Here is a 96,268-nt window from a genome sequence, read left to right on the forward strand (position 1 = left end):
AATAGTGGAGACTGAGCGTTTATTGCTTAGACCTGTAACCTTGGATGATGCAGAAGCAATGTTTGCCTACGCCTCGGACAGAGAAAATACGCGCTACACTTTTCCAACAAATCAAAGCTTGGAAGAAACCAAGAATAACATTGCTCAGTTCTACTTGGCCAATCCCTTGGGACGGTGGGGAATAGAACTAAAAAGCAATGGCAAATTTATCGGAACCATTGACTTGCACAAGATTGATCCTGTTCTTAAGAAGGCAGCTATTGGCTATATTATCAATAAAAAGTATTGGAATCAAGGATTGACGACAGAAGCCAATCGTGCTGTAATTGAGCTAGCTTTTGAGAAGATAGGGATGAATAAGTTGATTGCCCTTCATGATAAGGACAATCCTGCATCTGGAAAGGTCATGGAGAAATCAGGCATGCGTTTTTCCCATGCAGAACCATATGCTTGTATGGACCAGCATGAAGAAGGCCGAATCGTTACAAGAGTTCATTATGTCTTGACTAAGGAAGACTATTTTGCAAATAAATAAGCAGTTGAGAAGAAATTTTCAACTGTTTTTTCTTCCTCTTACGAATAATCTAAGAGAGGAGAAAATATGGAAGCAATTATCGAGAAAATCAAAGAGTATAAAATCATTGTCATCTGTACTGGTCTGGGCTTGCTTGTTGGCGGATTTTTCCTGCTAAAACCAGCTCCACAAACACCTGTAAAAGAAACGAATTTACAGGCAGAAGTTGCAGCTGTTTCCAAGGATTCATTGACCGAAAAGGAAGTGAAGAAGGAAGAGAAGGAAGAACCCCTTGAACAAGATCTAATCACAGTAGATGTGAAGGGTGCTGTTAAATCGCCAGGGATTTATGACTTGCCAGTAGGTAGTCGAGTTAATGATGCGGTTCAAAAGGCTGGTGGCTTGACAGAGCAAGCAGACAGCAAATCGCTCAATCTAGCTCAGAAAGTTAGTGATGAGGATCTGGTTTACGTTCCATCCAAGGGAGAAGAAGTAGCTGGTCAACAGGCAGGTTCTGGAGCGCCTTCTTCAACAAGCAAGGAAAAGAAGGTCAATCTCAACAAGGCCAGTCTGGAGGAACTCAAGCAGGTCAAGGGACTGGGTGGTAAACGAGCTCAGGATATTATCGACCATCGTGAGGCAAATGGTAAATTCAAGTCGATTGATGAACTTAAGAAGGTCTCTGGCATTGGTGCTAAGACCATAGAAAAGCTAAAAGACTATGTTACAGTGGATTAAGAATTTCCCCCTTCCCCTAATCTATCTGAGTTTTCTATTGCTCTGGATTTACTACGCCATTTTCTCATCATCTTATCTCGCATTGCTAGGTTTTGTTTTTCTGCTAGTCTGTGTCTTTATCCAATTTCCTTGGAAATCAGCAAGCAGAGTTCTAGTGATTTGTGGAATCTTTGGTTTCTGGTTTCTGTTTCAAAATTGGCAACAGAGTCAAGCGAGTCAAAATTTGGCGGATTCTATTGAAAGGGTACGGATTTTGCCTGACACTATTAAGGTCAATGGTGATAGTCTGTCCTTTCGTGGCAAGTCTGATGGACGCATTTTTCAAGTTTATTATAAACTTCAATACGAGAATGAAAAAGAGCAATTTCAAGCCTTAACCGACCTTCATGAGATAGGATTAGAAGGAAAACTTTCGGAGCCAGAAGGGCAGAGAAATTTTGGTGGCTTTAATTACCAATCCTATCTGAAGACTCAGGGAATTTACCAGACTCTCAATATCAAAAAAATACAGTCACTTCAAAAGGTTGGCAGTTGGGATATAGGTGAAAACCTGTCCAGTTTACGCCGTAAGGCTGTGGTTTGGATTAAGACACATTTTCCAGACCCTATGCGCAATTACATGACGGGGCTCTTGTTAGGGCATCTGGATACAGACTTTGAGGAGATGAATGAGCTTTATTCCAGTCTAGGAATTATCCACCTTTTTGCCTTATCAGGCATGCAGGTAGGATTTTTCATGGATGGCTTTAAGAAACTTCTCTTGCGATTGTGCTTGACCCAAGAAAAGTTGAAATGGCTGACTTATCCCTTTTCCCTTATCTATGCAGGTCTGACAGGATTTTCAGCTTCGGTCATTCGCAGTCTTTTGCAAAAGTTACTGGCTCAACATGGTGTTAAGGGCTTGGATAATTTTGCCTTGACTGTGCTTGTCCTCTTTATCGTTATGCCTAACTTTTTCCTGACGGCAGGAGGAGTTTTGTCCTGCGCCTATGCTTTTATCCTGACCATGACCAGCAAAGAAGAGGAGGGGCTCAAGGCTGTTGCCAGAGAAAGTTTAGTCATTTCTTTGGGTATATTACCCATTTTATCCTTCTATTTTGCAGAATTTCAGCCTTGGTCTATCCTTTTGACCTTTGTCTTTTCCTTTCTATTTGACTTGGTCTTCTTACCGCTCTTGTCTATTTTATTTGCCCTTTCCTTTCTCTATCCAGTCATTCAGCTTAATTTTCTTTTTGAGTGGTTGGAGGGGATTATTCGCCTGGTATCGCAGGTGGCAAGCAGGCCGCTTGTACTTGGACAACCCAATGCATGGCTTTTAATCTTATTGTTAATTTCCTTGTCTTTGGTCTATGATTTGAGGAAAAATTTCAAAAGAGTATCTGGCTTCAGCTTACTTATTGTGGGTCTTTTTTTCTTGACCAAGCATCCACCGGAAAATGAAATTACCATACTGGATGTGGGGCAAGGCGAAAGTATTTTCCTACGGGATATAACTGGGAAAACCATTCTCATAGATGTGGGAGGTAAGGCAGAATCTAGTAAGAAAATAGAAAAATGGCAAGAAAAGGCGAAAACTAGCAATGCCCAGCGAACCTTGATTCCCTATCTCAAAAGTCGAGGAGTAGCCAAGATTGACCAGCTGATTTTGACCAATACGGACAAGGAGCATGTTGGAGATTTGTTGGAGGTGACCAAGGCTTTTCATGTAGGCGAAATTTTAGTGTCAAAAGGTAGTTTGAAACAGAAGGAATTTGTAGCGGAACTAGAGACTACTAAAACCAAGGTGCGTAGTGTGATAGTGGGAGAGAATTTGCCAATTTTTGGAAGTCAGTTAGAGGTCTTATCTCCAAGGAAAATTGGAGATGGAGGTCATGAAGATTCCATAGTTCTGTATGGGAAACTCTTGGATAAGCACTTTCTTTTCACAGGAAATTTGGAGGAGAAAGGAGAGAAGGACTTGCTGAAGCACTATCCTGACCTAGAGGTGGATGTTTTGAAAGCTAGCCAACATGGCTCTAAAAAATCATCAAGTTCAGCCTTTCTAGAGCAGCTCAAACCAGAGCTTACTCTTATCTCAGTTGGAAAGAACAATCGAACGAAACTACCTCATCAGGAAACTTTGACACGACTGGAAGGTATCAATAGCAAAGTTTACCGAACTGACCAGCAAGGAGCTATACGCTTTAAAGGTTGGAAAAATTGGAAAATCGAAAGTGTTCGATAGGAAGGACAAATATTATATATTAGTAAAATGAACTAAAAATCTGTTGCATAATAATGATAAAAACGATATAATGAAAACGTATTCAATGTTAATGATATAAAACCATTAAAAATTAGTAAAAATCGTTTAATTAGTTAGTTTATGATCTATTGGTCTTTTTCAGTCCAGTGTATCTGCTGTGAGCGTTCTTAAAACTTATCGGGTTCTTAAAACTTATCGGTATGATTGGAATATCTACTATAAGTCTAGTATGAATTACCACAGATATAGCTATATTGACGTTCTGTTATGATCTCGTTATTATAGCTATTCTGAGTATAAAGTTGATGGTGGCTGTAATTACAATCGTTATGAGGTACTAAACTACTACAGCGGAGGCTATTAATTCTTAAAGAGTGAGAAAAAGGAGGGCTAGATATGTTGCAGCTTACTCATGTGACCTTAAAAACGCGACAAGTCATCTTACAAGATGTTGATTTTACATTTGAAAAGGGTAGGATTTATGGTATTCTTGCTATCAATGGTTCTGGAAAGACAACACTGTTCCGCGCCATTAGCAATTTAATTCCTATAAGTAGCGGAAATATCTCAGTCTCTCCTTCTTTGTTTTATTATGAGAGTATTGAATGGCTGGATGGAAACTTAAGTGGGATGGACTATCTTCGCCTTATCAAAAACATCTGGAAGTCAGGGCTGAACTTGGGGGATGAAATTGCCTATTGGGAAATGTCTGACTATATCAACCTTCCCATTCGCAAGTATTCCTTAGGTATGAAGCAACGCTTGGTGATTGCCATGTATTTCCTTAGTCAGGCGAAATGCTGGCTCATGGATGAGATTACAAATGGCTTAGATGAGTATTATCGTCAGAAGTTTTTTGATAGGCTAGCACAAATCGATAGACAAGAACAGCTGGTTCTTTTAAGTTCCCACTATAAGGAAGAGTTGCTTGATGTCTGCGATAGAGTAGTAACCATTCATCAGGGGCAAATAGAAGAGGTTTAGTTTATGAAAGATGTTAGTCTATTTTTATTAAAAAAAGTTTTCAAAAGTCGCTTAAACTGGATTATCTTAGCTTTATTTGTATCTGGACTCGGTGTTACCTTTTATTTTAATAGTCAGACTGCAAACTCCGTCAGCTTGGAGAGCGAGTTGGAAACCCGTCTTGTAAAAGATGAGAGAGTCATCAATGAATATGAAGAGGAACTCTCCCAAATTTCTGATACCAACTCGGAGGAATACCAGATTGCTAAAATTAATTTAGAATCGCAAAAAAATCTTTTGACTCAAAAGAAAGAAATTCTGGATTTGTTAAAAGAAGGACGCTGGAAAGAAGCCTACTATTTGCAGTGGCAAGATGAAGAGAAGAATTATGAAGTTATGTCAAATCAACCGACTGCTAGCTCTGACTTTAAAATGGCGGTTGACCGCCAACGAAAGATTTACCAAGCCCTGTATCCCTTGAATATAAAAGCACATACTTTGGAGTTTCCGACCCACGGGATTGATCAGATTGTTTGGATTTTAGAGGCTATCATCCCAAGCTTGTTTGTGGTTGCTATTATTTTTATGCTAACGCAACTATTTGCAGAAAGATATCAAAATCATCTGGATACAGCTCAATTATATCCTTTTTCAAAAGTGGCATTTGCCATGTCCTCCCTTGGAGTTGGAGTGGGCTATGTAACTGTGCTGTTTATCGGAATCAGCGGATTTTCTTTTCTAGTGGGAAGTCTGATAAGTGGTTTTGGACAGTTAGATTATCCCTACCCGATTTATAGCTTAGTGAATCAAGAGGTAACTATTGGAAAGATACAAGATGTGTTATTTCCTGGCTTGTTCTTAGCTTTCTTATCCTTTATCGTCATTGTGGAAGTAGTGTACTTGATTGCTTACTTTTTCAAGCAAAAAATGCCTGTCCTTTTTCTTTCACTCATTGGGATTGTTGGCTTATTGTTTGGCATCCAAACAATTCAGCCTCTTCAAAGGATTGCACATCTGATTCCCTTTACTTACTTGCGTTCAGTGGAGATTTTGTCTAGAAGATTACCTAAGCAAATTGATAATGTCAATCTGAATTGGGGTATGGGGCTGGTCTTACTTCCTTGTCTGATTATCCTTTTGTTAGTGGGGATTCTATTTATCGAAAGATGGGGAAGTTCAGGGAAAAAGGAAGTTTTTAATAGATTCTAGCTTTCCTATACGGAAAATAAGTAAAAACTAACATAGAGAGGGAATCAACTTGATTCTCTCTTTTTGATTCGAAAACCAAGCCAAAATATAAACACAAACTTTTCAAAAAAAATAACTTTTTATCTTGACAAGGGCTAGAAAACTTGGTATCATATAAAAGTTGAGAAAAGCAGAAGTGAGAGCTTCTCGCCTTGTGACATTAAGTTGCCTGGTCCTACGGATGAAAAGTTTCTAAGAAACGCTATCATAACGTGCGGGCTTGTATATTTACGAGTCCGCTATTGTTTTTCTCTAATAAAACAAAAGAGGTGAAAACCATAGCAAAGCAAGACTTATTCATCAATGATGAGATTCGTGTACGTGAAGTTCGCTTGATTGGTCTTGAAGGAGAACAGCTAGGCATCAAGCCACTCAGTGAAGCGCAAGCTTTGGCTGATAACGCTAATGTTGACCTAGTATTGATTCAACCCCAAGCCAAACCGCCTGTTGCAAAAATTATGGACTACGGTAAGTTCAAATTTGAGTACCAGAAGAAGCAAAAAGAACAACGTAAAAAACAAAGTGTTGTTACTGTGAAAGAAGTTCGTCTAAGTCCAACTATTGACAAGGGTGACTTTGATACAAAACTTCGCAATGCACGCAAATTCCTTGAAAAAGGAAATAAAGTTAAGGTATCTATTCGCTTTAAGGGTCGTATGATTACCCATAAAGAGATTGGTGCAAAAGTTTTAGCCGAGTTTGCTGAAGCAACTCAAGATATTGCCATCATCGAACAACGTGCTAAAATGGATGGACGTCAAATGTTCATGCAATTGGCGCCAGCGACTGACAAAAAATAATTGTCAGAAAGTTAAATAAAGGAGAAAAAATCATGCCAAAACAAAAAACACACCGCGCATCAGCTAAACGTTTCAAACGTACAGGTTCTGGTGGACTTAAACGTTTCCGTGCTTACACTTCTCACCGTTTCCACGGAAAAACTAAGAAACAACGTCGTCATCTTCGTAAAGCATCTATGGTGCATTCAGGAGATTACAAACGTATCAAAGCAATGCTTACTCGCTTGAAATAATAGCCTAACAGTAAGTAAACAATTCTAGGAAATATTTGGAGGAAATAAAACATGGCACGTGTTAAAGGTGGCGTTGTATCACGCAAACGTCGTAAACGTATTCTTAAATTAGCAAAAGGTTACTATGGAGCTAAACACATCTTGTTCCGTACTGCAAAAGAACAAGTAATGAACTCTTACTACTATGCATACCGTGACCGTCGTCAGAAAAAACGTGACTTCCGCAAATTGTGGATCACTCGTATCAACGCGGCAGCTCGTATGAACGGACTTTCATACTCACAATTGATGCATGGTTTGAAATTGGCTGAGATCGAAGTTAACCGTAAAATGCTTGCTGACTTGGCTGTTAACGATGCAGCAGCTTTCACAGCTCTTGCAGATGCAGCTAAAGCAAAACTTGGTAAATAATAACTGATAAGACTGGAACAGGATTGTCCCAGTCTTTTTAAAAATAAAGGAGAAAAATATGGCTTCAAAAATGCTACACACTTGCTTGCGAGTAGAAAATCTTGAAAAATCAATTGCATTTTATCAAGATGCTTTTGGATTTAAAGAATTGCGTCGCAGAGATTTTCCAGATCATGCCTTCACGATTGTCTATCTAGGACTTGAGGGTGACGACTATGAGTTGGAGTTGACTTATAACTACGATCACGGTCCTTATGTGGTTGGAGATGGATTTGCCCATATCGCCCTCAGTACACCTGATCTTGAGGCGCTTCATCAAGAGCATAGTGCCAAAGGCTATGAAGTGACTGAGCCAAATGGTCTACCAGGAACTGCACCTAACTATTACTTTATCAAAGACCCTGATGGCTACAAGGTCGAAGTCATTCGTGAAAAATAATCTCGTGAGGTCAAGTAGAATGTTCGTTTTCTACTTGACTTTTTTTAGCTGAAAGAGTATACTAATAAAAATTTAACCTTTAAGGGGAGTCCAGAGAGACTCACAAGGTGTCAGATAAAAGAATAGTACAATTTTCTAGAGGAGACTTTTTGAGTGTGCTCTCTTCTGTTGTATGATTTTAACTGAGACCTTGCACTAGCAAGGTCTTTTCTTTGTCTGGTCCCCTTAAAATTTAAGGAGGAAAAGTCATGAATCCCACATGTAAGAAACGTTTGGGTGCAATTCGATTGGAAACCATGAAGGTGGTTGCACAGGAGGAAATTGCGCCAGCAATCTTTGAATTAGTCCTAGAAGGGGAAATGGTTGAAGCCATGCGAGCAGGCCAATTTCTTCATCTGCGTGTGCCTGATGACGCCCATCTCTTGCGTCGTCCTATTTCGATTTCGTCTATTGATAAGGTTAAGAAGCAGTGTCACCTCATTTATCGAATTGAAGGTGCTGGGACAGCTATTTTCTCAACCTTAAGTCAGGGAGATACTCTTGATGTGATGGGGCCTCAGGGAAATGGTTTTGACTTGTCTGACCTTGATGAGCAGAGTCAGGTACTCCTTGTTGGTGGGGGGATTGGTGTCCCACCCTTGCTTGAGGTGGCTAAGGAATTGCATGCGCGTGGTGTGAAAGTAGTGACAGTTCTCGGTTTTGCTAATAAGGATGCTGTTATTTTAGAGACGGAATTAGCTCAATATGGGCAGGTCTTTGTAACGACAGATGATGGTTCTTATGGTATCAAGGGAAATGTTTCCGTTGTTATCAAGGATTTAGACAATCAATTTGATGCTGTTTACTCATGTGGGGCGCCTGGAATGATGAAGTATATCAATCAAACCTTTTATGATCATCCAAGAGCCTATCTATCTCTGGAATCTCGTATGGCTTGTGGGATGGGAGCTTGTTATGCCTGCGTCCTAAAAGTACCAGAAAGCGAGACGGTCAGCCAACGCGTCTGTGAAGATGGTCCTGTTTTCCGCACAGGAACAGTTGTATTATAAGGAGAAAATTATGACTAGAAATCGTTTACAAGTTTCTCTACCAGGCTTGGATTTGAAAAATCCGATTATTCCAGCATCAGGCTGTTTTGGTTTTGGTCAAGAGTATGCCAAGTACTATGATTTAGACCTTTTGGGTTCTATTATGATCAAGGCGACAACTCTTGAACCCCGTTTTGGCAATCCAACTCCAAGGGTGGCAGAAACACCTGCTGGCATGCTCAATGCAATTGGCTTGCAAAATCCTGGTTTGGAAGTTGTTTTGGCTGAAAAGTTACCTTGGCTGGAAAGAGAATATCCAAATCTTCCTATTATCGCCAATGTAGCTGGTTTTTCAAAACAAGAGTATGCGGCTGTTTCTCATGGTATTTCCAAGGCAGCTAATGTAAAGGCTATCGAGCTCAATATTTCTTGCCCCAATGTTGACCACTGTAATCACGGACTTTTGATTGGTCAAGATCCAGATTTGGCTTATGATGTGGTGAAAGCAGCTGTGGAAGCCTCCGAAGTGCCAGTTTATGTCAAATTAACCCCGAGTGTGACCGATATCGTTACTGTCGCAAAAGCTGCAGAAGATGCGGGAGCAAGTGGCTTGACCATGATCAATACTCTAGTTGGAATGCGCTTTAATCTCAAAAACAGAAAACCAATCTTGGCCAATGGAACAGGAGGAATGTCTGGTCCAGCAGTATTTCCAGTAGCCCTCAAACTTATCCGCCAAGTGGCCCAAACAACAGACCTGCCTATCATTGGAATGGGGGGAGTGGATTCGGCAGAAGCTGCCCTAGAAATGTATCTGGCTGGAGCATCTGCTATTGGAGTTGGAACAGCCAACTTTACCAATCCTTACGCCTGTCCTGACATCATCGAAAATTTACCAAAAGTTATGGACAAATACGGTATTAGTAGTCTGGAAAATCTACGCAATGAAGTAAAAGAGTCTCTGAGGTAAACTGCAATCAATCTGTTCTTGATTTTTTATTAGTTTGTAATATGAATTTAGGAGAATTTTGGTACAATAAAATAAATAAGAACAGAGGAAGAAGGTTAATGAAGAAAGTAAGATTTATTTTTTTAGCCCTGCTATTTTTCTTAGCTAGTCCAGAGGGTGTAATGGCCAGTGATGGTACTTGGCAAGGAAAACAATACCTGAAAGCAGACGGTAGTCAAGCAGCCAATGAATGGATTTTTGATGCTCATTATCAATCTTGGTTTTATATAAAAGCAGATGCTAACTATGCTGAAAATGAATGGCTGAAACAAGGTGACGACTATTTTTATCTTAAATCTGGTGGCTATATGGCCAAGTCAGAATGGATAGAAGATAAGGGAGCCTTTTATTATCTTGACCAAGATGGAAAGATGAAAAGAAATGCTTGGCTAGGAGCTTCCTATGTCGGTGCAACAGGTGCCAAAGTAATAGAAGACTGGGTCTATGATTCTCAATACGACGCTTGGTTTTATATAAAAGCAGATGGACAACACGCAGAGAAAGAATGGCTCCAAATCAAGGGTAAGGACTATTATTTTAAATCTGGTGGTTATTTACTAACAAGTCAGTGGATGGATCAGGCTTATGTGAATGCTAGTGGTGCCAAAGTACAGCAAGGTTGGCTTTATGACAAACAATACCAATCTTGGTTTTATATCAAAGAAAATGGAAATCATGCTGACAAAGAATGGATTTTCGAAAATGGTCACTATTATTATCTAAAATCCGGTGGCTATATGGCAGCCAATGAATGGATTTTGGATAAGGAGTCATGGTTTTATCTAAAATCTGATGGCAAAATGGCTGAGAAAGAATGGCTATACGATGCCAAAAGTCAAGCTTGGTACTACTTCAAATCTGGTGGTTACATGGCGAAAAATGAGACTGTAGATGGTTATCAGCTTGTAAGCGACGGTAAATGGCTTGGAGAAAAAGCTACAAACGAAAATGCTGCTTACTATCAAGTAGTGCCTGTCACAGCAAATGTTTATAATGCAGATGGTGAAAAGCTCTCCTATATATCACAAGGTAGTGTTGTTTGGCTAGATAAGGATAGAAAAAGTGAAGACAAGCGCCTGGCTATTACTATTTCTGGTTTGTCAGGCTATATGAAAACAGAAGATTTACAAGCGCTAGATGCTAGTAAGGACTTTATCCCTTATTATGAGAGTGATGGGCACCGTTTTTATCACTATGTGGCTCAGAATGCTAGTATCCCAGTAGCTTCTCATCTTTCTGATATGGAAGTGGGCAAGAAATATTATTCGGCAGATGGGCTGCATTTTGATGGTTTTAAGCTTGAAAATCCCTTCCTTTTTAAAGATTTGACAGAGGCTACAAACTATAGTGCTGAAGATTTGGATAAGATATTTAGTCTGTTAAATATTGACAATAGTCTCTTGGAAAATAAGGGAGCTACCTTTAAGGAAGCCGAAGAACATTACCATATCAATGCCCTCTATCTCCTTGCTCATAGTGCCTTAGAAAGCAACTGGGGAAGAAGTAAGATTGCTAGAGATAAGAATAATTTCTTTGGAATTACAGCCTATGATACGACTCCTTACCTTTCTGCCAAGACATTTGATGATGTGGATAAAGGTATTTTAGGAGCAACCAAGTGGATTAAGGAAAATTATATCGATAGGGGCAGAACTTTCCTTGGGAACAAGGCGTCTGGTATGAATGTTGAATATGCCTCAGACCCTTATTGGGGTGAAAAAATTGCTAGTGTGATGATGAAAATCAATGAGAAACTAGGTGGCAAAGATTAGTCCTATAATTGATACTCTTCGAAAATCTCTTCAAACCACGTCAGCGTCGCTTAGATTATGTATGTAACTGACTTTGTCAGTCTTATCTACAACCTAAAAGCAGTGCTTTGAGCAACCTGCGACTAGTTTCCTAATTTGCTCTTTGATTTTCATTGAGTGTAAGTTAAAAATCCTGATTTCAAGTAAAATCAGGATTTTTTCATGGATGCGATTTTTTCTGGGTCTGGTGTGACGCGGAGGGTCTTTTGTCCTGTGTAAGTGACAAAGCCGGGTTTTCCACCAGTTGGTTTGTTGAGTTTTTTGACTTCAATCATATCCACCTGCACCAGATTTGACAGGCGACCTTGAGAGAAGTAGGCAGCTAACTCTGCTGCGTCTGTCTTGACTTCATCAGATGGGGCAAGATTTCCTGAGATGACAACATGGCTTCCAGGAATGTCCTTGGCATGGAACCAAAGTTCCTCCTTGCGGGCCATTTTAAAGGTTAGCTCCTCATTTTGCAGATTATTGCGGCCGACATAGATGATGGTTTTGCCATCGCTTGCTAGATATTGTTCTGGTTTTTTGCGTTTCTGGATTTTCTCCCGTTGTCTTCTGCGGATAAAACCTGTTTGAATCAATTCTTCACGGATTTCAGCGATTTCTTCCAGTCCAGCTTGGTTGAGGACGGTTTCTACACTTTCCAAATAGAGAATAGTTGCCTTGGTTTCCTCAATCAGATCAGTCAAGTATTTGACAGCTTCTTTTAATTTCTGATACCGTTTAAAGTAGCGTTGGGCATTCTGGTTGGGAGTCAGAGCCTTATCAAGAGCAATCGTGATAGGTTGGTTGGTGTAGTAGTTGTCTAGGATAACTTGGTCTTGGTCATTAGGCACTTGGTGGAGGAAGGTTGTCAGCAATTCTCCTTTTTGGCGAAATTCTTCAGCGTTGTCTGTCGCCAGTAACTCTTTTTCTTGTTTTTTAAGCTTATGACGATTTTTTTGAAGTTCATTTTCAACACGACGAATGAGTTCACTGGCTTGCTGTTTGACACGGTCTCGCTCAGCCTTATCCTTGTAGTAGGTGTCCAACAAATCAGAAAGACTGGCAAAAGGCTCTCCCACCTGATTGGCAAAAGGAACTGGACTGAAGGAAGTCTCAGTCAAGCATGGCTGGGTTTCTTGACTGAAAAAGTCACGGAAAGTAGATAGTTTATCGGTAATAAGAATGTTTTCCAATTCATTTGCTGTATCACGTCCCAGACCTTGAAAGAGGTTTTGAAGGTTTTTAGCTGTCGTTTCCTGAGTTTGCAGGATTTCAAAGAGTTTCTCGTTCTTGATCGTAAAAGGATTGGGAGATTCCGTACTTGGCGGAGCGATATAGGTCGATCCAGGAAGCAAGGTACGGTAGCTATTTTGTGAAAAGCCGATGTGTTTAATAACTTCGAGGATTTTATGACTACTTTTATCAACCAGTAGAATGTTACTGTGTTTACCCATGATTTCGATAATCAAGGTAGCCTGAATATGGTCTCCAATCTCGTTTTTATTGGAAACTGTAATTTCCACAATGCGGTCATTTTCAATCTGCTCGATCGACTCAATCAGAGCCCCCTGCAAATACTTTCTCAAAACCATGATAAAGGTGGAAGGTTGGGCTGGATTTTCAAAAGTCGTTTGGGTCAGCTGAATGCGTCCAAAAACTGGATGGGCAGAAAGGAGCAGACGATGGCTTTGGCGATTGCTGCGGATTTGCAAGACCAATTCTTGTTCAAAAGGCTGATTGATTTTCTGGATGCGACCGTTCACTAACTCTCTTTGCAATTCCTCAACCATGTGGTGTAAAAAAAATCCGTCAAATGACATCGTTCTCTCCTTGTGATTGTATTCCATAGTATTATATCAAAAAGGTAGAATAAAATCATGGAAATGTGGTATAATAAAGCCAAGTAAAGAGAAACGAGAAGCACATGTATATTGAAATGGTAGATGAAACTGGTCAAGTTTCAAAAGAAATGTTGCAACAAACCCAAGAAATTTTGGAATTTGCAGCCCAAAAATTAGGCAAAGAAGACAAGGAGATGGCAGTTACTTTTGTGACCAACGAGCGTAGCCATGAACTCAATTTGGAGTACCGTGACACAGACCGTCCGACAGACGTCATCAGCCTTGAGTATAAGCCAGAGTTGGAAATTGCCTTTGACGAAGAGGATTTGCTTGAAAATCCAGAATTGGCAGAGATGATGTCTGAGTTTGATGCCTATATTGGAGAACTGTTCATCTCTATTGATAAGGCTCATGAGCAGGCTGAGGAATATGGTCACAGCTTTGAGCGTGAGATGGGCTTCTTGGCAGTACACGGCTTTTTACATATCAATGGCTATGATCACTATACTCCGGAAGAAGAAGCGGAGATGTTCGGTTTACAAGAAGAAATTTTGACAGCCTATGGACTCACAAGACAATAAACGAAAATGGAAAAATCGTGACCTGATATCCAGTTTAGAATTTGCCATCACAGGAATTTTTACTGCTATCAAGGAAGAACGCAATATGCGAAAACATGCAGTAACGGCTCTTGTAGTCATTCTTGCAGGTTTTGTTTTTCAGGTGTCACGAATCGAATGGCTCTTTCTCCTATTGAGCATTTTCTTGGTAGTAGCCTTTGAAATTATCAACTCTGCTATCGAAAATGTAGTAGATTTGGCCAGCCACTATCACTTTTCCATGCTAGCTAAAAATGCCAAGGATATGGCAGCTGGCGCGGTATTAGTGGTCTCTCTTTTCGCAGCCTTAACAGGCGCATTGATTTTTCTCCCACGAATCTGGGATTTATTATTTTAAACAGTAAGAGGAAATTATGACTTTTAAATCAGGCTTTGTAGCCATTTTAGGACGTCCCAACGTTGGGAAGTCAACCTTTTTAAATCACGTTATGGGGCAAAAGATTGCCATCATGAGTGACAAGGCGCAGACAACGCGCAACAAAATCATGGGAATTTACACGACTGATAAGGAACAAATCGTCTTTATCGACACACCAGGGATTCACAAACCTAAAACGGCTCTTGGAGATTTCATGGTCGAATCTGCCTATAGCACCCTTCGTGAAGTGGATACCGTTCTCTTCATGGTGCCTGCTGATGAAGCGCGTGGTAAGGGGGACGATATGATTATCGAGCGTCTCAAGGCTGCCAAGGTTCCTGTGATTTTGGTGGTGAATAAGATCGATAAGGTTCACCCAGACCAGCTTTTATCTCAGATCGATGATTTCCGTAACCAAATGGACTTTAAGGAAATTGTGCCCATTTCAGCCCTTCAGGGAAATAACGTCTCTCGTCTAGTGGATATTTTGAGTGAAAATTTGGACGAAGGTTTCCAGTATTTCCCGTCTGATCAAATCACAGACCATCCAGAGCGCTTCTTGGTTTCAGAAATGGTTCGCGAGAAAGTCTTGCACCTAACTCGTGAAGAGATTCCGCACTCTGTCGCAGTAGTTGTTGATTCTATGAAACGAGATGAAGAGACAGACAAGGTTCACATCCGTGCAACCATCATGGTCGAGCGTGATAGTCAGAAAGGGATCATCATCGGTAAAGGTGGCGCTATGCTTAAGAAAATCGGTAGCATGGCCCGTCGTGATATTGAACTCATGCTAGGAGACAAGGTCTTCCTAGAAACCTGGGTCAAGGTCAAGAAAAACTGGCGCGATAAAAAGCTAGATTTGGCTGACTTTGGCTATAATGAAAAAGAATACTAAGTAGAGGTGGGCTCATGCCTGCTTCTTGTTTTTACAGAAGGAGGACTTATGCCTGAATTACCTGAGGTTGAAACCGTTCGTCGTGGCTTAGAAAAATTGATTTTGGGAAAGAAGATTTCGAGTGTAGAAATTCGCTATCCCAAGATGATTAAGACGGATTTGGACGAGTTTCGAAAGGAAGTGCCTGGTCAAGTTGTTGAGTCAATGGGACGTCGTGGCAAATATTTGATTTTCTACCTGACAGACAAGGTCTTGATTTCCCATTTGCGGATGGAGGGCAAGTATTTTTACTATCCAGACCAAGTACCTGAACGCAAACATGCCCATATTTTCTTCCAGTTTGAGGACGGTGGCACGCTTGTTTATGAGGATGTACGCAAGTTTGGGACTATGGAACTGCTTGCACCAGACCTTTTGGAAGCTTATTTTATTTCTAAAAAATTAGGGCCTGAACCAAGCGAACAAGAATTTGATTTGCAGGTCTTTCAAGCTGCTCTATCCAAATCTAAAAAGCCTATCAAATCCCACCTTTTAGACCAGACCTTGGTAGCTGGCCTTGGAAATATCTATGTGGATGAGGTTCTCTGGCGAGCTCAGGTTCATCCAGCAAGACCTTCCCAGACTTTGACAGCAGAAGAAGCGACTGCCATTCATGACCAGACCATTGCTGTTTTGGGACAGGCTGTTGAAAAAGGTGGTTCCACCATTCGGACCTATACCAATGCCTTTGGGGAAGATGGAACCATGCAGGATTTTCATCAGGTCTATGATAAGGCTGGTCAAGAATGTTCACGTTGTGCCACCATCATTGAGAAAATCCAACTAGGCGGACGAGGTACCCACTTTTGTCCAAACTGTCAAAGGAGGGACTGATGGGAAAAATCATCGGAATCACTGGGGGAATTGCCTCTGGTAAGTCAACTGTGACAAATTTTATAAGAAAGCAAGGATTTCAAGTAGTGGATGCCGACGCGGTTGTCCACCAACTACAGAGACTTGGTGGTCGTCTGTTTGAGGCTCTAGTCCAGCACTTTGGTCAAGAAATAATTCTAACAAACGGAGAACTCAATCGCCCTCTCCTAGCTAGTCTTATCTTTTCAAATCCTGAGGAACGGGAATGGTCTAGGGTAACTCAAGGAGAGATTATCCGTGAGGAACTAGCTACATTAAGAGACCAATTGGCTCAGACAGAAGAGATTTTCTTCATGGATATTCCCCTACTTTTTGAGCAGGACTACGTCTCTTGGTTTGATGAGACTTGGTTGGTCTATGTAGACCGAGATGTCCAAGTAGAACGTCTAATGAAAAGGGACCACTTGTCCAAAGATGAAGCTGAGTCGCGTCTGGCAGCTCAGTGGCCTTTAGAGAAAAAGAAAGATTTGGCCAGCCATGTTTTAAACAACAATGGAAATCAGGACCAGCTTCTTACTCAGGTGTTCTCCCTGCTTGAGGGAGGTAAGCAAGATGACAGAGATTAACTGGAAGGATAATCTGCGCATTGCCTGGTTTGGTAATTTTCTGACTGGAGCCAGTATTTCTTTGGTTGTGCCTTTTATGCCCATCTTTGTGGAAAATCTAGGTGTAGGAAGTGAGCAAGTCGCTTTTTATGCAGGTTTAGCTATTTCTGTCTCTGCTATTTCCGCAGCACTCTTTTCTCCTATCTGGGGTATTCTTGCTGATAAATACGGTCGAAAACCCATGATGATTCGTGCTGGTCTGGCCATGACCATTACTATGGGAGGCTTAGCCTTTGTGCCAAATATTTATTGGTTAATCTTTCTTCGTTTACTGAATGGTGTATTTGCGGGTTTTGTTCCCAATGCAACGGCCTTGATAGCCAGTCAGGTTCCCAAGGAGAAATCAGGCTCTGCCTTAGGTACTTTGTCTACAGGCGTAGTTGCAGGTACTCTAACTGGTCCCTTTATCGGGGGATTTATTGCAGAATTATTTGGCATTCGTACTGTTTTCTTACTGGTTGGTAGTTTTCTACTTTTAGCTGCTGTTTTGACTATTTTCTTTATCAAGGAAGATTTTAAACCAGTAGCCAAGGAAAAGGCTATTCCAACAAAGGAATTGTTTACCTCAGTTAAATATCCCTATCTTTTGGTCAACCTCTTTCTGACCAGTTTTGTCATCCAATTTTCAGCCCAATCAATCGGCCCTATCTTAGCTCTGTATGTACGCGACTTAGGCCAGACAGAGAATCTTCTTTTTGTCTCTGGTTTGATTGTGTCCAGTATGGGCTTTTCCAGTATGATGAGTGCAGGAGTCATGGGAAAGCTAGGTGACAAGGTGGGCAACCATCGTCTCTTGGTTGTAGCTCAGTTTTATTCAGTTATCATCTATCTCCTCTGTGCCAATGCCTCTAGTCCGCTTCAACTAGGACTCTATCGATTCCTCTTTGGCTTGGGAACCGGTGCGCTGATACCTGGGGTCAATGCCCTTCTCAGCAAGATGACGCCCAAAGCTGGTATTTCGAGGGTCTTTGCCTTTAATCAGGTATTCTTTTATCTGGGAGGTGTCGTTGGGCCTATGGCAGGTTCTGCAGTAGCAGGTCAATTTGGCTACCATGCAGTCTTTTATGCGACAAGCCTTTGTGTTGCCTTTAGTTGTCTCTTTAACCTGCTTCAATTTCGAACATTATTAAAAGTAAAGGAAATCTAGTGCGAGTAAAAATTAATCTCAAATGCTCCTCTTGTGGCAGTATCAATTACCTAACCAGTAAAAATTCAAAAACCCATCCAGACAAGATCGAGGTTTTAAAGTATTGTCCCAAAGAAAGAAAAGTAACCCTACATCTTGAATCTAAGTAGATTTTATGGTAAAATAATAAGGATTTTAAGGAGTTTGATATGTATAACCTATTATTAACCATTTTATTAGTATTATCTGTTGTGATTGTGATTGCGATTTTCATGCAACCAACCAAAAACCAATCCAGCAATGTATTTGATGCCAGCTCAGGTGATTTGTTTGAACGCAGTAAAGCTCGCGGTTTTGAAGCTGTAATGCAGCGTTTGACAGGGATTTTAGTCTTTTTCTGGCTAGCCATTGCCTTAGCATTGACGGTATTATCAAGTAGATAAGAAAATAATGGGCAGGACTAGGTCTTTGCCTCTTTTTATTTTTAAAGGATGTTTGAGAAGGTTTTACAGTAAAAGAAAATTAAAAAATCTAGAAAGAAAATATGAAAGATAGAATAAAAGAATATTTACAAGACAAGGGAAAGGTGACTGTTAATGATTTGGCTCAGGCTTTGGGAAAAGACAGTTCCAAGGATTTTCGTGAGTTGATTAAAACCTTGTCCTTAATGGAAAGAAAGCACCAAATTCGTTTTGAAGAAGATGGTAGTCTGACATTAGAAATTAAGAAAAAACATGAGATTACCCTCAAGGGGATTTTTCATGCCCATAAAAACGGCTTTGGCTTTGTTAGTCTGGAAGGCGAGGAGGACGACCTTTTTGTAGGGAAAAATGATGTCAACTATGCTATTGATGGTGATACCGTCGAGGTAGTGATTAAGAAAGTCGCTGACCGCAATAAGGGAACAGCAGCAGAAGCCAAAATTATTGATATCCTAGAACACAGTTTGACAACAGTTGTCGGGCAAATCGTTCTGGATCAGGAAAAGCCTAAGTATGCTGGCTATATTCGTTCAAAAAATCAGAAAATCAGTCAACCGATTTATGTTAAGAAACCAGCCCTAAAGTTAGAAGGAACAGAAGTTCTCAAGGTCTTTATCGATAAATACCCAAGCAAGAAACATGATTTCTTTGTCGCGAGTGTTCTCGATGTGGTGGGACACTCAACGGATGTCGGAATTGATGTTCTTGAGGTCTTGGAATCAATGGACATTGTATCCGAGTTTCCAGAAGCTGTTGTTAAGGAAGCAGAAAGTGTGCCTGATGCTCCGTCTCAAAAGGATATGGAAGGCCGTCTGGATCTAAGAGATGAAATTACCTTTACCATTGACGGTGCGGATGCCAAGGACTTGGACGATGCAGTGCATATCAAGGCTCTGAAAAATGGCAATCTGGAGCTTGGGGTTCACATCGCAGATGTTTCCTACTATGTGACGGAAGGCTCTGCCCTTGATAAAGAAGCCCTTAACCGTGCGACTTCTGTCTATGTGACGGACCGTGTGGTCCCAATGCTTCCAGAACGCCTATCAAATGGAATTTGCTCACTTAATCCGCAAGTGGACCGCTTGACCCAATCTGCTATTATGGAGATTGATAAACATGGTCGTGTAGTCAACTACACTATCACACAAACGGTTATCAAGACAAGTTTCCGTATGACCTATAGCGATGTCAATGATATCCTAGCTGGCGACAAGGAAAAGAGACAAGAATATCAGAAAATTGTTCCAAGCATTGAACTCATGGCCAAGCTTCATGAAACTTTAGAAAACATGCGAGTGAAACGTGGAGCCCTCAATTTTGATACCAATGAAGCGAAGATTTTAGTGGATAAACAAGGTAAGCCTGTTGATATCGTTCTTCGTCAGCGTGGCATTGCCGAGCGCATGATTGAATCCTTCATGTTGATGGCCAACGAAACAGTTGCCGAGCATTTCAGCAAGCTGGATTTGCCTTTCATCTATCGAATTCACGAGGAGCCAAAGGCTGAAAAGGTTCAGAAGTTTATTGATTATGCTTCGAGTTTTGGTTTGCGCATTTATGGGCCTGCCAGTGAGATTAGTCAGGAGGCACTTCAAGACATCATGCGTACTGTTGAGGGAGAACCTTATGCGGATGTATTGTCCATGATGCTTCTTCGCTCTATGCAGCAGGCTCGCTATTCGGAGCACAATCACGGCCACTATGGATTAGCGGCTGACTATTACACTCACTTTACCAGTCCGATTCGTCGTTATCCAGACCTTCTTGTTCACCGTATGATTCGGGATTACGGCCGTTCTAAGGAAATAGCAGAGCATTTTGAGCAAGTGATCCCAGAGATTGCGACCCAGTCTTCCAACCGTGAGCGTCGTGCTATCGAGGCTGAGCGTGAAGTCGAAGCCATGAAAAAGGCTGAGTATATGGAAGAATACGTGGGCGAAGAGTACGATGCGGTTGTGTCTAGCATCGTTAAATTCGGTCTCTTTGTCGAATTGCCAAATACGGTTGAAGGCTTGATTCACATCACTAATCTACCTGAATTTTATCATTTCAATGAGCGGGATTTGACTCTTCGTGGGGAGAAATCAGGAACAACCTTCCGTGTAGGTCAGCAAATCCGTATCCGAGTTGAAAGAGCCGACAAGATGACGGGTGAAATTGACTTCTCATATATCCCAAGTGAATTTGATGTGATTGAAAAAGGCTTGAAACAGTCTAATCGTAGTGACAGAGGGCGTGGTTCAAGTCGTCGTTCAGATAAGAAGGAAGACAAGAAAAAATCAGGACGCTCAAATGATAAGCGCAAGCATTCACAAAAAGACAAGAAGAAAAAAGGCAAGAAACCTTTTTACAAGGAAGTAGCTAAGAAAGGAGCCAAGCATGGCAAAGGGCGAGGGAAAGGTCGTCGCACAAAATAAAAAAGCACGTCATGACTATACAATCGTAGATACGCTAGAGGCAGGAATGGTCCTGACTGGAACTGAAATCAAGAGTGTACGAGCAGCTCGAATTAATCTCAAGGATGGCTTTGCCCAAGTAAAAAATGGAGAAGTTTGGTTGAGCAATGTTCATATCGCTCCTTACGAAGAGGGCAATATCTGGAACCAAGAACCAGAACGTCGTCGAAAACTCCTGCTCCATAAAAAGCAAATCCAAAAGTTGGAACAAGAGACTAAAGGAACAGGAATGACCCTGGTTCCCCTTAAAGTCTATATCAAAGATGGTTACGCTAAACTACTTTTAGGTTTAGCTAAAGGGAAGCATGACTATGATAAACGGGAGTCTATCAAACGACGTGAGCAAAACCGCGACATCGCGCGTGTTATGAAAGCTGTTAATCAGCGATAAAAAGAGGAAATGAAAATGGAAAAACTAGTTGCCTATAAACGTATGCCTTTGTGGACTAAAGAAACCATGCCAGAGGCTGTTCAGCAGAAACACAATACCAAGGTTGGGACTTGGGGCAAGATTACTGTTTTAAAAGGAACTCTCAAGTTTATTGAATTGACAGAGGATGGTGAGGTTCTAGCTGAACATCTCTTTGAAGCGGGAGCAGACAATCCAATGGCGCAACCTCAAGCCTGGCACCGAGTGGAAGCTGCCACAGATGATGTAGAATGGTACTTGGAATTTTATTGTAAACCTGAGGATTATTTCCCTAAGAAATACAATACCAATCCTGTTCATTCAGAGGTCCTAGAGGCTATGCAGACAGTAAAACCAGGGAAAGCCTTGGATTTGGGCTGTGGTCAAGGCCGTAACTCTCTCTTTCTAGCCCAGCAAGGTTTTGATGTGACAGCTGTCGATCAAAATGAACTGTCCCTTGAAATCTTGCAAAGCATTGTTGAGCAGGAAGATTTGGATATGCCTGTTGGTCTTTACGATATCAATTCAGCCAGCATTGGGAAAGAGTATGATTTCATCGTATCGACAGTTGTTTTGATGTTTTTGCAAGCAGACCGCATTCCTGCAATTATCAAAAATATGCAGGAGAAAACTAGTATTGGTGGCTATAATCTTATCGTTTGTGCCATGGATACGGAGGATTATCCTTGCTCAGTGAACTTCCCATTTACCTTTAAAGAAGGAGAATTGGCAGACTATTACAAGGACTGGGAATTGGTCAAGTACAATGAAAATCCAGGCCATTTGCACCGTCGTGATGAGAATGGCAATCGTATACAACTACGCTTTGCGACCATGCTAGCTAAAAAAATCAAATAAACATGAATGAAGGTTGGGGAATTTTCCTGATCTTTTTTCTTTTTTACGAATAATATAGAAAAGGAGGGAAATCATGTTTGTTGCGAGAGATGCTAGGGGAGAGTTGGTAAATGTGTTAGAGGATAAGCTTGAGAAGAAAGCATACACCTGCCCAGCTTGTGGAGGTCAGCTCCGTTTGCGTCAAGGATCAAGTGTACGGACCCATTTTGCCCATAAATCCTTAAAAGACTGTGATTATTCCTCTGAAAATGAAAGTCCAGAACATCTGGCAAATAAGGAAGTCCTTTATCACTGGTTGAAAAAAGAGGCCGAGGTGCAATTAGAATACCTGCTTCCAGAGCTTAAACAGATTGCGGATGTGTTTGTAAATGGCAACCTAGCTTTAGAGGTTCAGTGTAGTCCCTTGCCTCAAAAAGTTCTTAAAGAGCGCAGTGAGGGCTATCGTAGTCAGGGTTACCAAGTACTGTGGTTGCTGGGAGAAAAACTGTGGCTCAAGGAGCGTTTGACCCGTCTGCAACAAGGTTTTCTTTATTTCAGTCACAACATGGGCTTTTATGTTTGGGAAGTAGACAGTGAAAAACAAGTTTTAAGACTCAAATACCTGATCCACCAAGATCTCCGAGGTAAACTCCATTATCAGATTAAGGAATTTCCCTATGGCCAAGATAGTCTACTGGAGATATTACGTCTTCCCTATAAGAAACAAAAAATATCTCATTTTACAGTTTCTCAGGATAAGGACATCTGTCGTTATATCCGGCAACAACTGTACTATCAAAATCCCATTTGGATGAAAGAACAAGCAGAAGCCTATCAAAAGGGAGAAAATGTCCTGACTTATGGGCTGAAAGAATGGTATCCACAAATTCGACCACTAGTAGGTGATTTTTGCCAAATTGAGCAAGATTTGACTAGCTATTATCAGTATTTTCAAACCTATTATCAAGAAAATCCTCAAAATGATTGGCAAAAGCTCTATCCACCAGCCTTTTATCAGCAATATTTCTTGAAAAATATGGTAGAATAGAAAGGATGGAGGAATCTAATGGTATTACAAAGACATGAAATAAATGAAAAAGATACATGGGATCTATCAACGATCTACCCAACTGACCAGGCTTGGGAAGAAGCCTTAAAAGATTTAACAGAAAAATTGGAGACAGTAGCCCAGTATGAAGGTCATCTCTTGGATAGTGCGAATAGTCTACTAGAAATTACTGAATTTTCTCTTAAGATGGAACGCCAAATGGAGAAGCTTTACGTTTATGCTCATATGAAGAATGACCAAGACACACGTGAAGCCAAGTACCAAGAGTACTATGCCAAGGCCATGACTCTCTATAGTCAGCTAGACCAAGCCTTTTCATTCTATGAGCCTGAATTTATGGAGATTAGCGAAAAGCAGTATGCTGACTTTTTAGAAGCTCAACCAAAATTGCAGCTTTATCAACACTATTTTGACAAGCTTTTGCAAGGTAAGGATCACGTTCTTTCACAACGCGAAGAAGAATTATTGGCTGGCGCTGGAGAAATCTTTGGTTCGGCAAGTGAAACCTTCGCTATCTTGGACAATGCGGATATTGTGTTTCCTTATGTCCTCGACGATGATGGTAAGGAAGTGCAGCTCTCTCATGGGACTTACACACGTTTGATGGAGTCTAAAAACCGTGAGGTTCGTCGTGGTGCCTATCAAGCCCTCTATGCGACTTATGAGCAATTCCAACACACCTATGCCAAAACCTTGCAAACCAATGTTAAGGTTCAAAACTATCGTGCCAAAGTTCGCAACTACAAGAGTGCTCGTCATGCAGCTCTCGCAGTAAATTTTGTTCCAGAGAGTGTTTATGACAATTTGGTAGCAGCAGTTCGCAAGCATTTGCCACTCTTGCATCGATACCTTGAGCTTCGTTCAAAGATTTTGGGGATTTCAGACCTCAAGATGTACGATGTCTACACACCGCTTTCATCTGTTGAATATAGTTTTACCTACCAAGAAGCCTTGAAAAAGGCAGAAGATGCCTTGGCAGTCTTGGGTGAGGATTACTTGAGCCGTGTTAAACGTGCCTTCAGTGAGCGTTGGATTGATGTTTACGAAAATCAAGGCAAGCGTTCAGGGGCCTACTCTGGCGGTTCTTACGATACCAATGCCTTTATGCTTCTCAACTGGCAGGACAATCTGGACAATCTCTTTACTCTTGTTCATGAAACAGGTCACAGTATGCATTCCAGCTATACTCGCGAAACTCAGCCTTATGTTTACGGTGATTATTCTATCTTCTTGGCTGAGATTGCCTCAACGACCAATGAAAATATTTTGACGGAGAAATTATTGGAAGAAGTGGAAGATGATGCAACGCGCTTTGCTATTCTCAATAACTTCCTAGACGGTTTCCGTGGAACAGTTTTCCGCCAAACTCAATTTGCTGAGTTTGAACACGCCATTCACCAAGCGGACCAAAATGGTGAAGTCTTGACAAGCGATTTTCTAAATAAACTCTACGCAGACTTGAACCAAGAGTATTATGGTTTGAGTAAGGAAGACAATCCTGAAATCCAATACGAGTGGGCTCGCATTCCACACTTCTACTATAACTACTATGTATATCAATATTCAACAGGCTTTGCAGCAGCCTCAGCCTTGGCTGAAAAGATTGTCCATGGTAGTCAAGAAGACCGTGACCGTTATATTGACTACCTCAAGGCAGGTAAATCTGACTATCCACTTAATGTCATGAGAAAAGCTGGTGTTGATATGGAGAAGGAAGACTATCTCAACGATGCCTTTGCAGTCTTCGAACGTCGTTTGAATGAGTTTGAAGCCCTTGTTGAAAAATTGGGATTGACATAAGATGGTTGAATCATATAGTAAAAATGCCAACCATAACATGCGTCGCCCTGTCGTCAAGGAAGAAATTGTAGACTTGATGCGTCAGCGCCAAAAGCAAGTCACAGGATCTTTGAAAGAATTGGAAGACTTTGCCCGCAAGGAAAATATTCCCATTATTCCCCATGAAACGGTAGCTTATTTCCGTTTTCTCATGGAAACCATGCAACCTAAAAACATTCTGGAAATTGGGACGGCCATCGGTTTTTCAGCCCTCTTGATGGCGGAACATGCGCCAAATGCCAAGATTACAACTATTGATCGCAATCCAGAAATGATTGGTTTTGCCAAGGAAAATTTTGCCCAGTTTGATAGTCGTAAGCAAATCACTCTCCTAGAAGGAGATGCGGTAGATGTCTTATCAACCTTGACAGAGTCTTATGATTTTGTCTTTATGGATTCTGCCAAGTCTAAATACATCGTCTTTCTACCAGAAATCCTCAAACATTTGGAAGTTGGAGGTGTGGTTGTCTTGGATGATATTTTCCAAGGCGGTGATGTTGCCAAGGACATTATGGAAGTCCGTCGAGGTCAGCGAACCATCTATCGAGGCCTTCAAAGACTATTTGATGCAACCTTAGACAATCCAGGACTCACTGCAACATTAGTCCCTCTGGGGGACGGCATTCTCATGCTTCGTAAAAATGTAGCAGATGTTCAATTGCCTGACAGCGAATGATTTTCAGAAAAATTTAAGAAAATATAGTACAATAGATAGAGTAACACTTATCTCAAAGGAGTAGACATGAATAAAAAACTATTGGCAGGTGCCATTACACTATTATCAGTAGCAACTTTAGCAGCTTGTTCGAAAGGTTCAGAAGGGGCAGACCTTATCAGCATGAAAGGGGATGTCATCACAGAACATCAATTTTATGAGCAAGTGAAAAGCAACCCTTCAGCCCAACAAGTCTTGTTAAATATGACCATCCAAAAAGTTTTTGAAAAACAATATGGCTCAGAGCTTGATGATAAAGAGGTTGATGATACTATTGCCGAAGAAGAAAAACAATATGGCGAAAACTACCAACGTGTCTTGTCACAAGCAGGTATGACTCTTGAAACACGTAAAGCTCAAATTCGTACAAGTAAATTAGTTGAGTTGGCAGTTAAGAAGGCAGCAGAAGCTGAATTGACAGATGATGCTTATAAGAAGGCCTTTGACGAATACACTCCAGATGTAACGGTTCAAATCATCCGTCTTGATAATGAAGATAAGGCTAAAGAAGTTCTCGAAAAAGCCAAGGCAGAAGGTGCTGATTTTGCTCAATTAGCCAAAGATAACTCAACTGATGAGAAAACTAAAGCAAATGGTGGAGAAATTACCTTTGATTCTGCTTCAACGGAAGTACCTGAGCAAGTCAAGAAAGCCGCTTTCGCTTTAGATGTAAATGGCATTTCTGATGTGATTACAGCAACTGGCACACAAGCGTACAGTAGCCAATATTACATTGTAAAACTCATTAAGAAAACAGAAAAATCATCTAATATTGATGACTACAAAGAAAAATTAAAAACTGTTATCTTGACTCAAAAACAAAATGATTCAACATTTGTTCAAAGCATTATCGGAAAAGAATTGCAAGCAGCCAATATCAAGGTTAAGGACCAAGCCTTCCAAAATATCTTTACCCAATATATCGGTGGCGGAGATTCAAGCTCAAGCAGTAGTGCATCAAAAGAATAGTCCAAATCAATAAGTCAGGAAAAAACTCGACTTCAGGAAAAAATGAAGTAAATCTTCCCACAATAAAACGCATAGTACAAGGTTTTCAATACCTGATATTATGCGTTTTTTGATTTTAAAGACTTTTTGACCAGCCTCATTTTTTTAACTTAATACTCAGTGAAAAGCAAAGCTTAAACTAGGAAGCTAGCTGTAGGCTGCTCAAAGAACAGCTTTGAGGTTGCAGATAAAACTTATGAGGTCACTAACATATATAATGTGAAGCTGACATGGTTTGAATAGATTTTAGAAGAGTATGAGTCTGGAAGTTTTAATGGATAATGTAAGATTCCATAGAATGGGTAAGCTAGAGTTCTTATGTGAAGAGTTTGGGCATAAACTTTTACCTCTTCCTCCCTACTCATCTTATACTCAATGAAAATCAAAGAGCAAACTAGGAAACTAGCCGCAAGTTGCTCAAAGCACTGCTTTGAGGTTGTAGATAGAACTGACGAAGTCAGCTCAAAACACTGTTTTGAGGTTGCAGATAGAACTGACGAAGTCAGTAACATATATACGGCAAGGCGACGTTGACGCGGTTTGAAGAGATTTTCGAAGAGTATTAGTATAGAAAAGTGAATCTGAAATAGTACATCACTGCTTCTAAAACATTCTTATAAATTGATTTAAATTCTCAAATCACATTATTCAGTTCTTATTTCATTTTGCTTTACAATCCTGTTGAGAAGACACGTGTTCATATCAAAAAGGTATTGGCAAGTTGCAATACCTTTTTACGAGGCTCTTTTGTCTTATTTTTGTTTCAACTGACTATATCTCCTATTGTTCTAGTTCAGAAGGCTAGGCTATAATTATGATTGATAAGAAGTATCATTCCAAGTATCGAGAGTGAATGTTTCAAAATCATGGGTTTCTAGAATGGTCAGGCTGGCATTTGCTAGACCGCCATATTTACGAAGAAGTGGTTCTTTATAACCTAGAAGAGTACGAAGACTGGCAGTAAGATTGGCACCGTGACCGACAATTAGAATACGCTCAGCTGGACTATCTTTTAATGATTTGATAAATTGGATGGTCCGTTGCGTGGTGCTATAGAGGGATTCGGCTCCAAACATTTGAGTGTCAAATTGAGCAAGATTAGATCGGAAAGCTTTGATTTGTTGCGGGTAAATAGCTTCCAAGGTTGCAATTTTCAAACCTTCCAACTTCCCAAGTTGCCATTCACGAATATTAGGGACACTTTCTAAAGAACAGGGCGTCTTGAGTTGACTTTGGATAATCTCAGCAGATTTGACCGCTCGAGGTAAATCACTTGAATAAATCTGATTAAAAGGAACATCCTTGAGATACTGGCCTAGTCGTTTTAGGGTTTCAATGGATTCAGGAAGAAGGGGAGAATCTCCACTAGCACCTTGAAAACGACCTTCTTGGTTCCAGACAGTACGACCGTGGCGGACAAAGTAGAGTTTCATTACTTGCTGTCCTCCAAAATATCTACAAAGTCTGCCTTTACAAAGCTAGCCAAGTCTTGTGGAGCAACGATAATGCTGTGACCAACTTCGCCAGCAGAGACAATCATTTGATCCAAGTCTAGAGCAATTTTATCGATAAAAATGGGATAATTGTGTTTCTGACGAATTCCGACAGGATTATTTGCTCCATGAATGTAACCAGTTGTTTTTTCCAAGTCCTTTTGTGGAATCATGCTCACTTTTTTGTTGCCAGAAATTTTGGCTAGTTTCTTTTCCGACAAGTGTTGGGTGATAGGGACAATTCCAATAATTGGTCCTGTTTTATCTCCCAAAAGAGCCAAGGTTTTGAAAATCCAATCTCGTTCATAACCTTGAGGCAGCTCTCCTTCTAGGGCATTGATTTGAATGCCCTGATGTGGGATACCTGCTTTAGACAGGATTTGTTCCACCAATGTTTTTTTGATTTTCACTTTTTTTGCCATTATTTATATTTATCCTCCAATTGGCTCATCCAAATACCAAGCCAGATTCCTAGAGCAAAGAAGAAGGCGATGATGACATACCCAACAAGAGAAAGATCTGTGTATTGGATACTTTCAGCGTTTCCTGCATTTGGAATCAAGATCAAAAGGGTGCTTGATAGGACGATTCCGATGATGAAATGATAGACGCGTGAGTGGTAGTTGTTTAAGGCATAATCCATCAATTTTGAAAAAACGATGAGAGTTGCACCTGCACCAATTCCAATCGGGAAGAAGGTTCCCAAGAGGTCAAAGGTTTTAAAACCAGTCAACATGGGAGCATAGAGACCCAAAATCAAAAGTAGATTTGATGGACTGAGGCCAGGAACCAATACGCCAAGAGCCAGCAGTGCACCTGCTAGGACGAAATTAAGAAAGCTAGCACTTAAGGTTCCAACGACAAAATTTAAGGCATAGAGTCCTAGTCCAGAAATGATAAAGGTTGTCCAGAACCAAGCTAAATCAATCTTGTCTCGATCAGATTCTCGAGTTGATTCCTTGAGGAGGCTAGGAACTGTACCAATGATGGCACCCGCAAAGCTCCATAAGACAAAGACCTGATAATTTTCAAGCAGGTATTCAATTGGGTAGGAAAATAAGCCGATTCCCAGAAGCATACCGATGGCAACTGGAATAAAGTACAAAACATTTTCTTTAAAGTCTTTAAAAGGATGGGCCAGAAAGCCAATCATTCGTTCGTAAATGCCTAAGATTGCTGCTAGAACCCCTCCGGAAATTCCCGGTAAGATAAATCCAAGAGCAATCACAATCCCTTTAATAATGCGCACTAACCATGAGAGCATATACTTCCTCCAACTATTTCTATTTCAAAAAATCCTTACTATATTGTATCACAATCAAACACAAAAAGAAAAAGCAAATGCTAAACAAATGCTTTTAAGGTTTTAAAAAGAGTTTTCGAAAGGTTTCTTCTTTGTTTTTTAAGGGAGAGATGACGTTGATATCCAAATTGTGGTCAAAGCCGGCAATTTTCCCTTTAGATGTGTATTGGTGAATATCATAATCTAAATCAGTTTTAGGACTGCTTTCCAAAAATCCTGAGTCTGAGCCGTAGGACGGAATCCAAACAGAGGTAAACTTGCCTGTATCAATACTGTGTTCTTCCATGAAGTAGACCCCAACGTAGATTCCGATGTTTTTAGCACCTAGTGATGCCAGTTTTGCTCGAAAGGCTTCAACACCCTCGTTCATATTGGACATGGTTTTGTCTTCTACGTCTAGCCAATAGTAACTAGGGCTGTAAGGAGAGGCAGCATTGTAGAAAACCTCAGCGGCTTTTTCCATTTCTTGGACACTTTTTCCAGCTACATAAGCGTAGACCCCAACTGGGACATTCCGTTTTTGAAGTTCAGTGATATGACTCTTATAGGCCTTGTCTATTCCATTGATAAAGGAAGCATCATTTTCTTTTGTCGTTTGAGCACCACTATGAGCACGAACAATAGCGCCTGAAATATTTTGTGAGAGGGCATCGTAGTTGATTTCCTCAGGACGCTGCCAGCCAGAGAGGTCAATAATCGGTTTGTCTAAGTGTTTCAAAGCCTGTGCTTCAATCTGCGCTATGTTGGATTTTGTTTTAAAGGATTGGTTGTCATTAAGTGGGCGATTGATGATTAAAATGAAAATTATGATCCCAAAAAAACCAAATAAAATAAGTGGATGAATTTGTTTTCTCATATCTCATAATTTTACCCTAAAAATGAAAAAAAATCAAAAAAAATGGGTTAAGGAAAGGACTTTGGAGCATTTTTTCATTCAAGAGCGCGGAATGATTTGAAATATGGTATAATAAAAGGGAATTTCTAGAGAAAAGAGAAGATTATGTCAAATTTTGCCATTATTTTAGCAGCGGGTAAAGGGACTCGCATGAAATCTGATTTGCCAAAAGTTTTGCACAAGGTTGCGGGTATTTCTATGTTGGAACATGTTTTCCGTAGTGTGGGAGCTATCCAACCTGAAAAGACAGTAACAGTTGTAGGACATAAGGCAGAATTGGTTGAACAGGTCTTGGATGGACAGACAGAATTTGTGACTCAATCTGAACAGTTAGGGACTGGCCATGCAGTTATGATGACAGAGCCTATCTTAGAAGGTTTGTCAGGGCACACCTTGGTCATCGCAGGAGATACTCCGTTAATCACTGGTGAAAGCTTGAAAAACTTGATTGATTTCCACATCAATCATAAAAATGTGGCGACTATCTTGACTGCTGAAACGGATAATCCTTTTGGCTATGGACGAATTGTTCGTAATGACAATGCTGAGGTTCTTCGCATCGTTGAGCAGAAGGATGCCACAGATTTTGAAAAACAAATCAAGGAAATCAACACTGGAACATATGTCTTTGACAACGAGCGTTTGTTTGAGGCTTTGAAAAATATCAATACCAACAATGCTCAAGGTGAATATTATATTACAGACGTCATCGGTATTTTCCGTGAAGCTGGTGAAAAAGTTGGTGCTTATACTTTGAAAGATTTTGATGAGAGTCTTGGGGTAAATGACCGTGTGGCTCTTGCGACAGCTGAGTCAGTTATGCGTCGTCGCATCAATCATCAACACATGGTCAATGGGGTTAGCTTTGTCAATCCAGAAGTAACTTATATTGATATTGATGTTGAGATTGCTTCTGAAGTTCAAATCGAAGCCAATGTTACCTTGAAAGGGCAAACGAAAATTGGTGCTGAGACTGTTTTGACAAACGGTACTTATGTAGTGGACAGCACTATAGGAGCAGGAGCGGTCATTACCAATTCTATGATTGAGGAAAGCAATGTTGCAGACGGCGTAACTGTCGGACCTTATGCCCACATTCGTCCAGGTTCAAGTATCGCTAGCCAAGCACATATTGGAAATTTTGTTGAGGTTAAAGGGTCTTCAATCGGCGAGAATACCAAGGCTGGTCATTTGACTTATATCGGAAACTGTGAAGTGGGTAGCAAGGTTAATTTTGGTGCAGGAACCATTACAGTCAACTATGACGGCAAAAACAAATACAAGACAGTCATTGGCAACAATGTCTTTGTTGGTTCAAATTCAACCATTATTGCGCCAGTTGAGTTAGGTGACAATTCCCTCGTTGGTGCTGGTTCAACTATTACCAAAGACGTGCCAGCAGATGCTATTGCTATTGGTCGTGGTCGTCAGGTCAACAAAGATGAATATGCGACTCGCCTCCCTCATCATCCTAATAATCAGTAGGAGTCTGTCATGGAATTTGAAGAAAAAACACTTAGCAGAAAAGAAATCTATCAAGGACCAATATTTAAACTGGTCCAAGATCAGGTTGAATTGCCAGAAGGCAAGGGAACTGCAAAACGTGATTTGATTTTCCACAATGGAGCTGTCTGTGTTTTAGCTGTAACCGATGAGCAAAAACTCATCTTGGTCAAGCAGTACCGCAAGGCCATCGAGGCTGTCTCTTACGAAATTCCAGCCGGAAAATTAGAAGTAGGAGAAAATACAGACCCTGTAGCAGCTGCTCTTCGTGAATTAGAGGAAGAAACAGCCTATACAGGGAAATTAGAACTCTTATATGATTTTTACTCAGCCATTGGCTTTTGTAATGAAAAGTTAAAACTATACCTAGCCAGTGATTTGACAAAAGTGGAAAATCCGCGTCCGCAGGATGAGGATGAAACCTTAGAAGTCCTTGAAGTGAGCTTAGAAGAAGCTAAGGAATTAATCCAATCAGGTCATATTTGTGATGCCAAGACAATTATGGCTGTTCAGTATTGGGAATTGCACAAAAAATAGAGGAGGTCAGTATGGGTAAACCTTTATTAACGGATGAAATGATTGAAAGAGCTAATAGAGGCGAAAAAATTTCAGGTCCTCCTTTGCTAGATGATAATGAGGAGACTAAGATTTTACCAACCTCTTCTTCCCGTTTTGGCTATGCCAATCCTAAGGATCATGGCTTTAGCCAGGAAACCTTGAAGATTCAGGTCGAACCATCTATTCATAAAAGTCGTCGCATTGAAAATACTAAGAGAAATGTCTTCAATTCTAAGTTGAATAAGATTTTATTTGCAGTCATCTTTCTCTTGATTTTGCTTGTCTTAGCAATGAAACTTTTGTAATAGAAAAGGAATTGAAATGAAAATAGGAATTATTGCAGCTATGCCAGAAGAACTAGCTTATTTGGTCCAGCATTTAGACAATGCCCAGGAGCAAGTTGTTTTGGGGAATACTTATCATACAGGAACCATTGCCTCGCATGAAGTCGTTCTTGTAGAAAGTGGAATTGGTAAGGTCATGTCTGCTATGAGTGTGGCGATTTTGGCTGATCATTTTCAAGTGGATGCTCTTATTAATACGGGTTCAGCTGGGGCAGTAGCAGAAGGTATCGCTGTTGGGGATGTCGTGATTGCTGACAAATTAGCCTATCATGATGTGGATGTCACAGCGTTTGGTTATGCTTATGGACAAATGGCGCAACAACCGCTTTATTTTGAATCAGACAAAACCTTTGTTGCCAAAATCCAAGAGAGTTTATCTCAATTGGATCAAAACTGGCATCTTGGTTTGATTGCTACAGGAGATAGTTTTGTCGCAGGAAATGATAAGATAGAAACGATTAAGTCCCATTTCCCAGAAGTTTTGGCTGTTGAGATGGAGGGGGCAGCTATTGCTCAGGCAGCGCATGCCCTTAATCTTCCAGTTTTAGTCATCCGAGCTATGAGTGACAATGCCAACCATGAAGCAAACATCTCTTTTGATGAGTTTATTATCGAAGCTGGACGTCGCTCTGCCCAAGTCTTATTAGCCTTTTTGAAGGCTTTAGATTAAGTGGAAATTTGACAGTTTTTCTAGCTTATGATAAGATTTAAATAAAGAAAAGCTAGAAAACGTTTCAGAGGATATTATGAGTATTGAAATGACCGTCAGTGAGATTGCAGAGGTCTTAGGATTATCTCGCCAAGCAATCAATAACCGTGTCAAAGAATTACCAGAAGAAGACACAGACAAAAATGACAAAGGGGTAACAGTCGTTACCAGAAGTGGCTTGATTAAGCTAGAAGAAATCTATAAAAAAACGATTTTTGAAGATGAGCCTGTCAGTGAAGATGTCAAGCAACGTGAGCTGATGGAGATTCTAGTTGATGAGAAGAATGCAGAAATTCTTCGTCTTTATGAACAATTAAAAGCCAAGGATCGTCAGTTATCAGAAAAAGACGAGCAGATGCGTATCAAAGACCGTCAGATTGCTGAGAAAGACAAACAACTCGATCAGCAGCAACAATTGACCCTTCAAGCCATGAAGGATCAAGAAAATCTTAAGCTAGAGCTGGACCAAGCAAAAGAAGAAGTCCAATCAACTAAGAAAGGCTTTTTTGCTCGTTTATTTGGAGGATAATCAAGGAGCTGTTTAGGTTAAATGCTAACCTGATGGCTTCTTTTATTTCTAAATAGTATAGTTGCTCAATTAATACTCAATGAAAATCAAAGAGCAAACTAGGAAGCTAGCCGCAGGCTGCTCAAAGCACTGCTTTGAGGTTGTAGATAAGACTGACGAAGTCAGCTCAAAACATGTTTTTGAGGTTGCGGATGAAACTGACGAAGTCAGTAACTATATCTACGGCAAGGCGAAGCTGACGCGGTTTGAAGAGATTTTCGAAGAGTATAAAATAACAGTATAGGAGAGGTATATAATGGAACGATTAGAAGATTACATTGCTTTTGACTTAGAATTTAATCAGCATGAAGGACAAACACACTTGATTCAAGTATCGGCAGTGCGTTTTAGAGATGGTCAGGAAATCGACGCCTATGATTCCTATGTTCATACTAGTGTGCCTCTAAAGAGTTTTATCAATGGATTGACAGGGATTACAGCTGAGACTCTAAAAGATGCTCCACCAGTGGAGAAAGTTATCAAAGATTTCCAAGAGTTTGTGGGTTCTTTACCCATGGTAGGCTACAATGCTGCTAAAAGTGATTTGCCTATTCTAGCAGAGCATGGTTTAGACTATAGCCAGCAGTACAAGGTGGATCTGTATGATGAAGCTTTTGAACGTCGCAGTTCGGATTTACACGGTATTGCCAATCTCAAATTGCAAACCGTTGCCTCATTTCTCGGATTTCAAGGACAGTCCCATAATAGTTTAGAAGATGCTCGGATGACGGCGCGTGTTTACGAGTACTTCCTAGAATCAGATCAAGCTAGAGAATTGTTAGAGACGGAAAGTAGCTTATCAAACAATCCTTTTGGTGGCTTGGACTTGTCTCAATTATTTGACTAGGAGTGCCTATGAAACCTGAAAAACCTAAAAAATTGGGTTTTAAACAGATTTATCTCAATCTTGATAAAATCCTCTTTCTCTTTTTCTTGATTTTTATGATAGTGGAGTATTTGTGGGTCCCATTCAATTCATGGTTGGCTAGCTTCTTATTAGATCAGACAGGTTATCTTTTTATTTCCTATAACAATGTCTTAGCCATCCTCACTCATTCTCCATTGATTAGTCTAGCTTTTTTAGCCTTGATTATCATTAACCTTCTGGTTGCTTATTTTCAAATAGGACTCCTCTTTATTGGTGCTCGTCATCTTCTCTATCATGAAAAGCGAAGGCTAATTGAGTATATCCGCAAGGTTTTCCATGAAAGTTTTGGATTTATGAAAAAGCTAACTTGCGCTAAAGCCTTGTTTATCTTTTTCTATATAGCTATGCTTTTTCCTTTTATACGGAAAATGCTGAAGATTTATTATCTCAATAAAATCGTTATTCCAGAGTTTATCCAAGATTATTTAGAAGATAAATATTGGATGTGGTGGCTGAGCATCCTACTTCTATCTCTTATCTTTCTCTATGTCTCTGTCAGATTGATGTTTGCCCTTCCGAAGATTGTATATGATCAGCTGACTGTTCGAGAAGCAGTGATGTTTAGCTTGGAGAAAACCAAGAAAAGAGTTGTTTTTTATGCTTGGAATTTATTTTATATCTTGCTCAAGGCAAATTTATTATTTTATCTTCCTTTGATTCCTTTGTTATTGGCTCAAACTTTGGTAGATGACATCACTCAGAGAGAGTCTCTGATTCTTGGTATTTTGAATTTTGTTGTGATTAAAAATCTTTATTATATGGCTCTGACTTACTTTTTGGTTAAATTTGTTTCATTTTTGACAGGAAAGGAGCTGGATATGCTTCCTAGGAGAGAAAAAGATCACATCATGCGATGGGGAGTCATGACTTGTGCTAGTCTTTTCTTTGCCTTAGAAGGTTATATTTATCTGGAGGCTCCCATGGTTCATCTACCTCAGCTTATTTCTCACCGAGGGGTTTCCAATGCAAATGGGATTCAAAATACAGTAGAGTCCTTGGAAACTACAGCACAACTCAAACCAGACTTGGTAGAGACGGACGTGCAGGAAACAAAAGATGGGCAGTTTGTCATGATGCATGATGCTAACTTGAAAAATCTAGCAGGTATCAATAAAAGTCCTCAAGACTTAAACTTGGAGGAGCTTAAAGGGATTGATATTTTTGAAAATGGCTACCAGACTAAAATTTCAAGCTTTGAAGATTATCTCAGTCGAGCCAACGAACTTGGTCAAAAATTACTAATTGAAATCAAAACCAGTAAAAAAGATAGTCCAGACATGATGGACCGCTTTTTAGCTCGTTATGCTGCAAAGCTCAAGATTTATGGACATCAAATCCAATCTTTAGACTACCATGTTGTCGAAAAAGTAAGACAGTATGATGCCGAACTGCCAGTTTATTTCATCATGCCCTACAATTCTGTCTTTCCTAAAACAAGGGCGACAGGATATACTATGGAGTACTCGACCTTGGATGAATATTTTGTAAGCAAACTATGGACAACAGATCAGAAACTTTATGTATGGACTGTCAATGATTCAGAAGCTATCAACAAATCGCTTCACTTAGGAGTAGATGGAGTGATTACAGATGATTTGGAAAAAGTTCAGTGGGAAATAGAAGTAGCCCAAGAAGATCCAGAATATACGGATTTGCTTTTGAAAAAAGCATTGGAATTCTTTGAATTTTAGTAGTAAAAAAAAAGAGGAACGGTTGTTCCTCCCATGATAGGTAAGTATTCTTGTGAATGCTTGCTTTTTTTGTGGTTGCAATTCGTTTACGAGGATTGTTTGTCTTGTTCTTGTTTCAATCAACTTTATAGTAATTTGAGATTGGAATAGTACATTACAACTTCTAAAATGGTACTAGAAATTGGAAAGCTTCCTTTATTCTCTATATCCATTAGAAAGAATTGATTAAAAATTAGGAGACTTTTAATTTCTTTTCCGAATAAATAGATAGAAGCATCAAATCTAGCAAATTAGATTTAAAAATGTGCTATAATGAAAGGAGAGGAAATATGATTCTCAGACATCCGGGCATTAGCCCGACTAATGACTTGGTTGCTAAGAAAATCTTTAGTAATCCAGAAATCACTTGTCAATTTATCCGCGATATGCTGGACTTACCAGCAAAAAATGTAACCATTTTGGAAGGAAGCAATATTCATGTACTACCTTCTCTGCCTTATTCAGCCCAAGATTTCTATACTAGCATAGATGTCTTGGCTGAACTAGATAATGGAACCCAGGTTATTATTGAAATCCAAGTCCACCATCAGAATTTTTTCATCAATCGCCTGTGGGCATATCTGTGTAGTCAGGTCAATCAAAATCTTGAAAAAATCCGCCAGCAAGAAGGAAATACTCACCAGAGTTACAAACATATCGCACCAGTATACGCTATCGCAATCGTGGATAGTAACTACTTCTCAGATGACTTGGCTTTTCATAGTTTTAGCATGCGAGAGGATACGACGGGAGAGGCTTTAACAATTACAAACAATGGACAAGAAAATCATCTGGTTAAGATGGCGTTCTTGGAATTAAAAAAATATAGAGAAACCAGCAAAGATAGTATTCGCAAACCATGGTTAGAGTTTTTCGGGAACAAACCCTTTACCCAAGAACCCGAGCGAGCCATCAGCCAAGCAGACCAACTGCTGGACTACAAGAGCTGGTCCGAGGAGGACAGGAAGATGTTTAGTCAACTACGTATGCGTGAAGAACAAGCCTTGTTAGCACAGGACTATGCCTTGGAACAAGCTGAGGAAAAAGGCTTAGAACGTGGTCGTGCAGAGGGTCGTGAACAAGGACGAGAAGAAGGCATTGAAGAGGGATTAAAAGTAGGTTTAGTAAATCTAGTACGTCAAGGTCTTCTAACACCTGAGGTTGCGAGTGAGCAATTAGGCATGACCGTCGCTGAGTTTGAAGCGTTGTTGGCAAGACATGAGTGAGAAATCTGTAAATATTATACGATATGAAAACAATTAAAAAGAATAGCTAAATTTCTTGATGGAAAAGAGATTAGCTATCTTTTTTGTTAGGAAAGTTTGAACTTTTCACTTTCTTTTCCGAATAAATAGATAGAAGCATCAAATCTAGCAAATTAGATTAAAAAATGTGCTATAATGAAAGGAGAGGAAATATGATTCTCAGACATCCGGGCATCAGCCCCACCAACGACTTGGTTGCTAAGAAAATCTTTAGCAATCCAGAAATCACTTGTCAATTTATTCGCGATATGTTGGACTTGCCAGCAAAAAATGTGACCATTTTGGAGGGAAGCAACATTCACGTCTTGCCTTCCTTACCGTACTCGGCACAGGATTTCTATACCAGTATTGATGTCTTGGCGGAGTTGGACAATGGCACTCAAGTTATCATTGAGATTCAAGTCCATCATCAGAATTTTTTCATCAATCGCCTGTGGGCTTATCTGTGCAGTCAGGTCAATCAAAACCTAGAAAAAATTCGTCAGCGAGAAGGTGATACCCACCAGAGCTATAAACACATCGCACCAGTTTATGCTATTGCAATTGTAGATAGCAACTACTTCTCAGATGACTTGGCTTTTCATAGTTTTAGTATGCGCGAGGACATGACAGGTGAGGTTTTAACCATCACCAATAATGGACAGGAACATCATCTAGTCAAGATGGCGTTCTTGGAATTAAGAAAATACAGAGAAACCAGCAAAGACGAGGTTCGTAAACCGTGGTTGGAGTTTTTCGGGAACAAACCCTTTACCCAACAACCAGAGCGAGCTATCAGTCAGGCGGACCAACTGCTAGACTACAAGAGCTGGTCCGAGGAGGACAGGAAGATGTTTAGTCAACTACGTATGCGAGAAGAACAAGCATTATTAGCACAGGACTATGCCTTGGAACAAGCAGAGGAAAAAGGTTTAGAGCGTGGTCTTGAACGCGGTCGTGCAGAGGGGATTGAACAAGGTTTAGAGCGTGGTCTTGAACGTGGTCGAGCTGAGGGTCTTGAACAGGGACTGGAGCGTGGGAAAGTCGAAGGAAGTTTGTCCATGCTACTAAATCTAGTCCGTCAAGGTATTCTAACTTCTGAGGTTGCCAGTCAGCAACTGGGCATGACTGTCTCTGAGTTTGAAGAATTATTGAAAGACGATCATAAATAAGACCTAAAAAATACAGAGAAACCAGCAAAGACGAGGTTCGCAAGCCGTGGTTGGAGTTTTTTGGGAACAAGCCCTTTACTCAACAACCAGAGCGAGCCATCAGCCAAGCAGACCAACTGCTGGACTACAAGAGCTGGTCCGAGGAGGACAGGAAAATGTTTAGTCAACTACGTATGCGCGAAGAACAAGCCTTGTTAGCACAGGACTATGCTTTGGAAACAAGCTGAGGAAAAAGGTTTAGAGCGTGGACTTGAACGTGGTCGTGCAGAGGGTCTTGAACAGGGACTGGAGCGTGGGAAAGTCGAAGGAAGTTTGTCCATGCTACTAAATCTAGTCCGTCAAGGTCTTTTGACTTCTGAGGTTGCCAGTCAGCAATTGGGAATGACTGTGGCTGAGTTTGAGGCATTGTTGTAAAATCAGCACTAACGGTCAGGAAAATCATCTAGTCAAGGTGTGCTTTTTGTACTAAAAGACAGGCAAGCGTTTTTGCTTTAGTCTCTCCTTTGGCTTCTATTTATTTGCAGGAATTTTGGAGAGACTTTGGGTATGATTTTGCTAACGGCCTTTCTCTTTGCTTCTTTCCTATATTTATCTGAGCTTTTACGAGTCTCGCTATGGCTAATTTTTGTCATGGTTAGTCTACCTCTGCTACTCGACAAAGCTGGGAGAGCCTACATCAAGTGATTTGGTTAAGGAGTTATATCAAATAATATCTCAGGATTTCTGATTTTTCGGAGAGCCTGTTTTTTTATTTGCTGAGTCTAGGATAGGTCTTTCTGGCGATAGATAGCAAGACGAACAGCTTCGTTTGAATGTCATATAAATTTAAAATTTCTGAAAATAATGAAAAATATACTAAATTTACAAATAAGGAGCCTCTAAATCCTTTAAAATAAGCAACATGCATATATATATATATATATAATTATCGATTTTCTAAAACAAAGTGAGGTTGAGGGAAGGGAACTAAGTTGATATAATTAAGTGTTAGTAAACAATGGGCTTTTTGTCATTTGTTCAAGATGAGAAAAGGTCATGCTTTCCTGTTTTTATTGCGAGTTGATGCCTGCATGAACATGGCTAGAGGAGCAAAGACAGGGTAGAAAGAAAGGAAAAACTATGAAACAGTTTAAAATGAATGAGCGCCAACGCTTTTCTATACGCAAGTTTTCAATCGGAGCAGCCTCAGTCTTGCTAGGGTCTGTCTTTTTTGTGGCTAATCCAGCGACAGAAGTTCAGGCGGCGGAAGCAAATACAGAAGTGGTCAGTCAGGATGGAAATGGCAACACTGGGAATCCATCTGTCTTACCGCCATCAGATACAAGCAATCAAAATCTTAACGTAGAACAAGAAGGAGCTAAACCAAACACTCAAGCGACAGAGAGAAAAGAGCAAGACAGCCAAGCTAAAGATGGTGAAGGAAAAGCTAAGTCAACAGTAGAGAATACAGGTGACGAAAAAGTTGATGGTGTAGTTAAACCTGTATCTGGCGAATCATCTCCCGTGTTTGAGGAAGAAAAAGATAAAAAAGAAGTACAACCAGAGTTGGAAGAGGAAACAGTATCCATAGGTCGCCGAAGCAAATTAGCTCAATCTCAAGATAGAAGTGTAGAGAATCAGGAAGAGAAAAGTGTTGCAAGCAGTACAAGTTATATAAATGGTGAAGGAAGTTACTCTCTATCAGATGATATACACAAGCTTCTTCAAAATCTCAAGAACAGTGCTGGAAATCAAGAACAAGTCCAAAAACTCAATGAAGCATACGAAAAATTCAATGCAGCATTGGGAATATCGGAAACTGGACTTGTTGATCAGGAGATTTTTAATGCGGCACTTGAAGAGTATAGAAAGGCTAGTCAACTTCAGCAGGGAGAAGCGGCTAATTTAGATGGAAATCTAAGACATTCTAGGGAAACGTCAAGTTTGAGGGTGGGATTAGCTACTGGAAGAACCTCTGACCCTCAGTATTCTACTAATAAAGTCGTACCAGTACTGACGGGAGAAGCGGTCGGGAATAATGTTCGATTGATAGCTGAGTCTCTAAGTGGTCGTACTATTACAAATATCGATGTGCAAGGACTAGATGGCTTGGGATTGACGAAGTCAAGTTTGAAAACTATAGGATCAAGGGGATATGTAGATTTAACAGGTCGTATTCCTGGAAATAAACATGGTTTATCTAATATCGTTGTCACAGCTACAGATAGCGCAGGTCATAGTCAACATACCACAGTAAGTATTGCTCGTCCTCTCCCTACCCCAAGATTTACAACAACTAGTCAAGATTTAGAAGGAAAATCTAATGAGAAACCAGTAGTTTCTGGTACTATTGGCACAAAGGCGGAGCCTAACAATCTTCCATCTGATGCTGAGTTAAAAGCTTATTTAGTAACCGGAGGACGGCAAAATCCTTATAGTTTCTTACCAGAGGCAGATGGTTATCATGTTGTTGCGGAAGCCCCAGTAAAGACAGATGGGAGCTTTGATTTTGTTCCTCCTAAATACAGTGATCAAACAAAAGGAATAGGAACGGATAATCTTAGACTTGTAGTGGCGTATGTTCATAAGGGAACAAATACTACATATTACGAAGGATTGAAGACGGACTTTTCAGCAAATAGTATTAAGGCAACAGCGCCGGTAGACAAGCAACCTTTGATACAAGCTAAGTCAGAGCTAGAAGGATTGACTAGTAAAGCAGATCCGACTGTAGGTAAAACAACAAGTACAGCGAGTGCTTATAAAACAGCTAAGCAAGAAGCCTTGAACGAGATTGCGTCAGCTACTCGAGTAATTGAGGATCAGAATGCGACTTCTCAAGCTGTCAGTGATGCTTTAAGAGCTGTTGGCAATAAGAAAACAGCTCTTACCACAGCCGAAAGTAATTTGAAGACAGCAGCTACGTCTGATGCTCTCAAGACACTAAAAAATAGTGCTGATGCTTTAGTGAAAGCTAATCTTCAAAATAAGACTCCAAATAGTGTTAAAGAATATGAAACTAAGTTTAATGAATTTAGCAATGAGTTAAACACAGCTAAAACAGAAGCATTACGAGTCGTATCTCAAGGCTCAGACGCAACAGCAGAGGATGCTCAGAGCGCCCAAACAGCTGTTCAACGAGTAAAAGCTAAGCTAGATGCAGCAAATGCAGTTTTAAGAGAACAAGCAGATAAATCAAGCTTGATACAAGCTAAGTCAGAGCTAGAAGGATTGACTAGTAAAGCAGATCCGACTGTAGGTAAAACAACAAGTACAGCGAGTGCTTATAAAACAGCTAAGCAAGAAGCCTTGAACGAGATTGCGTCAGCTACTCGAGTAATTGAGGATCAGAATGCGACTTCTCAAGCTGTCAGTGATGAAATCGAAAAATTAAAATCTGCAATGAAGAAACTTCAAGAGGCGAAAGATGGTTTGAGAGATATTCAAATTCCTTCACATTCTACTGAGGAACCTACTCAGCCAGACCAAGGAGGCACAGAGACTCCAACAGCTCCATCTGAGCCAGCTCCACAACCGTCTCAACCAACAGCTCCGGGTCAATCTGCAAGTCCTGCCCCAGCTCCGAGTTCAGCTCCGACTCAAGCACCTAGAGCGGCAGCAAGCGCTTCGGCTAGCTCAACGAACACGCAAGCTCCAGCTCAAGAGCAAGTTGACAAGTCTGAACTTCGTGCCTTGACTCAAGAGTTAGACCAACGCTTGAAAGCTTTGGCAACAGTATCTGATCCGAAAATCGATGCAGCCAAGGCGGTTCTCCTAGATGCTCAAAAAGCTCTGGAAGATAGTGCCTTGACAGAGCAAGGTCTACGTACTGCAGTAGAGTCTGTGAAGGCTGCCTTGGACTCTCTCAAAGATGTGAAAGCAAATGCTAGCGACAGCAAGCCTGCACAGGACAAGAAAGATGCCAAACAAGGAACGGAAGATAGTAAGGATTCAGATAAAATGACTGAAACAAACTCAGTTCCAGCAGGAGTGATTGTAGTCAGTCTACTTGCTCTCCTAGGTGTGATTGCCTTCTGGTTAGTTCGTCGTAAGAAAGAGTCAGAAATCCAGCAATTAAGCACGGAATTGACAAAAGTTCTTGGACAGCTAGATGCAGAAAAAGCGGATAAAAAAGTCCTTGCCAAAGCCAAAAAACTTCTCCAAGAAACCCTTGATTTCGTGAAAGAAGAAAATGGCTCAGCAGAGACAGAAGCTAAACTAGTAGAGGAGCTTAAAGCAATCCTTGCCAAACTCAAGTAAAACATGAGTTATGAAATGTCAGACCTAAAAGACATTTCCGTTCACAAAAGCAGCGACGAGTAACCCTTGTCGTTGCTTTTTGGCTATTTTGGGGACAAGATCCGCCTTGACTAGCAAAAGAAAAGATTGGTCCAGTAGTGCCGATACGATTTTGCGTAGCAGAAAGCATACAAATTAAATTGAATATAGTAAAATAGGATTAGAAATCTTAAGAAAGTTGGTTCTTTATTGGAAACGCTAGTATTTTCAATCTCTGTTTTTCTAGCAGGTGTTTTATCCTTTTTTTCTCCTTGTATTTTTCCACTTCTGCCAGTTTATGCTGGGATTTTATTGGATGATCAGGAAAGCGCAAAAAGTTTTTCCTTGTTTGGGAGAAAGGTTCTTTGGTCCGGTTTGATTCGAACACTTTGCTTTATCGCAGGTATCTCTCTCATTTTCTTTATTCTAGGCTTTGGTGCAGGTTACTTTGGTCATATTCTCTATGCAAATTGGTTTCGATATGTCATGGGAGCTATTATTATCATTTTGGGTCTTCACCAGATGGAAATTTTTCATTTTAAGAAATTAGAGGTTCAAAAAAGCTTTACTTTTAAGAAATCAGAAGCCAATCGTTATTGGTCAGCCTTTTTACTCGGTATTACCTTTAGCTTTGGTTGGACACCTTGTATCGGTCCAGTTTTGAGTTCTGTTTTAGCTCTTGCGGCTTCTGGAGGCAATGGTGCTTGGCAAGGAGCTATTTATACCTTGATTTACACTCTGGGGATGGCCATTCCTTTCTTGATTTTGGCTCTAGCTTCAGGTGTAGTCATGCCTTATTTTAGTAAAATCAAACGTCATATGATGCTACTGAAGAAAATTGGTGGTTTCCTCATTATTTTAATGGGAATTTTGTTAATACTAGGACAAGTAAATGTTCTAGCTGGAATTTTTGAATAAAGGAGAACAAATGAAAAAAGTAATGTTTGCTGGCTTAAGCCTCTTGTCATTAGTTGTATTGATGGCCTGTGGTGAGGAAGAGACTAAAAAGACTCAAGCCCCACAACAGCCAAAACAAGAAACGACTGTACAACAAATCGCTGTTGGAAAAGAGGCTCCAGACTTTACCTTACAATCCATGGATGGCAAAGAAGTTAAGTTATCTGATTTTAAGGGTAAAAAGGTTTACTTGAAGTTTTGGGCTTCATGGTGTGGTCCATGTAAGAAAAGTATGCCTGAGTTGATGGAACTAGCGGCGAAACCAGATCGCGATTTCGAAATTCTTAGTGTCATTGCACCAGGAATTCAAGGTGAAAAAACTGTCGAGCAATTCCCACAATGGTTCCAGGAACAAGGATATAAGGATATCCCAGTTCTTTATGATACCAAGGCCACAACCTTCCAAGCTTATCAAATTCGAAGCATTCCTACAGAATACCTAATTGATAGTCAAGGAAAGATTGGAAAGATTCAATTTGGTGTTATCAGCAACGCAGATGCAGAAGCGGCCTTTAAAGAAATGAACTAGAATAGATAAAATCTGATTACAAGATGTAGTCAGATTTTTTTAGAAAAACATTTTATAAATATTCACAAATCCCCTATATTTATGGTAAAATAGAATCATCAGTTTATTTTGGAGAAAAAGATGAATATATTTAGAACAAAGAATGTAAGTTTGGATAAAACGGAGATGCACAGGCATTTGAAGTTATGGGATTTGATTTTGCTGGGTATCGGAGCCATGGTAGGGACAGGCATCTTTACAATTACAGGTACTGCAGCTGCCACACTTGCTGGTCCAGCCCTAGTGATTTCAATCGTCATTTCTGCCTTGTGTGTAGGATTATCAGCCCTCTTTTTTGCAGAATTTGCTTCACGAGTACCCGCTACAGGTGGTGCCTACAGTTATCTCTATGCTATTTTAGGAGAATTTCCAGCTTGGTTGGCTGGCTGGTTAACCATGATGGAGTTCATGACAGCCATATCTGGTGTGGCTTCGGGTTGGGCAGCTTATTTTAAAGGATTGCTCTCTCAATATGGGATAGCTCTTCCTCATGCTTTAAATGGTACCTTTAATCCTCAAGCAGGGACATTTGTTGATTTATTGCCTATTCTTGTCTTGGTCTTGGTGACTTCGCTTGTTTTACTAAATGCCAAGGCAGCCTTACGCTTTAATTCGATTCTAGTCATTCTGAAATTCTCCGCTTTAGCTCTCTTTGTTTTAGTAGGAATTTGGAATATTAAGCTTGATAATTGGAGCAATTTTGCTCCTTACGGTTTTGGACAAATCTATGGTGCTAGTACTGGTATTATGGCTGGTGCATCCTTGATGTTCTTTGGATTTTTGGGATTTGAATCCATCTCAATGGCTGTAGATGAGGTCAAGACTCCTCAAAAAAATATTCCTAGAGGGATTGTCTTATCGCTTTCTATCGTAACCATTCTTTATGCCTTGGTGACGCTTGTCTTGACTGGTGTGGTTCACTATAGTCATCTAAATGTCGATGATGCCGTTGCCTTTGCCCTTCGTAGTGTTGGGATTAGTTGGGCAGCCAACTATGTGTCATTAGTGGCTATCTTGACCTTGATTACAGTTTGTATTTCGATGACCTATGCCCTATCGCGTATGATTTACAGTTTAGCACGTGACGGCTTGATGCCTGCTGCCTTTAAAGAACTAACGAAGACTAGCAAGGTACCAAAGAATGCTACTATCTTAACGGGGCTAGCTTCAGCAGTAGCAGCAGGAATATTCCCACTAGCCAGTATCGCAGCCTTCTTAAATATTTGTACCTTAGCCTACTTGATTATGCTAGCTTACGGTCTGATTCGCTTACGGAAAGAAAAAGGAATGCCCAAAGCTGGGGAATTTAAAACACCACTGGTACCTCTGTTACCGATTTTATCAATCATCATTTGTTTATCCTTTATGTTACAGTATAATATGGAAACCTGGATTGCTTTCCTAGTTGCATTGTTAGTAGGAAGTATTATTTACTTCACTTATGGTTATAAGCATTCTACCATAGAAGAATAAAGTAAAAGTCTGTTGAGTTGTTGAAACTCAGCAGATTTTTATATGTGAAAGAAATTTCAAATTTTTTCTAAAAATATCTTGACAGATTAAATTTTTAGGAGTAGAATGTTTACTAGTTAATTAAATGGTTAAGGAGTTGTTCATGAAGAAACAAAATTTATTTTTAGTCTTGTTAAGTGTCTTTCTTTTATTGCTAGGAGCCTGTAGTCAAAAGGAAAGTCAGACAGGAAAGGGGATGAAAATTGTGACCAGTTTTTATCCTATCTACGCTATGGTTAAGGAAGTATCTGGTGACTTGAATGATGTTCGGATGATTCAGTCAAGTAGTGGAATTCACTCCTTTGAACCTTCAGCAAATGACATCGCGGCCATCTATGACGCGGATGTCTTTGTTTACCATTCTCATACGCTCGAATCTTGGGCAGGAAGTTTAGATCCCAATCTAAAAAAATCTAAAGTGAAGGTCTTAGAGGCTTCAGAGGGAATGACTTTAGACCGCGTCCCAGGGCTAGAAGATGTGGAAGCAGGGGATGGAGTCGATGAAAAAACGCTCTATGACCCTCACACTTGGCTAGATCCTGAAAAAGCTGGCGAAGAAGCGCAAATTATCGCTGATAAACTTTCAGAGGTGGATAGTGAACATAAAGAAACTTATCAAAAAAATGCGCAAGATTTTATCAAAAAAGCTCAAGAATTGACTAAGAAATTCCAGCCTAAATTTGAAAAAGCGACTCAGAAAACATTTGTAACACAACATACAGCCTTTTCTTATCTAGCTAAGCGATTTGGACTCAATCAACTCGGTATTGCAGGTATCTCTCCTGAACAAGAACCAAGTCCACGACAACTAACAGAAATTCAGGAATTTGTTAAGACCTATAAGGTTAAAACGATTTTTACAGAAAGTAATGCTTCTTCAAAAGTAGCTGAAACTCTTGTCAAATCAACAGGTGTGGGTCTTAAAACTCTGAATCCTTTAGAGGCAGACCCACAAAATGACAAGACCTATTTAGAAAATCTTGAAGAAAATATAAGTGTTTTAGCAGAAGAATTAAAGTGAGGAAAGAATGAAAATCAATAAAAAATATGTAGCAGGTTCAGTGGCAGTCCTTGCCCTAAGTGTTTGTTCCTATGAGCTTGGACGGTACCAAGCTGGTCAGGCTAAGAAAGAGTCTAATCGAGTTGCTTATATAGACGGTGATCAGGCTGGTCAAAAGGCAGAAAATTTGACACCCGATGAAGTCAGTAAGAGAGAGGGAATCAACGCCGAACAAATTGTTATCAAGATTACGGATCAAGGTTATGTGACCTCTCATGGAGACCATTATCATTACTATAATGGGAAGGTTCCTTATGATGCTATTATCAGTGAAGAACTGCTGATGAAAGATCCTAATTATCAGTTGAAGGATGCAGACATTGTCAATGAAATCAAGGGTGGCTATGTCATTAAGGTAAACGGTAAATACTATGTTTACCTTAAAGATGCGGCCCATGCGGACAATATTCGGACAAAAGAAGAGATTAAACGTCAGAAGCAGGAACACAGTCATAATCATAATTCAAGTACAGATAATGCTGTTGCTGCAGCCAGAGCCCAAGGACGTTATACAACGGATGATGGTTATATCTTTAATGCCTCTGATATTATAGAAGATACGGGTGATGCCTATATCGTTCCTCATGGCAATCACTTCCACTATATTCCTAAGAGTGACTTGTCTGCCAGTGAATTAGCTGCTGCCCAAGCCTTCTTATCTGGAAAAGGCGGTCAATTAAGTACGGTTGAATATCGTTCTAGCAGGGGAGAAACAAGATCTAGTGTGAGAAGGAGTCAATCTGAGACACCTCAAAATCCTGCAACTGATTCTGAAAGTCAAAGTGAGGATTTAGCTAGTCTCCTTCAAGAATTGTACGCTTTGCCACTTAGCCAACGTCATGTGGAGTCTGATGGATTAGTATTTGACCCAGCACAGATTATAAAACGTACTGCAAATGGTGTGGCAGTTCCTCACGGGGATCATTTCCATTTCATTCCTTATTCGCAAATGTCTGCTTTGGAAGAAAAATTGGCTCGAAATCTACCAATTGGAGGTCAGCCAGTTCAAAGTCATTCTGACAATACGAAACCAAGCAGTACAGATAAACTAAGTTCAACCATTAAACCAAACTTTAATCTCAATACGCCGGCACCGAATAGCTCAGCTGGAGGCGCCTATACAACGGATGATGGGTATGTCTTTAGTCCGTCAGATGTGATTGAAGATACAGGAGACGCTTTTATTGTACCGCATGGCAATCATTTCCACTATATACCAAAAGGCGCTTTGTCTGCAGGAGAATTGGCTGCTGCCCAAGCCTATTGGAATGGGAAGCAGGGATCTCGTTCTTCTTCAAGTTCTAGTCATAATGCAAATCCAGCTCAACCAAGCTTATCAGAGAACCACAATCTGACTGTCACTCCAACTTATCATCAGAATCAAGGGGAAGATATTTCAAGCCTTTTACGTGAATTGTATGCCAAACCCTTATCAGAACGCCATGTGGAATCGGATGGCTTGGTATTCGACCCAGCACAAATAACAGATCGTACAGCAAATGGTGTTGCTGTGCCTCACGGAAATCATTATCACTTTATCCCTTATTCACAAATGTCTGATTTAGAGCAGAGGATTGCAAGCATGATTCTGTTAAAAGGGCAAAATGGTGCAGTCGTGCCAGGAATGCATTATTTGAAACCAGCACCAAAACCGCAAGCTCAACCGTCAACTGAGAAAAAACAAACTAATTTTGCAGTAGAACAGGTTGTTAGAAAAGTTGGGAAAGGCTATGTTGTGGAAATTGCTGGTGTCAGTCACTATGTTTTTGCTAAAGACTTGGCTAAGGATAAGATTGATGCTATTGAAAATCTCTTGTCTAATAAAACTCAAGAGACACATGCTCTAGTTGCGAAGAAAGAAAACGTCTCTTCTCGTGACAAAGAATTTTATGATAAAGCTTATAATCTGTTAACCCAGGCTCATAAAGCCTTGTCTGAAAATAAGGGGCGTGCTGTTGATTTCCAAGCCTTAGACAAATTAGCAGAACGCTTGAATAATGAATCTTCTAATAATAAAGTAAAATTGGTAGATGATTTATTGGCATTCTTAGCACCAATTACTCACCCAGAACGCCTTGGCAAACCAAATGCTCAAATTGCCTATACAAACGATGAAATTAAATTAGCGAAATTAGCAGGTAAATATACAACCTCAGATGGCTACATTTTTGACGAACATGATATTGAAAGTGATGCAGGAAATGCCTACGTCACTCCACACTTGAACCATAGCCACTGGATTAAAAAAGACAGCTTATCTGAAGCTGAAAGGGCAGCAGCTCAGGCTTATGCTAAAGAAAAAGGCTTACAAGCTCCAAATTCTACTGAAGCAAAACCAGAGGCAACAGGGACAGAAGCTATCTATAACCGCGTAACAGCTGAGAACAAGGTACCATTAGAAAAAATACCAAATCATTTACAGTATACTGTAGCTGTACAGAATGGTTACTTTATCATTCCTCACTTTGATCACTATCATAATCTTAAGTTTGCATGGTTTGACGAAGGACTCTATAAGGCACCTGAGGGTTATACCTTAGAAGATTTATTTGCGACTGTAAAATACTACGTTGAACATCCGGACCAACGTCCTCATTCAGATAATGGTTGGGGTAATGCTAGCGACCATGTTCGTAAAAATAAGGCAGACCAAGACGGTAAACCTGATGAAAATAAGGAACATGATGAAGTAAGTGAGCCAACTCGCTCTGAATCTGATGAAAAAGAGAATCACGCTGGTTTAAATCCTTCAGCAGATAATCTTTATAAACCGAGCACTGATGAAGACGAGACAGAGGAAGAAGCTGAAGATACTACAGAAGAGCCAGAAGTCCATCAAGTAGAGACTGCAAAAGTAGAAGCTAAACTCAAAGAAGTAGAAGCTTTACTTGATAAAGTAACGGATGCTAGTCTGAAAGCTACTGCGACTGAAACCCTGGCTAGTTTACGAGGTAACTTGAGCCTGCAAACCATGGATAATAATGACATCATGACAGGGGCAGAAAAATTACTTGCTTTGTTAAAAGGTAGTGAGTCAATTGAGACGAAGCCAGAAGCATAAGTTTATCCTATTAAATCGATATAATGTAAGAGTCAGTAGTAATACTGGCTTTTATTTTTTTAAATGATATAAAAATCTTGACAGATAAACTTAAAAAAGGTAAACTATTTACTGGTTAATTAAATGGTTAAATAACCAGTTTAGAAAAAATGTTTAACCGAGAAAAAGAAGTTAAGAAAAAGCTTCATCATTTATTGAAATGAGGGATTTATGAAATTCAGTAAAAAGTATATAGCAGCTGGATCAGCTGTTATCGTATCCTTGAGTCTTTGCGCCTATGCACTGAACCAGCATCGTTCGCAGGAAAATAAGGACAATAATCGTGTTTCTTATGTGGATGGCAGCCAGTCAAGTCAGAAAAGTGAAAACTTGACACCAGATCAGGTTAGCCAGAAAGAAGGAATTCAGGCTGAGCAAATTGTCATCAAAATTACAGATCAAGGCTATGTAACATCACACGGTGATCACTATCATTACTATAATGGGAAAGTTCCTTATGATGCCCTCTTTAGTGAAGAACTCTTGATGAAGGATCCAAACTACCAACTTAAGGATGGAGATATTGTCAATGAAGTCAAGGGGGGGTATATCATCAAGGTAGATGGAAAATATTATGTCTACCTAAAAGATGCAGCTCATGCAGAAAATGTACGAACAAAAGATGAAATCAATCGCCAAAAACAAGAACATGGTAAAGATAATGAGAAGGTCAACTCTAATGTTGCTGTAGCAAGATCTCAGGGGCGCTATACGACAGATGATGGTTATGTCTTTAATCCAGCTGATATTATCGAAGATACTGGTGATGCTTATATCGTTCCTCACGGAGGTCACTATCACTACATTCCAAAAAGTGATTTGTCTGCTAGTGAATTAGCAGCAGCAAAAGCTCATCTAGATGGGAAAAATACGCAACCGAGTCAGCTAAGCTATTCTTCAACAGCTAGTGACAATAACACGCAATCTGTAGCACAAGGCTCAACTAGCAAGTCAGAAAGCAAAGTTGAAAATCTCCAGAGTCTTTTGAAGGAACTCTATGATTCGCCTAGTGACCAACGTTACAGTGAATCAGATGGTTTGGTCTTTGACCCTGCTAAGATTATCAGTCGCACGGCAAATGGAGTTGCGATTCCGCATGGCGACCATTATCACTTTATTCCTTACAGCAAGCTTTCTGCCTTAGAAGAAAAGATTGCTAGAATGGTGCCTATCGGTGGAACTGATTCTACGGTCTCTACAAATGAAAAACCTCATGAAGTAGCGTCTAGTCTAGGAAGTCTTTCAAGTAGTCCATCTACTTTGAATAGTGCCTCATTACTTACAAATAAGCCTATCTCTTCAACATCTGATGGCTATATTTTTAATCCAAAAGATATTGTTGAGGAAACAGCAACAGCTTATATCGTAAGACATGGTGATCATTTCCATTACATTCCTAAGTTGAATCAAATTGGACAACCGACTCTTCCAAGTAATAGTCTAACAACACCTTTGCCATCTCTTCCAGTTAATCCTGGTGTTTCACATGAGGAACATGAAGAAGATGGACACGGCTTTGATGCTAATCGTATTATTGCGGAAGATGCGGCAGGCTTTGTCATGACTCATGGTAACCACAATCATTATTTCTTCAAGAAGGACTTGTCAGCAGAGCAAATTAAGGCAGCGCAGGATCATTTGAGAGGTAAAACGCCAGTAACACCAAGCCCAGCCCATGATGACGATCACGATGGTGATGAGCATGACCACCATCATGGGGAAGACCATGATCACGGTTTTGATGCCGATCGTGTCATCAGTGAGGATGATCAAGGCTTTGTCATGAGTCACGGAGACCACAATCATTACTTCTTCAAGAAGGATTTGACAGCTGATCAAATTAAGGAAGCTCAGGATCATTTGAAAGCACATCATGATGCAGAGCCTGTTCAACCTCTTGCTAAAACAGTAGAGTCTTTCTCAAGAGATGCTAGTGATGAAGAAAAGATTGCTTATATTTCTAAGACCTATGGTGTTCCACTTGAAGCTATTAGAATTTCAAACGGATTCTTTGTCTTTGGAAATCCAGACCAGGCCTACGATCCAACTCATATCCACCCATATGCTGTTCGTAAGGAACATGTTCGTTTGCCACTGCAAACTGGGAATCCAGAACTTGATTTCCTAAATGAACTTTACACGACCGCATTGCGTGATGGTGTATCACCTTATAGTTTACAGGTAGAAAATGGTAGTTTTGTAATTCCTCATGGCGACCACAATCACTACATCAAGGTGCAAACTAAGGGATATGAAGTAGCTTTGAAAAACAAGATTCCAGCCCTACAATCCAACTACCAACCTGGAGCTTTTGATGAGAAGGCAGTCTTGGAAAAAGTAGATCAACTTCTAGCTGACAGCAGAAGTATCTACAAAGACAAGCCTATCGAACAAAGACAGATTGAGTTAGCCTTAGGTCAGTTTACTGAAAATATGAAGAAACTAGCAACTAACTCTACAGCAGGTTATCTTGCGACACTAGATCTCTTTGATAAGCAATATATCCATATTGATGAAAGTGTCAAACCTGTTGAAACAAGTGCTTTAGATAAGAAATATCAGGCCTTGATTGATAAAATCAATACCTTGGATACAGACTCTTATGGACTTCCAAAGAAAGACCTTCTCGTTCGACTCCAAGAAGCTAAACTGGCTAAAGATGAGGCTGGTTTAGCAGCAGTTGAATCACAACTTCAAGCTCTTCAAGACTTTAATGATCGTACTGGTGACACAACAGTGGAATACATCAAGTACTTCTATGAGCATGTAAACGATGGCCGTTTAAGTGATGAGCTTCGTAATAAAGTAGCTAATTTGACTTTTACTTTATATCAATCCCAATCCTTCCGTAAGGCTGTGGACTTGAATAAACTGTTCCCAAGCATTTATCAAACAAAACAAGAAGTAGAAGAGGCTTTAAAAAATCAGCCAACTTCTGCAAAAGTAAATGAAACAGTTTTAGATAAAGAAACAGTTGATAGCCAATCTGCTAAGCAAGCGATTTATGAATTTTTGAAAGATCTTTATCCTGATCTTAAAAAAGAAGAACATGTCAATCATGTTAGCAAGGAAGAAGTAGAAAGTCTTTTGAGCAAGGCAAATCAACTCTTGGAACAACTCCAAGAAGAAGGAATCAGACAATCCTTGGCAGAAGAAGTAGAAAATCTCAAAGCTGCCACAAACAAGGCTGATGCAGACTTGGATGAAGTAAATAGCCAGGTAAAAGATGTCTTGACTCGTATCGCTAGCGCCCTTCAACAAGAGAAGGAAAATGCTGAACAAGATCCTCAGACACTTGTACTCTATCAAAAACTCTACGATATTCTCATATCGCTTCACTCTTATTTAGAAAGTAATAATGGTTCTGATGATGACTTTGATAAAGTGGATGCATTACTAGATCAACTTTCTGCTAAGAGTAAAGACAAAGCAGCTTTACTTGAATTGACAAAAGCTATTCTAGTTTTGAATCACCAAATCCAGTCAAAAGCTAGCGCAAGTGAAGAAACAAGTCCAGCAAGAAATGCCGAGGCAAATGGTGATAATACCAGTGCTGAGAACCAACCAAACGCAACTGCAGAATCTAACAGTGAAACTGCTAGCGACGAAAACAAACCAACCAATACAAGAGATTCTAAACCTGTTGAATCAACTTCAAAAAATGAAACAACAGAATCTTCTACAGCTACTGGAAATCAAGAAAAACCAGCAGAATAAAAAGAAAGGCGAAGTAGCTGAGCTACCTCGTCTTTTTAGTCTTTATAAGCTACGATGCCAATAATTGTATCAACTGCACGTTCCATAGTCTGAAGGCTGACGTATTCAAAACGACCGTGCATGTTCTCGCCACCAGCAAAGATATTGGGAGTTGGGATTCCCATAAAGGAAATCTTAGAGCCGTCTGTCCCTCCACGGATTGGTTCGATAATAGGAGTGATACCTAGATCTTCCATAACGGCTTTGGCAATGGTAATTGGAGTCATATCTTTCTCAATGACTTCTTTCATATTGTAGTACTGGTCTGTCAAGTTGAGGGTGATACGGTCGCTACCAAGTTCTTGATTCATCTTATCAGCGATAGACTGCATAGTTGTTTTACGAGCTTCAAAGGCATCTTTTTCAAAATCGCGAATGATGTAGCTTGCACGCGCTTCCTCGACACTACCTGTCACATCCATAAGATGATAGAAACCTTGGTAACCCTCTGTCAGTTCAGGACGGTCAGTTTCAGGGAGTTGATTATGGAAATCAATTGCTAATTGCAGAGCATTTACCATCTGTCCCTTTGCAGTACCAGGGTGGACATTGCGTCCTTGGAAATGCAATTCAGCCCCAGCTGCTGAGAAGGTCTCGTACTGAAGCTCACCTAATGGACCACCATCAACTGTGTAGGCAAAGTCCACATCAAAATCATCTGCATCAAATTGATTAGCACCAACACCGATTTCCTCATCTGGACCAAAACCAACACGAATCTCACAGTGTTTGATTTCAGGGTGGGCAGTCAGATATTCAATAGCAGTCATAATTTCAGCAATTCCTGACTTGTCATCAGCACCTAGCAAGCTTGTTCCGTCGGTTGTGATGAGCGTTTGTCCTGGATATTTCTCAAGACTCTTAAAGTCGGCTGGATCGAGTTTGAAACCAGAATTTCCAAGTTCAATCACACTACCATCGTAGTTTTCAATTACCTGTGGATTGACTCCTTCGGCATTAAAATCAGCAGTATCCATATGGGAGATGAAGCCAATTTTTCGTGTTAGAGCTGGATCATTGGCTGGCAAGGTCCCAATTGCAAAACCATTTGGAAGGTAGTAGACGTTTTGAAGTCCAACACGTTTCATTTCAGGAATAAGAACATTTGTAGCAAAATCTACCTGACTCTGCGTACTTGGAGTAGTAGTAGAGTGTTCATCAGAGCGCGTGTTGACCTTAACGTAGGTTAAGAAGCGGTCCAAGAGATTGGGGTAAGTCATAAAAAACTCCTTTTGAATTCATTTTTTCCATTGTATCATAGAAAGAAGAGAAAAACAAAAGATTGTGAATGTCGCTATATTAGCGTTTACTTATCAGTGGATTCATGATAAAATAAATTTGATAAAAATATCACAAGGAAGCAGTTATGAAAAAAGCAATTTTAATGATGACCTTCGGTTCACCGGAAGAGATTACCTTTGAAGGTGTAGCTGATTTTTTCACAAATATTCGTCGTGGAGTAAGACCTCAAGACCATGAGATTCAAACTCTCTATGATAATTATGTACGAATTGGAGGCACACCTCTACAAAGAATTACCCGTGAAGAGGTTGCCTTGGTAGAAGCTAGACTGGGAAATGAATATAGTGTCTATTTTGCCAATAAATTTTCCAAACCCTTTATCCCAGATGTGATTGGTCAGATGGAAGCAGACGGCATTGAACAGTGTATTTGCTTGATTTTGGAGCCTCATTATTCTTTTTACTCTGTCATGGGCTATGAGAAATTTTTAGAAAGCAAGCAAATTCAATTTTTGGTCATTAAGGACTGGTATCAGGAAGAAGAGCTCTTAAACTATTGGGCAGATGAAATTGCTAAGATTTTAAAAGAAGAAGTAAAGCAGGATAGCTTTAAAGTCATCTTTTCAGCCCACAGTGTGCCCATTTTTGCCTTGGATTTTGGTGATCCCTATATCGATCAAATTTTTGAAAATAGCAAGTTAGTCGCTGAAAAACTAGGTTTGAGTTCCGAACAATATACCAACACTTGGCAGAGTGAAAGTGATATCGGTATTCCATGGATTAAGCCAGATGTTTTGGAGTATCTCAGAGAACAGACAGAACATCCAGACCATTATATTTTTGTTCCTATCAGCTTCATTAGTGAGCATATTGAGGTCTTGTTTGATAATGATGTGGAATGTTATGAGTTATGTCAGGAATTGGGTGTCAACTACCATCGTCCACCAATGCCAAATACGGATTCTCGCTTAATTGCTGCCTTGATTAATACAGTCAGAGCCAATGAACATCAAGAGTTTAAGGAATTTCTTCCAGAAGAAGAAACCTTTGATGAGTTAGTTCCTTCAGATGAGACGAAAAACATTTTGGCTGAATCTCAAGATTTACAAATGCCTGAATTTGTGAAAAAACTAATTGAGAAAAAAGGTCGGGAGAATGTCAAGATGCCTTATCTTATCAAGAAGATGCTAGAAAAAGCAGGCAAGTTACCCAAAGAGTAAAGAAAAAAGGATTTAGCTTTGTGCTAGATCCTTTTAAACGATTATTTTTTCTCAAGAAGAGCTTTGATTTCTTGAAGGACTTCCAATTCGGTTGGTTTTTTTTCGTCAGTTTTTTCTTCCTTTATGCCAGTCAGTTTCTGTGCTTTTTCAATACCCTTGATAATAAAGAAGAGGGCGGTACCCACAAAGATAAAATTGATAATAGCACTTAAAAAGTTACCATAGCCGACTCCATGCCAAGAAAGTTGAGCGATACGTTCGACTTTAGCAGCTTTCAAAGCTGGATTTAAAATAAGAGGAGTGATAATGTCGTTTACAAGTGAAGTAACGATAGCACCAAAAGCAGAGGCAATGACAACACCGACAGCAAGGTCAATAACATTTCCTCGAAGCAAGAATGATTTTAGATTTTTTAACATACTGTTTTCCTTTCAACGTTTCGTGTTTCATTGTATCCTAAATCATTATAGAAGGCAATTAAAAGGCTCATAAATGGAACATTATTTTCTAAAAATATAGACCTTGCTCAAGATATAATTGATGATAATAATGAGTATTTGTGCAATTATTGTTTCAATAGCATTTATCTTATCAATGTTTTCATTTACGAATTGCCCTATGATATGAGGGAATTGAGTCACAAACAGAAAAGTAAAGAGCAAATCTAACAGAAAAGTAGAAAGGCGGGCAAGAAAAAATTTCACTAAACGGATAAGTCGACTCTTCCTTGCTTGCTTAAATACAATCGTATCATTTGTGATAAAGGCAAATAGGATACCAATAATATTTGCTAGGGCAGTAGCGAGGAGTTCTTTATGAGTTAGCTGATAAATGACTAGTCGTGAGAGAATTGAAACTAGAGTTGTTGCAAGGCCAAAAAAGAGATAGGCTAAGATTTCATTGTTAAAAAATTTTTGAATAGGTTTTTTCATGCTTTAAGTATAGCATAAAGCAGGCTATTGTGCTATACTAGTAGGGTTGAATAAAGCAACCCTTGGTGCTTAGCTTCTTTCACCAAGCATATTACACGCGGGCAACCGCCAAAGGAGAAAAGATGAAAAAATTAACTATTCGTGATGTTGCAGATATTGCAATCGTCGCTGCTATCTATGTCGTTTTGACTGTCACACCGCCTCTAAATGCCATTAGCTATGGTGCTTATCAGTTCCGTATTTCAGAAATGATGAACTTTATGGCTTTTTACAATCCTAAGTACATCATCGGAGTTACCATCGGTTGTATGATTGCTAATTTCTTTAGCTTCGGACTGCTAGATGTCTTTGTTGGTGGTGGATCAACCCTAGTATTCCTCAGTCTAGGTGTTTGGCTTTTTGCAAAATACAGCAAGGATTACCTCTTTAACGGATTGATTCGAAAAGATCATTTCTTCTTTTCAATCCTCTTTTCAATTTCCATGTTTACTATCGCTGCAGAGTTAAATATTGTAGCAGAATTACCATTCTTCCTTACTTGGTTTACAACAGGGATTGGTGAATTTGCCTCATTGATTATTGGAGCGATTATTATCGGTAAAATTGGTCGTCGAATTGATTTAAGCAAATAGAACAGGACAAGCTAGGTAGCCTTTACCTGGCTTTTTCTTATAGAAAATTTCTAAGGAAACTTGACAAGTTTTTCTGATTATAGTATACTTCTTAAGTAAGCTGATTTAGCTCAGTTGGCAGAGCGCATCCATGGTAAGGATGAGGTCGCCGGTTCAATCCCGGCAATTAGCATATAATAGACAAGAAAACCCTTATAAATAAAGGGTTTTTGTTATGTCTGTATCAAATGTTTCAAAGATATTTCTATTCATCTGTGTAAATGAAACTAAAGAGTTTCGTCTGTTGACAAAAGTGATTCTCTTTAGTAGAATAGAAGATGCGATGAGTCGATAGGTAGTCTTCGGACTACTATTGAGCATAAGGAGGTCATAACGCAGGAGCGGACCTTGATGAGTTGTGTGAACCTGCTCATCACATGAAGATGCCTCTTAGTCCCTAGTCTAGCGATTGGGGATTTTTATTTTCCGAAAAATGATGAAAAAGCTTTGCAATTCATGGAAAAAGTAGTATAATACTTCTATTATAGAAATTTTTAGAAAATTCCGAAAGAGGTTATGTATGGGATATACAGTTGCTGTAGTCGGCGCGACAGGTGCTGTCGGTGCTCAGATGATAAAAATGTTGGAAGAATCAACACTTCCAATCGATAAAATTCGTTTACTTGCTTCTGCACGTTCAGCAGGCAAGACTTTGAAATTTAAAGACCAAGACATTACGATTGAAGAAACGATTGAAACAGCTTTTGAAGGAGTTGACATTGCTCTCTTTTCAGCAGGCGGTTCTACATCAGCTAAGTATGCACCATACGCAGTTAAAGCTGGCGCGGTAGTAGTAGATAATACATCTTACTTCCGTCAAAATCCTGATGTACCATTGGTTGTCCCAGAGGTCAATGCTCATGCACTTGATGCCCACAACGGTATTATTGCCTGCCCTAACTGTTCAACAATCCAAATGATGGTAGCTCTTGAGCCAGTTCGTCAAAAATGGGGCTTGGATCGTATCATTGTTTCAACTTACCAAGCAGTTTCAGGTGCTGGTATGGGAGCAATTCTTGAAACACAACGTGAACTTCGTGAAGTCTTGAATGATGGTGTGAAACCACGTGATTTGCATGCGGAAATCTTACCTTCAGGCGGTGACAAGAAACATTATCCTATCGCCTTTAACGCTCTTCCACAAATCGATGTCTTCACTGACAATGATTACACATACGAAGAGATGAAGATGACCAAGGAAACTAAGAAAATCATGGAAGATGATAGCATTGCAGTATCTGCAACATGTGTGCGTATTCCAGTCTTGTCAGCTCACTCTGAGTCTGTTTACATCGAAACAAAAGAAGTGGCTCCAATCGAAGAAGTAAAAGCAGCTATCGCAGCTTTCCCAGGTGCTGTCCTTGAAGATGATGTCGCTCATCAAATTTATCCTCAAGCCATCAATGCAGTGGGTTCGCGTGATACCTTTGTTGGTCGTATCCGTAAAGACTTGGATGCTGAAAAAGGAATCCACATGTGGGTTGTTTCAGATAACCTTCTCAAAGGTGCTGCTTGGAACTCAGTTCAGATTGCAGAAACTCTTCACGAACGTGGATTGGTTCGTCCAACAGCTGAATTGAAATTTGAATTAAAATAGTTATATCGTTTAGGAGTTCAGATGAACTCCTTCTTTGAAATAGAGAGGTGTTTTCATGTCTTATCAAGATTTAAAAGAGTGTAAAATCATCACAGCTTTTATTACCCCCTTCCATGAGGATGGTTCTATCAACTTTGACGCTATTCCAGCCTTGATTGAGCATCTGTTAGCGCATCATACAGACGGAATTCTCCTCGCAGGGACCACTGCTGAGAGTCCAACTTTGACCCACGATGAGGAGTTGGAACTCTTTGCGGCTGTACAAAAGATTGTCAATGGACGCGTTCCTTTGATTGCGGGTGTAGGTACTAATGATACGCGTGACTCTATTGAGTTTGTCAAAGAAGTAGCAGAATTTGGCGGCTTTGCTGCTGGACTTGCTATTGTTCCTTACTACAACAAACCTTCGCAAGAAGGAATGTATCAGCATTTTAAAGCCATTGCAGATGCTTCTGACCTACCAATTATTATCTATAACATTCCTGGGCGTGTGGTTGTCGAATTGACTCCAGAAACCATGCTTCGCTTGGCTGACCATCCAAATATTATTGGTGTCAAAGAATGTACTAGTTTGGCTAATATGGCTTACTTGATTGAGCACAAACCAGAAGAGTTCTTGGTCTATACTGGTGAGGATGGAGATGCTTTCCATGCCATGAACCTTGGTGCTGATGGGGTTATTTCTGTTGCATCCCATACAAATGGAGATGAGATGCACGAGATGTTTACTGCCATTGCAGAAAGCGATATGAAGAAAGCGGCAGCTATTCAGCGTAAATTCATTCCTAAGGTTAATGCCCTCTTCTCTTATCCAAGTCCTGCTCCAGTTAAAGCTGTTCTGAACTATATGGGATTTGAAGCTGGACCAACACGCTTACCTCTAGTTCCAGCACCAGAAGAAGATGCCAAACGCATTATCAAAGTCGTCGTAGATGGCGACTACGAAGCGACCAAGGCAACTGTAACAGGTGTCTTAAGACCAGATTACTAATAAGACAATAAAATCCATGACCGCACGAACGATCATGGATTTTTCTTATTTTCCTAAACAGAATTGGCTAAAAAGTTGGGTAATGAGTTCATCTGGTGCAGCATCCCCAGTGATTTCTCCGAGGATTTCCCAAGTACGAGTCAAGTCAACTTGAAGCAAGTCAACTGGCATACCTAGTTCCAGCCCTTCATTAACAGCCTGTAGGCTTTCAACAGCCTTCTCAATCAAGGAAATATGACGGGCATTTGACAAGTAAGTGGCATCTTGCTCAACCAAACCAGCATTTTCAAAGAAGAGGTTGTTGATTCTCTCTTCAATCTTATCGATGTTTTGGTTTTTAAGGACTGAAATGCGGATGACGTCTTCAGGTAGTTCCGAAGTTTCAATCGCTTCAGGCAGGTCGGTTTTATTAAGAAGAATAATACGGTTTGTATCTTGGCTAATCTCAAGAAGTTGTCGGTCTTGGGCAGTTAAGGGCTCGCTAGAGTTTAGTACTAGCAGAACCAAGTCAGCTTCCTTAAGAGCTTTTTTCGAACGCTCAACACCGATTTGTTCAACGATATCATCCGTTTCACGGATACCAGCTGTATCAATCAATTTGAGAGGAACACCATTGATGTTGACGTATTCTTCGATGACATCACGGGTTGTACCAGCAATATCTGTAACGATAGCCTTGTCCTCACGCAAGAGGTTGTTGAGAAGGCTAGATTTCCCAACATTGGGACGGCCGATGATTGCTGTAGAAATTCCTTCCCGAAGGATTTTGCCACGACGGGCTGTCCTAAGGAGATTAGTTAGTAATTGTTCAAACTCCATAGTCTTCTCACGGACCACAGCAGTAGTGGCTTCCTCAACATCGTCGTACTCAGGATAATCAATATTCACCTCGACTTGGGCAAGTGTATTGAGGATTTCTTGACGGGTATTGTTAATCAGGTCAGAAAGGGAGCCGTCTAATTGTTTAACTGCAATGTTCATAGCCTTGTCTGTCTTAGCACGGATGATGTCCATAACGGCTTCAGCCTGAGTCAAGTCAACACGTCCATTTAGGAAGGCACGTTTGGTAAATTCACCAGGTTCTGCCAACCGAGCTCCTTCACGGATAGCTAGCTGGAGAATCTCATTGGTCACCGCAATCCCACCGTGGGTGTTAATCTCGATAATATCCTCACGAGTGAAGGTCTTTGGAGACTTCATGGCTCCAACCATAACCTCGTCCATGACCTTACCATTTTGAGGGTCAACAATGTGACCGTAGTTAAGGGTATGGCTAGCAACCTGACTCAAGTCTTTTCCTTTAAAAATCTTTTGCGCAATCGCAAAACTTTCTGTTCCGCTCAGGCGGACAATACCAATAGCCCCTTCACCTAGTGGAGTAGAGATAGCAGCGATGGTATCAAATTCACGTGTAATCATAATGTTTCCTTTAATTAATAGCTCTTTTCTTGGAAATTTTTCCAAGTATCCTTTCAAATTGTAACAAATTTAGGCTATTTCTTCAATGGATGCTACTTGGAGATTGAAAAAGCCTAAGCATTTCTGCTTAAGCTAGCTTATTTGGTACGCATTTCCCCTTGTGGAAAGTAAGTTCCTTCTGGCATGTCGTTGATGATGACATGAACAGCTGATTGAGGTGCTCCAGTGTTACGGACAACCGCTTCCGTTACTTCCTTAGCAAGAGCCTTCTTTTGCTCGAGCGTGCGTCCTTCAAATAAATCGATGCGTACAAATGGCATAATAGCTTCCTCCACTAGTTTTTGATTTCTTCTATTTTACCACATTTTGCCGTTTAAAGCTTAAGAAAATTATGATATACTAGAATGTAGCAAAAATTTAGAAATGGACGTGAAGCAAGAAACATGGCACAGTTGTATTATCGTTATGGGACCATGAACTCTGGTAAGACGATTGAGATTCTCAAGGTGGCCTATAACTATGAGGAGCAAGGAAAAGGTGTTGTGATTATGACCTCGGCTCTGGATACGCGTGACGGTGTTGGCTATGTGTCGAGTCGGATTGGTATGAAACGCCCTGCCATTGCGATTGAGGAAACGACGGATATCTTCGGCTATATCCGAGACCTACCAGAAAAACCTTACTGTGTTTTGGTCGATGAAGCCCAGTTTCTCAAGCGTCACCATGTTTACGATCTAGCTCGTGTTGTGGATGAGTTAGACATACCTGTCATGGCTTTTGGCTTGAAAAATGACTTTCGCAATGAACTGTTCGAAGGTTCCAAGTATCTCTTGCTTTTAGCAGATAAAATCGATGAGATTAAAACCATCTGTCAGTATTGTAAGAAAAAGGCGACTATGGTTTTGCGAACACAGGATGGACTGCCCGTTTATGATGGAGAACAGATCCAGATTGGTGGTAATGAAACCTATATCTCAGTTTGCCGTAAACATTATTTTGCGCCAATGATAACCTCTAACAAGGAGCAAAACTATGACAATTGAACTAAGAGATGTTACAATGGAAAATTATTTTGATGTTTTGAATTTGGATGTCAAGGAATATCAAAAACAATTCATTGCAACCAACGCAATTAGTTTAGCTGAAGCATACGTCTACACTAAAAATGGAGATTTTGTAGCTCCATTGGCAGTTTATGATAATGATGCAATTATAGGTTTTGTGATGATAGCTTATGATAAAAAGATCGGAATTAGTAGTGGAAATTATTTACTATTTCGGTTTATGATTGATAAGAATTTTCAAAATCAAGGATATTTTAAACCAATTATGGATAAAGTACTAGACTATGTTCGGACAGCGCCAGCAGGTTTAGGCAATAAACTTTGGTTGTCTTATGAACCAGAAAACGAACATGCAAGATCATGTTACCTCAGTTATGGATTTAAAGAAACTGGGGAAATATCCGAGAACGAAGTAGTAGCAATCTATGATTTGACAATTGAGAAATAAGGAGAAAAAATGAACATCTATGATCAACTACAAGCTGTAGAAGACCGTTATGAAGAATTAGGAGAATTGCTCAGTGACCCGGATGTGGTCTCTGACACCAAACGTTTTATGGAGCTTTCAAAAGAAGAAGCTTCAACTCGTGATACAGTAACAGCCTACCGTGAGTACAAACAAGTCCTTCAAAACATCGTTGACGCTGAAGAAATGATTAAGGAATCAGGTGGAGATGCGGACTTGGAAGAAATGGCCAAGCAAGAGCTCAAAGATGCCAAGGCTGAAAAAGAAGAATACGAAGAAAAACTCAAAATTTTACTCCTTCCAAAGGATCCAAACGATGACAAGAATATCATCCTAGAAATCCGTGGAGCAGCTGGAGGCGACGAAGCAGCACTTTTCGCTGGAGACCTTTTAACCATGTACCAAAAGTATGCGGAAGCACAAGGCTGGCGCTTTGAAGTCATGGAAGCCTCTATGAATGGTGTCGGTGGTTTCAAAGAAGTGGTTGCCATGGTTTCAGGTCAGTCTGTATACTCTAAGCTTAAGTACGAATCAGGTGCCCACCGTGTGCAACGGGTCCCTGTGACAGAAAGCCAAGGCCGTGTTCATACTTCGACAGCGACAGTTCTTATTATGCCAGAAGTTGAAGAGGTTGAATACGACATTGATCCAAAAGACCTTCGTGTTGACATCTATCACGCCTCTGGTGCTGGTGGACAGAACGTCAATAAGGTTGCGACTGCCGTTCGTATCGTTCACTTGCCAACCAATATCAAGGTTGAGATGCAGGAAGAACGTACCCAGCAGAAAAACCGTGAGAAAGCCATGAAAATCATTCGTGCGCGTGTTGCTGACCACTTTGCACAAATTGCACAAGATGAACAAGACGCTGAGCGTAAGTCAACAATCGGTACTGGTGACCGTTCAGAACGGATTCGTACTTATAACTTCCCACAAAACCGTGTCACAGACCACCGTATCGGCTTGACTCTCCAAAAACTAGATACTATTTTGTCTGGTAAATTGGATGAAGTTGTGGATGCCTTGGTTCTTTATGACCAAACACAAAAATTGGAAGAATTAAACAAATAATGAAATTAGCTCAATTATTTTCAGATTTTGAAGAAGAGTTGATAGGACAAGGAGAGGAAGCTGAAAGCCTCTCTTTTGTCTATCGTAGCCTGAAAAATCTCTCTTTTACGGACTTTGTTTTTGCCCTCCAGCAAGAGGTGACAAAAGAGGAAGAAGTATTTGTAAAAGGAATTTTCCAACAGTTAGCAGCTCATAAACCGGCTCAGTACATCATTGGACAGGCAGATTTTTATGGAATGCAGTTAAAAGTTGATGAGCGAGTATTGATCCCTCGTCCAGAAACAGAGGAGTTGGTGGAGCTTATCCTGGCTGAAAATCCTGAGACGAATCTTTCAGTTCTGGATATTGGAACAGGAAGTGGAGCTATTGCTCTCGCCTTAGCAAAAAATAGACCAGCTTGGTCAGTGACGGCAGTAGATATTTCCCAAGATGCCTTAGATTTAGCTAAGGAAAATGCTAAAAATCAAAATCTTCAAATATTTTTAAAAAAATCTGACTGTTTTACAGAAATTTCTGAAAAATATGATATAATTGTTTCCAATCCACCCTATATCTCTCGTGAAGATGAGTCAGAGGTCAGCTTGAATGTCTTGCATTCGGAGCCTCATCTAGCTCTCTTTGCAGACGAGGATGGCCTAGCTATTTACCGTAGAATTGCGGAAGATGCAAAAGACTATCTCAAAGATGGTGGTAAGATTTACCTTGAAATTGGATACAAGCAAGGTCAAAGTGTTCCTGAACTTTTTAGGAAACATCTTCCTGAAAAGCGAGTACGAATACTCAAGGACCAATTTGGTCAAGATAGGATGGTCGTGGTTGATGATGGACAGGATTAGACAAGAGTTGGAAAAGGGCGGAGCAGTCGTTCTGCCTACAGAGACGGTTTATGGTCTTTTTGCCAAGGCGCTAGACGAAAAAGCAGTTGACCATGTTTACCAGCTCAAACGTCGTCCTAGAGACAAAGCACTCAATCTCAATATCGCCTCTTTAGAGGTTATCTTGCACTTTTCAAAGAATCAGCCAGCTTATCTACAAAAACTTGTCGAGACCTTTTTACCAGGTCCCTTGACCATTATTCTCGAAGCCAATGACCGAGTTCCCTATTGGGTCAATTCTGGTCTTGAAACTGTTGGATTTCGGATGCCCAGTCACCCTATCACACTGGATTTAATTCGAGTGACAGGGCCCTTGATTGGGCCGTCTGCCAATATTTCAGGTCAGGCAAGTGGAGTGACCTTTAATCAAATTCTAGAGGATTTTGACCAAGAGGTTCTGGGTCTGGAAGACGATGCTTTTCTAACTGGACAGGATTCAACTATTTTGGATTTGTCGGGAGACAAGGTGAAAATCTTACGCCAAGGGGCCATTAAGCGAGACGATATTCTTGCTCAGTTGCCAGAGATTTCTTTCGAGGAGGCATGAAATGCTAAGAAATTTAAGAGAAACTGATGTGAAAGCAATATGTGAGATCAACCAAGATGCTTTGGGCTATTCTTTTAGTCCAGAGGAAACGGCTAGTCAACTAGCTAGACTATCTCAGGATCCCCATCATTTCTTACTTGCTTATGAGGATGAAGCTAGTCATGCCTTGCTTGGATATGTCCACGCTGAGGTCTATGAATCACTTTATTCCAAAGCAGGATTTAATATCTTAGCCTTAGCAGTTTCACCTCAAGCGCAAGGTCAAGGTATTGGTAAAAGTTTACTACAAGGGTTGGAACAAGAAGCCAAAAGACGTGGTTATGAGTTTATCCGCTTAAACTCTGCCGATCATCGTCTGGGAGCTCATGCATTTTATGAAAAAGTTGGTTATACTTGTGATAAAGTGCAGAAACGGTTTATTCGCATCTTTTAGTTTAATTTTCTAATAAAAAATTAAACTAATGGACCAGTCACACTATAAAGGAGAAGACCTATGATTTTTGATAAAGATGATTTTAAAGCATATGATGCTGATCTCTGGAATGCTATTGCCAAAGAAGAAGAACGCCAACAAAACAACATTGAGTTGATTGCTTCGGAAAACGTTGTTTCCAAGGCTGTTATGGCAGCTCAAGGGTCTATCTTGACGAATAAATACGCCGAAGGATACCCAGGACGCCGTTATTATGGTGGAACTGATGTAGTAGACGTAGTAGAGACTCTTGCTATTGAACGCGCAAAAGAAATTTTCGGCGCTAAATTCGCCAATGTTCAACCTCACTCAGGAAGTCAGGCCAACTGTGCGGCTTACATGGCTTTGATTGAGCCAGGTGATACCGTTATGGGGATGGATTTGGCAGCAGGTGGACACTTAACCCACGGAGCTCCTGTCAGCTTCTCTGGTCAAACCTACAACTTTGTTTCTTATAGTGTGGATCCTGAAACGGAATTCTTGGATTTTGATGCCATCTTAAAACAAGCCCAAGAAGTAAAACCAAAATTGATCGTAGCTGGTGCGTCAGCCTATTCTCAAATTATCGACTTTTCAAAATTCCGTGAAATTGCAGATGCCGTTGGGGCTAAACTTATGGTAGATATGGCTCATATCGCTGGTTTGGTTGCTGCTGGTCTACATCCAAGCCCAGTGCCATACGCTCATATCACGACAACCACAACCCACAAAACCCTTCGTGGCCCTCGTGGTGGTTTGATTTTGACCAATGATGAAGACTTAGCTAAGAAAATCAATTCAGCTATTTTCCCTGGTATTCAGGGTGGTCCTTTGGAGCATGTTGTGGCCGCTAAGGCTGTTTCCTTTAAAGAGATATTAGATCCGGCTTTCAAGGAATACGCTGCCAATGTCATCAAAAACAGCAAGGCTATGGTAGAAGTCTTCTTGCAAGATCCTGATTTCCGTATCATTTCTGGTGGGACTGAAAACCATCTCTTCCTAGTGGATGTGACTAAGGTTGTAGAAAACGGAAAAGTTGCTCAAAACTTGCTGGATGAAGTCAATATTACCCTAAATAAAAATTCAATTCCTTACGAAACCTTGTCACCATTCAAGACAAGTGGGATTCGTATCGGATCTGCAGCCATTACTGCGCGTGGATTTGGTGAAGAAGAAAGTCGCAAAGTGGCTGAGCTCATCATTAAAACTCTCAAGAATGCAGAAAATGAAGCTGTCTTAGAAGAAGTGAGAAGTTCAGTCAAAGAATTGACAGATGCCTTCCCACTATACGAGGACTAAAACTTTTATGGACATTTATATTAAGAAAGCCATTATTCACCAGTTCAGTCCGGATGATACCGAGCTGTTCCTAGCGGATAAGTTTCTCAATATTACTCCAAAAATCGAAGAATACCTGCGTAAAAAAATTGAACGTGTGTATTCAGATGAAGCTAAGACTGGGATTTTCGAGGAAGAAAATCCCTTCTTCAATCATATCACAGACGATTTGTTGGAGACATCAGTAACACTGGCTAATCTCTGGAAAGAAGAGTTCAGTATTTCTGAAAACCTCAAGACCAATGACTTGATTTTTGTGCAATTTTCTAAAGAAGGCGTGGAACATTTCGCTTTCTTGCGAATTGCTCTGCGGGAGACCTTGACCCACCTCGGAGGAGAAGTTGATAATCCAATCAAGCTGACTCAGAATAACTTGCCTGGATTTGGAACAGGGGCTGATGAGGCCTTGGTGGTTAATCTTCAGAGTCGCAAGTACCATCTGATTGAAAAACGAATCAAGTACAACGGGACTTTTTTGAACTATTTTTCAGATAATCTTCTTGCTGTCGCTCCTAAGATTTCTCCTAAGAAATCTATCAAAGAACTGGAAAAAACAGCCCAGCGCATTGCTGAGACTTTTAACACAGATGATTTTCAATTTCAATCTAAGGTCAAATCAGCGATTTTCAACAACCTAGAAGAAAGCAATGAGTTGTCACCTGAAAAATTGGCCAACGACCTTTTTGACAACAATCTGACGGCTCGTTTGAGCTTTATTGACCAAGTTAAAGAAGCTGTCCCAGAACCTGTTCAATTTGATGAAATTGATGCCAGTCGCCAATTAAAGAAATTTGAAAACCAAAAACTTTCCTTGTCAAATGGAATTGAACTCATCGTTCCCAATAACGTCTATCAAGACGCCGAGTCTGTTGAGTTTATCCAAAACGACAATGGAACCTACTCTATCTTAATCAAAAATATCGAGGATATTCAAAGTAAATAATGTTTAAACGAATTCTAAGAGTGCTTGTACTAGCAGTCTTCCTTTTTGCTGGCTATAAAGCTTACCGTGTTCACCAAGATGTCAAGCAAGTCATGACCTACCAACCCATGGTGCGAGAGATCTTGAGTGAAAAAGACACCCCAGCAAACGAAGAGCTTGTGCTCGCTATGATTTATACTGAAACAAAAGGAAAAGAAGGCGATGTTATGCAGTCTAGTGAGTCTGCAAGTGGTTCCACCAACACCATCAATGATAATTCCTCTAGCATTCGCCAAGGCGTTCAAACTCTGACAGACAATCTCTATCTGGCCCAGAAGAAGGGGGTTGATGTCTGGACGGCTGTTCAAGCCTATAATTTTGGACCTGCCTATATCGATTTTATCGCCCAAAACGGCAAGGAAAACACCTTGGCTCTGGCCAAACAGTACTCTCGTGAGACTGTTGCTCCCTTGCTTGGCAATACCACTGGAAAGACTTATAGTTATATTCACCCCATTTCCATTTTTCATGGAGCCGAACTCTATGTAAATGGAGGGAACTATTATTATTCTAGACAGGTGCAACTCAACCTTTACATCATCAAATGTTTCACTCTCTTTTCGACATCTGGCTAGTCCAGGTGTTTTTTATAAGTTTTCTTTAAGATAGATATATTACTCTAGAAAGGTAAAGGAGGAAATTCCCAATGAGAAAGAAACTCTTTCTGACTAGTGCTGCGGTCTTGTGGGCAGTAACAGCTATGAATAGCGTCCATGCAGCAACAGATGTTCAAAAAGTTATCGATGAAACCTACGTCCAACCTGAATATGTCCTAGGTTCTTCATTGTCTGAAGATCAAAAAAATCAAACTCTAAAAAAACTAGGCTACAATGCCTCAACAGATACTAAAGAACTCAAGACTATGACGCCTGATGTCTATTCTAAAATCATGAATGTGGCAAATGACTCTAGCTTACAACTGTATTCATCAGCCAAGATTCAAAAACTGGGTGACAAGTCGCCTTTAGAGGTCAAGATTGAAACACCAGAAAATATCACTAAGGTGACTCAGGATATGTACCGAAACGCAGCAGTAACGCTGGGTATGGAACATGCCAAAATCACTGTAGCAGCACCCATTCCAGTTACAGGAGAAAGTGCTTTAGCAGGGATTTATTATTCGCTGGAAGCTAATGGAGCCAAGGTACCACAAGCGAATAAAGACTTGGCTCAAGAAGAGCTAAAGGCTTTGTCCGATATCAATGCTGAAAACAAGGACAAAACTGGCTATGATGCTAATAAATTAAACGTTGCCCTAGCCGATATCAAGTCAGCACTCGCCAAAGCTAAAGAAAGCAAGGGAAATCTGACAGAGGAAGATGTCCGTAAAATTGTTGAAGATACCTTGAAAAATTACAAACTTGATCAGGTGATAACAGGAAACCAAATCAATATTATCATCAATTTTGCTTTGAATCTTTCAAAGAGTGATATCCTCAGCAATGCAGACTTCACTAAAACCTTGAATGACCTTAAACAAAGTATTGTTTCACAAGCTGGCGACAGTTTTAAAAATATCAACCTTAACTTTGATGCGGATAAGGCGCTAGAGGACGGCGGGAACTTTTTAAGCTCCCTCTGGCAAGCCATTGTCAACTTCTTCAAGAGTTTTGGTTCTTAAGAAATTTCATGGTATAATAGATGGTAACCGCAACGTTGCCGTCTTTTTTGTCGGCCAATAGAAAGAGAAGAGAATGTTAAAGAAAAATGATATTGTAGAAGTTGAAATTGTTGATTTGACCCATGAAGGTTCAGGCGTGGCAAAGGTGGATGGTTTGGTATTTTTTGTAGAGAATGCTTTACCAACTGAAAATATCCTTATGCGAGTTCTCAAGGTCAATAAAAAGATTGGTTTTGGTAAAGTTGAAGAATACCTTGTCCAATCACCACACCGTAATCAAGATCTAGATTTGGCTTACCTGCGTTCAGGAATTGCTGATTTAGGACACCTTTCCTATCCAGAACAGCTCAAGTTTAAAACCAAACAAGTCAAAGACAGTCTATATAAGATTGCTGGAATTGCAGATGTAGAGGTTGCTGAAACACTCGGCATGGAAAATCCAGTCAAGTACCGCAACAAGGCACAGGTCCCTGTTCGTAGAGTAAATGGTGCCTTAGAAACAGGATTTTTCCGTAAGAATTCGCACGACCTCATGCCTCTGGAAGATTTCTTTATCCAAGATCCTGTGATTGACGAGGTAGTAGTAGCCCTACGCGACTTGCTCCGCCGTTATGATTTGAAACCTTATGATGAAAAGGAACAAGCTGGCTTGATTCGGAACCTTGTGGTGCGTCGCGGACACTATTCTGGCCAAATCATGGTTATTTTGGTAACAACTCGTCCCAAAGTTTTTCGTGTTGACCAATTGATTGAACAATTAACCAAGCAGTTCCCAGAGATTGTGTCGGTTATGCAAAATATCAATGATCAGAACACCAATGCGATTTTTGGCAAGGAATGGCGCACCCTTTATGGTCAAGACTATATTACTGACCAAATGTTGGGAAATGACTACCAAATCTCTGGACCCGCTTTTTACCAAGTCAATACTGAAATGGCTGAAAAACTTTATCAAACAGCCATTGACTTTGCAGCATTAAAATCAGATGATGTGGTCATTGATGCCTATTCTGGTATCGGGACGATTGGCCTCTCTGTTGCGAAACATGTCAAGGAAGTCTATGGTGTTGAGGTAATTCCAGAAGCGGTTGAGAATAGCAAAAAGAATGCTCAACTGAACAATATCTCAAACGCCCACTATGTTTGTGACACAGCTGAAAATGCTATGAAAAATTGGCTCAAAGATGGGATTCAACCAAGTCTTATCCTAGTGGACCCACCAAGAAAAGGACTCACAGAAAGCTTTATCAAGGCAAGTAGCCAAACAGGAGCAGACCGCATCGCCTATATCTCATGCAATGTCGCAACCATGGCGCGTGATATCAAACTTTACCAAGAATTGGGATATGAGTTGAAAAAAGTCCAGCCGGTGGATCTTTTTCCTCAAACGCACCATGTTGAGTGTGTAAGCTTGTTGGAGAAACGCAGTTAATCCTCAAAAGGTTCCCCGAACCTTTTGAGTCCCACAAACGCATCATGTTGATGTGGTATCACTGCTTGTACGAGCTGAGTCATCAGTGAAGTAGAAGTAGATGCTCCGCCCATGGGATAGGACTCGTAGAATAAGGAGGGAAACCGACGAAATGATACGGTAAGTCTGAATTACTAAGGTAATTTAATAGAACAGATGTAAGGTAATAACAATTGTAGAAATCATTGTTTTTAATGTATTTTACGGAGGGAAATATGAGTAATATATCTAATCCAAATTTAAATGTGGTAATGCAGTATGCTTCATTAGTTATTCAATCAAGTACTGACACTGATCAGTCTATAGATGTGTTTTTTTGGTTAGAAGATTATTATGAAGACGTATTAGAGTGTTGAATTAAACCACAAAAAGTTACAACGATACATAAATACATAGAATACATTGTGGTTTATTCTATAGAATATTTGCTTGATAAGCATTTTCCAGTAGTAGGAATAATAGAAATGTTTTCAATTCTTGAAAATTATGATATTGATTATTCTAAAGTAGGGAGATTGGATATTTCTGAATTTGCTTATGATGACTCTACAGAAGAGTTAGAAGAATACGCGTCTCAGTTATTTAACATTTTTTTAAAAGTTGCGCTTGACCATTTTGTAAATGATGTCTTTACTAATTTATTTTGGAACAAAAATTTCTTATATGAGTTTAATATCCAATGTGCTCAGTATATCGGTAAAATAAAAAAGATAAGTATCCTGAAACACTCAAATAAAATGGTATTTTGTATCGAGCGAAATATGTACCCGCTTGGTTAAAGAATACAATAATCTATAGGAATAAGAATAGATGTTCTATTTGTGGTTGTGACCTCTCAAAAGCACATACAACAGTGACAAAGGAAAACTTTGACCATATCATCCCTTTACAAAATGGAGGAAATAATGATCCATCAAATTGGCAACTTACTTGTGAACAGTGTAATAAATCAAAGGGTTGTAGGAGTGATAACTTTACCAATGTTGTTATGCCATTTTGGGAAATGTAGTATAGTTTTATATTATTAATTCAAAATTATTATCACTTTTATTTATTAGAAAGCAAAGAAGAATGCTTTTACCTCGTGTTTAGCTGATGAATGGAATGTCTTGAAGTAGAATAGACGGAATTCCTTAGAGAAAAGTTAAGACATGGGGATTCTATAATTGACTTGCAAAAATCGGAATGTTACTCAGAACCCTTAGAAAAAATAATAGTTGAGTACTATTTAAATCAAAATTTTTATGTAGCATGCACTTTAGGAAATTTGGTTATTGATGGTGTACTAATTAGAGTTTCACAAAGGACTTCTTCAAGAGAGAATACTCGTAGGATTTAAAGCCGTTGAAGAAACTGATACTATATTTATCCAGAAGTCGTTAAGTGAAATATGCTTAATACATTGTTCGTCTGTTTTTTTAGATACAAATAGGTTTATACTTGATGAACCAAATCTACATATGATTGGACATGGTCGGAGGGAGAAAGAAATCGAAGAACAAGAGTTTTTGAAGCTTTTTAATGCAATGTTGTATATTTGTGATGAGTAAGATTATTAGGAAGAAATTATAGAGACTTTAGAGACTAACAGATTAAAATAAATTTATGAAAGAGTTGAAGGTATGAAGTTTAATAAAATATATAAAATTATCTTGTTGCTTATAGCGATAGTATTATTAATATTTTTTTGGCAAGTTATAGTGAATTTAGTTGTGTCTACTAATTTAGAAGTTTCGCAAAGGAATTTATTTTCATTAACTATTATATTTTGGTTAGAAATACTCTTTATATTAGTGATATATGATTTAGCAATCATTGAGTTATATAGTGGAGTAAGTTCTTGTTTGAGTAAACTAGGGCAATGGGCGATAAGAGCGAAAAAGGTGAGTATTGCACTTTACACAATTAGATTAAATTATTATTTGTTAAGACTAAGTCGATTATTACGTGTAGGTTGGGTAACTTATGGTAGCTCTGAAAAAAATTCAGTTTGGATAGGGATATCGAAACTCTCCTTGACTCAGCTATCACTTAATATATTTAGACTTATAATAAGTACACCTATGGTCTTGGCATTTTTGTCTGCTTGTTTCTCTTTGAGGATATTGAAAGTAGATTTTGTCTATTATTTGCATAAGCTTAAAGAATTTCTAATAGGTATTTTACAAATAAAAGTAAATGTTAGTGATATCTTTTCAAGTTTACCAGCCCTTGTAGCTTTGATGACTATATTACCAATCGTATTTTTCTTCTATTTCTATAGTCAAAAACGTGATGTTCGAAAAATAATTGATAAGGAAAATAGTAAATATTTTGAAGAAGTTGTCTTATTGTACGAAAAATTATTAATTTGGATTGATAATCATATTTATGAATTATCTGAGAATTTTAATTATGTAATTGAATGTCAAGATTCAATTGTTGAGATATTTTTAAAAAAAGAGGTTCCTAATTATATATCATTAGCTGAGCAGCAGTATTATATATCTGGAGATATTGAGACATTTAGATTTGTTGAGATCACTGATTTGACTGAGTTTCGAGAAATTATGAGTAAATTATCTAGTGATAGATTAAGGAAATATACACGAATATTTTCAGTTAAACGATTTGATATTTGGTATCTTTATTTTTTTGATTTTCCTTTATTAAATGAAGAAGAAAAAATCGAAAGATCTTTCTATACAAAAAAAGGGATGGGTTCTAAACTGGATAATCGTGTTACTTCTTCGTGTGACTTTACTCAAGAGCAAATTGAGAAGACGAGGAGAGAGGAACTGTCTAGATTATCTTGGTCTATTTATGACGAATTGGAGTTGCTATACAGGTTTAAGAGAGTAAGCGATTCGTTAAGAAAATATCTTTATTCTTCAAGAACAGAGCGACTGCTTCTAAAAGCATTAAATAAAGATAAATAATTTCATTCCATACTATTATTCTAAATTTGACTAACCACATTTCGTTTGATAGTATAGGTAGGCACTATTAGCACACGTGGAGTGTGTAGTGTTGCTACAACGAACAAGAGGGTGAAAATCCTTGATTTTAAGCTATTTTACAAGCATTTTGTATTTGTAGATAAAGGCAATTTTGACGTCAAAAAAGTCCTAAAAAGGCACATAGATGTATATGTATTTGTAGATGTCGTTTGCGTATCGGAAAAATGAATACAACGATAAATATTTATCTAAAGAGAGTCTGGGACAATAGTCCCTTATCTCCAAAAAAAGCAACGGATTTGCCGTTGCTTTTTTGCAGTACGACGGGCATGTCGTGCATCTGAGGTGTAAGTCCTCCGTGGGCACCCGCTACCGGTGAACCCAATAGCGATTCCCAAGCCTGACTATCGTGAGGTAGCGGGGAGAGGAAGGGATAGCGAAATCGTGGCTCTACGAACAGGAACGTGATAGTAAGGCGTATATAGCGGATAAGGGGGCTTCAAACTCCAAAGTCCAAAAAGGTAGTCGTAACCTATATGCGTAAATCACGAGAGTAAACGAGGAAAGATGTATGACTTATCCCGTGAGGTCTCATGAGCGCTGAAAGCGTAGTAACAACGAATCATGAGAAGTCAGCCGAACCCATAGTAGTGAGGAAACTTCTGTAATGGAAGTGGAGCGAAGGGGTGAACAACTAATTGAAGTAATCCTACTTCACTTGTGTCTGTAAAACGAGTGGTCTGATAGAACTGGAGTCTGTCACGTATTGACTAGATGAAGGCTCACCAATATAAGATGTCCCTCAGGCACCAAAACAAGAAAGGAATACGCACATGTCAAAATTGCTAGATAAGATATTATCACGCGAAAATATGCTGGAAGCCTACAATCAAGTAAAATCCAATAAAGGCTCAGCTGGGATTGATGGAATGACTATCGAAGAGATGGATAATTATCTCAGACAAAACTGGCGCTTGACTAAGGAACTGATAAAACAGAGAAAATATAAGCCTCAACCAGTTCTCAGAGTTGAGATTCCCAAACCAAACGGAGGCATCCGTCAACTAGGAATTCCAACAGTTATGGATAGAATGATTCAACAGGCCATTGTTCAAGTCATTAACCCTATTTGTGAACCTCATTTCTCAGATACGAGTTATGGCTTCAGACCAAATAGGTCATGTGAAAAAGCCATCATGAAGCTCTTAGAGTACTTAAATGACGGCTATGAGTGGATAGTGGATATAGACCTAGAGAAATTTTTCGATACGGTTCCTCAAGATAGATTGATGTCCTTAGTACATAATATTATCGAAGACGGAGATACGGAATCCTTGATTCGTAAGTATCTTCATTCAGGTGTTATCATTAATGGTCAGCGTCATAAAACGCTAGTTGGTACACCACAGGGAGGAAATTTATCTCCTCTCTTATCCAATATTATGCTTAATGAATTGGACAAGGAATTAGAAAAGAGGGGACTTCGATTTGTGCGCTACGCAGATGATTGTGTGATTACGGTCGGAAGCGAGGCAGCCGCTAAGCGTGTGATGTATTCAGTCAGTCGTTTTATTGAGAAACGACTAGGTTTGAAAGTAAACATGACCAAGACTAAGATTACCAGACCAAGAGAGTTGAAATACTTAGGTTTTGGGTTCTGGAAATCATCAGATGGTTGGAAAAGTCGTCCCCATCAAGATAGTGTTCGGAGATTTAAGCTTAAATTGAAGAAACTAACACAGAGGAAATGGAGTATAGACTTAACAAGACGTATTGAGCAACTGAATTTGTCTATTCGAGGATGGATAAACTATTTCTCGCTGGGAAATATGAAGCGCATAGTCGCTAGCATAGATGAGCGCTTGCGTACTCGCCTACGAGTGATTATCTGGAAGCAATGGAAGAAGAAATCGAGACGATTATGGGGATTGCTTAAGTTAGGAGTTCCTAAATGGATAGCAGATAAGGTATCTGGCTGGGGCGACCACTACCAATTAGTAGCTCAGAAGTCGGTACTTAAACGTGCTATATCAAAACCAGTCCTTGAAAAACGTGGACTGGTTTCGTGTTTGGATTATTACCTTGAACGACATGCGTTAAAAGTTAGTTGAACCGCCGTATGCCGAACGGCATGTACGGTGGTGTGAGAGGGGCTAGAGATTATCCCCTACTCGATTGGTTGCGATAGTCTTGGTAAAATAGAATTGCTTAATAAACCATTTAGAAAGGCTATCCCATGCATATTCACTATAACACAAATCAAACAACTTTACCACTAGAAATCAGTTCTTTCTTGCCACAAGATCATCTCGTCTTTACTATTGAAAAAGTGGTAAATACCTTGGAGGATTGTCATTTCCACGCCTTCTATCATGCCTTTGGTCGCCCGTCTTATCACCCTAAAATGCTTGTATCTACTCTTCTATTTGCCTATTCACAAGGGATTTTCTCTGGTCGAAAAATTGAAAAAATGATGGTTGAAAATCTGGCTATGCAGTACCTAACAGGGCAGTTGGTTGTCAGCTATCGCACCATCAATCGTTTTCGTGTAGCTGAAGGGATGGAAGAACTCATACGTAATCTTGTCATCGACCTCAATCTTCGTTTAAAAATGGAAGAGTTAGTGACCTTAGATTGTCTGTTTATTGACGGGACTAAGATTGAAGCCAATGCCAACAAGTATAGTTTCGTGTGGAAGAAAGCGACAGAGAGATTCTCCGTCAAACTTCAAGAACAGATACAAGTCTATTTTCAAGAAGAAATCACCCCCCTTATCCATCAGGCTATCGAACTGGATACACAAGAGCCTATATCCTCAGAGCAGTTGCTTGCATTCGCTCAAGTCCTTGAAGAAGAATTGAAAAAATTGAACCAGGACATTGAGGAGACACCCGTTAAAGGGAAAGATGAACGTAAAACCCAACGTCGTAAACTCAAGAAAGTCTTGCGTAAAGTCAAGGAGGATTTTTCAGTGCGTGCTGAAAAATATGAGAGCTATCAGGAGACATTTGAAGGGCGTAACAGTTTTTCCAAAACTGATCCAGATGCCACTTTTATGAGAATGAAAGAAGACCATATGAAAAATGGCCAACTCAAGGCTGCTTATAATCTTCAAATCGCTACGGAAAATCAATTTGTTCTTCACTATGATGTCTTCTCAAATCCGACAGACACCAAGACTCTTCTGCCATTCCTTGAAACCTATCCACATGAATTGAAGACAGTTGTCGCAGATGCTGGATATGGAAGTGAAGAGAACCTCCTTCGTTTAGATGAAAAGGAGGTAAATCATCTGATTAAATATGCCATGTTTGACAAGGAACAGAAGAGAGGGTATAAACAGTCAGCTAGAAACTTAGCGAATTGGTACTATGATAACAAGGAAGATAGCTACATACATCCTGATGGCTAGTGTTATCGTTTTCACCATATCAAACAACAGAAAACACAGACAGAGACTTTCAACAGGAAACCAAGGTTTACTACACTGATCAACCTGAATCAGCCCCTCAAAAGGGACTGTATATAAACGAACGCTATCAAAACTTGAAAGCTAAAGAATGTCAGGCGCTTTTATCTCCCCAAGGTAGACAGATTTTCGCTCAACGCAAGATTGATGTGGAACCTGTCTTTGGGCAGATAAAGGCTTGTTTGGGTTACAAGAGATGTAATCTGAGAGGCAAGCGTCAAGTGAGAATTGACATGGGATTGGTACTTATGGCCAATAACCTCCTAAAATACAATAAGAGAATGACTCAAAATTAAAAAGCTAGAGTTCCACAATTGGAAATCTCTAGCTTTTTTGTGGTCGAGAACTATTTTGTCCCAGGCTCTTTTTGAGAGGTTATAGATGTTTACAACATTTTTTAAGAAAAACCAAGACAATGGTGATATATTTAAGAAGCTAATTCATCGACTATCTGATATGTCTGTCCAAGATCTTGAAAAAATAGACCGACTGCTAGATATTATTTTCACTCCAGATCAAGAATCAGAACAGCTAAAAACAGAAGCAACTTACAGAGAAGAAACTTTGGATGACACATTAAAGGAAGCTAAGAATCAACTTCATAAGGAACAATTGGAGAAGAATTTAGAGAGGTTTAGGAAAAATAATAAATAATGCACCAAAAATGGTGCGTTTAATTTTTCTAAATGTTATAATGGTATTATCAAATGAAAGGAGTCTCCCATGATTGGAAAGAACATAAAATCCTTACGTAAAACACATGACTTAACCCAACTCGAATTTGCACGGATTGTAGGTATTTCACGTAACAGTCTGAGTCGGTATGAAAATGGAACGAGTTCAGTCTCTACGGAACTAATAGACATCATTTGTCAAAAGTTTAATGTATCTTATGTCGATATTGTAGGAGAAGATAAAATGCTTAATCCTGTTGAAGATTATGAATTGACTTTAAAAATTGAAATTATGAAAGAAAGAGGAGCTAATCTATTATCACGACTCTATCGTTATCAAGATAGTCAGGGAATTAGCATTGATGATGAATCTAATCCTTGGATTTTAATGAGTGATGATCTATCTGACTTGATTCATACGAATATCTATTTAGTAGAAAATTTTGATGAAATAGAGAGATATAGCGGCTATTTGGATGGAATTGAACGTATGTTAGAGATATCTGAAAAACGGATGCTAGCCTAATGGAAATCCAAGATTATACTGATAGTGAATTCAAACATGCTTTAGCGCGGAATCTTCGTTCACTGACAAGAGGAAAAAAATCCAGTAAGCAACCTATAGCGATTTTGCTTGTAGGGCAAAGTGGTGCCGGTAAGACTACAATTCATCGTATTAAACAGAAAGAATTTCAAGGAAATATTGTTATCATAGATGGTGATAGTTTTCGTTCTCAGCATCCACACTATTTAGAACTGCAGCAAGAATATGGCAAAGATAGTGTAGAATACACCAAAGATTTTGCAGGGAAAATGGTAGAGTCTTTAGTAACAGAATTGAGTCATTTGGGATACAATCTTTTGATTGAGGGAACTTTACGAACAGTTGATGTTCCAAAGAAAACAGTACAACTCTTGAAAAGTGAGGGATATGAAGTACAATTAGCTTTAATCGCAACAAAGCCCGAATTGTCGTATCTGAGCACTCTTATCCGATACGAAGAACTGTACGCTATCAATCCAAATCAAGCACGCGCAACTCCAAAAGAACATCATGATTTCATTGTAAATCATCTAGTTGATAATACACGACAATTGGAAGAACTAGCTATCTTTGAAAGAATTCAAATTTACCAACGAGATAGAAGCTGTGTATATGATTCAAAAGAAAATACAACTTCAGCAGCAAATGTTCTTCATGAGTTACTGTTTGGGGAGTGGAGTCAGGTAGAGAAAGAGATGCTTAAATCTGGAGAAGAAAGATTGAAAGTTTTAACCAATCGAAATAGTTGTTAGAACACGAATTTTAAAATAAAATCTACTTATAACTTTTGTTAGTTGTTTAAGGTGGGCAGAAAGTCTTTAGAATCAAAAAAACGCATAGTCTCAGGTGTTCAAAAACTTGAAATTATGCGTTTTCTTGTTGGAGGATTTACTCCATTTTCTTCAGGAATTGAGATTTTGCCCAGCCTCAAAAGTTCCAATCAATTTCAATAACTCAGAAAAAAGACTAAGAAAATATGACTACTTTAAGACGAAACTAGAATTTGCTATCAAACTTGAGCATGTGGAGGAAGAAATAAAAATTCTATGATGTAATGGATAGGTGATTACGGATATAAAGTTATAAGACTTAAAACTTTATTTCATAGACTTAATCACTCTTATCCTGCTTAAATTCATAGATCTCTTCCAAGTAAAAATGAATTTTTTCTTTAATATATTTTAATGATTTATTATTAGTTATGTCTATAACACCAAACACACTATAGTGGTTTCGATAAAGCTCGTCATAATCAATTTGACTGCCTATGATGATAACTTCTGATTTTTTTGAACTAAATTGGATAGATTTTAAATAGAGTTTCATTTTTTTAGATGTTAGAGACCCTGATTTTATGATAAAATAAGTAGAAGATTTATATTTGTAGTTAATCTTATGTCCTTGTAAAATTTTTGTATTTTTGAATGTTTTCTTTAAGAAATAATATTTTAAATACAGAGATAAAATATAGCCAAATAAAGAGTAGTGTAAAATTTGAATTGCCTTCATAGCTTTCCTTTCATTAGAAATTAGTTTATCAAATGAAGAAAGATTAATATTATTGAGATACTAAAAAGTATCTATTTTATCCTGAAATGTCTAAATTAAGAAAATTTTTACCATTTGAGATAGTATAGAAACCATTTGAGATTTTTATAATTTAATTTCCATCATTCTGATAAGATTAAACTTATAGAAGGAGGCTAAATATGAAAGACTATATTTTATATCAAGATAGAGCTATCGTAAAGGTACCACTCTCTAAAATTTATTATGTTACAACTCACCCAACAAAAGCTCATGCTGTTCTTTTTGTAACAGCAGAAGGGAATTTTGAAGCTTCAACCTCACTAGCTAAAATCGAAGAGGAAAGTACAGAAGAACTTATTAGATGCCATAGAAAGTTTCTTGTGAATAAAGATAAAATAGCAGGATTTAATCATGAGACAAGAACGATTATGTTTATGGATGATAGAGTATCAGACATCGCTTGTTCTAGAAGACACTTTACAATATTAAAAAATCAGTGGAAAAATATATAGGAGTGAAGTAGTGAATATTTTTATACTAGAAGATAATTTTTTACAACAGACTAGAATTGAAAATGTTGTCAAAAAAATTTTGGTGGATAATAAGATTGAGTATAGGCATTTTGAGGTTTATGGAAAACCTCAACAGCTTTTAGAGGACATTTCAGAGAGAGGAAATCATCAATTATTTTTACTTGATATTGAAATAAAAGATGATGACAAAAGAGGATTAGACGTTGCTAGAGAAATTAGAAAACTTGATTCTCAAGCAGTGATTGCTTTTGTAACATCACATTCTGAGTTTATGCCTGTATCTTTTGAATATTTAGTATCAGCTATTGATTTCATTGATAAAGAATTACCTGAACCATTATTTATCAAACGAATTGAAAATGTTATTTTAAGTGTTAGCGATAATCAAAGAAGAACAGTATCTGAGGACTCTTTTATATTTACAGGATCCAAAGCTCAAATTCAAGTCCCTTTTAAAGATTTATTGTATATTGAAACATCAACAATTGCTCATAAGTTGACTCTCTATTCAAAACGAGACATAGTTGAATTTTATGGACAATTGTCAGATATTCTTAAACAGGAACCACGTTTGTTTCAATGTCATAGATCATTTATCGTAAATCCTTATAATATATCTTTAATTGATAAAGAAAACCGGATAGTTCATTTTCAGAACGGATCCTCTTGTATTGTCTCTAGATTAAAAATTCGTCCACTTATGAAAGCTATCGAAAGACTTCATGACTAAGGAGATTTAGATGATATTTTTTTTAAATATTTTAGGTGTTTTTCTATTGTTATGTATCCATGCTAGGGTTGTAGGTGAGAGATTAAATCTGAAAAAAGTAGTAATGTCCATTATTCTGTTCCATCTTTTAACATTACTATTTATTGTTTTATTTAAATCAACTGAATTTTACTTTCTTGGGTCATTATTGCTTTATCCTACCTTTTTTATCCTATATACTTTGTCTATTGGTAAATTAAGAAGTAAGGTTTCTTTATTACTTTTTTACTCATTATTTCCACTTGGATTTTGGGATGTCATCAAAAATTTCTTAGGTTACTTTATAATTTCTAAGATTCCAATATTGTATAGACTATATGAAACTAATCTAGGAACAATGATTTTCTCTTTATTAGCTGAAATTATTGTGTTATTTCTTATTAGTCTCTTTCGATATAATTTTAGTCATTTAAAAATAAAGAACTTGGATAGAAAGACAAAATTTATTTTAATTACTGCGGATATTTTAATGCTAGCCTATTTTATCTTACCACCTTATATAAACTACAGTGATAAAGTAAGTTGGGATAGAATGTTGGATTATAAAGAATTATTGACAGCAGTTTACTTTTTATTGTTTATTTGTTTTGTTAATCTATTGGATAGAAAATTACTTCAAGAATTACAGGAGAAAGTCGTTCTACAAAAAGACATTCAATTGCAAAATCTTAGCAATTATAGTCAACAAGTTGAAGGGTTGTATCAAGAAATTAGAGGCTTCAGACATGATTATGCTAATATTTTGTCAAGCTTAAAAATAGGTATAGATCAAAAAGATATTAATCTGGTTTCTCAAGTTTATGATAGTGTTTTGAAAAATTCTGGTGAAAAATTAAAAGGCAAGCGTTTTGATGTAGCACATCTAAGAAATATCAATGATTTGGCGCTAAAGAATTTACTATTATCTAAGTTATCGGAGGCCCAAAACTTATCTATTCCAGTTTCCCTGGAGATTAGTGAACAGTTCTCTATAAAAAATATGGAACAAATTGACTTCTTAACAATTACTTCTATCTTGTTAGATAATGCTATAGAGTCCGCAGCAGAAGGAGGAATAGCAATTTGTTTTCTTGAAGATACAGAATGGAATAAATTAGTCATGATTGTAAAAAATTCTACTTTAGAAAGAGAGATAGAATTGAGAGATATATTCAAGCGTGGCAATTCTTCAAAAGGAGAAGGTCGGGGTATAGGATTGGCCAATGTTCGGAGAATTTTAAAATCTTATCCAAATGTATGTTTGAAAACCACAAGTAAAAATTATGTCTTTACACAGATCTTGGAAATAGAACTTTAAAAGAGTCCCCTTTAAAATATTCTATAGAATATTTTAAGGGGGACTCTTTTGTTATGACTTTATATACATTTAAATACGAAATAGTTCTAGTTTTGAAATTAGATTTTAGAATATGGTTATCACATAAATCTTATGCTGTAAAAAATGATATGTTTCTGTATAAAATTTATAAGATTCATTAATTTAATTTATCAGTATTATTGTATTTGACAATAATTACTATTGAAATTTTATAAATTTTCATCTGTACCTAAAATATCTTATTTTAACGGTAGTTATTGATCGTTTTACAGCTAATACAGGAGTCCTTGTTCAAGCATTCATGGGAATCACTTCCTCGTTCATTTGAACGATTTTACGTCCAGAGAACACTTGATGAGCATAAGTGAACAGGATCATCTTCATGAGTATAGCTTGATGGAAGTCAGGGCGAGCAGTGTGAGAGGTTTCTTCCAATAACATTTGGCTAGGGATACTGTCCACAGAGAGGCTAATCATTCTAGCTTTGTGAGTTGCTGGAATATCATAGGTAAAATTTACTTCCAAACTTAATTGATTTGCATTATAATCTTTATACATTGTCATGGTTTTCTAATTGTTTTTTTATTTAAAATATAAAACATGACATGAAAAAACGAGCATCTCCAACTATGGAAATGCTTGTTTTTTGATAGTTAGAAGTAGTTTTGGCCTAGGTTATCTATAGAGATTCCACGAGTTCTCACAACAGAGGTTTACCGATAAAAAAATCACTACAGTTGACAATTATGAAATAATGTACAATGTTTTTTATAAAAGCTTTGACTAGTTAAAAAATCGGGAGTTTCTGTTTATCTTAAGTATAAGGTTATCAAAATCCTTCCAGAGGTTTCCTCCATAAATCTTTAACAGGTTTTCAGAACTTATTGTTGGAAATTTTTTTAGAGATATTTGTTTTTTGTCCATTTCTTAGACCTCCTTCGTTTATATACTAATTATAAAATAATATATTTAAAAATTTTTTTGAAAATCCCAAAAGGTATCTATATAATCATAAAGTGTTATCTATAAGTGATTGAGGATTTTATCTTTATAGTAATTAAAGTAAGTTTTTTTATCAATGATACTCGTTACTTGGCCTTGTAAACCATATTGTATGATGTTACTGTCTTTATCTGGTAGTTGGGCTAGTGCAGTCACTTTAAAAAGATTTCCTTGTTCAGTTTTTGTTGCTGTTCTATCAATAGAATGGATTTTCCCAATTATTGTGATACTTTGATTTCCGATTTTTTCTAGTTTAAGACGTGCGATCTGTTCTTCTTTAAGTAAAGGGACATACTCAGAAGTGACATAGTAAGTAATAAGTACCTCTTTAGTTTCTTGAATATTGGGGTAAATTTGGGCGATTTCACTACCGTTTGGAATTAGAGTTTTTCCATCAAATTCACTATTTAAATGAATGATTCCTGTACCTGGGGCTTTAATAGTGTTGTGTTCAAAGTTAACATTTGCTTGCCCAAGTTGAGCTGTCAGCTCTGTGATTTGTGTTTCAACAGTCGTCAGCTGTTGAGATGCCGATTGTTGAAATTGGGTTCGTAGGACTTCTACCTTGGTTCCTAAACTACTATCATAAGTCGCAACACTTCCTGTACCTGCTCGTTGAATATTAAGACTAGCGATAGAGGATTTTAGACTTGAGATACTCTGATTAATTTGAGAAAGATATTGATCAGCTAATCCTTGCTGAGATTGTTTCTGGGATTGGACTAAGTAGGAATTTAAAGTATCTTTGTGTGGATTGCTAGCCGACAAACTCGAACTTTTATTAGTGATAGCTTGACTAAGTTCCTCATACTCTGTTATTTGTTTGTAGATATTATTGATTTGTTTCTCTATAGCAGTGGCGGTATTTCCTGCTAAAGCTAGTTGATTATTAACCTCTGCATTGGTTTTAGAGATGCCTAACTCTATATCTTGAGATTGGCTAATAAAGTTGTTAAAGGTATTAATATAACCGAACTCATCTTCTCCTGTAAAGAGGTTATTTCCTTGTGACAGACTTGCTTTGAGAGTCTCGATTCCAGCTTTTTGCCGATTTAGGGTAGCTAGCCGTGTTTCAAGAGCTTGTTTTTGGGATTTCTCCATTGTTTCAGAGTATTTGATAACGACGTCATCTTTTTTGACCGATTGGTTATTGGACAGATTATTAGTTGTTATGGTGTTATTGCTAGTTGATTGGATTGAAGCGATGACTTGAGTTGGTGTAATCTCTCCTCTCGATATGACGGTGACTTCTTTTTGGGCAAATAAAGAGAAGATAAGCAAGAAACTTAGTAATAGGACTAATGGGACAATTAAGAGTGTCGCAAAATTATGGTAGCGGCGCTGATAAAATTCTGCACTTTTAAATAGCTTTGGGTTCATGATAAGTCTCCTTATTTGCTAAATAGATGATAATAGAAACCTTGTTTGGTCATCAATTCTTGATGAGAACCAGTCTCTATAACTTTCCCTTGATTAAGGACAATGACTTGATTAGTTCGTTCAGATATACTAAGACGATGGGCAACAAAGATGATGGTCTTGTCAGTCATGGCCATCAAATTTTCAATAACCTTTTTTTCAGTTAAAACATCAAGTCCGCTAGTTGCTTCATCAAGAATAAGAACAGGAGCTTTAGTCAGTAATGCTCTAGCCAAAGCAATCCGTTGTTTTTGACCACCTGATAAACCAGCTCCATCTGATAGTTCTGTTTGATATCCCATAGGCATTTGTTCGATGTCTTGACGAATTTCTGCTATCTCACAAGCTTTGATAATATCTTCTTGACCAATCATTTGATTAGCTCCCAAGGTCAGGTTTTCTAAAATTGATCCACTAAAAATATAAGCTTGTTGAGGGAGGTAGTTGATATGTTGTCGAAGAACCTTTTTATCAATCATTTTGAGATCATTTTTGTTAATAGTGATTCGTCCCTTGTAAGGTTCAAAGAAGTTGACAATCATTTTAGCCAAGGTCGTTTTCCCTGATCCACTAATTCCTACTATACTGACCTTATCACCTTGTTTGATAGTTAGATTTATGTTATTTAGGGTGTCGCGTCCAAAACCATATTTATATGAAATGTCTTCAAAACAAATATCACCAGCCAGAAACTGCGAATCAGTTAAGGTCTGAGTTTTTTTGAATTCAGATTCGACTAAGTAAACTTCATTAAGACGATTGTTGGCTACCTTTGCAGACTGAAGTTTTGTTTGGATGTTGATGATATTTTCCAAGGGATTAGTAAAGTAAGATAAGAGTGTGTTAAACGTAATCAATTGTCCAATGGAAATTTTACCTGTCATAACTATCTGAGCACCAAACCACAAGATAACAATATTCAGGATGAGTTGAGCTCCCTGTTTAAGGCTGCTTTGTAGGATAGAATATTTACTAAGTTTAAAAGATTTGTCCAAATAATCCACAAACTCACTGTCAATCGTCTGGTATCGAATTTCTTCACTGGTTAGGGATTTGATGGTTTCTATACCATTGATATCTTCAATAATAGCAGAGCTTACCATGGAATTGCTCTGCATAACATCATTATTCATCTTCTCAAAGGGCTTCATAAAAGCAAAAATAATGATGATATAAATAGGAACTGAAATCAGTGAAATAAGGAAGAGGTTGGTGTTTTGTACCAAGAGTACACTACCAATAATGATCAAGATAGAGACATCAAGGAAGAGTGACAAAATCATCGAAGCTAGAGCGTCAATGATTGAATTGGCATCTGTAAAACGAGAGATGACCTCACCAGTTCGCCGTGTCGCAAAGAAAGACATGGGGAGTTCAAAAATGTGGCGAATGTAAGAAAGAATAACATCAATACTTAATCGCTGACTAAGTACAGTTAAGAGGTAATCTCGTGAGAAACTCATCATCTGTTGCAGGATATAGGTGATAATCAGGCCAATGGAGATAATACCTAGGGTTGATTTCATCTGATTAGGAATGTATTCATCTAAAATCCCTTGAAGGTAGTAAGAGCCGCCAATATTGATAAGAGTCACCAAGAGACTAGATAACACGATATAAAAAATAAGTGAACGTTGCCTGAAAATTAAGGGGAGAAAGCTCATCAATCCGTTTTTTTTATCCTTATGAGGTTTATAGCTGGGAGCTGGAGCCAGAAAGATAGCTACACCTGTCCATTCAGAAGCAAATCTCTCCTTGGTCATTTTTGTTACTTTGACATTAGGAGCAGAATCACCAATGATAAGATGGTCTTTTATATTTTTATAGACAACGTAGTAGTGTTGTAGTTTGCCCTCTTTATTAACATGAACGATAAAAGGATAAGGTATGTCTTCCATTTCAAAGAGGCTCATATCCGCTTGAATGGCTCTTGTTTCAAAACTCATTTCTTTGGCTGCTTTGACGATACCAAGAGCGGTCGTTCCTTCTTTATTTGTTTTAGCTAGTTCTCGCAAATGAGCTAAGGAATAGTCAGAACCATAAAACTTGGCAATAGACGCTAAAGCGGCAACTCCACAGTCCCTAGCGTCTATTTGAGGGACAAAGGTTCGTTTGTAAGATGTCATTTGTCAAATCCTTTCTTTTTATTTACAAGACTATTATGACAAAAAATAGGTAGAAAAATTGTTCAAATCTTAAATGGCTCATATAATATCTTGAATGGTATTTTTGATTTTGAAAATTAGTTAACACCATTTTTAACGGCATATTTTTAATCATGAATGGTTACAAATTATGAAAAAAATACGTTTCGTGATGAAAATCGTACATTTAAAGACTTTACGGTAAAACTCGTGTTTTCTCTGGTATACTAAACTTGTCAAGATTGCAATCCGACAAAAATAATTAATATTAATACGGAGGTATTCCTCATGGAAACAAAAACAACGACTCAATTTGATGTTTTGGATACTGAAATGCTGGCTAGCATTGAGGGAGGAACTGATTGGGGAACAGTAGGAAAAGGAGCTGTCTATGGAGCAGGTATCGGAGTTGCTATGTGTGGGGTAGGAGGACTCCTTACTGGTGGTTCCACATGGGCTATGACTGCTGGCTGTGCTTGGGCTGGAGCTAAAATTGGTGGTTCTATTACTGCAATTGCTGATAATCTTTGGCCATAGAAGGGAATAGAAATTATGTATAATTACAAAATAGTAGATAATCAAGAATTAAGTAATATTTCTGGAGGTGGATTGGGAGGAGATGTACTTGTAGGAGCCTTGTCGGGTGCATTTCAGGCAGGACAATCTTGTATTGCTGGAGGCCCCCAAGCTTACTTTATTTGCGCAGCAGGAGGCGCTATAGTAGGTGGCTTTGTAGCTTATGGATTGAGACCACCAAAATAGTTTTAAAAAGGAATGAGTGTTAATATGTTAGAGGAAACTATGATTCAGCTTATACTCATTGCAATTTGTTGTGTGTACATTATTTTTAACACCAAGGCTGATAAAAACCCAAAGAGAGGATATCGTACAGCTTTGTACCTTTTCGTTATGGCTGGTATTATATCCTATATTATGAATTATTTGAACTGGTTAGATTTTTTCTTACTGATAACTCCGATAATGTGCCTATTTAAATTTGAAGATCAATGGAGTTAGCAACGTTTGACACTTCAATAGGTTATTAGCTATCCTTTGGCTCATTGTCAACTGTAGTGAGTTGAAGAAAATCTAAGATCGAGAAAGGACGAAATTCGTCCTTTCTTTTTTGAGGTACGACGGGCATGTCGTATATCTGAGGTGTAAGTCCTAGGTGGGCACCTGCTACCGGTGAACCCAATAGCGATTCTCAAGCCTGACTATCGTGAGGTAGCGGGAAGAAGAAGGCATAGCGAAATCGTGGCTTAAAGAACAGGAATGTTATAGTAAGACACGTTTAGAGGATAAAGTGGCTTTACACTCTGAAGCACAAATAGGTATACCTAATCTATATATTTAAATCACGAGAGTGTACAAGAAAAGATGTGCGACTTATCTATTGAGGTGAGGTTCTGCTGAGAGCTGACATCATGCTAATAAAGAATCATGAGAAGTTAGTCAATTCTATAGTAGTCAGGAAAATTCTATAATGGAAGTGGAGTGAAAGGTGAACAATTGAAAGTAGAATTGTATATATTGATTATTTGTTTGATAGGATGGTAGTATGAAAATATAAATGGTGACTATTGTTCATAAAAAAAGGACACACGAATAGAACGTTTATGTAGCATGAGAGAGGAGGTAGTTAAAACAAATAAATATGATTGTGTTAATCATTATTTTGAAAGCAAATGATGTTTCTATTCTGCAGAGCGAAAAATACCATTTCAGTATAATATAGCTACCTTTTAGGATTTGCTTAAAAATTTAGTTTTAAAATGTGTAAAATAAAATTATCAATAAAAAGGAGCCACATTATGAAGAAGTATTTATTACAATCTTTATTAGTTAGTACCGTAGCGTTAGTTACCATTAGTCCGAATCTTGTTTTGGCTGAAAGTGCTGAAACAAAATTTTCTGATACAGTGCCATCAGCTTTAAATTTAGAACCAGCTGTTACAGAAACCACTGGAGAATCTTTAACTGAACAAAAGTCTAGCGATAGAGAAAATGAAAGTAACGTTCAGCAATCTACGAAAGAAATTATTAAGAAAGAAACTGAAGATATGAAATCAGTTACATATGAAGAATATGCTTCAAATGTGTCTGATTTTAATAAAATTAGTATTGCTGAAGTTCGTCAGATATTCACTTCAGAAGATTCGGAACATACTTTATATTTTGGAAGAGGGACATGTTATCATTGTCGTGAATTTTCTGGAGTATTGAAAGAGTTTAATATGCTGATTGATAAAAAGTTAGAATATTACGATATAGATGGTGAGGATTTTGATGATTCTGCTAAAGAGTTCATTTTTAAAACAATCGGTATTCCTGGAACGCCAACAATTATTTATTTTAAAAATGGTAAAACTATTTCTGGTTGGGTTGGTGGAGGAATAACTGCACAACAACTTTACGATTATCTCTATTTTGGAAAAACTGATGAGAAGCCGAAAAGAGAATTTGAAAATGATAATAAAAATATTATAAATCCAGAGAATTCAATGCAAACTATGGATACTAAAGAGGATACAGTTAAAATTAAAACAATTACAAATCAAATCCCTAAAGATATTCCACTATCTGACGAAAATTTACAGAAAAAGATTGTAGTTAAATCACAAGATACTTTTGGAAAGACTATTGAAAATATAGAGGATAATTCTAAAGATAGTGTGGTTGGTGTTAAAAATCAGGAGAATCCTGAACTACTTTACAGTAAATTTAATGAATATAAATCAGATTTTATAGTATCAACTAATTTTAAAAAAATAGAATCGGAAGTAAAAAATTTACCCCAAACAGGAGAAGAACAATCGATTAACTTTGTTCGTTTAGGAATCGCCTTATTTATTACTGGAATTTTTATAATAAGTAGTCATTTAAATACTAAAAATGAAGTATAAGATCATAAGAGTATAGTAATCTACTGGAAATAGATCACATTAGATATTTATGAGAAACAATGTAGATAATCTTTTTACCAAATTTTCAAAATAAAAATAAGTAAATAAATTGAGAAATTTACCTAAGTAGGAAATAGATTTCTCAATTTATTTTATTGTGGGAGGATTTGATTCGCTTTTACAGTAATTAAGTTCATTTATCAATCTTTTTTTATTATATTTAAGAATATTTGAAAACAGTATTTTAGAAAACAATTATGGAGTTTTAATACGGAATATAGTATAAATACTGATTCAAAGTGAGGTTTTGTATGTTTGTTACTTTTGTTGAGTATAAAATCTATTAACTAAAGTCGAACTACAAAAATTAATTTAAGATGAAGTGAACTGTAGACTTTGGAAATGTCTCTTACTCGATTTCAGAATGAATCGCTGATACAGGATTAAAAGAACTAAGTATTTCTTTTTGTTTTGAATGAGATACGTGAGTATAGATTTGTGTGATTGATATAGAACTGTGTCCAAGAATTTGTTGAATATATCGAATATCTACATCACTATCTAGAAGCATTGTCGCAAAGCTATGTCTAAACATATGCGGTGTAATAGATCTAGAAAAGTTATTTTGTTCAACGATTCTTTTTATAACTAAACGTACACTTTGCTCTGACAATGGTTTAAGTGGATATTTCCCTGGAAACAAGAAATCATTTGATTCATTTCTTGTTTTATTTATATATGTTTCTAATAAATTGAATGTTTTTTGATCTCCTAAAAATAGGATACGTTCTTTCTTACCCTTTCCTATAATATGGAGTGTCTTATTGGAAAGATTAATATCTTTGAGATGAATGTGGCAAAGTTCAGAAATTCTGATGCCTGTTGAAAGCAAAAGTGAAATAATTAGTAGATTTCTTTCAGCGTGTTGTTTTTGATAATCAGTTTTAGATAGAACTACTCTCTGCTCTAAATATAAAAAAATACTTTTCAGAATGTCATACGGAATCGTTTTAGGCAATACTTTTTCAGTTCTAAATTGAAAACGCAATTGATTGAAGGGGTTCTCTTCAATTATGTTCTGGTATTTTAGATAGTTATAAAACACCTTCATACAAGCAATTTTTCTTCTTAATGTATTCGTTTTTATGTTAGATCGTGTCAACTGTTCTATATAGGATTCGACATTATCATAGTCTGAGTTATAAAATTGCATAAGATCATTCTTATAAGCTCGAATCGTGTGTGAACTCAAACGCTTATGAGTTTTGCAATAATCTAAGTAAGTAGAAATAAGTTTATAATCCATAAAAATCTCCTTTATCAATAATCATGCTATTATAAACCTATTTAGGTGCTTTGTATAGCGATAATAAATTGTTATCGGTAGGAGAGAGGGGTGCGAATATACATGAATGACTTGGTAAAATTTGTGAATAACACTCTAGAAAAATATCAATATTATATTATTGACAATAAAAAAAAGATATTCTTAGTCTGTCCAACTAAGTATTTAACTAATAGCGGTGAGAAGGGGGATAGATTTTCAGAGTTCTTTTCTTTATCTGAATTAGAGCAAGTATTAAAGTGTTTTCAATCACTAGGGATTTACACTGAAGTCTTTTTTGAGACTAATGCACTATTTTCAAAACTACTCTCGCTAGATGCTGATAAAATGAGTGATATCATTGTTTTTGAACACACAGAAAGTAATGGAATATGTGCTGGAGATAGTCTTATCCCTGCATTTTGTGAGACCAATGGTATTAAGCATATTGGGCCAAGTCCATATATAAATGCATTATTAAGTAATAAATTTCACTGGAGTATTTTATTACGTAACTACGGATTTGATATGCCGGAGTCGTTTCTGTATCAATATCAAAAAAAATGGCTTGCTGATTGCAAGCCACAAGAGGGGGAGCTGATATTTATTAAGCCTAATTCAGGTTACTGTAGCATTGGTGTTGATCATCTTTCAAAATGTCATTTAAATCAAGAGACTTGTGATTTACTAGATAAAAGAGTAGAGACGTATCAACAGGAGTTTATCGTTCAGCGTTTCATTGAAGGAGTTGAATATGAAGTTCCGTTTTTCGTGGATTATTCTGGGCAAATTCACGTATTGCCACCTATTCGTATTCATCATAATGAACAGAAAGATTTCCTTGATTTTCATGATGTTTTAACCGATGAATATACATTTAGTATTGAAACTGATTCAGAAATTCTTTCGACTTTAAATCAAGTAGTCTCCGAAGCTGTTTCTTTTCTAAGATTTGATAAATTCGGAAGAATTGATATCAGATATTCTCAAGGAAAAGCTTATATTTTTGATATCAATACTTATCCTCATTATATTGAACATAGTTCTTTTTATAAGTCTATGCATAGCATATATAAAGAAAATACATTAGATATCATAATGAAGTTACTTCTTGGAAACTTATTCCCAGATTTCTAATGGACTAAGTAAAAGTAATTGCCCCCAATGTTGCCAAATAATTCCAATTTCTTCAGGATAGTATTTTAATAGAAAACTATTATATTGAATAACATCCAATTCCCTATGTTCTAGTTCAATAACCAACTGTTTCATTTGTTTGGACAGTAATTGATTTCTTTTCTTAAAATAATTTTTACTTTGACTATCAGGAAGAGAACCCAATAATTCCTCAATGATTGCAAGTGCTGAATCTTTGTTTCCTAGAAAGAGGTTTATAAAGGCATAGTTATTATAAATATAGTATTTATAATAACTATCAACATCGGTATTGCGATTAATTGAAAAATATGCTTCCTTAATCAAGGGGAGACTGGTTTCTAAATCGCCTTTTAAAAAGTACATTACAGCAAAATTACTTTTGATTAAATCAACATCTGGTAGCGAATTTGGGTGAATATTTTCAAGAATTTCTGCATTTATGCTATCTTTATTAACAAAGTCCAGCAAAGAAATGTTGTTGATCAACATAATATTGCCAAAGGAATAACATGGAACAATACCATCTTCTAATTCTTGTAGTAACTGCTTTGCTATTCTATTAGCAGTTCTATATTGCAGTGTCAAGTATAGATTTGAGAGGTAATTAATCGTAGCTACGATATAATGTTTTGGATATTGAGATTTATGAGTATTGAAATAGTCATAGGCTTCCTGTAGACTTTTTTCTGCTATTTCAACAGAATATTCCATATTGCTATTAAGTTTTTGAGCATAATACAATAAGCCTATATAAGTATTTTGAGGAAATTGAGCGATAATTTCCTCAATTTTTTTATTCACTGAATCAATTTTCTCTAATTGCGATAGTTCTAATAAAATATTTTTTTTAAGAATTAAAAATTTTAATAAATATTCCTTGTGGATTTCTTGAGCATCTAGTCTATTAATTTCTAGTTCAATTTCAGTTAATAGTTCTTTTTGTCTAATTATATCAATAAATTGATTGTATAGAGTTTGAAATTTTATATCCAAGATTTCCAATTTTAAATAAGGATGAAAATCTGAAGTTTTTTCTATTAATTTTAAAACATCTTCAAAATTTCCTGAGATAAAATAGTTAATAGCAGAAATAATTAATTCATATTGTTCTTGAATTTTTTCTCTTAATGAATCTTCTTTTGTGGTAGATATATTTAAGCGCTTAAAGTCAGATATATTATTTAGAACTTGGGATATTTCTGATTCTTCTATGAGACCTAATTTACTAGCAAGGAGATGACGGTCATGATAATTTCCTGGATAAATAATATCAAAGCATCTTAAAATAATTACACTATACTCATAACGTTCCGTATCTTCCCATTCTTCTAGGGCATATAAGACATAATCACTAGCAAAACTATAATAATCAGTCGTTTCGATCAACAGATTTTCATTAATACAATCATTCAAGTAAGATTCTAGTTGAATTTGATTTAAAAAATTAGTTGCTAAATTTTTATTAATATTTGTTTTATCAATTAATGAGATATTCCTAAGAACAGAGTAAAGATTTTCACCGTTACGCTTCGTCAGCAATTCTTCTTTAAGTGATTTTTGTATATTGATCTTTTCTATGTTATTTCCTAGTATCAGTTGCTGAATAATCGTTACTAAATGTAAGTTCCCATTTAATAGGCTATATATACTTTTTAGCTGGGTATCATCAATTTTTTGTGTATTAACAATTTGTTGAAAATCTCCAAATGAAAGTTTTTCGATGTGCAGAGATTTCGTTTTATTTATACTTTTTGTTGCTGTAAAAATGATTGTTAAATTGTCAAACATCGAACTTGATTTATAATTTAATAATTTATAAAAAAATTGTTTCACAACATCTGATTGCTTATCAAAGTCATCTACTAAGATAATTACTTCGTTCTTTTGGAGAAATTTTGAAAGTATATTAAATTTGCTTTTATAATATTCATTAGATTCAGTCTCAAACGCATGACTTTTTCTAAAAGTGGATAATAAGTCTTTTACCAATTCACCAATTGGCAAATCTATTCCTATAGTTAGCCTTGAGTCATTTAGTGTATTTGAGAATTTTGATGGCCAATTCTTTGAATTAAGTTCCTCAAAAAAATTCTCAAAAGTCATCAAATCTTGATTTATTTTAAAAATTGAATATGATTTATTTTGATAGTATTCATAGATTTTCGATATGATTGAGGTTTTTCCATATCCTCTTTCGCCAACAATAGAAATAGATTTATCAAAAGTATTACCGTACAAGCCGTCATTTATTTCATCAGTGATTATAGATACTATTTTTTCAATATGAGGGAAGTAGTACAAATTTGTGTCTCCTACCGATAACAATTTA

General features: G+C 38.3%; 88 protein-coding genes, 1 tRNA gene, 5 pseudogenes, 1 riboswitch and 1 other annotated feature (1 of these 96 running past the window's edge). Of the genes and pseudogenes, 78 read left to right on the forward strand and 16 right to left on the reverse strand.

Translation table 11 applies throughout. The features are described from left to right. From HT679_RS00635 to HT679_RS00690, 12 genes are all read left to right on the forward strand, one after another. Window positions 1-535, forward strand: the 3' portion of a protein-coding gene (locus HT679_RS00635) for a GNAT family N-acetyltransferase (RefSeq protein ID WP_000443728.1). It extends 35 nt beyond the left edge of the window; the window shows 535 of its 570 coding nt (coding positions 36-570); its start codon lies beyond the left edge, outside the window; its stop codon occupies window positions 533-535. A gap of 66 nt (window positions 536-601) precedes the next feature. Then, complete coding sequence (locus tag HT679_RS00640) at window positions 602-1,252, forward strand: helix-hairpin-helix domain-containing protein (RefSeq protein ID WP_138704479.1); 651 nt, start codon at window positions 602-604, stop codon at window positions 1,250-1,252. Next, the gene (locus HT679_RS00645; RefSeq protein ID WP_173212326.1) at window positions 1,236-3,476 is read left to right on the forward strand and encodes a DNA internalization-related competence protein ComEC/Rec2; all 2,241 of its coding nucleotides are present in this window, start codon (window positions 1,236-1,238) and stop codon (window positions 3,474-3,476) included. The genes HT679_RS00640 and HT679_RS00645 overlap by 17 nt, the downstream gene beginning before the upstream one ends. A gap of 417 nt (window positions 3,477-3,893) precedes the next feature. Further along, window positions 3,894-4,481, forward strand: a complete 588-nt coding sequence (locus HT679_RS00650; protein ID WP_173212329.1) for an ABC transporter ATP-binding protein — start codon at window positions 3,894-3,896, stop codon at window positions 4,479-4,481. 3 nt (window positions 4,482-4,484) lie between these two features. Continuing rightward, window positions 4,485-5,669, forward strand: a complete 1,185-nt coding sequence (locus HT679_RS00655) for a hypothetical protein (protein WP_173212330.1) — start codon at window positions 4,485-4,487, stop codon at window positions 5,667-5,669. Between the two features lie 161 nt (window positions 5,670-5,830). Continuing rightward, window positions 5,831-5,962, forward strand: a sequence feature (ribosomal protein L20 leader region). Window positions 5,963-5,977: 15 nt separating this feature from the next. After that, a complete protein-coding gene (infC, locus tag HT679_RS00660; protein ID WP_000848180.1) occupies window positions 5,978-6,508 on the forward strand; it encodes a translation initiation factor IF-3 in 531 nt (176 codons plus the stop codon). A gap of 32 nt (window positions 6,509-6,540) precedes the next feature. Continuing rightward, the gene (rpmI, locus tag HT679_RS00665) at window positions 6,541-6,741 is read left to right on the forward strand and encodes a 50S ribosomal protein L35 (RefSeq protein ID WP_001125943.1); all 201 of its coding nucleotides are present in this window, start codon (window positions 6,541-6,543) and stop codon (window positions 6,739-6,741) included. Window positions 6,742-6,792: 51 nt separating this feature from the next. Beyond that, window positions 6,793-7,152 (forward strand): 50S ribosomal protein L20, encoded by a 360-nt coding sequence (gene rplT, locus HT679_RS00670; RefSeq protein WP_000124834.1) that lies wholly within the window; start codon window positions 6,793-6,795, stop codon window positions 7,150-7,152. Between the two features lie 58 nt (window positions 7,153-7,210). Next, on the forward strand, window positions 7,211-7,591 hold the full coding sequence (locus HT679_RS00675) for a VOC family protein (protein WP_000157151.1): 381 nt from the start codon (window positions 7,211-7,213) through the stop codon (window positions 7,589-7,591). Window positions 7,592-7,839: 248 nt separating this feature from the next. After that, complete coding sequence (locus HT679_RS00680; protein WP_049502504.1) at window positions 7,840-8,640, forward strand: dihydroorotate dehydrogenase electron transfer subunit; 801 nt, start codon at window positions 7,840-7,842, stop codon at window positions 8,638-8,640. Beyond that, window positions 8,603-9,589 (forward strand): dihydroorotate dehydrogenase, encoded by a 987-nt coding sequence (locus tag HT679_RS00685; protein WP_173212332.1) that lies wholly within the window; start codon window positions 8,603-8,605, stop codon window positions 9,587-9,589. Before HT679_RS00680 ends, HT679_RS00685 begins: the two co-directional genes overlap by 38 nt. A 41-nt stretch (window positions 9,590-9,630) precedes the next feature. Beyond that, window positions 9,631-11,400, forward strand: coding sequence for a glucosaminidase domain-containing protein (locus HT679_RS00690; RefSeq protein WP_173212335.1), 1,770 nt, complete (start codon window positions 9,631-9,633; stop codon window positions 11,398-11,400). 188 nt (window positions 11,401-11,588) lie between these two features. Here the strand turns inward: HT679_RS00690 and pavA are convergent, their stop codons facing one another. Further along, window positions 11,589-13,244, reverse strand: a complete 1,656-nt coding sequence (pavA, locus tag HT679_RS00695; RefSeq protein WP_173212337.1) for an Rqc2 family fibronectin-binding protein PavA — start codon at window positions 13,242-13,244, stop codon at window positions 11,589-11,591. Between the two features lie 104 nt (window positions 13,245-13,348). Between pavA and ybeY the strand changes: the two genes are divergently transcribed. From ybeY to HT679_RS11205, 17 genes and pseudogenes are all read left to right on the forward strand, one after another. Next, window positions 13,349-13,846, forward strand: a complete 498-nt coding sequence (gene ybeY / locus HT679_RS00700; RefSeq protein ID WP_000275156.1) for an rRNA maturation RNase YbeY — start codon at window positions 13,349-13,351, stop codon at window positions 13,844-13,846. After that, window positions 13,827-14,222, forward strand: a complete 396-nt coding sequence (locus HT679_RS00705) for a diacylglycerol kinase (RefSeq protein WP_000378157.1) — start codon at window positions 13,827-13,829, stop codon at window positions 14,220-14,222. Before ybeY ends, HT679_RS00705 begins: the two co-directional genes overlap by 20 nt. Window positions 14,223-14,238: 16 nt before the next feature. Beyond that, window positions 14,239-15,138 carry a GTPase Era gene (gene era, locus HT679_RS00710; RefSeq protein ID WP_000143264.1) on the forward strand — a complete coding sequence of 300 codons (900 nt, stop codon included), beginning with the start codon at window positions 14,239-14,241 and terminating at the stop codon, window positions 15,136-15,138. A gap of 48 nt (window positions 15,139-15,186) precedes the next feature. Beyond that, a complete protein-coding gene (gene mutM / locus HT679_RS00715; protein WP_173212339.1) occupies window positions 15,187-16,011 on the forward strand; it encodes a DNA-formamidopyrimidine glycosylase in 825 nt (274 codons plus the stop codon). Beyond that, window positions 16,011-16,616 (forward strand): dephospho-CoA kinase, encoded by a 606-nt coding sequence (coaE, locus tag HT679_RS00720; protein ID WP_138704456.1) that lies wholly within the window; start codon window positions 16,011-16,013, stop codon window positions 16,614-16,616. The genes mutM and coaE overlap by 1 nt, the downstream gene beginning before the upstream one ends. Next, window positions 16,603-17,802: a multidrug efflux MFS transporter gene (locus tag HT679_RS00725; protein ID WP_173212341.1), complete on the forward strand. Its 1,200-nt coding sequence runs from the start codon at window positions 16,603-16,605 to the stop codon at window positions 17,800-17,802. The genes coaE and HT679_RS00725 overlap by 14 nt, the downstream gene beginning before the upstream one ends. Then, complete coding sequence (gene rpmG, locus HT679_RS00730; RefSeq protein WP_001809104.1) at window positions 17,802-17,951, forward strand: 50S ribosomal protein L33; 150 nt, start codon at window positions 17,802-17,804, stop codon at window positions 17,949-17,951. Before HT679_RS00725 ends, rpmG begins: the two co-directional genes overlap by 1 nt. A gap of 39 nt (window positions 17,952-17,990) precedes the next feature. Then, window positions 17,991-18,224 carry a preprotein translocase subunit SecG gene (gene secG / locus HT679_RS00735; protein ID WP_000282517.1) on the forward strand — a complete coding sequence of 78 codons (234 nt, stop codon included), beginning with the start codon at window positions 17,991-17,993 and terminating at the stop codon, window positions 18,222-18,224. A 101-nt stretch (window positions 18,225-18,325) separates the two neighbouring features. Beyond that, window positions 18,326-20,680 (forward strand): ribonuclease R, encoded by a 2,355-nt coding sequence (gene rnr / locus HT679_RS00740; protein ID WP_173212343.1) that lies wholly within the window; start codon window positions 18,326-18,328, stop codon window positions 20,678-20,680. Then, a complete protein-coding gene (smpB, locus tag HT679_RS00745) occupies window positions 20,643-21,110 on the forward strand; it encodes an SsrA-binding protein SmpB (RefSeq protein WP_001051750.1) in 468 nt (155 codons plus the stop codon). The genes rnr and smpB overlap by 38 nt, the downstream gene beginning before the upstream one ends. Window positions 21,111-21,125: 15 nt before the next feature. Then, window positions 21,126-21,986, forward strand: coding sequence for an SAM-dependent methyltransferase TehB (gene tehB, locus HT679_RS00750; RefSeq protein ID WP_173212345.1), 861 nt, complete (start codon window positions 21,126-21,128; stop codon window positions 21,984-21,986). A 73-nt stretch (window positions 21,987-22,059) separates the two neighbouring features. Beyond that, the gene (locus HT679_RS00755; protein ID WP_173212347.1) at window positions 22,060-23,013 is read left to right on the forward strand and encodes a competence protein CoiA family protein; all 954 of its coding nucleotides are present in this window, start codon (window positions 22,060-22,062) and stop codon (window positions 23,011-23,013) included. 18 nt (window positions 23,014-23,031) lie between these two features. Continuing rightward, window positions 23,032-24,834, forward strand: coding sequence for an oligoendopeptidase F (gene pepF, locus HT679_RS00760; RefSeq protein ID WP_173212349.1), 1,803 nt, complete (start codon window positions 23,032-23,034; stop codon window positions 24,832-24,834). A gap of 1 nt (window position 24,835) precedes the next feature. Then, on the forward strand, window positions 24,836-25,549 hold the full coding sequence (locus HT679_RS00765) for an O-methyltransferase (RefSeq protein ID WP_004259562.1): 714 nt from the start codon (window positions 24,836-24,838) through the stop codon (window positions 25,547-25,549). Window positions 25,550-25,615: 66 nt separating this feature from the next. Further along, window positions 25,616-26,557 (forward strand): peptidylprolyl isomerase PrsA, encoded by a 942-nt coding sequence (gene prsA / locus HT679_RS00770; RefSeq protein WP_138704517.1) that lies wholly within the window; start codon window positions 25,616-25,618, stop codon window positions 26,555-26,557. Window positions 26,558-26,864: 307 nt separating this feature from the next. Further along, window positions 26,865-26,960: pseudogene (locus tag HT679_RS00775) on the forward strand (IS630 family transposase); the annotation flags it as partial. 11 nt (window positions 26,961-26,971) lie between these two features. Then, window positions 26,972-27,130, forward strand: coding sequence for a hypothetical protein (locus tag HT679_RS11205; protein WP_237701464.1), 159 nt, complete (start codon window positions 26,972-26,974; stop codon window positions 27,128-27,130). Between the two features lie 278 nt (window positions 27,131-27,408). Here HT679_RS11205 and HT679_RS00785 read toward each other — a convergent pair whose 3' ends face one another. The 4 genes from HT679_RS00785 to HT679_RS00800 form a co-directional block, all read right to left on the reverse strand. Continuing rightward, the gene (locus HT679_RS00785; RefSeq protein WP_138704516.1) at window positions 27,409-28,029 is read right to left on the reverse strand and encodes a histidine phosphatase family protein; all 621 of its coding nucleotides are present in this window, start codon (window positions 28,027-28,029) and stop codon (window positions 27,409-27,411) included. Next, entirely contained in the window at window positions 28,029-28,511 is a 483-nt protein-coding gene (locus tag HT679_RS00790; protein WP_138704515.1) for an aminoacyl-tRNA deacylase, read from the reverse strand. The genes HT679_RS00785 and HT679_RS00790 overlap by 1 nt, the downstream gene beginning before the upstream one ends. Beyond that, window positions 28,511-29,353, reverse strand: a complete 843-nt coding sequence (locus HT679_RS00795; RefSeq protein ID WP_138704514.1) for a DUF368 domain-containing protein — start codon at window positions 29,351-29,353, stop codon at window positions 28,511-28,513. Before HT679_RS00795 ends, HT679_RS00790 begins: the two co-directional genes overlap by 1 nt. 94 nt (window positions 29,354-29,447) lie before the next feature. Continuing rightward, the gene (locus HT679_RS00800; RefSeq protein WP_173212351.1) at window positions 29,448-30,248 is read right to left on the reverse strand and encodes a glycoside hydrolase family 25 protein; all 801 of its coding nucleotides are present in this window, start codon (window positions 30,246-30,248) and stop codon (window positions 29,448-29,450) included. 144 nt (window positions 30,249-30,392) lie between these two features. Here HT679_RS00800 and glmU point away from each other — a divergent pair, with 144 nt between their 5' ends. The 19 genes and pseudogenes from glmU to HT679_RS00895 all read left to right on the forward strand — a co-directional run bounded on the left by glmU (window position 30,393) and on the right by HT679_RS00895 (window position 54,214). Beyond that, on the forward strand, window positions 30,393-31,772 hold the full coding sequence (glmU, locus tag HT679_RS00805; RefSeq protein ID WP_138704512.1) for a bifunctional UDP-N-acetylglucosamine diphosphorylase/glucosamine-1-phosphate N-acetyltransferase GlmU: 1,380 nt from the start codon (window positions 30,393-30,395) through the stop codon (window positions 31,770-31,772). A 9-nt stretch (window positions 31,773-31,781) separates the two neighbouring features. Beyond that, window positions 31,782-32,327, forward strand: coding sequence for an NUDIX hydrolase (locus HT679_RS00810; RefSeq protein WP_138704511.1), 546 nt, complete (start codon window positions 31,782-31,784; stop codon window positions 32,325-32,327). An 11-nt stretch (window positions 32,328-32,338) separates the two neighbouring features. After that, entirely contained in the window at window positions 32,339-32,653 is a 315-nt protein-coding gene (gene macP / locus HT679_RS00815) for a cell wall synthase accessory phosphoprotein MacP (RefSeq protein WP_000517865.1), read from the forward strand. Window positions 32,654-32,669: 16 nt separating this feature from the next. Then, window positions 32,670-33,362: a 5'-methylthioadenosine/adenosylhomocysteine nucleosidase gene (locus HT679_RS00820; RefSeq protein ID WP_138704510.1), complete on the forward strand. Its 693-nt coding sequence runs from the start codon at window positions 32,670-32,672 to the stop codon at window positions 33,360-33,362. 76 nt (window positions 33,363-33,438) lie between these two features. Beyond that, entirely contained in the window at window positions 33,439-33,930 is a 492-nt protein-coding gene (gene rocS / locus HT679_RS00825; RefSeq protein ID WP_000021242.1) for a chromosome segregation protein RocS, read from the forward strand. Between the two features lie 79 nt (window positions 33,931-34,009). After that, window positions 34,010-34,213 carry a hypothetical protein gene (locus HT679_RS00830; protein ID WP_138704509.1) on the forward strand — a complete coding sequence of 68 codons (204 nt, stop codon included), beginning with the start codon at window positions 34,010-34,012 and terminating at the stop codon, window positions 34,211-34,213. 12 nt (window positions 34,214-34,225) lie between these two features. After that, on the forward strand, window positions 34,226-34,816 hold the full coding sequence (locus HT679_RS00835; RefSeq protein ID WP_138704508.1) for a 3'-5' exonuclease: 591 nt from the start codon (window positions 34,226-34,228) through the stop codon (window positions 34,814-34,816). 8 nt (window positions 34,817-34,824) lie between these two features. Next, window positions 34,825-36,588, forward strand: a complete 1,764-nt coding sequence (locus tag HT679_RS00840) for a glycerophosphodiester phosphodiesterase (protein ID WP_171039255.1) — start codon at window positions 34,825-34,827, stop codon at window positions 36,586-36,588. A gap of 329 nt (window positions 36,589-36,917) precedes the next feature. Beyond that, entirely contained in the window at window positions 36,918-37,853 is a 936-nt protein-coding gene (locus tag HT679_RS00845; protein ID WP_138704506.1) for an Rpn family recombination-promoting nuclease/putative transposase, read from the forward strand. 191 nt (window positions 37,854-38,044) lie between these two features. Beyond that, a complete protein-coding gene (locus HT679_RS00850) occupies window positions 38,045-39,043 on the forward strand; it encodes an Rpn family recombination-promoting nuclease/putative transposase (protein ID WP_138704505.1) in 999 nt (332 codons plus the stop codon). A gap of 5 nt (window positions 39,044-39,048) precedes the next feature. Further along, window positions 39,049-39,457, forward strand: a pseudogene (locus HT679_RS00855) (hypothetical protein); the annotation flags it as partial. 720 nt (window positions 39,458-40,177) lie between these two features. Next, window positions 40,178-42,424, forward strand: a pseudogene (locus HT679_RS11630) (YSIRK-type signal peptide-containing protein); the annotation flags it as partial. 441 nt (window positions 42,425-42,865) lie between these two features. Next, complete coding sequence (locus tag HT679_RS00865; protein WP_050261658.1) at window positions 42,866-43,282, forward strand: transmembrane domain-containing protein; 417 nt, start codon at window positions 42,866-42,868, stop codon at window positions 43,280-43,282. A gap of 228 nt (window positions 43,283-43,510) precedes the next feature. Then, on the forward strand, window positions 43,511-44,218 hold the full coding sequence (gene ccdA2, locus HT679_RS00870) for a thiol-disulfide oxidoreductase-associated membrane protein CcdA2 (protein WP_173212353.1): 708 nt from the start codon (window positions 43,511-43,513) through the stop codon (window positions 44,216-44,218). Between the two features lie 10 nt (window positions 44,219-44,228). Continuing rightward, window positions 44,229-44,786 carry a thiol-disulfide oxidoreductase-associated lipoprotein SdbB gene (gene sdbB / locus HT679_RS00875; protein ID WP_173212355.1) on the forward strand — a complete coding sequence of 186 codons (558 nt, stop codon included), beginning with the start codon at window positions 44,229-44,231 and terminating at the stop codon, window positions 44,784-44,786. 120 nt (window positions 44,787-44,906) lie between these two features. Beyond that, window positions 44,907-46,298: an amino acid permease gene (locus HT679_RS00880; RefSeq protein ID WP_138704500.1), complete on the forward strand. Its 1,392-nt coding sequence runs from the start codon at window positions 44,907-44,909 to the stop codon at window positions 46,296-46,298. A gap of 142 nt (window positions 46,299-46,440) precedes the next feature. After that, window positions 46,441-47,358, forward strand: a complete 918-nt coding sequence (adcAII, locus tag HT679_RS00885) for a zinc-binding lipoprotein AdcAII (RefSeq protein ID WP_138704499.1) — start codon at window positions 46,441-46,443, stop codon at window positions 47,356-47,358. 7 nt (window positions 47,359-47,365) lie between these two features. Then, a complete protein-coding gene (locus tag HT679_RS00890; RefSeq protein WP_173212357.1) occupies window positions 47,366-50,458 on the forward strand; it encodes a pneumococcal-type histidine triad protein in 3,093 nt (1,030 codons plus the stop codon). A gap of 210 nt (window positions 50,459-50,668) precedes the next feature. Further along, the gene (locus HT679_RS00895; RefSeq protein WP_173212359.1) at window positions 50,669-54,214 is read left to right on the forward strand and encodes a pneumococcal-type histidine triad protein; all 3,546 of its coding nucleotides are present in this window, start codon (window positions 50,669-50,671) and stop codon (window positions 54,212-54,214) included. 35 nt (window positions 54,215-54,249) lie between these two features. On the opposite strand, the gene pepT is transcribed toward HT679_RS00895, so the two are convergent. After that, entirely contained in the window at window positions 54,250-55,473 is a 1,224-nt protein-coding gene (gene pepT, locus HT679_RS00900; protein ID WP_173212361.1) for a peptidase T, read from the reverse strand. A 146-nt stretch (window positions 55,474-55,619) separates the two neighbouring features. Between pepT and hemH the strand changes: the two genes are divergently transcribed. After that, window positions 55,620-56,714, forward strand: a complete 1,095-nt coding sequence (gene hemH / locus HT679_RS00905; protein ID WP_173212363.1) for a ferrochelatase — start codon at window positions 55,620-55,622, stop codon at window positions 56,712-56,714. Window positions 56,715-56,755: 41 nt separating this feature from the next. Here the strand turns inward: hemH and mscL are convergent, their stop codons facing one another. Together mscL and HT679_RS00915 are read right to left on the reverse strand one after the other, a co-directional pair. Next, on the reverse strand, window positions 56,756-57,133 hold the full coding sequence (mscL, locus tag HT679_RS00910; RefSeq protein WP_000916792.1) for a large conductance mechanosensitive channel protein MscL: 378 nt from the start codon (window positions 57,131-57,133) through the stop codon (window positions 56,756-56,758). Between the two features lie 81 nt (window positions 57,134-57,214). After that, window positions 57,215-57,646: a GtrA family protein gene (locus HT679_RS00915; protein ID WP_173212365.1), complete on the reverse strand. Its 432-nt coding sequence runs from the start codon at window positions 57,644-57,646 to the stop codon at window positions 57,215-57,217. Between the two features lie 28 nt (window positions 57,647-57,674). Beyond that, window positions 57,675-57,771: riboswitch (PreQ1 riboswitch) on the forward strand. Between HT679_RS00915 and HT679_RS00920 the strand changes: the two genes are divergently transcribed. The 4 genes from HT679_RS00920 to dapA all read left to right on the forward strand — a co-directional run bounded on the left by HT679_RS00920 (window position 57,769) and on the right by dapA (window position 60,905). Then, window positions 57,769-58,278, forward strand: a complete 510-nt coding sequence (locus tag HT679_RS00920; protein WP_000737071.1) for a QueT transporter family protein — start codon at window positions 57,769-57,771, stop codon at window positions 58,276-58,278. (Overlaps the previous riboswitch by 3 nt.) 99 nt (window positions 58,279-58,377) lie before the next feature. Next, a tRNA-Thr gene (locus HT679_RS00925) sits at window positions 58,378-58,450 on the forward strand. Window positions 58,451-58,837: 387 nt separating this feature from the next. Further along, window positions 58,838-59,914 (forward strand): aspartate-semialdehyde dehydrogenase, encoded by a 1,077-nt coding sequence (locus HT679_RS00930; protein ID WP_173212366.1) that lies wholly within the window; start codon window positions 58,838-58,840, stop codon window positions 59,912-59,914. Window positions 59,915-59,969: 55 nt separating this feature from the next. Further along, window positions 59,970-60,905 (forward strand): 4-hydroxy-tetrahydrodipicolinate synthase, encoded by a 936-nt coding sequence (dapA, locus tag HT679_RS00935; protein ID WP_000121608.1) that lies wholly within the window; start codon window positions 59,970-59,972, stop codon window positions 60,903-60,905. Window positions 60,906-60,950: 45 nt separating this feature from the next. On the opposite strand, the gene mnmE is transcribed toward dapA, so the two are convergent. Then, complete coding sequence (gene mnmE, locus HT679_RS00940) at window positions 60,951-62,324, reverse strand: tRNA uridine-5-carboxymethylaminomethyl(34) synthesis GTPase MnmE (protein ID WP_119919540.1); 1,374 nt, start codon at window positions 62,322-62,324, stop codon at window positions 60,951-60,953. A gap of 137 nt (window positions 62,325-62,461) precedes the next feature. After that, window positions 62,462-62,644, reverse strand: a complete 183-nt coding sequence (locus HT679_RS00945) for a 4-oxalocrotonate tautomerase (protein WP_001117401.1) — start codon at window positions 62,642-62,644, stop codon at window positions 62,462-62,464. A gap of 123 nt (window positions 62,645-62,767) precedes the next feature. On the opposite strand from HT679_RS00945, the gene HT679_RS00950 reads away from it, so the two are divergent. The 18 genes and pseudogenes from HT679_RS00950 to pezT all read left to right on the forward strand — a co-directional run bounded on the left by HT679_RS00950 (window position 62,768) and on the right by pezT (window position 80,588). Then, the gene (locus tag HT679_RS00950; protein ID WP_084863496.1) at window positions 62,768-63,367 is read left to right on the forward strand and encodes a thymidine kinase; all 600 of its coding nucleotides are present in this window, start codon (window positions 62,768-62,770) and stop codon (window positions 63,365-63,367) included. Continuing rightward, on the forward strand, window positions 63,357-63,836 hold the full coding sequence (locus tag HT679_RS00955; protein ID WP_119919539.1) for a GNAT family N-acetyltransferase: 480 nt from the start codon (window positions 63,357-63,359) through the stop codon (window positions 63,834-63,836). The genes HT679_RS00950 and HT679_RS00955 overlap by 11 nt, the downstream gene beginning before the upstream one ends. A gap of 9 nt (window positions 63,837-63,845) precedes the next feature. After that, entirely contained in the window at window positions 63,846-64,925 is a 1,080-nt protein-coding gene (gene prfA / locus HT679_RS00960) for a peptide chain release factor 1 (RefSeq protein WP_049478744.1), read from the forward strand. Then, a complete protein-coding gene (prmC, locus tag HT679_RS00965; RefSeq protein ID WP_173212368.1) occupies window positions 64,925-65,761 on the forward strand; it encodes a peptide chain release factor N(5)-glutamine methyltransferase in 837 nt (278 codons plus the stop codon). Before prfA ends, prmC begins: the two co-directional genes overlap by 1 nt. Continuing rightward, a complete protein-coding gene (locus HT679_RS00970; protein WP_173212370.1) occupies window positions 65,745-66,347 on the forward strand; it encodes an L-threonylcarbamoyladenylate synthase in 603 nt (200 codons plus the stop codon). The genes prmC and HT679_RS00970 overlap by 17 nt, the downstream gene beginning before the upstream one ends. A gap of 1 nt (window position 66,348) precedes the next feature. Beyond that, window positions 66,349-66,780, forward strand: a complete 432-nt coding sequence (locus HT679_RS00975; RefSeq protein WP_119919536.1) for a GNAT family N-acetyltransferase — start codon at window positions 66,349-66,351, stop codon at window positions 66,778-66,780. 60 nt (window positions 66,781-66,840) lie between these two features. Beyond that, a complete protein-coding gene (gene glyA, locus HT679_RS00980; RefSeq protein ID WP_119919535.1) occupies window positions 66,841-68,097 on the forward strand; it encodes a serine hydroxymethyltransferase in 1,257 nt (418 codons plus the stop codon). Between the two features lie 7 nt (window positions 68,098-68,104). Further along, window positions 68,105-69,079, forward strand: a complete 975-nt coding sequence (locus HT679_RS00985) for a nucleoid-associated protein (RefSeq protein ID WP_049495770.1) — start codon at window positions 68,105-68,107, stop codon at window positions 69,077-69,079. Next, on the forward strand, window positions 69,079-69,693 hold the full coding sequence (gene pmp23 / locus HT679_RS00990) for a cell wall hydrolase Pmp23 (protein WP_173212372.1): 615 nt from the start codon (window positions 69,079-69,081) through the stop codon (window positions 69,691-69,693). Before HT679_RS00985 ends, pmp23 begins: the two co-directional genes overlap by 1 nt. A 71-nt stretch (window positions 69,694-69,764) precedes the next feature. Then, on the forward strand, window positions 69,765-70,739 hold the full coding sequence (locus HT679_RS00995; RefSeq protein ID WP_173212374.1) for a DUF1002 domain-containing protein: 975 nt from the start codon (window positions 69,765-69,767) through the stop codon (window positions 70,737-70,739). A gap of 73 nt (window positions 70,740-70,812) precedes the next feature. Further along, window positions 70,813-72,171, forward strand: coding sequence for a 23S rRNA (uracil(1939)-C(5))-methyltransferase RlmD (gene rlmD / locus HT679_RS01000; RefSeq protein ID WP_173212376.1), 1,359 nt, complete (start codon window positions 70,813-70,815; stop codon window positions 72,169-72,171). Window positions 72,172-72,674: 503 nt separating this feature from the next. Further along, complete coding sequence (locus HT679_RS01005; protein WP_173212378.1) at window positions 72,675-72,989, forward strand: hypothetical protein; 315 nt, start codon at window positions 72,675-72,677, stop codon at window positions 72,987-72,989. An 843-nt stretch (window positions 72,990-73,832) separates the two neighbouring features. Next, complete coding sequence (locus HT679_RS01015) at window positions 73,833-75,128, forward strand: hypothetical protein (protein WP_173212382.1); 1,296 nt, start codon at window positions 73,833-73,835, stop codon at window positions 75,126-75,128. 854 nt (window positions 75,129-75,982) lie between these two features. After that, window positions 75,983-77,260 carry a group II intron reverse transcriptase/maturase gene (ltrA, locus tag HT679_RS01020; protein ID WP_173212384.1) on the forward strand — a complete coding sequence of 426 codons (1,278 nt, stop codon included), beginning with the start codon at window positions 75,983-75,985 and terminating at the stop codon, window positions 77,258-77,260. 125 nt (window positions 77,261-77,385) lie between these two features. After that, window positions 77,386-78,914: pseudogene (locus tag HT679_RS01025) on the forward strand (IS1182 family transposase). A gap of 85 nt (window positions 78,915-78,999) precedes the next feature. After that, the gene (locus HT679_RS01030) at window positions 79,000-79,272 is read left to right on the forward strand and encodes a hypothetical protein (RefSeq protein ID WP_173212387.1); all 273 of its coding nucleotides are present in this window, start codon (window positions 79,000-79,002) and stop codon (window positions 79,270-79,272) included. Between the two features lie 69 nt (window positions 79,273-79,341). Beyond that, a complete protein-coding gene (gene pezA, locus HT679_RS01035) occupies window positions 79,342-79,818 on the forward strand; it encodes a type II toxin-antitoxin system antitoxin PezA (protein WP_173212389.1) in 477 nt (158 codons plus the stop codon). Continuing rightward, window positions 79,818-80,588, forward strand: coding sequence for a type II toxin-antitoxin system toxin PezT (gene pezT / locus HT679_RS01040; RefSeq protein WP_173212391.1), 771 nt, complete (start codon window positions 79,818-79,820; stop codon window positions 80,586-80,588). The genes pezA and pezT overlap by 1 nt, the downstream gene beginning before the upstream one ends. Window positions 80,589-80,946: 358 nt before the next feature. On the opposite strand, the gene HT679_RS01045 is transcribed toward pezT, so the two are convergent. Continuing rightward, complete coding sequence (locus tag HT679_RS01045; protein WP_173212393.1) at window positions 80,947-81,345, reverse strand: hypothetical protein; 399 nt, start codon at window positions 81,343-81,345, stop codon at window positions 80,947-80,949. A 200-nt stretch (window positions 81,346-81,545) separates the two neighbouring features. Here HT679_RS01045 and HT679_RS01050 point away from each other — a divergent pair, with 200 nt between their 5' ends. The 3 genes from HT679_RS01050 to HT679_RS01060 are packed head-to-tail and all read left to right on the forward strand — an operon-like array spanning window position 81,546 to window position 83,965. Further along, window positions 81,546-81,878: a LytTR family DNA-binding domain-containing protein gene (locus tag HT679_RS01050; protein ID WP_000656277.1), complete on the forward strand. Its 333-nt coding sequence runs from the start codon at window positions 81,546-81,548 to the stop codon at window positions 81,876-81,878. A gap of 10 nt (window positions 81,879-81,888) precedes the next feature. After that, window positions 81,889-82,629: a response regulator transcription factor gene (locus HT679_RS01055; protein ID WP_140834654.1), complete on the forward strand. Its 741-nt coding sequence runs from the start codon at window positions 81,889-81,891 to the stop codon at window positions 82,627-82,629. Between the two features lie 10 nt (window positions 82,630-82,639). Then, window positions 82,640-83,965 carry a GHKL domain-containing protein gene (locus tag HT679_RS01060; protein ID WP_173212395.1) on the forward strand — a complete coding sequence of 442 codons (1,326 nt, stop codon included), beginning with the start codon at window positions 82,640-82,642 and terminating at the stop codon, window positions 83,963-83,965. Window positions 83,966-84,233: 268 nt separating this feature from the next. Here the strand turns inward: HT679_RS01060 and HT679_RS01065 are convergent. The 3 genes and pseudogenes from HT679_RS01065 to HT679_RS01075 form a co-directional block, all read right to left on the reverse strand. Continuing rightward, window positions 84,234-84,544, reverse strand: a pseudogene (locus tag HT679_RS01065) (IS5/IS1182 family transposase); the annotation flags it as partial. Window positions 84,545-85,009: 465 nt separating this feature from the next. Further along, window positions 85,010-86,368 carry a bacteriocin secretion accessory protein gene (locus HT679_RS01070; RefSeq protein WP_173212397.1) on the reverse strand — a complete coding sequence of 453 codons (1,359 nt, stop codon included), beginning with the start codon at window positions 86,366-86,368 and terminating at the stop codon, window positions 85,010-85,012. Between the two features lie 11 nt (window positions 86,369-86,379). Beyond that, window positions 86,380-88,533 (reverse strand): peptide cleavage/export ABC transporter, encoded by a 2,154-nt coding sequence (locus tag HT679_RS01075; protein ID WP_173212399.1) that lies wholly within the window; start codon window positions 88,531-88,533, stop codon window positions 86,380-86,382. A gap of 306 nt (window positions 88,534-88,839) precedes the next feature. On the opposite strand from HT679_RS01075, the gene HT679_RS01080 reads away from it, so the two are divergent. The 3 genes from HT679_RS01080 (at window position 88,840) to HT679_RS01090 (ending at window position 91,457) form a co-directional block, all read left to right on the forward strand. Next, window positions 88,840-89,088, forward strand: a complete 249-nt coding sequence (locus tag HT679_RS01080; protein ID WP_173212401.1) for a Blp family class II bacteriocin — start codon at window positions 88,840-88,842, stop codon at window positions 89,086-89,088. A 15-nt stretch (window positions 89,089-89,103) separates the two neighbouring features. Next, window positions 89,104-89,313 carry a Blp family class II bacteriocin gene (locus HT679_RS01085; RefSeq protein WP_173212402.1) on the forward strand — a complete coding sequence of 70 codons (210 nt, stop codon included), beginning with the start codon at window positions 89,104-89,106 and terminating at the stop codon, window positions 89,311-89,313. A gap of 1,052 nt (window positions 89,314-90,365) precedes the next feature. Continuing rightward, window positions 90,366-91,457, forward strand: a complete 1,092-nt coding sequence (locus tag HT679_RS01090; protein ID WP_173212403.1) for a thioredoxin domain-containing protein — start codon at window positions 90,366-90,368, stop codon at window positions 91,455-91,457. Between the two features lie 409 nt (window positions 91,458-91,866). Here HT679_RS01090 and HT679_RS01095 read toward each other — a convergent pair whose 3' ends face one another. Further along, on the reverse strand, window positions 91,867-92,763 hold the full coding sequence (locus HT679_RS01095) for a tyrosine-type recombinase/integrase (RefSeq protein ID WP_049532748.1): 897 nt from the start codon (window positions 92,761-92,763) through the stop codon (window positions 91,867-91,869). 102 nt (window positions 92,764-92,865) lie between these two features. Between HT679_RS01095 and HT679_RS01100 the strand changes: the two genes are divergently transcribed. Next, window positions 92,866-93,918, forward strand: a complete 1,053-nt coding sequence (locus HT679_RS01100; protein WP_173212404.1) for an ATP-grasp domain-containing protein — start codon at window positions 92,866-92,868, stop codon at window positions 93,916-93,918. Here HT679_RS01100 and HT679_RS01105 read toward each other — a convergent pair. Further along, window positions 93,901-96,268, reverse strand: a 2,368-nt coding sequence (locus HT679_RS01105) for a hypothetical protein (protein ID WP_205380501.1), incomplete at its 5' end; no start/stop codon positions are given. The genes HT679_RS01100 and HT679_RS01105 overlap by 18 nt on opposite strands.

The sequence above is a fragment of the Streptococcus sp. 4886 genome (assembly GCF_013276485.1).
Lineage (GTDB): Bacteria > Bacillota > Bacilli > Lactobacillales > Streptococcaceae > Streptococcus.

Excerpts from the sequence above, each read along its gene's own strand:
- HT679_RS00640 (WP_138704479.1), top strand. The coding sequence starts at position 602 with ATGGAAGCAATTATCGAGAAAATCAAAGAGTATAAAATCATTGTCATC.
- HT679_RS00645 (WP_173212326.1), top strand. The coding sequence starts at position 1,236 with ATGTTACAGTGGATTAAGAATTTCCCCCTTCCCCTAATCTATCTGAGT.
- HT679_RS00650 (WP_173212329.1), top strand. The coding sequence starts at position 3,894 with ATGTTGCAGCTTACTCATGTGACCTTAAAAACGCGACAAGTCATCTTA.
- HT679_RS00655 (WP_173212330.1), top strand. The coding sequence starts at position 4,485 with ATGAAAGATGTTAGTCTATTTTTATTAAAAAAAGTTTTCAAAAGTCGC.
- rpmI (WP_001125943.1), top strand. The coding sequence starts at position 6,541 with ATGCCAAAACAAAAAACACACCGCGCATCAGCTAAACGTTTCAAACGT.
- rplT (WP_000124834.1), top strand. The coding sequence starts at position 6,793 with ATGGCACGTGTTAAAGGTGGCGTTGTATCACGCAAACGTCGTAAACGT.
- HT679_RS00675 (WP_000157151.1), top strand. The coding sequence starts at position 7,211 with ATGGCTTCAAAAATGCTACACACTTGCTTGCGAGTAGAAAATCTTGAA.
- HT679_RS00680 (WP_049502504.1), top strand. The coding sequence starts at position 7,840 with ATGAATCCCACATGTAAGAAACGTTTGGGTGCAATTCGATTGGAAACC.
- HT679_RS00685 (WP_173212332.1), top strand. The coding sequence starts at position 8,603 with ATGGTCCTGTTTTCCGCACAGGAACAGTTGTATTATAAGGAGAAAATT.
- HT679_RS00690 (WP_173212335.1), top strand. The coding sequence starts at position 9,631 with ATGAATTTAGGAGAATTTTGGTACAATAAAATAAATAAGAACAGAGGA.
- pavA (WP_173212337.1), bottom strand. The coding sequence starts at position 13,244 with ATGTCATTTGACGGATTTTTTTTACACCACATGGTTGAGGAATTGCAA.
- ybeY (WP_000275156.1), top strand. The coding sequence starts at position 13,349 with ATGTATATTGAAATGGTAGATGAAACTGGTCAAGTTTCAAAAGAAATG.
- HT679_RS00705 (WP_000378157.1), top strand. The coding sequence starts at position 13,827 with ATGGACTCACAAGACAATAAACGAAAATGGAAAAATCGTGACCTGATA.
- era (WP_000143264.1), top strand. The coding sequence starts at position 14,239 with ATGACTTTTAAATCAGGCTTTGTAGCCATTTTAGGACGTCCCAACGTT.
- mutM (WP_173212339.1), top strand. The coding sequence starts at position 15,187 with ATGCCTGAATTACCTGAGGTTGAAACCGTTCGTCGTGGCTTAGAAAAA.
- coaE (WP_138704456.1), top strand. The coding sequence starts at position 16,011 with ATGGGAAAAATCATCGGAATCACTGGGGGAATTGCCTCTGGTAAGTCA.
- HT679_RS00725 (WP_173212341.1), top strand. The coding sequence starts at position 16,603 with ATGACAGAGATTAACTGGAAGGATAATCTGCGCATTGCCTGGTTTGGT.
- secG (WP_000282517.1), top strand. The coding sequence starts at position 17,991 with ATGTATAACCTATTATTAACCATTTTATTAGTATTATCTGTTGTGATT.
- rnr (WP_173212343.1), top strand. The coding sequence starts at position 18,326 with ATGAAAGATAGAATAAAAGAATATTTACAAGACAAGGGAAAGGTGACT.
- smpB (WP_001051750.1), top strand. The coding sequence starts at position 20,643 with ATGGCAAAGGGCGAGGGAAAGGTCGTCGCACAAAATAAAAAAGCACGT.
- tehB (WP_173212345.1), top strand. The coding sequence starts at position 21,126 with ATGGAAAAACTAGTTGCCTATAAACGTATGCCTTTGTGGACTAAAGAA.
- HT679_RS00755 (WP_173212347.1), top strand. The coding sequence starts at position 22,060 with ATGTTTGTTGCGAGAGATGCTAGGGGAGAGTTGGTAAATGTGTTAGAG.
- pepF (WP_173212349.1), top strand. The coding sequence starts at position 23,032 with ATGGTATTACAAAGACATGAAATAAATGAAAAAGATACATGGGATCTA.
- HT679_RS00765 (WP_004259562.1), top strand. The coding sequence starts at position 24,836 with ATGGTTGAATCATATAGTAAAAATGCCAACCATAACATGCGTCGCCCT.
- prsA (WP_138704517.1), top strand. The coding sequence starts at position 25,616 with ATGAATAAAAAACTATTGGCAGGTGCCATTACACTATTATCAGTAGCA.
- HT679_RS11205 (WP_237701464.1), top strand. The coding sequence starts at position 26,972 with ATGAAAATCAAAGAGCAAACTAGGAAACTAGCCGCAAGTTGCTCAAAG.
- HT679_RS00785 (WP_138704516.1), bottom strand. The coding sequence starts at position 28,029 with ATGAAACTCTACTTTGTCCGCCACGGTCGTACTGTCTGGAACCAAGAA.
- HT679_RS00790 (WP_138704515.1), bottom strand. The coding sequence starts at position 28,511 with ATGGCAAAAAAAGTGAAAATCAAAAAAACATTGGTGGAACAAATCCTG.
- HT679_RS00795 (WP_138704514.1), bottom strand. The coding sequence starts at position 29,353 with ATGCTCTCATGGTTAGTGCGCATTATTAAAGGGATTGTGATTGCTCTT.
- HT679_RS00800 (WP_173212351.1), bottom strand. The coding sequence starts at position 30,248 with ATGAGAAAACAAATTCATCCACTTATTTTATTTGGTTTTTTTGGGATC.
- glmU (WP_138704512.1), top strand. The coding sequence starts at position 30,393 with ATGTCAAATTTTGCCATTATTTTAGCAGCGGGTAAAGGGACTCGCATG.
- HT679_RS00810 (WP_138704511.1), top strand. The coding sequence starts at position 31,782 with ATGGAATTTGAAGAAAAAACACTTAGCAGAAAAGAAATCTATCAAGGA.
- macP (WP_000517865.1), top strand. The coding sequence starts at position 32,339 with ATGGGTAAACCTTTATTAACGGATGAAATGATTGAAAGAGCTAATAGA.
- HT679_RS00820 (WP_138704510.1), top strand. The coding sequence starts at position 32,670 with ATGAAAATAGGAATTATTGCAGCTATGCCAGAAGAACTAGCTTATTTG.
- rocS (WP_000021242.1), top strand. The coding sequence starts at position 33,439 with ATGAGTATTGAAATGACCGTCAGTGAGATTGCAGAGGTCTTAGGATTA.
- HT679_RS00830 (WP_138704509.1), top strand. The coding sequence starts at position 34,010 with ATGAAAATCAAAGAGCAAACTAGGAAGCTAGCCGCAGGCTGCTCAAAG.
- HT679_RS00835 (WP_138704508.1), top strand. The coding sequence starts at position 34,226 with ATGGAACGATTAGAAGATTACATTGCTTTTGACTTAGAATTTAATCAG.
- HT679_RS00840 (WP_171039255.1), top strand. The coding sequence starts at position 34,825 with ATGAAACCTGAAAAACCTAAAAAATTGGGTTTTAAACAGATTTATCTC.
- HT679_RS00845 (WP_138704506.1), top strand. The coding sequence starts at position 36,918 with ATGATTCTCAGACATCCGGGCATTAGCCCGACTAATGACTTGGTTGCT.
- HT679_RS00850 (WP_138704505.1), top strand. The coding sequence starts at position 38,045 with ATGATTCTCAGACATCCGGGCATCAGCCCCACCAACGACTTGGTTGCT.
- sdbB (WP_173212355.1), top strand. The coding sequence starts at position 44,229 with ATGAAAAAAGTAATGTTTGCTGGCTTAAGCCTCTTGTCATTAGTTGTA.
- HT679_RS00880 (WP_138704500.1), top strand. The coding sequence starts at position 44,907 with ATGAATATATTTAGAACAAAGAATGTAAGTTTGGATAAAACGGAGATG.
- adcAII (WP_138704499.1), top strand. The coding sequence starts at position 46,441 with ATGAAGAAACAAAATTTATTTTTAGTCTTGTTAAGTGTCTTTCTTTTA.
- HT679_RS00890 (WP_173212357.1), top strand. The coding sequence starts at position 47,366 with ATGAAAATCAATAAAAAATATGTAGCAGGTTCAGTGGCAGTCCTTGCC.
- HT679_RS00895 (WP_173212359.1), top strand. The coding sequence starts at position 50,669 with ATGAAATTCAGTAAAAAGTATATAGCAGCTGGATCAGCTGTTATCGTA.
- pepT (WP_173212361.1), bottom strand. The coding sequence starts at position 55,473 with ATGACTTACCCCAATCTCTTGGACCGCTTCTTAACCTACGTTAAGGTC.
- hemH (WP_173212363.1), top strand. The coding sequence starts at position 55,620 with ATGAAAAAAGCAATTTTAATGATGACCTTCGGTTCACCGGAAGAGATT.
- mscL (WP_000916792.1), bottom strand. The coding sequence starts at position 57,133 with ATGTTAAAAAATCTAAAATCATTCTTGCTTCGAGGAAATGTTATTGAC.
- HT679_RS00915 (WP_173212365.1), bottom strand. The coding sequence starts at position 57,646 with ATGAAAAAACCTATTCAAAAATTTTTTAACAATGAAATCTTAGCCTAT.
- HT679_RS00920 (WP_000737071.1), top strand. The coding sequence starts at position 57,769 with ATGAAAAAATTAACTATTCGTGATGTTGCAGATATTGCAATCGTCGCT.
- HT679_RS00930 (WP_173212366.1), top strand. The coding sequence starts at position 58,838 with ATGGGATATACAGTTGCTGTAGTCGGCGCGACAGGTGCTGTCGGTGCT.
- dapA (WP_000121608.1), top strand. The coding sequence starts at position 59,970 with ATGTCTTATCAAGATTTAAAAGAGTGTAAAATCATCACAGCTTTTATT.
- mnmE (WP_119919540.1), bottom strand. The coding sequence starts at position 62,324 with ATGATTACACGTGAATTTGATACCATCGCTGCTATCTCTACTCCACTA.
- HT679_RS00945 (WP_001117401.1), bottom strand. The coding sequence starts at position 62,644 with ATGCCATTTGTACGCATCGATTTATTTGAAGGACGCACGCTCGAGCAA.
- HT679_RS00950 (WP_084863496.1), top strand. The coding sequence starts at position 62,768 with ATGGCACAGTTGTATTATCGTTATGGGACCATGAACTCTGGTAAGACG.
- HT679_RS00955 (WP_119919539.1), top strand. The coding sequence starts at position 63,357 with ATGACAATTGAACTAAGAGATGTTACAATGGAAAATTATTTTGATGTT.
- prfA (WP_049478744.1), top strand. The coding sequence starts at position 63,846 with ATGAACATCTATGATCAACTACAAGCTGTAGAAGACCGTTATGAAGAA.
- prmC (WP_173212368.1), top strand. The coding sequence starts at position 64,925 with ATGAAATTAGCTCAATTATTTTCAGATTTTGAAGAAGAGTTGATAGGA.
- HT679_RS00970 (WP_173212370.1), top strand. The coding sequence starts at position 65,745 with ATGATGGACAGGATTAGACAAGAGTTGGAAAAGGGCGGAGCAGTCGTT.
- HT679_RS00975 (WP_119919536.1), top strand. The coding sequence starts at position 66,349 with ATGCTAAGAAATTTAAGAGAAACTGATGTGAAAGCAATATGTGAGATC.
- glyA (WP_119919535.1), top strand. The coding sequence starts at position 66,841 with ATGATTTTTGATAAAGATGATTTTAAAGCATATGATGCTGATCTCTGG.
- HT679_RS00985 (WP_049495770.1), top strand. The coding sequence starts at position 68,105 with ATGGACATTTATATTAAGAAAGCCATTATTCACCAGTTCAGTCCGGAT.
- pmp23 (WP_173212372.1), top strand. The coding sequence starts at position 69,079 with ATGTTTAAACGAATTCTAAGAGTGCTTGTACTAGCAGTCTTCCTTTTT.
- HT679_RS00995 (WP_173212374.1), top strand. The coding sequence starts at position 69,765 with ATGAGAAAGAAACTCTTTCTGACTAGTGCTGCGGTCTTGTGGGCAGTA.
- rlmD (WP_173212376.1), top strand. The coding sequence starts at position 70,813 with ATGTTAAAGAAAAATGATATTGTAGAAGTTGAAATTGTTGATTTGACC.
- HT679_RS01005 (WP_173212378.1), top strand. The coding sequence starts at position 72,675 with ATGTTTTCAATTCTTGAAAATTATGATATTGATTATTCTAAAGTAGGG.
- HT679_RS01015 (WP_173212382.1), top strand. The coding sequence starts at position 73,833 with ATGAAGTTTAATAAAATATATAAAATTATCTTGTTGCTTATAGCGATA.
- ltrA (WP_173212384.1), top strand. The coding sequence starts at position 75,983 with ATGTCAAAATTGCTAGATAAGATATTATCACGCGAAAATATGCTGGAA.
- HT679_RS01030 (WP_173212387.1), top strand. The coding sequence starts at position 79,000 with ATGTTTACAACATTTTTTAAGAAAAACCAAGACAATGGTGATATATTT.
- pezA (WP_173212389.1), top strand. The coding sequence starts at position 79,342 with ATGATTGGAAAGAACATAAAATCCTTACGTAAAACACATGACTTAACC.
- pezT (WP_173212391.1), top strand. The coding sequence starts at position 79,818 with ATGGAAATCCAAGATTATACTGATAGTGAATTCAAACATGCTTTAGCG.
- HT679_RS01045 (WP_173212393.1), bottom strand. The coding sequence starts at position 81,345 with ATGAAGGCAATTCAAATTTTACACTACTCTTTATTTGGCTATATTTTA.
- HT679_RS01050 (WP_000656277.1), top strand. The coding sequence starts at position 81,546 with ATGAAAGACTATATTTTATATCAAGATAGAGCTATCGTAAAGGTACCA.
- HT679_RS01060 (WP_173212395.1), top strand. The coding sequence starts at position 82,640 with ATGATATTTTTTTTAAATATTTTAGGTGTTTTTCTATTGTTATGTATC.
- HT679_RS01070 (WP_173212397.1), bottom strand. The coding sequence starts at position 86,368 with ATGAACCCAAAGCTATTTAAAAGTGCAGAATTTTATCAGCGCCGCTAC.
- HT679_RS01075 (WP_173212399.1), bottom strand. The coding sequence starts at position 88,533 with ATGACATCTTACAAACGAACCTTTGTCCCTCAAATAGACGCTAGGGAC.
- HT679_RS01080 (WP_173212401.1), top strand. The coding sequence starts at position 88,840 with ATGGAAACAAAAACAACGACTCAATTTGATGTTTTGGATACTGAAATG.
- HT679_RS01085 (WP_173212402.1), top strand. The coding sequence starts at position 89,104 with ATGTATAATTACAAAATAGTAGATAATCAAGAATTAAGTAATATTTCT.
- HT679_RS01090 (WP_173212403.1), top strand. The coding sequence starts at position 90,366 with ATGAAGAAGTATTTATTACAATCTTTATTAGTTAGTACCGTAGCGTTA.
- HT679_RS01095 (WP_049532748.1), bottom strand. The coding sequence starts at position 92,763 with ATGGATTATAAACTTATTTCTACTTACTTAGATTATTGCAAAACTCAT.
- HT679_RS01100 (WP_173212404.1), top strand. The coding sequence starts at position 92,866 with ATGAATGACTTGGTAAAATTTGTGAATAACACTCTAGAAAAATATCAA.